The following is a 114,519-nucleotide window of genomic DNA, read 5'->3' as shown; positions in this document are numbered from 1 at the left end:
CGCTGTCCGCGTCGATCTGCGCGTAGCTGCGCACGCGGGTCGTGCCGCGCGCGATCATCAGGCCGAGGGCGTGGGTCGCGCGCTCCGCGACGGTGCCGTCCTCGCGCCAGTGGGCGCGGTCGTTCATCGTGAGGCCCCACACGCCGGGGGTGCCGGTGTGCGGCCGGAAGGGCAGCCCGAGGCGGTTGGAGTCCAGGTGGCAGTGCACGTCCGAGAAGGACGGCAGCGCGAGCCGGCCGCGCCCGGGGACGACGTCGTCCGCGCCGGTCGCGCGCGCCGGGTCGTGCGGGTGGAGCGCCGTTATCGCGCCGTCCGCGATCTCGATGTCCTGGGCGTCGCCGCCCCAGGGGCGGACGTTGCTGATGAGCATGGTGGTCCTCGGGGTGTGAAGGTGGTGCGGGTGGTTCCGCCGTCCCGCGCCCGGGGGAGCGGGACGGGACGTTCACTCGGCCGGAAGGATGCGGGCGAGGGTGTCGAGGGAGGGGCGACGGCCGCGCTCGATGTGCGCGTAGGCGACGGCGCCCGCCAGTTCGGCGTTGCCCGCGCGGATCGCGGCGAGCAGGTCGCGGTGCTCGGCGCACTGCACGGCGGGGTCGAGATTGCCGGTGAGGGTGAAGACCCACTGCATGAGGCCGAGGGAGGGCTGGAGGGCGGTCTGGAGGAGCTTGTTGCCGGTCAGTTCGACGATCCCGGCGTGCAGGGCGGTGTTGGCGGCGGGGATCTCGGAGACGGCGCCGCGCCGGGTCACGTCCTCGGCGTTCTCCATCAGTTCCCCGAGCCGTGCGGCGGCGGGCCCCTCGGGGTCCGCCTCGGCGGCGCGCCGGGCGGCGAAGACCTCGAGGCTCAGGCGCAGGTCGAAGAGTTCGGCGACGTCCCGCAGCGAGAGGCGCCGTACGGAGGCGCCCCGGCGCGGCGAGAGTTCCACGAGCCCTTCGGCCGCGAGCCGGGTCAGCGCCTCGCGCACCGGGATGCGCGAGAAGCCGAGCGCTTCGGAGAGTTCGCGCTCGCGCAGGCGGGCGCCCGGCGGGTACGTGCCGTCGAGCACGCGCGCGCGGATGGTGTGCTCGGCGTGCGCGACGTGCGAGGCCCCCGCGTCGGGCCGCGGCGTGCTCACGGCCTGCCCGGGACGGGCCGGGGACGGCGGGACCTGTGCATGGGACCTCCAGCCTCGCGGCCCGCCTCCAGGCCGGCCGCCACACGATCAAGACGGCCGCGAGCCTAACAGCCTGGCATACCAAAAAGGAATGCGGGAAAGGAGCTTGCCCGGAAACATGCGGTTTTGCCGCACGGGATCTGTCGCCTCCACGTGGCAGGGGTATACCGGCCGGGTGCCTCCCGCAGGGTGACCGCGTGTCCGCCATCGGCTGCGTCGCGGGGGCGCCGCCGGGTGGCGTGCCGCGCGGCGCGGTACGCATCCCGCGCACGCGTACAGCGCGACGCCCCCGATCGTCCACGAGCACCGCAGGGAGTACCGGATGGCCAACCAGTTCGCGATCGACGTCACCAGAATTCGTGAGCAGGCGCGCAAGCACATGACGGAGGGCCCCGTCACCAAGACCTACGACGCCGACCGCGCGCGGATCATCGAGGTCCTCAACGACGTCGTCGCGACCGAGGTGGTGTGCTTCCTGCGGTACTCGCAGAACGCCATCGCCGCGACGGGGATCGACCGGGCGCAGGTCGCCGCCGAGTTCCGCGAGCACGCGGGCGAGGAGATGCAGCACGCGCTGCGCGCCGCCGAGCGCATCAGCCAGCTCGGCGACCAGCCCGACTTCGATCCCGGGTCCCTCGTGGCCCGTTCGCACACCGAGTACGTGACGGCCGAGGAGCGCGATCTCCAGAAGATGCTGCGCGAGAACCTCGTCGCCGAGCGGATCGTCATCACGACGTACCAGGAGATCATCCGGTGGATCGGGGACGGGGACCCCACCACGCGCCGCCTCATGGAGTCGATCCTCGAAGAGGAGGAGGAGCACGCCGACGACCTCAACGACCTGCTCGCGGGCTGAGGTCCCCGACAGCGGTCCCGCTCTTCGCCACCCCCTTGTCGTCGTCTTGACGAGAAGGGGGGTGGCGTCGTACGGTCACTCCCACGGAACAGATCTCGTCACGTTGACGAGAATCGAGGGAGGGAAGTCATGGCCGACATCAGCAAGCGCTTCGGCAGGCGGCACCTGCGCGGCACGTCCAGCGCCTGGGTGCGCCACCACCGCGCCGGGAAGCTCGCCCACGAGGGCACGGGCCTCAGCTTCTGGTTCCGCCCGCTGACCGCCGCGCTCAGCGAGGTCCCCGTCGACGACCGCGAACTCGCCGTCACCATCCACGCCCGCACCGCCGACTTCCAGGACCTCGCGGTGCAGTCCACGCTCACCTACCGCATCGCCGACCCCACCCGCGCCGCCGAACGCATCGACTTCTCGCTCGACCCCGACACCGGCACCTGGCGCGCGGCCCCGCTCGACCAGCTCGCCGGGCTCCTCACCGAGACCGCCCAGCAGCACGCCGCCGAAGTCCTCGCGTCGACCCCGCTCGCCACCGCCCTCACCGAAGGCGTCGCCGCCGTCCACGCCCGCGTCACCGAGGGACTCGCCGCCGAGCCCCGGCTGCCCGCGACCGGCGTCGAGGTCGTCGCCCTGCGCATCGTCGCGCTGCGCCCCGAGCCCGAGGTCGAACGCGCCCTGCGCACCCCGACCCGCGAGCGCGTCCAGCAGGAGGCCGACCGCGCCACGTACGAGCGCCGCGCCGTCGCCGTCGAACGCGAACGCGCCATCGCCGAGAACGAACTCGCCAGCAAGGTCGAACTCGCCCGCCGCGAGGAACAGCTCGTCGACCAGCGGGGCACCAACGCCCGCCGCGCCGCCGAGGAGGAGGCGGCGGCCGACGCCGTGCGCGCCGAGGCCGAGGCGGCCCGTACGGTACGGCTCGCCGAGGCCGAGGCGACGCGCACCCGGCGGCTCGTCGAGGCCGAGGCGGAGGGGCTGCGCACGAGCGGCGAGGCCCGCGCCGCCGCGCGCGCCGCCTGGCTCCGCGTCCACGAGGGCACCGCGCCCGCGACGCTCCACGCCCTCAGCATCGACCGCGCCGCCGAACAGCTCCCGCGCATCGAGCGCGTCACCGTCACGCCCGACACGGTCGCGGACCTCATCGGCAGGTTCACCGGCGGGGAGCCCCGCGCATGAGCCTCGCCCCGCGCGTCGTCCTCGTCCACCGCGTCAGCGAGTACGAGGAACTGCTCGCCCGTCACGGCACCCACGGCCAGGCCGCCTTCGTCCTCGGCAGCCGGGGCGACGACCTCGACACCCTCGCGGCGCGCCACCACGCGACCCGCGACGCCCTCACCGCCATCGCCGCGCGCATCCCGCTCACCTGGCGACAGGCCCGCGTCGAGCGCGCCGACCTCGACCGCTTCCTCTTCGCCCCCGAGGACATCGTCGTCGTCGCGGGACAGGACGGCCTCGTCGCCAACGTCGCGCAGTACCTGCACGGCCAGCCCGTCATCGGCATCGACACCGATCCGGGCCGCAACCCCGGCGTCCTCGTGCGCCACCGCCCCGGCGACGCCGCCGCGCTCCTGCGCGTGGCGGCGGGCCCGCGCGTCACCACGGACGCGCTCACGATGGCCGAGGGCGTCACGGACGACGGCCGCACCCTCCTCGCGCTCAACGAGATCTACGTCGGCTCGGCGGGCCACCGCACCGCCCGCTACCGCCTGCGCCCCGGGGCGGAGGAGGGCGAGGAGACGCAGGCCAGCTCGGGCGTCCTCGTCGGCACCGGTACGGGCGCGGGCGGCTGGCTGCGCTCGCTGTGGCAGGAGCGCGGCGCCGCGCTGCCCCTGCCGGGCGCGACCGAGGACCGCCTCCTCTGGTACGTGCGCGAGGCGTGGCCCTCCCCGGCGACCGGCGTGCAGCGCGTCGCCGGGCTCCTCGCCGAGCGCGCCGGCCTCACCGTCACCGTCGAGTCGGACCACCTCGTGGCCTTCGCGGACGGCATGGAGTCGGACGCGCTCGACCTGACGTGGGGCCAGAGCCTGCGGGCGGGCGTGAGCGAGCGGAGGCTGCGGCTGGTGGTGTGAGGACCGGGGGGAGTACGCGGACACCCGTGTGGCCGAATCCGGCCCCTTCCGCGGAATGCCCGCCCGGCGCGCGCTGTTGGTGGCCGGTTGCCGGGACCCGCTCGGGTCGCCGGCTCCCGTACGGGTGGAGGGTTCATGAGCAAGGCGGTTCGGTTCGACGAGTACGGCGGCGTCGATGTCCTGGAGGTGCGGGACGTGCCGGTGCCCGTACCGGCGGCGGACGAGGTCCTGGTGCGGGTGCGCGCGGCGGGGATCAACCCCGGGGAGGCGAAGATCCGCGAGGGCGCGATGCACGAGCGGTGGCCCGCGACCTTCCCCTCGGGCCAGGGCAGCGATCTCGCGGGCGTCGTGGAGTCCACCGGCCCGGGCGTGAGCGCCTTCGCACCCGGCGACGAGGTGCTCGGCCACACCTACGCGCGTGCCTCGCAGGCCACTTACGCCGTCGTCCCCGCCGCTCAGCTCGTGCCGAAGCCGCCGGAGCTGTCCTTCGACGTCGCCGGTTCCCTCTTCGTCGTGGGCACGACCGCGTACGCGTCGGTACGCGCCGTCGCCCCGCGCGAGGGCGAGACGGTCGTCGTGGCCGGGGCGGCGGGCGGCGTCGGCGTCGTCGCCGTACAGCTCGCGCGGCGGACCGGCGCCCGGGTCCTCGGCCTCGCGAGCGAGCGGCATCACGAGTGGTTGCGCGCGCACGGCGTCGAGCCCGTCGCGTACGGCGAGGGCGTCGCGGACCGCATCAGGGGGGCGGCGGGCCCGCAGGGCGTCGCCGCCTTCATCGACCTGGCCGGGAACGACTACGTGGCCCTCGCCCTCGACCTCGGCGTGAGTCCCGAGCGCGTCAACACCGTCGTGGACTTCGCCGCCGCCGAGAAGTACGGCGTCCGCGCCGAGGGCGGCATGGCGGCCGACGACGCCGCCACCGTCTCCGACCTCGCCGCTCTCGCCGCCCGCGGCGACCTGGACATCCCCATCGCCGCGCGCTACCCGCTCGACGAGGTCCGCGCGGCCTACACGGAGCTGGCGCTCGGGCACACGCGCGGAAAGATCGTGCTGCTGCCCTGAGCGGAGCGCCCGCGCGGTCCCCGCCGCGGAACCGCGCGGCGCCGTGGGGTGGCACCCCGCCCGCCACCCCACGCCGCTCAGCCGCTCAGCTCCCCGCCCCCACCAGGAACGCGCTCAACTCACCCGCCACCGCCTCCGGCCGGTCGATCATGGCCAGGACCCCCGCGTCCGGGATCTCCGCGTAGCGGCCCGCCGGGAGGAGGGCGGCGAGGCGCTTGCCGTGGGCGAGGGGCATGAGCTTGTTCTCGGGGGCCCACAGGACGAGCGTCTCGCCGGTGAAGTCGCGCAGCGCCTCCGTGTCCCTGACCAGGCGCGCCTTGTCGAGCGGCGCGGTGCAGTACGCGGCGAGGTCGCGGCGTACCCCCGCGTCCCGCAGCAGCGGCTCCGTCCAGCCGCGCACGAGCGCGTCGGGCAGCGGGCGTTTCGTCATCGGGCCGAGCATCAGCGGCGAGTTCCGCAGCGCGGGGACACGCAACTGCCGTGCGGCGAGGGCGAGTCCGCCGGGGAGGCGGGAGGCGAGGACGACCATGCGGCCCGGCAGGCCGGGCGGGAAGTTGTCGAACGCCTCGCACGGCAGGATGACTTGCCGCGCGACGCGCTCGTGGAGACCGAGCGCGGTGAGGAAGAGGCCGCCGCCCCAGTCGGTGTGGACGAGTGTGACCCCCGTCAGGTCCAGCTTCTCCAGGAACTCCGCGAGCAGCCGCCCCATACCGGCCATCCCGAGATCCGCGTCGGGCCGCATCGGCACCCGGTGCGCGCCGAGCGGCAGCACCGGCCGCACGTACCGGAAGCCCCCGGGGAGCAGCGGCAGCACCTCGTCCCACAGCGTGTGGTTCATGAGCAGCCCGTGCAGCAGCACGACCGGCGGCCCCGAACCGGTCTCGTCGTACTCGATCTCCCCGGCGGACAGAGTGACTTGGCGCATGACGTCCCCTCGGCCGTCGCGTCATCCGACGCGCTAGAACGTTCTCTCCAGAGCGTTCGTTCTACCAGGGCGGCATGAGAACGGACGAGCGCATCACGCGGGCCATGGGAGAACTTTTGCGCCGCCAGGGCTACGCGGCGACGGGCATCAACGCCCTCGCCCGCGCCGCCGAAGCGCCCACCGGCTCGCTGTACCACCACTCCAGGGGCGGGAAGCGGGAGATCGCGGCGGCGGCCCTGCGGCAGACCGGCGCGGTCCACATCGAGTTGCTGCCCCTCCTGCTCGATCCGTACGAGGACCTGGCCGAGGGCATCGAGGCGGCCCTCGCGCGGGCGGGCGAGAACATGCGCGACACGGGCTGGGCCAACATGTGTCCGGTCGGCAGTGTGACCGCCGAAGTCGCCGACATGGAAACGGAGTTGCGCGCGGTGTCCGCCGAGGTCATGCGGGACTGGCTGGACAAGGGCACCGCCTACTTCGCCAAGCGTGGCCTCACCGCGGAGGCGGCCCGCGAGTTCACGCACGCGGTCCTCGCCGCACTGGAGGGCGCCTTCGTCCTGGCCCGTGCCCTGCACACCTTGGACCCCTTCCATGCGGCGGGCCGCGCCCTGGCCGCGCACGTGCGGGTGCTGGCGCGGGCGGAGGAGACGGCGGTACGGGGCTGAGCGGCGGGCAGCGGGGCGGCAGGGGTCTGGGCGCTGCGGTGGGGGGCTGTGCGGCGGCAGCGGGAGGGCGCGGTGGCGCGTGCCGGGGCCGCGTGGCATCCGTCGGCCCCCGGCCCTGACCAGCCACGCTTCTTCGTCCGGCCCTGCACGCCTCGTCCGCCCTGAGCGTGAGCCGCTTTCCGCCGACGCGCTGAGGCGTCGGCCGGCGGGGCGCGGGCGACCGACGCGCGGGTTGGTGGCCGACGCGCGAGGTTTAGCGGCCCTTCGTCGTGGCAAATGGTACGTGGTACCGTCGCAACGGTACGCGGTACCGTCCAGTCGTGGCGGTGCGCGGGCGAGAGCACGAAGGGGTGCGGCATGGGCGGACGGACGGCGCGCGAGCGACTGGCGCACGCCGCCTTCCAGTTGTTCGACGAGCGGGGCTACGAGGGCACCACCGTCGACGAGATCGCCGAGCGTGCGGGCGTCGGCCGCACCACCTTCTTCCGGCACTACCGGGCCAAGGAGGACGTGATCTTCCCCGATCACGACCTTCTCCTGGAACGGATCTCGAGCCGTCTCGCCACCTCGCGCACCGACACCGCCCTCACCGCGGTCTCGGAAGCGGTCAGGCTCGTCCTGCTGCACTACGTCGACGAGGGCGAGGTCGCCCGCCGCCGGTACCGGCTCACCAGCAGCGTGCCCGCGCTGCGCGATCGCGAGATCGCGAGCGTCGCCCGCTACCAGCGGCTCTTCAAGGAGTTCCTCGCCCGCTGGATGGGGGACGCGCCGGGCGCCGCCCTGCGCGCCGAACTCATGGCGGCCTGCGTGGTCTCCGCGCACAACCACGTCCTGCGCCGCTGGCTGCGCGGCGAGGCCGCCGACCCGATGGCCGAGGTCGACACCGCCCTGCGCGAAGTGCTCGGGCTCTTCTCCGGGCAGACCGGCGAGGGGGAGACGCACGTCGTCGCCTTCACCAGCCGCCACCCGCTCGACCATCTCCTCCCGGCCCTCCGGCGTCTCGCGACGACCGGGCCCCCGCCGGGACACCGAACCCAGAAAGAGGAGGATCAGGCGTGAGCTTGAGGATCGTTGTCTGTGTGAAGTACGTGCCGGATGCGACGGGGGACCGGCGTTTCGCTGGTGACCTGACGTTGGACCGTGAGGATGTGGACGGTCTGTTGTCGGAGTTGGACGAGTACGCGGTGGAGCAGGCGCTTCAGGTCGCTGATGCGGCTGATGAGGCGGAGATCACGGTGGTGACGGTGGGTCCGGAGGACGCGAAGGACGCGTTGCGCAAGGCGTTGTCGATGGGTGCGGACAAGGGCATTCATGTCGAGGACGACGGTCTGCACGGTTCGGATGTGTTCGGTACGTCGTTGGTGCTGGCGAAGGCGGTCGAGAAGGCCGGTTACGACCTGGTGGTGTGCGGGATGGCGTCGACGGACGGGACGATGGGTGTTCTTCCGGCGTTGCTCTCGGAGCGGCTGGGGGTGCCGCAGGTGACGTTGTTGTCCGAGGTGTCGGTCGACGGTGGTGTGGTGAGGGGGCGTCGTGATGGTGACGCGGCGTCGGAGATGTTGGAGGCGCGGCTTCCGGCGGTGGTCTCGGTGACGGACCAGTCGGGTGAGGCGCGGTATCCGTCGTTCAAGGGGATCATGGCGGCGAAGAAGAAGCCGGTGGAGTCCTGGGATCTGGAGGATCTGGGGATCGGGGCGGGCGAGGTCGGTCTGGAGGGTTCGTGGTCGAAGGTGGAGGACGCGGCGGCGCGTCCGGCGCGTTCGGCGGGGACGGTCGTGACGGATGAGGGGGAGGGCGGCAAGCAGCTGGCCGAGTTCCTCGCGGGCCAGAAGTTCATCTGAGCCCCTCTGTCGCTGAAATCCCTCTCTCTTCTCTCGCACGCAGGAGTGCATGTCATGGCTGAAGTACTTGTTTACGTCGATCACGTGGACGGCGCAGTGCGCAAGCCCACGCTGGAGCTGCTGACCCTGGCCCGTCGCCTGGGCGAGCCGGTCGCCGTCGCCCTCGGTGCGGGCGCCGCGCAGACCGCTGCCACGCTGGGTGAGCACGGTGCGACCCGGGTGCTGACCTCCGAAGCGTCGGAGTACGCGGATTACCTGGTGGTCCCGAAGGTGGACGCGCTCCAGGCCGCCGTCGAAGCGGTCTCCCCGGCCGCCGTTCTCGTCTCCTCCTCCGCTGAGGGCAAGGAGATCGCCGCGCGCCTGGCGTTGCGTATCGGCTCCGGCCTGATCACGGACGCGGTGGATGTGGAGGCCGGTGCGGAGGGGCCGGTGGCGACGCAGTCGGTGTTCGCGGCGTCGTTCACGACGAAGTCGAAGGTGTCCAGGGGCGTTCCGGTGATCACCGTGAAGCCGAACTCGGCCTCGGTGGAGCCGGCTGCGGGTGCGGGTGCGGTCGAGGAGCTGGCGGTGTCGTTCTCGGAGCAGGCGTCGGGGACGAAGGTGACCTCCCGGACGGCGCGTGAGTCCTCGGGTCGTCCTGAGCTGACGGAGGCGGCGATCGTGGTCTCGGGTGGTCGTGGTGTGAATGGTGCGGAGAATTTCGCGTTGATCGAGGCGTTGGCGGATTCGCTGGGTGCGGCGGTGGGTGCGTCGCGGGCGGCGGTGGACGCGGGCTGGTATCCGCACAGCAATCAGGTGGGACAGACGGGTAAGACGGTCTCCCCGCAGCTCTACATCGCTTCGGGTATTTCGGGTGCGATTCAGCATCGTGCGGGGATGCAGACGTCGAAGACGATCGTGGCGATCAACAAGGACGAGGAGGCCCCGATCTTCGAGCTGGTCGACTACGGCGTGGTCGGTGACCTGTTCAACGTCGTCCCCCAGCTCACCGAAGAGGTCAACACCCGCAAGGGCTGAGCCTCATCCGACTCCCACGGCCCCGCGTCCCGTCAGGCGGACGCGGGGCCGTCCCCGCACCACCACCCGGTATCGCCCTGTATACCGGTCTGCTGACGGACGTTCCGTGGCCGGGGCCTGTCCGCGCTTGATGCACCGGCTTCTAGGCTGGGCTCTCGCGAGCGGTGGGGAGGGGAACCTGTGACGGTGTTCGACGAGAGTGAGCGGCTGATCTGGGCGGGGCGCGGGGACGCGTACGCGGCGAGCTTCGCGAAGCTGTGCGCGTACCCGGTGGGGCGGTTGCTCGACGCGGCGGGCGTGGGTGAGGGAACGCGTGTGCTCGATGTGGGGACGGGGCCGGGGACCGTCGCGGCGGCGGCGGTGGCGCGCGGCGCGCGCGTGACGGCCGTGGACCCGGAGCCGAGCATGCTCGCGCTCGCGGCCCGGACCGCTCCGGAGGCGGGGCTCCGGAGCGCGCTGCTCCCGGAACTTCCCTTCGAGAGCGGAGAGTTCGATGCCGTCGTGGCCAATTTCGTACTGAACCACGTCGGCCGGCCCCGCGCCGCGCTCGAAGAGCTGCGCCGCGTCGTACGGGTCGGAGGGCGCGTCGCCGTGACGGTCTGGGCGCGACCCCCGGCGCCGGGGCAGGCGCTCCTCGGGCGCGCGATCGCGGCGGGCGGCGGCGTGCGGCCCCCGCACCTCCCGGCGGGACTCGACCCCGAGGAGGACTTCCCGCGCGACGAGGCGGGACTCGGCGCGCTCTTCGCGGCGGCCGGGCTCGCGGACGGCGCGTGCGGGACGCTGCGCTGGGACCACCGGGCCGGCCGCGAGGAGTGGTGGAGCGCCCCGGCGGGCGGCGTCGCCTCCAGCGGACGGCTCGTGCGGGCGCAGACGCCGGAGGTACGGGCCGCGATCAAGCGGTGCTTCGACCGCTTCAGCGTGGAGTTCGCCGACCCGGACGGCAAGTTGCGGCTGCCCCACGCGGCGCTGCTCGCGCACGGGCGCCGGTGACGGGCACGGGGCGCGTGCGGGGGACCGGGCCACGGGGCGGCGGGGACATCGCGGCGCGGCTGCTCGCCGCGCTCGGGCGCTACCACGACGCCCGGCCCTGGGACCACAACGCCCACTACCACCGCGCGATCCTGCGTCGCCTGCCCGACCACCGCGGTGCCGCGCTCGACGTGGGCTGCGGCAGCGGGGACCTCGCCCGGCTCCTCGCCCGCCGCGCCGACGCGGTGACGGGGATCGACACGGACCCGGCCATCGTCGCGAAGGCGCGCGCGGCCACTCCGGAAACGGTGCCGGTCGCCTTCGCCACGGCGGACGCCCTCGACGAAGAGGCCGCCCCGGGCCCGTACACCGTCGTGACCTGCGTCGCCGCGCTCCACCACCTGCCGCTCGCCGAGGCCCTGACCTCGTTCCGCGCGCGTCTCGCCCCTGGCGGTACCCTCGTGATCGTCGGGCTCCACCGGGAGGAGACTCCCGCGGACCGCGCCGTGAGCCTCCTCGCCGTCGTCGCCAACACGGCGGTGGCGTGGTGGAAGCACCCCGGGGGCGGGAAGGGTGCTCGTCCCCTCGCCAGGACCGCGCCGACCCGTCCCGCGACGACGGGCCTCGCCGAGATCCGGCGTACCGCCGCACGGATACTCCCCGGCGCGCGCGTGCGCAGACGCCTCTTCTGGCGGTACCTGCTCGTGTGGCGGCGCCCCTGAGCCGCCTACCGCCCCTCCACCACCGGGCTCAGCCCCCGCAGCGGCTCCCACCAGGCGCGGTGGCGCGCGTACCACTGGATCGTCTCGCGCAGGCCCGTCGCGAGGTCGACGCGGGGGCGCCAGCCCAGCTCCGCGCGCAGCTTCGAGGAGTCCAGCAGGTAGCGGCGGTCGTGCCCCGGGCGGTCCGGCACCGTGCGCAGCAGGGAGAGCGGGAGGCCGAGTTCGGTGAGGACGTGCTCCGCGAGGGCGCCGACGCTCAGCTCCGTGCCCGTCCCCACGTGGTACGTCTCGCCGATGCGGCCGGCGTGCAGCACCGCGGCGATCGCCCGCACGTGGTCGCGCACGTGAATCCACTCGCGGCGGTTCTCGCGCGAGGTGTAGACGGGCAGATCGAGGCCGTCGAGCGCGCGCGTCGTGAAGAGCGGGAGCACCTTCTCGGGGAACTGGTGCGAGCCGTAGTTGTTCGCCGAGTTCGTCAGCGTCACGGGCAGGCCGTACGTCTCGTGGTACGCGCGCACCGCGTGGTCCGCGCCCGCCTTGCTCGCGCTGTACGGCGTGCGCGGCCGGTACGGGGACTCCTCCGTGAACGCCTCCTCGGCGTCCAGCGCCAGGTCCCCGTACACCTCGCACGTCGAGACGTGGTGGAAGCGCGCGACGCCGAGGCGGCGGCTGGCCTCCAGGAGGGTCTGCGTGCCGAGCACGTTCGTGCGGAAGAAGCGGTCGGGGGCGAGCACGGCGAGGCTGTTGTGCGACTCGGCCGCGAAGTTCACGACGACCTCGACGCGGTGCTCGGCGAGGGTACGCGCCACGAGCGGGCCGTCCGTGACATCGCCCCGTACGAACGTGATCCGGTCCGCGACGTCCGCGAGGTTCGCGCGCACGCCCGCGTAGGTGAGCGCGTCGAAGGCCACGAGGGAGTCCTCCGGGTGTTTCTCCAGCCAGTAGCGGGTGAAGTGCGAGCCGATGAAACCGGCCGCACCGGTGACGAGGAGGGAGGTCATGCGCGGGCGCTCCTGGTGGGGGTCATGCGGAGGGGTTTTTGACGGGGCCTTGGGCGTTGCTGCGCACCTGGTACGGGACCGTGGTGCGCCGGTCGGGGTCGATCGCGAGCAGTCCGCCCGCCGGGGGTCTCGCCCGCTGCGCGCAGTCGCGGCGCTCGCAGATCCGGCAGCCCAGGCCGATCGGGGTCGCGGCGCGCGGGTCGTCGAGCGCGATGCCCTCCGCGTACACGAGGCGGTGCGCGTGGCGCAGCTCGCAGCCGAGCGCGAGCGCGAACTCGGCGCGCGGCGCGTGGTGCCCGAGCCCGCCCCGCACCAGCGTGCGCGCGATCCAGAAGTACCGCTTGCCGTCCGGCATCTCCGCGACCTGCGTGAGGATGCGGCCGGGCGCCGAGAACGCCTCGTACACCGTCCACAGCGGGCACGTGCCGCCGAGCCGCGAGAAGTGGAACGCCGTCGCAGACTGGCGCTTGGAGATGTTCCCCGCGCGGTCCACGCGCAGGAACGAGAAGGGCACCCCGCGGCGGCCCTCGCGCTGGAGGGTGCTCAGGCGGTGGCACACCGTCTCGAAACCGACACCGAAGCGCGCCGACAACAGCTCGATGTCGTAGCGCGTCTCCTCCGCCGCGCGGTGGAAGGTCCCGTACGGCATGAGGAGGGCCCCCGCGAAGTAGTTCGCGAGCCCTATCCGCGCGAGCGTGACCGAGGCGGGCGAGGTGAGGCGGGTCTCGTCGCCCGCGACCTCGTCGATGAGCGCGGCCTGCTCGATGAGCGCGAGCTGCGTCGCGAGCTGGAAGGCGCGCTGGCCCTCGGTAAGCCACGGCGACAGGAAGAGGCGGCGGGTCCCCGCGTCGAAGCGGCGGGCGTCGGCGGTCCTGCCGGGCGCCGCGGTCAGGACCCGCACGTCGTGGCGCGCGGCCAGGTGCGCCGTGAGCGGGTCGGCGCAGCGGCCCGGGGTCAGGGCGAGGGCCTCGGCGGTCCGTTCGGCGGCGGCGTCGATGGGCGCGAAGTGGTTGTGGTGCGCGTAGAAGAAGTCCCGCACCTCGTCGTGCGGCTCGCCCGCGGGCGGGGGAGGGGAGCCCGAGCCGTGACCCGCGAGCACGGCGGCCTGCTCGGCGGCGTCCCGGTAGCGGCGGTGCAGGGCGACGAGGGCGCGCGCGAGGTCGGGGTGGTCGCGCACCGCCTCGGCGATCTCCTCGGGCGGCGGCGACTCGATACCGCTCGCCTCGTCCGCGAGCGCCGCGCGCAGATCCGTCGTGAGGCGCGCCTCGTCGGCGACCGAGAAGTACTCGGCGCCGACCCCGAAGACCTCCTCCAGGCGCAGCAGCACCGGGACGGTCAGCGGGCGCTGGCCCTGCTCGATCTGGTTCGCGTAGCTCGTCGAGATGCCGAGCGCGCGGGCCATCTCGACCTGGTTGAGGCCCCGCTCGCGGCGCAGCCGGCGCAGCTTGGCGTGCGCGTACAGCTTCCCGTGCCTGCCGCCGGCCATGCCCCGTCCCTCCTCGCCTGCCCCGCCACCGTGTCCGTGGCGCGCTCCGTACCCGTCGCGCGCCCCCGTCGTCCACCGTGCGCCCCCGTCCCGCGAAGAGACGCGTTCCTTGCGAAGAGCGGTTCCGCCCCGGACGAGAAGCCGCCGCCCGGGTGGCCCGGGAGCGCTTGTGAATTTACCATTCGCAGATTTCGCAGAACCGTTCGTGGCGACTGTACGGATTCCACACCCCTACGGACTGGTAACCGGCGGCTCCGGCGGGCAGGGTTGATGATCTCAGTTAAGTTTCCGTCTTCGTGAGGAGTCCTGTGATCGAGCACCACGTCCGCGTGCACCCCAGTGCGGACCGCCTGCCCCGTGAGGACCAGCTGGCCTGGAAGCTCGCCACCGTCGCCACCGGCACCGTCGAGCCCGACCCCGAGAGCGCCGCGATGGCCGTCAACCGGGTCATCGACAACGCCTCGGTCGCCATGGCCTCGCTCGTCCGCCGCCCCGTCGCCGTCGCCCGCGCCCAGGCCACCGCGCACCGCGCGAGCACCCCCGGCACGGGCGCGCGGGTCTTCGGCGCGCAGGGCCGGGTCAGCCCCGAGTGGGCCGCGTGGGCCAACGGCACCGCGGTGCGCGAGCTGGACTTCCACGACACCTACCTCGCCGCCGACTACTCGCACCCCGGCGACAACATCCCGCCGATCCTCGCCGTCGCCCAGCACACCGGGCGGACCGGCGAGGACGTGCTCCGCGGCGTCGTCGCCGCGTACGAGCTGCACGTCGCGCTCGTCAAGGGCATCTGCCTGCACGCGCACCGCATCGACCACGTCGCGCACCTCAGCGCCGCGACCGCGGGCGGCATCGGCGCGCTCCTGCGGCTGCCCACCGAGACCGTCTACCAGGCGATCCAGCAGGCCGTGCACACCACGACCTCGACCCGGCAGTCCCGCAAGGGCGAGATCTCCAGCTGGAAGGCGTACGCCCCCGCCTTCGCCGGCAAGGCCGCGATCGAGGCCGTCGACCGCGCCATGCGCGGCGAGACCTCGCCCTCGCCGATCTACGAGGGCGAGGACGGCTTCCTCGCCTGGATGCTCGACGGCCCCGAAGCCGACTACACGGTGTGGCTGCCCGAGGCCGGGGAGGCCCGGCGCGGCATCCTCGACACGTACACCAAGGAGCACTCCGCCGAGTACCAGGCGCAGGCGCTCATCGACCTCGCCCGCCGCATGGGCGAGAAGATCCCGCTCGACCGCGTCGCCTCGATCGTGCTCCACACGAGCCACCACACCCACAACGTCATCGGCTCCGGCGCCAACGACCCGCAGAAGTACGACCCGAAGGCGAGCCGCGAGACGCTCGACCACTCGGTCCCCTACATCTTCGCCGTCGCCCTCCAGGACCGCGCCTGGCACCACGAGCGCTCCTACGCGCCCGAGCGCGCCGCGCGCCCCGACACGATCGCGCTGTGGCAGAAGATCACCACGGTCGAGGACCCCGAGTGGACGCGCCGCTACCACGACCCGGACCCGCAGCAGCGCGCCTTCGGCGCCCGCGCCGTCGTCACGCTCGACGACGGCACCGTCATCGAGGACGAGCTGGGCGTGGCCGACGCGCACCCGGCCGGGGCCCGGCCCTTCGACCGCCCCGCCTACCAGGGCAAGTTCCGCACCCTCGCCGAGAACATCGTCACGCCCGAGGCGCAGGACCGCTTCCTCGGCGCGGCCGAGCACCTGGCCGAGCTGAGCGCGAGCGACCTCGACGGACTCTTCCCCGAGGTCGACACCGAGGCCGTCGCCGCCTACGACGCGAAGCTGCCGAAGGGCGTCTTCTGATGCCCGGGAGCCGCCCGACGCGCACCAGCATCCGCACCAAGCGGAAGGACCCGTCCTGATGCTGCACACCCGCACCACCCCGGCCCAGCGGCGCCGCGCCCTGCGCGAGCGGCTCGCGACGGGCCGCCTGCTCCAGATGCCGGGCGCGATCAACCCGCTCTCGGCGAAGCTCATCGAGGACACCGGCTTCGAGGCCGCGTACCTCTCGGGCGCGGTCCTCGCCGCCGACCTCGGGCTGCCGGACATCGGCCTGACGACGGTCACCGAGATCGCCGCGCGCGCCCAGCAGACGACGCGCGCCACCGATCTCCCGGTCCTCATCGACGCCGACACCGGCTTCGGCGAACCCATGAACGCCGCGCGCACCGTCCAGCTCCTGGAGGACGCCGGGCTCGCCGGGCTCCACCTGGAGGACCAGGTCAACCCCAAGCGCTGCGGGCACCTCGACGGCAAGTCCGTCGTCGAGCGCGACACCATGAGCCGCCGCGTCCGCGCCGCCGTCGACGCCCGCCGCGACCCGGACTTCCTCCTCATGGCCCGCACCGACGCGCGCGCCGTCGAGGGCCTGGACGCCGCGATCGACCGCGCCAAGGCGTACGTCGACGCGGGGGCCGACGCGATCTTCCCCGAGGCGCTCGCGAACGAGGCCGAGTTCGAGGCGTTCCGCAAGGCCGTGGACGTCCCCCTGCTCGCCAACATGACCGAGTTCGGCAAGGGCAAGCTGCTCACCGCGCGGGCCCTCGAAGACCTCGGCTACAACATCGCGCTCTACCCCGTGACGTTCCTGCGGCTCGCGATGGGCGCGGTCGAGGACGGACTGCGCACCGTCAAGGCGGAGGGCACGCAGGAGTCGCTGCTCCCGAGGATGCAGACGCGGTCGAGGCTGTACGAACTCCTCGACTACGAGGCGTACGCGTCCTTCGACTCGGCCGTCTTCGACTTCACGCTCCCGCCGGACGCCTGAGCCGCCCCCGGCCCACGTGGGCCGCGGTCCCGGGCGCCGGACACCCACCGGCGCCCGGCCCCCGGCCCCGTACCGACCCGTACGCACCCCGGCACCCGAACCCCTCCCGGAGGCACCACCCATGACCAGCACCCCGGAGATCCACCGCGGCCTCGCCGGCGTCTACGCCGACACCACCGAGGTCTCCACCGTCATCCAGGAGACCAACTCCCTCACCTACCGCGGCTACGCGGTGCAGGACCTCGCGGCGCACCACTCCTTCGAGGCCGTCTCCTACCTTCTGTGGCACGGCGAACTCCCCGACGAGAAGCAGCTCGCCGCGTTCGAGGCCGCCGAGCGCGCCCTGCGCCCGCTCAACCGCACCGAGTCCGAGCTGCTCGCCCGGCTGCCCGAGACGTGTCACCCGATGGACGTCCTGCGCACCGCCGTGAGCCTCTTCGGCGCCGAGGACCCGCGCGAGGACGACAACGGCGAGGAAGCGAACCTCGCGAAGTCGCTGTCCCTCTTCGCGAAGCTCCCCACCGTCGTCGCGGCCCACCAGCGCCGCCGCCGCGGTCTCGACCCGATCGCCCCGGACCCGCGGCTCGGCTACGCCGAGAACTTCTTCCACATGTGCTTCGGCGAGGTCCCGGACGAGGAGGTCGTGCGCTGCTTCGAGATCTCCCTCACGCTCTACGCCGAGCACAGCTTCAACGCCTCGACCTTCACCGCGCGCGTCATCACCTCGACGCTCTCCGACCTCTACAGCGCCGTCACCGGCGCGATCGGCGCGCTCAAGGGCCCCCTGCACGGCGGCGCCAACGAGGCCGTGATGGACATGCTCGACGAGGTGCGCGATCCGGCCGACGCCGCGCGCTGGCTCGACCAGGCGCTCGCCGAGAAGCGCAAGATCATGGGCTTCGGCCACCGCGTCTACAAGAACGGCGACTCGCGCGTCCCGATCATGCAGGGCGCGCTCGACCGGCTCGTGGCGCAGAGCGACAACCCCGAGGCCCCGCGGCTGGACAAGCTCCACGCGGCGCTGCGCGAGGCGATGTTCGAGCGCAAGCAGATCCACCCGAACCTGGACTACCCGGCCGGTCTCGCCTACCACCTCATGGGCTTCGACACCCCGGTCTTCACGCCCATCTTCGTGATGAGCCGCGTCACGGGGTGGACCGCGCACATCATCGAGCAGCTCTCGCACAACTCGCTGATCCGTCCGCTCGCCTCCTACGACGGTGTGGCGCAGCGCGAGGTGCCCAAGGGCTGAACGGTCGTCCGCCGGGCGGTGACGGGGAGGTCCCGCCCGGCGGGCAGGAGGCGGGGGCGCGGCGCCCTGACGCGCCGCGCCCCCGCCTCATCGGCTCACGCGTCCAGCTCGCCCCGCACCGTCCGGGCCGCCGCCACCAGGTGCTCCAGCGAGGCACGGGTCTCCGGCCACCCGCGCGTCTTCAGGCCGCAGTCCGGATTGACCCACAGCCGCTCCGGGGGGATCGCCTTGAGCCCCGTGCGCAGCAGCGCCGCGACCTCGTCCGCGCCGGGGACGCGCGGCGAGTGGATGTCGTACACGCCGGGACCGGCCTCGCGGGGGTACCCGTGCGCGGCGAGCTCGTGCGCGATCTGCATGTGCGAGCGCGCCGCCTCCAGGCTGATGACATCGGCGTCGAGGTCGTCGATCGCGTCCACGACGTCGCCGAACTCGGCGTAGCACATGTGCGTGTGCACCTGCGTGTGGGCATCGACGCCGCTCGTCGTGAGGCGGAACGCCTCGGTGGCCCAGGCGAGGTAGGCCGGGCGCGCGTCGGTGCGCAGCGGCAGCGTCTCGCGCAGCGCGGGCTCGTCGACCTGGATGACGCGCGTCCCGGCCGCCTCCAGGTCCCGCACCTCGTCCCTCAGCGCGAGCGCGACCTGCCGCGCCGTCTCGCCGAGCGGCTGGTCGTCCCGGACGAAGGACCACGCGAGCATCGTGACGGGCCCGGTCAGCATCCCCTTGACCGGCTTCGCGGTGAGCGACTGCGCGTAGGCCGTCCAGCGCACCGTCATCGGCGCCGGCCGCGAGACGTCGCCCGCGAGCACGGGCGGGCGCACGTACCGCGTCCCGTAGGACTGCACCCAGCCGTGCCGCGTGGCGAGGTACCCCGACAACCGCTCGGCGAAGTACTGCACCATGTCGTTGCGTTCGGGCTCGCCGTGCACGAGGACGTCGAGCCCGGCCTCCTCCTGGAAGGAGACCACCTGCCGGATCTCCTCCTCGATGCGCTTCTCGTACCCGGCCGTGTCGAGGCGCCCGGCGCGCAGGTCCGCGCGCGCGGCGCGGATCGCGCCGGTCTGCGGGAAGGACCCGATCGTCGTGGTGGGCAGCGGCGGCAGGGCGAGGTGCGCGCGCTGCGCGGCGGCGCGTTCCCGGTACGGGGCCGGGCGGCGCGCGTCGGCGTCGGTCACGGCGGCCGTGCGGGCCCGTACCGCCGGGTCGTGGGTGAGCGGGGACGCGGCGCGCGAGGCGAGCGCGGCGCGGTTGGCGGCGAGTGCGGCGGCGACCGCCTCCGTGCCGTGGGTCAGCGCCTTCGCGAGCGTCGCGAGTTCGGCGGTCTTCTGCCGGGCGAAGGCGAGCCAGCGCAGGACCTGCGGATCGATGTCCTTCTCGCGCGCGGCGTCGAGCGGGACGTGGAGCAGCGAGCAGGACGCGGAGACGTCGACGCGGTCCGCGAGACCGAGCAGCGTGCCGAGCGTCGCGAGGGCCCGCTCCAGGTCGCCGGTCCAGATGTTGCGCCCGTCGACGACCCCGGCGACGAGCCGCTTGCCCGGCAGGCCCCCGGCGGCGGCGAGCGCGTCGAGGTTCGCGGACGCCGCTCCGGTGAAGTCGAGCGCGAGCCCGTCCACGGGGGCCTTCGCGAGGACGGGCAGCGCCTCGCCGAGCCGGTCGAAGTAGCTCGCGACGAGGAGCTTCGGGCGGTCGGCACGGCCGCCGAGGTACGCGTAGGCCCGTTCGGCGGCGGCGAGTTCGGCGGGGGTGCGGTCCTGGACGAGCGCGGGCTCGTCGAGCTGGACCCACTCCGCGCCGGCCGCCCGCAGGTCGGCGAGGACTTCCTCGTACACGGGGAGCAGCCGGTCGAGCAGGCTCAGCGGCGCGAAACCGTCCTCGGTGCCGGGGGCGGCCTTGGCGAGCAGGAGGTAGGTGACCGGGCCGACGAGGACGGGCCGCGCGCGCAGCCCGAGGGCGAGCGCCTCGCGCAGCTCGCCGACCTGCTTCGCGGAGTCGGCGGTGAACCCGGTGTCCGGGCCCAGCTCGGGCACGAGGTAGTGGTAATTCGTGTCGAACCACTTCGTCATCTCCAGCGGCGCGACGTCCCGCGTGCCGCGTGCCATGGCGAAGTAGCCGTCGAGCGCGTCGGCCGCGACGGCGGCGCGGTGGCGCGCGGGGATCGCGCCGACCATGACGCTCGTGTCGAGCACGTGGTCGTAGAGGGAGAAGTCGCCGGTGGGGACTTCGTCGGCGCCGTCGGAGGCGAGCTGTCGCCAGGCGGCGGCGCGCAGTCCGCGTGCGGTGTCCTGGAGACGCGCGGCGTCGACGCGGCCCTGCCAATATCCCTCGACCGCCTTCTTCAGCTCCCTGTCGGGGCCCTGGCGGGGGTAGCCGTACACGGTGGCCCGTGCTGCCGCGGCTGCGGACTTCGGTGTCACGGAGATCTCCTTCGCGAGATGAATCCCTGAGATCCCGGGTGTCCACGGGGGCGCGAAGGAACGACGAAGGAGGCGGGACCGCTTGCGTCCGCCGCCTGTGCTCGCCGACCCGCCCACGAGGTCACCGGGATGTCCGGGCGCGCTGTCGGAGCGCGTCCGGGCGACTGGCAGGTCTTCGGACTCGCGGGCACGCCCTCCGGACGGAGGACACCTACTGGCCGTCGCTTCCCAGACCCGTACCCGGGCCCAGTGCGTATGACGGCGGTCGTTCCCGCTCACCGCTGCGGGGCAGTCCCGGATTCCCACCGGGTTCCCTCTTGCGACGCTCCCGCCTGGCGGACGGGGCGAACCAGTCGCTGCGGGCAGTGTAGGGGCTGCGGGGGAGAGGGCGGTGGGGGCGTTCGGGGAGTGGACCGGTCCGGGTGGTTCAGCCCCGCGCCGTGATCCCCGTGGTGTCGACCGGGTCGAGGATGCGGCGGCGGCGCAGCAGGACGCGGCTGACCGGGTCGGCCGGGTCGGGGTCGAGGCCCGGCCCGGGGAGCATGTCGATGTCGCCGGGCTCGGGAAGCGTCCCGCAGTGCGGGCACGTGCCCTGGAGGGCGAGCGGGGTGTCGCACTGCGCGTGCCGGAACTCGCGCAGCGGCCGGGTGCCGCCGAACTCGCCGCGTCCCCACACGCCGAGCCCGTACAGGACGAGCCACAGGCTCTCGCCGCGTGGCGTCAGCACGTACTCCTCGCGGGGCGGTGACTCCTGGTAGCGGCGCTTGACGAGGATGCCGTGCTCGGTGAGGGACTGGAGGCGGGCCGCGAGGACGGCGCGCGGCACGCCGAGGTGCGCGAGGAAGTCGTTGTAGCGGCGCACCCCGTAGAAGGCGTCGCGGACGATCAGGATCGTCCACCGCTCGCCGATGATCTCCAGCGCGCGGGCGACGGAGCACTCCTGCCGCGCGTAGTCCTTGCCGAGAGCCATGGGGCCCAGCGTACCCGTTTTGCGGTTCGGTGAACGAACCGACTGTGCTACGGTCGGCCCGTTCAAGGTTCAGTGAACGAACTTAAGGGGCCGCAAGGCGGGTTGAGTCCCGCTGCCGCGTGCCGGAGGCTGGGGAGGACGACATGGGGCGTGGTACGGACGGGCCGACGAGGACGGGGCCGGGGGCGGCGGTACGGGAACGGGAGCGGCGCCCCGCCGGGCCCGCGCGCGTGACGGGGCGCGGGGTGCTCCTGCTGACGACGGTCGCGACGGTCCTCGCGATGATGAACTACACGGGCCCCCTCGTGACGGTCCCCGCCACCGTCGCGGATCTCGGGACGGGCGTCTCGGCGCAGTCGTGGCTGCTCAATGGCACCCCGCTGGGGCTCGCCGCGGTGCTGCTCGTGGCGGGTTCGCTCGCGGACGACCTGGGGCGGCGGCGGATGTTCACGGTGGGCGTCCTGGCGCTCGGCGTGACGACGGGGCTCGGCGCGCTCGCGCCGTCCACGGTGCTGTTCACCGTGGCGCGCGTCGCGCAGGGCGCGGCGAGTGCGGCGGTCCTCACGAGCAGTCTCGGACTGATCGCCCACGCCTTCCCCGGCGGCGCGGCGCGGATCAAAGCCACGGGGATGTGGGGCGCGGGCGTGAGCGCGGGGATCGCGCTCGGGCCGCTGCTCTTCGGCGCCTTCGGGCCGCTCGCGACGGCCTCGTGGGCGGCGGGGCTGCGCGGCGCCGAGTGGCGGGCGGGGTACGTCGTCCTCGCCGTCCTGCTCCTGCTGCTCGCCGCGCTCCTGCCGGGGCGGCTGCCCGAGTGGCGCACGCCGCGCGAGGGGCGCGCGGACGTGGCGGGCGCCGTGGTGCTCGGCGCGGCGGCGGTCGCGCTGCTCGCGGGGCTCACGTGGGGCCGGGACGGCTGGGGCGCGGTACGGGTGTGGGTGGTGCTGGGCGCGGCACTCGTCCTCGCGGCGGTGTTCCTCGCCGTCGAGCGGCGCGCACCCGCGCCGCTCCTCGCGCCGGGTCTGCTGCGGCAGCGCCGCTTCCTGGGCGCGACGGCGGGCGGCCTGTTCACCGGGCTCGCGGTGCTCGGCTTCTTCAGCTACCTGCCGACCCTCATGCAACAGGCCCTCGGCCTCGGCCCGTTCACGGTCTCGCTGCTCAGCGCGGTGTGGGCGGGCACGGCGCTCCTCGTCGCCCTCCAGGCGCGCCGCCTCACGGGGCGGGTCACGGCGCCGCGCCAACTGGCCGCCGGTTTCCTCCTGTCGGCCCTCGGCGTCGCGACCCTGTGGAACGGCCTCGCGCCCGGCTCGACGTGGAAGGGCCTCGTCCTCGGCCTCGTCGTCGCGGGCGCCGGCAGCGGTCTCCTGAACGCGGCCCTGCCCCTCGTGGCGGTCGAGAGCGTCCCGCCGGAGCGCGCGGCGATGGGCTCGGGCGCCAACAACACGGCCCGCTACCTGGGCGCGTCGACCGGCGTGGCCCTCTCGGTCGCCGTCTCCACGACCGCCCACGCCGACACCCTGCGCGAGGCCCTGGCGGAGGGCGCGAACCGCGCGTCGCTGACGTCGATCGTGCTGTCCGTCGTGGGGGCGGGGGTGGTGCTGGCGCTGGGGAGGCGGGGAGCGACCCGGTGACCGGGGCGCTGAGGGAGCGTCCGGGAACGCGGGGGCGGGCCCGGGCCGCGCGCGCGGTGGTGACGCCTGTGCCGCGCATCTGATGGGGAAGCGCGCGCCGTGCACCTGGTGGTGACGCCTGTGCCGCGCATCTGGTGGTGAAGCGCGCGCCCTGGCGTCACCGCGCCCTCGGTACCACCACGGGAGCGCCGTCGCCGGGGGCGCGGAGGATGTCGGCGTCCAGGCCGTAGACCTCCTTGACGAGCGCTTCGTCGACGACGGCGGACGGTGCGCCCTCCGCCACGATGCGGCCGTCCTTCATCGCGATCAGCAGGTCCGCGCTGCGGGCCGCCGCCGAGAGGTCGTGCAGGACCATCACGACCGTGCGGCCCGCCGCCGCGACCTCGCGGACCAGGCGCAGCACGTCCACGACGTGGCCCGGGTCGAGTGCTGACGTCGGCTCGTCGAGCAGGACGAGCGGGGTGTCCTGGGCGAGGACCATCGCGAGCCAGCAGCGCTGGCGCTGGCCGCCCGAGAGCCGGTCGACGCGCTCCCCGGCGAGGTCCAGCGTCCCCGTCGCGGCGAGCGCGGCCCGTACCGCCTCCTCGTCGGCGCGCGACCACTGCCGCAGCAGGCCCTGGTGCGGGTGGCGGCCGTACCGTACGAGCCCGGCGACCGTCACCGCCTCGGGCGCGCGCGGCGACTGCGGGAGCAGCGCCACGAGGCGGGCCGCGCGGCGCCGGTCGAGCGCCCACAGGTCGGCCCCCGCCGCCCGGACCGTTCCGGCCTCGGCGGGGTGGAGGCGCGCGAGCGTGCGCAACAGGGTCGATTTGCCGCAGCCGTTGGGGCCGACGATCGCGGCGACCTTCCCGCAGGGCACGGTGAGGTCGACGTCCCGGACGACGGGGCGGCCCGGGTAGCTCGCGCGCAAGCCGCTGATCACGAGCCCGGCGGGGGACCCGGTGGTGGTGGTCATGGAAGCGGTCACGCCTTTCCGGAGGTGCGGCCCCGGTCCTGGCGGAGCAGGACCCAGAGCAGGAAGGGGCCGCCGAGCACGCTCGTGACGACCCCGGCGGGTATCTCCACCGGTGCCACGACCCGGCCGAGCGCGTCGGCCGCCGCCACGAGGAACGCGCCGGTCAGCGCCGCGCCCGTGACGGGTACACGGGTCGGCCCGGCGAGCCGCGCCGCGAGCACGGGGGCCGCGAGCGCGACGAAGCCGATCGGCCCGCCGATCCCGACCGCGACCCCCGCGAGCCCCACCGCCACACCGAGCGCGGCGGCGCGCACGCGGCGCGGGTCGGCGCCGAGGGCGGTCGCGGTGTCGTCGTCGAAGCGCAGCAACTGGAGCCGGTGGCCTGCCGCGAGGGCGAGCGGGAGCAGTACCGCGAGGATCACGAGGAGCGGACCGCCCACCGCCCAGTCGCGGCCGTTGAGGCTGCCCACGGTCCACAGGAACACGCCGCCCGCCGTCGCCTGGTTCTGGCGCGACATCACGAGGTCGCTCACCGCGCCGACGAACGTCGAGACGCCGATGCCCGTGACTAGCAGCCGGTACCCGGCGGCGCCCGCCCCGCCCGCGCAGAGCACGACGAGCACGGCGGTCGCCGCCGCGCCGAGTGGCCCGAGCCACCAGGCGCCGAGCATCCCGGTCGTCGATCCCGCGACCGAGGCCACCACGGCCGCCGTCGCGCCCTCGTTGACGCCGACGAGGTCGGGCGTGGCGAGCCGGTTGCCCGCGAGGGTCTGCGTGAGGCACCCCGCGACCCCGAGCGCCGCCCCGACGAGCAGCCCCACGACGATCCGGGGCAGCCGGAACTCCCGCACGACCAGGACGCCCGCCGCGTCCCCCGTCCCGAAGAGCCCCCGCAGGCTCTCCCCGGCGCTCATCCCGGTCGAGCTGGCGAGCACGGCGAGGCACACGACGCCGAGCAGGACCGGCGCGAGGCACAGCGCGAGGAGGACGGAGCGGCGGGGGAGGAGCCAGGAGAGCGCGCCGGTCCGGACGACCGTGCTGTCGGGCGGAGTGACGGAGGGGGAACTGCCGGGGGCGAGGGGGAAGGCGCCGGGGGTGTCCCGTTCCGGCGGAGCCGGTTCGTACGCGCTCATGCCGCCCCCGCCGTGGACAGGCGCGGCGAGCGCGCGATCCAGACGAGCAGCGGGCCGCCGACGAAGGCGAGGAGCACGCTCACCGGGGTCTCCCAGGGGCGGATCACCAGGCGGGCGAGGAGGTCGGCGAAGAGCAGCACGTTCACCGCGAAGAGGGCCGACAGGACGAGTTGCGCCGCGAGCCGGGGACCCGTCAGGGCGCGTGCCGCGTACGGGGCGAGGAGGCCGAGGAAGGCGATCGGGCCCGCGAGGGCCACCGCGCAGCCGGTGAGGAGCGAGACCGCGGCGGCGACCGCGAGCCGTACCCGCCCCGGGTCGTGCCCGAGCGCGCGGGCCGCGTCGTCACCGAGCCCGAGCGCCGAGAGCGGTCGCGCGCACAGCAGGGCGCCCGCGAGACCGAGCGCGGCGAGCGGGGCCAGCAGCACGAGGTCGCCGAGCCGCACCCCGGCGAGCGAGCCGATCGTCCAGTAGCGGTACGTGTCGAACGTCGACTGCGTGCCGAGGAGCACGTACGCGGTGAGCCCGTGGAACGTCGCGCCGAGCGCCGAACCGGTGAGCACGAGCCGCAGCGGCGAGCCCGATGTGCGTCCGCTCGCCGCGAGCAGCAGCACGATCGCGCTCGCCACCGTGCCCCCGAGCAGCGCGCACACCATGAGCCCGCCCGCCGAACCGACCCCGCCCCACGTGAGACCGAGCACGACGGCGAAGGCCGCACCGGAGTTGACGCCGAGAAGGCCCGTCTCGGCGAGCGGATTGCGCGTCGCGGCCTGGAGCAGACACCCCGAGACGCCGAGGCAGCACCCGACGACGAGCGCCGCGAGGGTGCGCGGCAGCCGTACGTCGTGCACGGCGAGCCGCACCTGCGCGTCGGCGCGCGCCGCCGGGTCGCCCGTGAGGTAGTCCCACGCGCGTCCCGGGCCCGTCGAGCCCGTGCCGAACAGGAGCGACAGCAGTCCGAGCGCGAGCACGAGGAGGAGAAGCCCCGCCGCGCTCCACCACACCACCGGCGCGCGGCCCAGGAGCGGCGCGGTGCGCCGACTGGGGGGAGCCGGACGCCCTTGCGTAATGAACATGAGGTTAGCCTAACCTAAGTAACGCGCCGTCCGGTGGGCGGCGCGGCGGGCCGCTCGCTGCCCGAAAACCCCCCGTACGCAGGGAAAACGGCGTCCAGCGCCCCCACGTCCCCGCGGCGGAGCCTCCCCCGTCCCCCTCCCACGGAGATCTCGCCCCATGCCACACCACCCGCTCGCCCCTCGCCCCTCCGCCCGCCGCACGACCCTCCTCGCGGCGCTGCTCGCCGGGGCGGGGCTGCTGACCGCGACCGCCTGCGCGGGCGACGACTCCTCCGACGCGGCCGGTACGGCGAAAGCGGACACGAGCACCGTCAGCATCACCGACGCGACCGGCACGGCCGTGAAGGTGCCCGCGCACCCGCGACGCGTCGTCGTGCTCAGCGAGATGGACCTCGACTCCGCGCTCACCCTCGGCGTCGAACCGGTCGGCCTCACCGCCGCGCGCGGCCAGAAGGGCGCCCCCGGCTACCTCGCCGACAAGGCCGCCAAGATCCCCCTCGTCGGCACCGTGACGGGCCCCGACATCGAGAAGGTCGTCGCCGCCGAGCCGGACGTGATCCTCGCCGGGCAGCTCGCCGACACCCAAGTCCTCGCCCAGCTCAGGAAGGTCGCCCCCACCCTCGTCACGATCGGGAACGACAAGGACTGGAAGTCCTCGCTCACCCTCACCGGCAAGGCCCTCGGCAGGAGCAACGAGGCGGAGAAGTTCCTCTCCGGGTACGACGAGAAGGTCACCGCGCTCAAGAAGGACCTCGGCGCCCGCGCCGGCAGCGAGGTCTCCGTCGCCCGCTACTCCGCCAAGGGCACCGCCGTCATGCAGCAGGGCGTCTTCGTCTCCGACGTCCTGAAGGACCTCGGCTTCACCCGTCCCGGCATCCAGGCGAAGCGCGGCGAGGGCCACTCGACGCCGATCAGCAACGAGAACCTCAAGGAGATCGACGGCGACTGGCTCTTCATCGGCACCCTCGACGCCACGAGCGAGTCCGGACTGCTCCGGCAACTCCAGGCCGAACCCGCCTACCGGGGCCTCAAGGCGGTCAAGGAGAAGCACGCGACCGTCATCGACGGCTCCATGTGGACCAGCCTCGGCGGCGCCCGTGCCGCCGAATCCGTCCTCACCGACATCCGGGAGGCGATGGCCAAGTGAACCCGGCAGAAGGAGAGTTCGCAGGACGGGCCGTCTTCGTCACCGGAGCGGCGCACGGCATCGGCGCCTCGGTCGTCGCCGCCTTCGTACGGGAGGGCGCGCGCGTCTTCGCCACGGACGCCGACGCGGACGGGCTCCGCGCCCTCGCCGCCCGCCGACCGGGCGCCATCACCGCGCACCCGCTCGACGTCACCGACCCGGCGGCCGTCGAAACGGCGGTCGCGACCGCCGAGGACACCCTCGGACCGCTCGACGTCGTCGCCTGCGTCGCCGGCATCCTGCGCACGAGCCCCGTCACCGAACTCACCGACGCCGACTGGTCCGCGAGCCTCGCCGTCAACACGAGCGGCGTCTTCCACGTCACCCGCGCCGCCGCGCGCCGCATGACCCCGCGCGGGCGCGGCGCCCTCGTCACCGTCGCGTCCAACGCCGCCGGCGTCCCACGCGCCGGGATGGCCGCCTACGCCGCCTCGAAGGCCGCGACCGTGATGTACACGAAATGCCTCGGCCTCGAACTCGCCCCCCACGGCATCCGCTGCAACACCGTCTCACCCGGCTCCACACTCACCGCGATGCAGCGCGCCATGTGGGGCGAGGACCAGGAGGCCGGCGCCCGCCGCGTCGTCGAGGGCGACCCCGCCACGTTCCGCACCGGCATCCCCCTCGGCCGCATCGCCGAGCCCGCAGACATCGCGGACGCCGTCACCTTCCTCGCCTCCGACCGCGCACGCCACATCACGATGCACGACCTGTACGTCGACGGAGGCGCGACCTTGCGCGCGTGAGCCACGCGCCCGAGAGCCGCCCCGCACGCCCGGGCCACGACCCCGCGCGTGAGCCGTCCGTCGCCTGCGAGCCACCCGACCTCGTGCGCGACGCACGCGATCCGTCCCCCACGGCACCCCCATCCCCAGGAGGCCCCCATGACCGTCCCCGTGCGCGAACCCCTCACCCGCGCCCCGGAACCCCCCGCCGTCACCCCCGGCGGCGCGACCGCGCTGCTCGACGCCTACCGCCCCGGCGACCGCTTCCTCGCCACGCCCGGACGCACCCTGCTCGGCTCGGGAACCGCCGCCGAGATACCCCACGAACCGGCCGTCCCCCTCGGCGAGCGCGTCCGCCGCGCCCTCGACGCGCGCCGTACCGCCGGAGACCCCGCCCCCGTCGTCCTCGGCTGCCTCCCCTTCCTGCCCGACGCCCCGCCCGCCCTCGCCGTCCCCGCCCGGCTGCGCCGGGGACCCGCCCTGCGCCACGACCCGCTCACCGCGCTCGCACCCCCCGCACCGGCCGCGCCCGGCGGCTGGAAGCTGCGCGAGGTACCCTCCGCCGACGCGTACGCCCGCGCCGTCGACGCGGCCGTCGAGCGGCTGCGCGCGGGCGAGTTCGCGAAGGTCGTCCTCGCCCGCACCCTCGAACTCACCGGGCGCACCGCCCCCGGACTGCCCCTCATGCTCGGCCGCCTCGCCCGCCGCGACCCCGGCGGCTACGCCTTCGCCGTGCCCAGCGCCCCCGGCCGCACGCTCCTCGGCGCGAGCCCCGAACTCCTCGTCGCCCGCCAGGACGGCCGCCTCGTCGCCAACCCCCTCGCCGGCTCGGCCCCGCGCGGCACGGACCTCGCCGAGGACGTGCGCGCCGCCGCCGCACTCCTCGACTCGGCGAAGGACCTCCACGAACACGCCGTCGTCGTCGACGCCGTACGCGCGGCACTCGCCCCGTACTGCGCGCGCATCGAGGTGCCCCCGCGCCCCACCCTCGTCCGCACCGCCACGATGTGGCACCTCTCGACGACCGTCACCGGCGACCTCGCGTCCCCCGCGACGACCGCGCTCGACCTCGCCCAGGCCCTCCACCCCACCCCCGCCGTGTGCGGGACCCCCACCGCGACCGCCCGCCGGGTCATCGCGGCCAGCGAGCCCTTCGACCGCGGCGCCTACACCGGCATGGTCGGCTGGCAGGACGCGGACGGGGACGGCGAGTGGGTCGTGACGCTGCGCTGCGCCGAGGCCGAGGGCGACACCCTGCGCCTCTTCGCGGGCGCCGGAGTCGTCGCCGCCTCGACGGGCGAGGCCGAGGCCGCCGAGACCGCCGCCAAGTTCCGTACCTTCCTCGACGCCGTCGGAGCCGCCCTGTGAGCACCCCGCCCGCCACCGCCCGCACGACCGCGCCGTGCGCCACCACCCCCGGGCTCGACGCGCCCACCTGGCCCGCCGAGACCGCCGCCCGCTACCGCGCCGCCGGGTACTGGCGCGGCGAGTCCTTCGGCGACCTGCTCCGCGCCCGCGCCGCCGCCCACCCGGGGCACCTCGCGCTCGTCGACCCCGCGCCCGCGCGCCGCACCTGGACGTACGCGGAACTCGACGCCCGCGCGGACACGCTCGCCGCCGGGCTCGCCGGACTCGGCATCCGCAAGGGCGACCGCGTCGTCGTGCAACTCCCCAACATCGGCGAGTTCATCGAGACCGTCTACGCGCTCTTCCGCCTCGGCGCCCTCCCCGTCTACGCGCTCCCCGCGCACCGCGAGCGCGAGATCGACCACTTCTGCGCGCTCAGCGAGGCCGTCGCCTACGTCGTCCCCGAGCGCCACGCGGGCTTCGACCACCGCGCCCTCGCCACCCGGATGCGCGCGCGACACCCCGCGCTGCGCCACGTCCTCGTCGTCGGCGACCCCGGCGAGCACACCGCGCTGCGCGACGTCACGGGCGAGCCCGCGGACCTCCCGCCCGGCCCCGACGCGAGCGAACTCGCCTTCCTCCAGCTCTCCGGCGGCACCACCGGCGTCCCCAAGCTCATCCCGCGCACCCACGACGACTACGCCTACTCGCTGCGCGGCTCCAACGAGATCTGCGGCGTCGACGCGCGCACCCGCTTCCTCGTCGTGCTCCCCGCGGCGCACAACTTCCCGATGAGCAGCCCCGGCTGGCTCGGCGTGCTGCTCGCGGGCGGCACCGTCGTGCTGAGCCCGGCGCCCGACCCGGGGACGGCGTTCCCGCTCGTCGAGCGCGAGGGGATCACGATGACCGGCATGGTGCCGCCGCTCGCCCTCGTGTGGACCGAGGCGGCGCCCTCGACCCCGTACGACCTCACGAGCCTCGACCTGGTCCTCGTCGGCGGCGCCAAGTTCGGCGCCCACGCGGCGCGGCGCATGCTGCCGGCGCTCGGCGCGCGGCTCATGCAGGTCTTCGGGATGGCCGAGGGACTCGTCAACTACACGCGCCTGGACGACGACGTGGAGACCGTGCTCACGACGCAGGGCCGCCCCATCTCGCCCGACGACGAGATACGGGTCGTGGACGACGCCGGGCACGAGGTGCCGGACGGCACGGTCGGCCACCTGCTCACCCGCGGCCCGTACACGATCCGCGGCTACTGGCGCGCGCCCGAGCACAACGCGCGCGTCTTCGACGCGGAGGGCTGGTACCGCACCGGGGACCTCGTACGGCGGCTGCCGAGCGGGCACCTCGTCGTCGAGGGCCGCGCGAAGGACCAGATCAACCGGGGCGGCGAGAAGTTCGCGCCCGAGGAGGTCGAGAACGTCCTCCTCGGCCACCCCGCCGTCCTCGACGCCTCCGTGATCGGCGTGCCCGACGACTACCTCGGCGAGCGCTCGCTCGCGTACGTCATCCCGCGCGCGGGCGCCGAAGTGCCGGGGGCCGCGGCGCTCAAGCGGTACGTGCGCGAGTCGGGGCTCGCCGCGTTCAAGGTGCCCGACAGGTTCGCCTTCGTGGACGCCTTCCCGCAGACGGGGATCGGGAAGGTGAGCAAGAAGGGGCAGCGGGCGGGGGCGGGGGGTGTGGGGGATCGGGGGTGAACGGCCCCCTCCCGCCCGGGGGGGGCGACCCCCATACCAGTCTCCCGCACCACGCACCCCCCACCCGAAAGGCCCCCCATGCCCCTCCCCACCGCCGTCACCTACCCCCACCCCACCCCCGCCGAGCTGCCCGCCAACCGGGTCGACTGGCTGCTCGACCCCTCCCGCGCCGCCCTCCTCGTCCACGACCTGCAACACCACTTCCTGCGCTGCTTCCCCCCGGGCACCGAGCCCCTCACCGGCCTCATCGACCGCACGGCCCGCCTCATCGAGGCCGCCCGCGCCGCCGGGATGCCCGTGATCCACACCGCCCAGCGCGGTGGCCAGACCCCCGCACAGCGCGGACTCCAGCTCGACTTCTGGGGCCCCGGCGTCCCCGCCGACCCCGCCGCGCACGGCAGTCCCGAGCGCGTCGCCCCCGCCGGGGACGACATCCGGCTCACCAAGTGGAAGTACAGCGCCTTCGCCCGTACCGACCTGGAGGAACAGCTGCGCGCCGCCGGGCGCGACCAGCTCGTCGTCACCGGTGTCTACGCCCACATCGGCGTCCTCATGACAGCCGCCGACGCCTGGTCCAGGGACCTGCGCGCCTTCGTCGCGGCCGACGCGGTCGCCGACTTCTCGCGCGAGGACCACGACATGGCGCTGCGCTGGGCGGCGGGCCGCTGCGCCCGCGTCGCCCCCACCGCCGACCTGCTGAAGGAATTCTGATGCCGCACCCCACCCTCACCCCCGAACTGATCCGCGCCGACGTCGCCGACGCGCTCGGCGAGGACCCGGCCGACGTCCCCCTCGACGAGAACCTCCTCGACCACGGGCTCGACTCCGTGCGCCTCATGAGCCTCCTGGAGGGCTGGCGCCGCGAGCACGGCGTCGAAGCGGGCTTCGCCGACCTCGCGGAGGACCCCGTCATCACCGCCTGGACCGGCCTCCTGGGGGCGAAGTGAGCACCACGACGAGCACCACGGCGCGCGCGGCCACACCCGCCGCCGCGCACGCGGGCCCCACCGCCACCGGCCTCCCCCTCACCGCCGCGCAGACCGGCATGTACTACGCGCAGGCCCTCGACCCCGGCAGCCCCGCGCAGAGCACCGCCGAGTGCCTCGCGATCGACGGCCCCCTCGACCCGCACCTCTTCCACGCCGCGCTGCGCCGCGTCACCGCCGAGACCGACAGCCTCCGCCTGCGCTTCACCGAGACCCCCGAGGGCCCCCGTCAGCACCTCGCCGCCGAGGTCGAACCTCCGCTGCTCGTACGGGACTTCCGTGACGACGGCGGCGAGGACGCGGCCCGCGCCCGGCTGCGCGCCGACCTCGCCGAGCCCTTCGACCTCGTCACCGGGCCGCTCTTCCGGCACGCCCTGCTCCGCGTCGGCGAGGAGCGCTGGCTGTGGTACCAGTGCGTGCACCACCTCGTCATGGACGGGTACGGCTACTCGCTCCTCGTGCGCCGCACCGCCGAGGTGTACTCGGCGCTCGCGGCCGGGGAGGAACCGGCACCGCGCGCCTTCGGCACCCTCGCCGAACTCCTCGCGCTCGACGAGGAGTACCGCACGGGACCCGACCGGGACACCGACCGCGCCTACTGGACGGGCGCCTTCGCCGACCGCCCCGAGGCCCCCCTCCTCGCGGGCCGCTCCGCGCTCCCCTCGCGCACCTTCCTGCGCCGCACCGCGCACCTCACTCCCGAGGACACCGCACGCCTGCACGCCCTCGCCCGCGCGCTCAAGGCCACCTGGCCCGACGTCCTCCTCGCCGCGCAGGCCCTCCACGTCTCGCGCACCACCGCGCGCGAGGACGTCGTGCTCGGGCTGCCGCTCATGGGCCGGCTCGGCTCCGCGGCGCTGCGCGTGCCGGGCATGGTCATGAACGTCGTGCCGCTGCGGCTGCGCGTCGACCCGGCGGAGAGCTTCGCGCGGCTCGTGCGGCGCGTCGTCACCGGGGTGCGCGAGGCGCGCCGCCACCAGCGCTACCGGTACGAGGACCTGCGCCGCGACCTCGGCCTGCTCGGCGCGGGCCGCGCGCTCACCGGGCCGCTCGTCAACGTCATGCCCTTCGACTACGGCGCGACCTTCGCCGGTGCCCCCGCCCGCGCCGAGAACCTCTCGGCCGGGCCCGTCGACGACCTCAGCGTGCACGTCTACGACCGCGCCGACGGACGCGGACTGCGCATCGACCACGACGCCAACCCCGCCCTCCACGACGAGACGGCACTCGCCGCCCACCAGGACCGCTTCCTCGCCCTCCTGCGCCGCCTCGCCACGAGCGACCCCGAGACCCCCACGGCCCACCACCCCCTCGCCACCGACGAGGAACTGCGCCTCGTCCTCGACGAGTTCAACGCCACCGAGCGCGCCCTCCCGCCCACGACCCTCATCGGCCCGATCGAGGCACGGGCCGCCCACACCCCCGACGCACCCGCCCTCGTCCTCGGCGACACCGTCCTCTCGTACGCGGAACTCACCGCGCGCGCCAACCGTCTCGCCCACCACCTCACCACCCTCGGCGCCGCTCCCGGGGCCACCGTCGCCGTCTCGCTGCCGCGCTCGGTGGACCTCGTCGTGGCCCTCGTCGCCGTCCTCAAGACCGGCGCCGCCTACCTCCCGCTCGACCCCGAATACCCGGCCGAGCGGCTGGAGTTCATGCTCGCCGACGCGACCCCCGTGTGCGCGCTCACCGACACGGACGGACGCCTGCCGCGAAACGCCCCCGTCCCCGTACTGCCGCTCGACACACTCGACACGCGCGCGTACCCCGCGTGCGACCCGCCCCGTGCCCTCACGCGGCACCACCCCGCGTACGTCCTGTACACCTCGGGATCGACGGGCCGCCCCAAGGGCGTCGTCGTGTCCCACGCGGCGATCGACAACCGGCTCCGGTGGATGCAGGGCACGTACCCGCTCGCGCCGGGCGACCGCGTGCTCCAGAAGACGCCCTCGTCGTTCGACGTGTCCGTGTGGGAGTTCTTCTGGCCGCTGCGCGAAGGCGCGACGCTCGTCCTCGCCGAACCGGGGGCGCACAAGGACCCGCGCCGCATCGGTGAACTGATCACCCAACACACCGTCAACGTCTGCCACTTCGTGCCGTCGATGCTCCAGGCGTTCCTCGCCGAGGGGGAGCCCGCGCGGTGCGTGAGCCTGCGGGACGTCTTCGCGAGCGGCGAAGCGCTCTCGCGCGAGTCCGCCGACACCTTCGCGCGCGTCCTGCCGGGCGCGCGCCTGCACAACCTCTACGGGCCGACCGAGGCGGCCGTCGACGTCACCCACCACACGTGCGTGCCGGGGGACACGGGGCCCGTCCCGCTCGGCCGCCCCGTCTGGAACACCCGCCTCTACGTGCTCGACGCCGCGGGACAGCCCTGCCCGCCCGGAGTGCCCGGCGAACTGCACCTCGCCGGAAGGCAGTTGGCGAACGGCTACCTCGCGCGCCCCGAACTCACCGCCGCCCGCTTCCCCGTCGACCCCTACGGCCCGCCCGGCACCCGCATGTACCGCACGGGCGACCTCGCACAGTGGACGCCCGAGGGCGAGATCCTCTACCTCGGCCGCACCGACCACCAGGTGAAGCTGCGCGGCCAGCGCATCGAACTCGGCGAGATCGAGGCCGCGTTGAGCGCCCTGCCCGGGGTCGACGGAGCGTGCGCGCTCGTCCGCGAGGACACACCGGGGGACCAGCGGCTCATCGGGTACGTGACGGGCGGGGCCGACCCGGCGGCACTCCGTACCGCGCTCGGCCGCACCCTGCCCGCCCACATGGTGCCCGCCGCCGTGCTCCGGGTCGACGCCTTCCCGCTCGGCCCGGCGGGCAAGCTCGACCGCAAGGCGCTCCCCGCCCCGGTCTTCACCGGCTCGGGAGCGGAGCGCGCCCCCGCGAGCCCGGAGGAGGACACCCTCGTCCGCCTCTTCCGCGACGTCCTCGATGTCCCCGACGCGGGCCCCGACGACGCCTTCTTCGACCTTGGCGGCTCCTCGCTCCTCGCGGTCCGGCTCGTCGGCCGGATACGGGACGAACTCGGCGTCGAGCCGACACTCGGCAGCCTCTTCGAGTCCCCCACGCCCGCCGCACTCGCCGCCCGCCTCACCGCCACAGGCCCCCTCTCCCGTGCCGCGCTCTCCACGGTGCTCCCCCTGCGCGCGAGCGGCGAGGGCCCCGCGCTCTTCGCGATCCACCCCGCGGGCGGCCTCGCCTGGTGCTACGCGGCCCTCTCCACGCTCCTCGGCCCCGGGCAGCGCCTCCACGGCATCCAGGCACGCGGCCTCGACGGGCCCGCCCCGCTCCCGGTGAGCCTGGAGGAGGAGGCCGCCGACTACGTACGCGAGATCCGCGCGCTCCAGCCGCACGGCCCGTACCGCCTCCTCGGCTGGTCCGTGGGCGGCGTGCTCGCGCACACGGTCGCGACGCTGCTCCAGGAGGCGGGCGAGAAGGTCGATCTGCTCGCCCTCCTCGACGCCTTCCCCGCCGAGCAGTGGCGCGACAACCCCGCCCCCGAAGAGGGCGACGCGCTCACGGCGGTGCTCCGCATGGCGGGCATCGAACGCACCGCGGAACGCACGAAGGAGGACGTCATGGCCACGCTGGCGCAGGGCGGCAGCCCCCTCGCGGGCCTCGCCGACGACACCCTCGCGCGCATCGTCGACATCGTCCCCAACCACGCCCGCCTGATGCGCGCCCACACCCACCGCCGCCCCTTCGAGGGAAACGTCCTCTTCTTCACGGCGGCGACCCCGCGCCCCCAGCACTGGCTCCACCACACGGCGTGGCGCCCCCACGTGCACGGAACGATCGAGAACCACGACCTCCCCTGCACCCACCCCCAACTGCTCACGGCCGAAACGCTGGAGACGATCGCGGAGACGCTGAGGGGGCGGCTGGAGGAGTTGAGGGGGTAACGCCGACGCCAGGAGGGGGCTGGGAGGGGAGAGCGCCGGGGAGCGGGGGAGCGGGGGAGCGGGGGCCCCTGCCCTCGGGCGCCCCGAGCACGGCGCCACCCCCGCGCGTCCGCGTCGGCCCCCGGCGTTACAGCGCCGCGCCCGGAGCCGTCCGGGCGTGTGCCGCCGCGCCCGGCAGTCCCGCATTCGCCGCCTCCGCAGCCCGCGCCTCGCCACCCGAGTCCACCGGCTCCGAGACCACAGACTCCGGGGCCACGGACTCCGGGGCCACGGGCCCCGGGACCAGTTCCGGCAGCCCCGCCGCCAGTTCCGAACGCCAGCACAGGTAGTCGTGGCCGCCGTTGAACTCGTGGTACCCGGCGTCCTCGTAACCCGCTTCCGCGAGGGCCGTGCGCAGGCGGCGGGCCGCCGGGAGCGCGACCCATTCCTGGCGTCCGAAGGAGAGCCGGAAGCGGACGGGGCGGCGCGGGGCGGAGGCGATCGAGCGGGTCAGCCACTCGGCGTCGGGGCCGTTCGGCCACCAGAAGGAGCCCGACTGGGCGAGGACGTTGCCGAAACGGTGCGGGGCGGCCAGCGCGGCCCACGCGGCCGTCAGGCCGCCGAGGCTCTGGCCCGCGATCACCGTACGCGCCGGGTCCGTCGTGAGCGGCAGCCGCTCGGCCGCCCACGGGATCAAGTCCTCGGTGAGGAAGGCCAGATACTCCGGGCGGCAGGTCAGCTCCGCCCACCGCGTGTCCGCGTCGACGGAATCCGGCAGGAGGGCGGCCATGGGCGGCACGAGACCGGCCGCGATCAGCCCGTCCAGCAGCCCCGCCACACCGAGCACGGGCCCCCAGTGCTCCCCGTCGAGCAGGACGAGCAGCGGGAGCCCGGAGCCGGGAAGGGCCGTACCCCGCCCGGAGCCGGGAAGGGCCGTACCCCCGCCGTTCGCCGGACCCGCGACCACGGCATCCGCGCCGGCCGGCGTGTAGAGCCACGTCCGCCGCGTCCCGCCCAGGCGGGCGCTCGGCACCGCGTGCGCGCTCAGCGTGCCGCGCTCTCCCGCCGGGCACGGGAGCGACCAGGCGTCCTGCGCCGGTGCCTGCGGCAACGCCGCCCAGTGCAGCGGCTCGCCACCCCAGCGGCGCGGCAGCGTACGGGAGTTGAACGGATCGGCGCGGCGGCGGGTACGCAACCAGGCCGCGTACTCCGGCGAGCCGGACGCCGGGCCCCCGCCCTCGTCGACCAGCAGGTCGTACGTGCCCTGCCAGTCCGCGCCGAGCCGCAGCGTCACGTGCCACACATCCGTGTCCGGCACCCGCTCCATCAGCGTGGCGCGCGGATCGTGCGGGTCGGCGAGCTTGTTGGGCACGGCCTGCACCGCGCGGGTCCCCGGTCCGCCGCGCCACAGGAAGGTGACGCCCCTGTGTGCCGGATCGCCCAGGGGGTCGGGCCCCACGACGGGCGTGCCGCGCCGGGCCACCTCCGCCCAGAAGTCCTCCGTCGCCGCCCCGGGCCCCGGCAGGGGCAGCGCCGCGCCGCCGACGCGGGGGACCGGCGTCGGGCGCGGGACGCGCGGCGGGTGCCGCAGCGCGCTGGGCGGGGGAGAGGCGAACATGGCGCTTCCTTTCGGTCCTGGACGCGGCGGACCCGTAAAGATCAGATGGGCATGGTTAGGCTAGCCTAAGTTCACGAGAGAGCGGCCGTAGGGCTTCCCTCGCCCCGCTGCGCCTTTCCTGCCGCCGCCGCCCGGGTGACCCGACCTCAGAAGTTCGATCCCTCACGCCTCAGGGCGCTCCGCACCCGTACGGGGCGCCCTGAGGCGTGCCCGCAACTTCCCTTCATCGAAAGGAGGTTGAGTGGCGCTTGTGGTGGACGACACACTCTCTTCTTGATCGAAGTTAGGTAAGCCTAAGCTAACTTTATGGAGCGCGCCCCGCTCCGGAGCGCCCTTTCAGAAGGAGACCCGCATGTCCGTTCTCGTCCCCCGTCTGCGCCGCGCCGCCGCCGTGACCGTCGCCTGCGCCGCCGGTGCCACGCTCTTCGCCACGGGTACCGCCCAGGCGCACGGCAAGGGCCACGCCCCGGCGCCGAGGACGACCGTCGCGCCGCTCGCGACCGGCCTCTACCAGTCCGCCTACTCGGAGCGGAACCACGTGCTGTGGGCCACGACCGCCGTGGGCCGGCCTCCCGTCACGCAGTCGGCGCTGCTCAAGGTCGACCCGGTGACCCTCGCGGTCAGGGCCACCTACGAGGCCCCCGTCACCGACACCGCGACCGGCGCCCGCCAGGCCGTCTACGGGGTCGCCGTGGACGACGAGCACAACACGGTGTGGACCACCAACACCCGTGACAACTCCGTCTCCGCCTACAGCCAGCGCACCGGCAAGCTCCTCGCCACGGTCGGCGACGTGGCGCACAGCCGCGAGATCGTCGTGGACGAGGCGCACGACACCGTGTGGGCCAGCGGCAACGGCGCCGGGACTCTCGTGGGGATCGACACCAAGACCTTCAAGGAGAAGAAGCGCGTCACCGTCGAGGGCGCGGGCCCGGCCGGACTCGCCGTCAACGAGCGCACCGGCGCCCTGTACGCGACGGACCTCGGCAACGACCGCATCATCGAGGTCGACCGGGGTTCCTCGCGGCCCCGTTTCATCCCCGTGGGCCAGGGGCCGATCTCGGTGAGCCTGTCCAAGGACGGCCGCACCGCGTACACCGCCAACCAGACCGGCGGCGACGTCTCCGTGGTCGACCTGCGCAAGGGCGTCGTGACCAAGTCCGTGCCCACGGGCGAGGGCCCCCTCTCGGTCGCCACCGACACCCGTACGGGCAACGTCCTCGTCGCCAACCGGACCGCCGCGACCGTCTCGGTCGTGAACCCCCGCCAGGGCAAGGTCGTCGACTCCGTCGCCGTCAACGCCAACCCCAACCACGTCGAGATCAAGGGCGGTTACGCCTTCGTCGTCGACAAGTCCGGCGCCGCGGACGGCAAGGACACGCTCACCCGCATCCGCCTCGGCCGCTGAGCGGTGACCGGGCGCCCCGGGAGTCCCCCGGGGCGCCCGGCGCATCAGCCCCTGCCCACCGGGTGCAGCGCCGCGTACTCCAGCGGCGCCGAGGGATCGACCGAGACGTCGAGCGGCGCGGGCTCCGCTCCCGCCCGCACGAGGAGGTCCCCCACTGCCGCGATCATCGCCCCGTTGTCCGTGCACAGCCGCAGGGGCGGTACGCGCAGCTCGATCCCGGCGGCGCGGCAGCGCTCCTCGGCGAGCGCGCGGACCCGTGAGTTCGCGGCGACTCCGCCGACCACGACGAGCGTGCCCACGCCGTGTTCCGCGCAGGCCGCCACCGCCTTGCGCGTCAGCGTGTCCGCGACCGCCTCCTGAAGCGCCGCGGCGCCGTCGGCGACCGGCAGCACCCCTCCCGCGTGCCGCTCCGCCCAGCGTGCCGCCGCCGTCTTGAGCCCCGAGAACGAGAAGTCGTGACCGCCGAGCAGCGGGCGCGGGAAGACCACCGCGCCCGGATCGCCCTCGCGCGCGGCCCGGTCGATGGCCGGACCGCCCGGGTACGGCAGCCCGAAGACGCGCGCCACCTTGTCGAAGCACTCGCCCGCCGCGTCGTCCAGCGTGTCCCCGAGGTGCGCGATCGGCTCCCGCGCCAGGTCCCGCACGAGCAGCAGTGAGGTGTGCCCGCCCGAGACGATGAGCACGACGCAGGGCGAGGGGAGCGGCCCGTGCTCCAGCGTGTCCGCCGCGACGTGACCCGCGAGGTGGTGCACCCCGTGCAGCGGCACGCCGAGCCCGTACGCGAGGCCCTTCGCCGCCGCGAGGCCCACCTGGAGCGCCCCGGCCAGACCCGGACCCGTCGTGACCGCGACCGCGTCGATGTCCCGCGCCCGCACCCCCGCCTCGTCGAGCGCGCGCCGGATCACCGGGCGCACCGCGTGCACGTGCGCCCGCGCGGCGATCTCGGGCACGACACCGCCGTAGCGCGCGTGCGCGTCCATGCTCGACGCCACCGCGTGCCCGAGGAGCCTGCCGTCCCTGACCAGGCCCGCGCCGGTCTCGTCGCAGGAGGACTCGATGCCCAGTACGAGCGGAGCGGTCACCCCGCACCTCTTTCCCGTCGGTGTCCCGGCGGTCTCCCCGCCCGTGACGCATATTGTTTGCTGTTGCGCATAGTGTGCAACAAGCTCGCGACCCCGCACGCACCCCCAGGTCACACCCCCGTAGGCTGGGCGGGCACCAGCCCCGACCCGAGCCCGAGGACCGCGCACGTGACCGCAGCGCCCGCCCCCGCCCCGCAGGACGCCGTCACCGTCGTCGGTATCGGCGCCGAGGGCTGGCCCGGTGTCCCCGAGGCGTCCCGCGCCGTCCTGCGCGCGGCCGACGTGGTCTTCGGCGGCCCCCGCCAACTGGACCTGCTGCCCCCCGAGTGCGCCGCCGTCCGCGTCCCCTGGCCCTCGCCGCTGCGCCCGGCGCTCCCCGGACTGCTCGCCGCGCACGACGGGCGCACACGCGTCGTCCTCGCGAGCGGCGACCCGATGTTCTACGGGATCGGCCGGACCCTCACCGCTCTCCTCGGCCCCGACGCCGTCCGCGTCCTGCCGCACCCCTCCTCCGTCGCCCACGCGTGCGCCCGCCTCGGCTGGGCCCGCGAGGACGTGGACGTCGTCTCCGTCGTCGGGCGCCCCCTCGCCCGGATCGCCGCGGCCCTCCACCCGCGCCGCCGCCTCCTCGTCCTCGGCGCGGGACCCGACACCCCCGTGCAGGTCGCGGCACTGCTCCGCGCGCGCGGCTTCGGGCCCAGCCGCCTGCGGGTGCTCGAACAACTCGGCGGCCCCCGGGAACGCACGAGCCCCGAAGCCACCGCCGACGCGTGGGACGCCCCGGACGCGGACCCGCTGCACATCGTCGCCGTCGAGTGCCGGCGCGCCCCGGGGGCCCCGCGCCTCGGCGCCGTGCCGGGACTGCCCGACGAGGCGTACGCGCACGACGGGCAGCTCACCAAGCGCTACCCGCGCGCCGTCACCCTCGCGGCGCTCGCGCCCGCGCCCGGGGAAGTCCTGTGGGATGTCGGCGGCGGCTCGGGATCGATCGCGATCGAGTGGCTGCGCACCCACCCGTCCTGCCGCGCGTTCAGCGTCGAGCGCGACCCCGTGCGCGCCGCGCGCATCAGCGAGAACGCCGACCGCCTCGGCGTCCCCGCGCTCCGCGTCGTGACCGGGGCCGCGCCCGCCGCGCTCACCGGACTGCCCACGCCCGACGCCGTGTTCATCGGCGGCGGACTCACCGCACCGGGCCTGCTCGACGCCTGCTGGGCGGCGCTGCCCGAGGGCGGCAGGCTCGTGGCCAACACCGTGACGCTGGAGTCCGAGGCGGTGCTGAGCGCGGCCCGGAAGCGCTACGGGGGTGAACTCGTGCGGCTCTCGGTCGCGCACGCCGTCCCCGTCGGCGGCTTCACGGGCTGGCGCCAGGCCATGCCGCTGACGCAGTGGCTCGTCGAGAAGACCCCCTCTGGAGCTGACATCCCATGACCGTGTACTTCATCGGCGCGGGTCCCGGCGCCGCCGACCTCATCACCCTGCGCGGCGCGCGCACCCTCGCCCGCTGCCCCGTGTGCCTGTACGCGGGCAGCCTCGTCCCCGCCGAACTCCTCGCCGAGTGCCCGCCCGGCGCGCGCCTCGTCGACACCGCGCACCTCGATCTCGACGCCATCACCGCCGAGTTCTCCCGCGCGCACGAGGCCGGTCAGGACGTGGCCCGCCTCCACTCGGGCGACCCCTCCGTCTTCAGCGCGGTCGCCGAGCAGATGCGCCGCCTCGACGCCCTCGGCATCCCGTACGAGGTCGTCCCGGGCGTCCCCGCCTTCGCCGCCGCCGCTGCCGCGCTGAAGCGGGAACTGACCGTGCCCACGGTCGGCCAGACCGTCGTCCTCACCCGTGTCGCACAGGAGGCGACCCCCATGCCCGAGGGCGAGGACCTCGCGACCCTCGGCCGCAGCGGCGCCCTCCTCGTCCTGCACCTCGCCGCCCGCTACGTCGACCGCGTCACCGCCGAACTCCTCCCGCACTACGGCGCCGACTGCCCCGCCGCCGTCGTCGCCCACGCCTCCCGGCCCGAGGAGCTGATCCTGCGCGGCACGCTCGGCACGATCGCCGCCGAGACCAGGGCCGCGGGGATCACCCGCACCGCCGTCATCTTGGTCGGCCGCACCCTGGGCGCCTCCTCGTTCCGCGACAGCCACCTCTACTCGGCGGCGCGCGAGCGCCACACGTGCTGACCGCGCCGTGCCCGCCCCGCACGTCCTGATCCTCGGCGGTACGACGGAGGCCCGCCGTCTCGCCGAGGCGCTGACCGGCACCCCCTGGCGCGTCACGACCTCGCTCGCAGGCCGCGTCGCCGCCCCGCGCGCCCTGCCGGGTGCCGTGCGCGTCGGCGGCTTCGGCGGTACGGGCGGGCTCACGGCCTGGCTGCGCGCGCACCACGTCGTCGCGCTCGTCGACGCGACCCACCCCTTCGCCGCCACGATGAGCTTCCACGCGGCCGGGGCCGCCGCCGGGGCGGGCGTCCCGCTCCTCGCCCTGCGCCGCCCCGGCTGGACCCGCGCCCCGGGCGATGACTGGCACGACGCGGCCTCGCTCGACGAGGCGGCGTCCCTCCTGCCCGCGCTCGGCACCCGCGTCTTCCTGACGACGGGCCGTACAGGGCTCGCCGCCTTCACCGGGCGCCCCGGCCTGTGGTTCCTCGTGCGCGCGGTCGACCCGCCCGAGCCGCCGCTCCCCGCCCGTGCCGAAGTCCTCCTCGACCGGGGCCCGTTCACGCTCGAAGGGGAACGCGCCCTGCTCGCCCGCCACCGCGTGGACCTCCTCGTCACGAAGGACAGCGGGGGAGCGGCCACGGCGCCGAAGCTCACGGCGGCGCGCGAGGCGGGCATCCCGGTGGTCGTCGTCCGCAGACCGCCCGTACCGGACGGGGTGCCGGAGGCGGCGGACCCGGCGGGCGCCCTCGACTGGCTGGCGGCGCTCGCCCCGTAGACGTCGGTCAGTGCCCCCCGGAACCCTCGGCGGCGGGCGCACGGCCGCACAGCCGCACGCCCGGCGCGCCTTAGGCCGCGGAATTCACCGCGACTTTCCCTCGACTTATATATACAGGTCTTGCGAGAGCTTCCCGGTTATGACAAGTTGCCTCGCGTGAACGACGTCAACGCTCTGAACAGTCAACACGGGGACCGGGCTCGCTACGCGCGCTGGGAGGGGGTGGGCCGGCCCTTCGCGCTGGTGACGACCGGCCTTCCGCGCCCCGCCCCGGGGGAGACGCTCGTCCGGATCGACCTGGCGACCGTGTGCGGCAGCGATCTGCACACCGTGCGCGGGCGCCGTCCGTCCCCCGTTCCCGCCGTGCTGGGCCACGAGCAGGTGGGCACGGTGGTCGCCGTCGGCGCGGGAGGGGCGTCCTGCGTGGACGGCACGCCCGTCGAGCCCGGGATGCGGGTGGTGTGGTCGGTGTCCGCCTCGTGCGGCGACTGCGATCGCTGCGCGCGCGCCATGCCGCAGAAGTGCCGACGGCTCCGCAAGTACGGGCACGAGGCGCTGGACGAGGCCGCGCCGCTGACCGGCGGCTTCGCCACGCACTGCGTGGTGCTGCCGGGCACGGCCGTCGTCGCGGTGCCCGACGGCCTGCCCGACCGCGTCGTGTGTCCCGCCTCCTGCGCCACCGCCACGGTCGCCGCCGTGCTCGCCGAGGCCGGTCCCCTGGAGGGCCGGCAGGTCCTGGTGACCGGCGCGGGCATGCTCGGTGTCACCGCCGCGGCCATGGCGGCCTCGGCGGGCGCGCACGTCGTCGTCATGGACCCGCACCCACTGCGCAGGAAACGCGCCCTGCGCTTCGGCGCGGTGAGGGTCTGTGACACGGACGGCGTGCCGGAGGACATGGACGTCGCCGTCGAGCTGTCCGGCCGCGCGGAAGCCGTCGAGGCGTGCCTGCGGTCCCTGGCGGTGGGCGGCACGGCTGTGCTCGCCGGCTCGGTGTCCCCCGGGGACCCGGTGGCGCTGGACCCCGAGTGGGTGGTGCGCGGGCTGCACAGGCTGGTGGGCGTGCACAACTACCGGCCCGCCGACCTCCAGCGGGCGGTCGACTTCCTGGCCGCACACCACCGACGGCTCCCGTTCGCCGAACTCGTCGAAGGCGCCTACCCGTTGGAAGGGCTGGACGAGGCCGTCGCGGCGGCTCACGACGCCGTGGCGCCCCGGCAGGCCGTCGTGCCCTCCGCGTGACGGGACCGGGACGTGCGCGCGGCCCGTCCCGCTGACGCCCGCACGCCCCGGGGCGGACCGGCGCGTCCGCTTCTCACAGCATCATGGTCCGCGCGCTGCGCGTGTTGGTCACGGTGACGGTCGCGACGTCCGCCCGGTAGCGGTCGTCCGACCACTCCAGGGGAACGCCCTGGGCGTCCGTCGTCAGCCGCCTCTCCCGCAGCAGCGGGTGGCCCTCGGGCACGTCGAGCAGCCGGGCGTCCAGCGCGTCGGCCGGTACGGCGTCGAAGGTGTGACGGGCCGAATGCAGGTCCACCCCCCGCTCGCTGAGCAGGGCGTAGATGGACCCGGCGTCGAGGTCGGCGTCGATCAGCGGCCTGCCGACCGCCTCGATGTACGTCATGCGCTCCAGCATGGCGGGCCGGCCGTCGAGCAGCCGCAGCCGCACCAGTTGGACCGCGAGGTCCTCGGGATCGATCTGGAGGGCCGCGGCGACCTCCGGCCCGGGACGGCGCAGCGCGATCTCCTGCAGGCGCTGCCCCGGCGCGTGGCCCGTGACCTCGGCGCGGCGGGTGAAGGACATGAAGGTCTCGAACGGCTGGGCGGCCACGACGTCGAGGACGACGGCCCGCTTGCCCTGGCCCCCGCTGATCAGGCCCTCGTCCCGCAACGCCGCGAGCGCCTGCCGCACCGGCCCGCGCGAAGCGGTGAACTCCTCGCACAGCCGCGCCTCGGACGGCAGCGACTCGCCGACCTTCATCGCCCCGGTGCGGATGCGCTGTCGCAACTCGGCGGCGATGGAGCGGTGCATTGGTGTGGCCATGCTCTTGACCTTACAGCTTTGGTACCAGCTCGACCCGGGGCCGATGCGGCTCGCGCGGGCAAGGCGGCCCCGCGTCCGTCACGCCCGGAGGAGCCGCGCCCGGGCGCAACTCCACTGCTCCCGCCGCCAGTCCGTCCCGCTGTCACCGCGACCCGGATCAACCGGGACGGCGACCGGCTCTTCGAGGCGACCCGCACCGCGGCCGGCCTCGGCCACACCTCCTTCCCCCGCACGACTCCCCGCACCACCCCTCGCACCACCTGTGCCGACGCCCGAGCGGCGCCCCGCGCCGACCGCCAGGTGAACACTTGGCAACCTGTAGATACAAGTATTGACCCGGGGTGGCCCGAACGGCCACCTTGATCGTGGCCGCCTTGGGCCCCTCCCCCCTCACCACCCTCCCCGCATTCCTCTCCACCCGACCGGAGTCACCGTGTCCGTCCGTCGCCTCACCCTCGCCACCTCCCTCCTGCTCGTCCCGGCACTCGGCCTCACCGCCTGCGGGAGCGACTCGTCCGACAAGAGCGCGAAGACCTCCGCGACCTGCCCCGACGGCAGGATTCGCTTCGGGGTCGAGCCCTTCGAGGACCCCGACAAGCTCACCCCGGCGGCGAAGGTCCTGGCCGACGCCCTCGAGGAGACCCTTGACTGCGAGGTCGAGCTGACGATCACGGACGACTACTCCGCCGAAGTCCTCGCCATGCAGAACGGCAAGCTCGACCTCGCGATGTTCGGGCCGCTCGGATACGTCTTCGCCAGCAAGCGGGCCAAGGCCGAGGCCCTCGCCTCCTTCAGCGACGAGCACGGCAAGGTCTCCAGCTACACCGCCGGGATCTGGGTCCCCAAGGACTCGCCCCTGAAGACCGTCAAGGACCTCAAGGGCCACTCCCTCGCCCTCGCCTCGGCCGGGTCCACCTCTGGGGACGCCCTGCCGCGCAAGGCCCTCCTCGACGCCGGCCTGAAGGCGTCCGACGTCAGGACGAACTACGCCGGTGGTCACCCCGAGGCACTGCTCGCCCTGACCAACGACACGGTCGACGCCGCCGAGATCAACTCCCAGCAGCTCGCCGGCGCCACCGAGTCCGGCACCTTCGACCCGTCGAAGTACCGCAGGATATGGGGCTCCGAACCCGTCCCGAACGACCCGATCACGGTCCGCGGAGACCTCGACGCGACGTTCAAGAAGGCCATTGTGGACGCCCTGCTGAAGCTCCCCGCCGACAAGGTCGGGAAGATCGGCGCCCTGCTCGACGTCGACCCCCCGGCCCCCCTCGTCGCCGTCGACAAGTCGACCTACCAGACCCTCTTCGACCTGGCGGACACCCTCCACCTCACCGAGAAGGACGTCTGATGCTCAGGATGTCCGGCATCACCGTGAGCTACGGCCCGCGGACCGTGCTGCACGGCGTCGACGTGAGTGCCGCCCCCGGCGAGATGGTGGCGGTCCTGGGGGCCAACGGCTCCGGAAAGTCCACGCTCCTGCGGGCCGTCATCGGCCTCCAGCCCATGACAGCGGGCAGCGTGACCCTCGACAGCCGCCCCTGCGGCCCCCTCGACATCGCCATGATCTTCCAGCACATCCACCTCGTCCGGCGGCGCACCGCCCTGGAGAACGTGTGCGCCGGTGCCCTCGGGCGGCTGTCGCCGCGCCACTCCCTGCACCCCGCCCTCTTCCCGCACGACGTACGCGAGGAGGCCATGGCCTGTCTGGACCGGGTCGGCCTCGCCGACCGGGCCCACGACCGGGCCGGTGGCCTCTCCGGCGGACAGCAGCAGCGCGTCGCCGTGGCGCGCGCCCTGTGCCAGCGCCCGCGCGTCCTCCTGGCCGACGAACCGGTCTCCGCCCTCGACCCGGCCGCCTCCGAGCAGGTCCTCGGCCTGCTCGCCGACCTCGCGCACCGCGAGAAACTGCCCGTCCTCGCCGTCCTGCACCAGCCGGCGCTCGCCGACCGGCACGCGGACCGGATCATCGGCCTGCGCGACGGCCGCGTCCTGCTCGACGGGGCACCCGGGCTGGACGTCGACACCCTGTACCAGTCCTCCGCAGTGGAGCCCGTGTCATGACCACCACCCTCGAAAAGCCCGCGCGCCTCCCCGTCCCGCCCCGCCCCCGCCGCCCCAGGGCCCAGGCCGCGGGCTGGATCATCGCCGCCGTCGTCGTCGCCGCCCACGTCATCGCCTGGAACTCCACCGGCATGTCCTTCACCGCCCTCGTGGAGGGCCGGGACGGCATGGCCGACTTCCTCGCCGAAGCCTTCCCGCCCGACCTGAGCTGGGACGTCCTCCAGCCGAGCCTGTCCGCCGCCCTCGTCACCCTGTGGATCGGCCTGCTCGGCACCACGCTCTCCGTGCCGGCCTCACTGCTCCTCGGGCTGCTCGCCGCGCGCACCACGGCCCCCGCGCCCTGGGTCTACCAGGCGACGCGCTCCCTGCTGTCGTTCCTGCGGGCCGTGCCCGACGTCGTCTTCGCGCTGATCTTCGTCACCGCGGTCGGCCTCGGCCCCTTCCCCGGCGTGCTGGCGCTGCTCCTGCACAACATCGGCGTCATGGGCAAGCTCTGGGCCGAGGCCATCGAGGACGCCGACCCCGGCCCCTCCCAGGTGCTGCGCTCGGCCGGGGCGAGCCGCGCGCAGATCGCGGCGCACGCCCTGCTCCCGACCGTCACCCCGCAACTCACCGGCCTGCTGATGTACCGCCTGGACGTCAACGTCCGTTCCTCCCTGGTCCTCGGCCTGGTCGGCGCCGGGGGCATCGGCTTCCTGATCAACCAGTCCATCAAGCTGTTCCAGTTCGACGAGATGCTCACCCACATCCTCGTCGTCCTGGTCCTGGTCGTCGTCGTGGACCGGATCTCGGCGGCGGTGCGCCGCCGCCTGTCATGACACCCCACACCACCTTCGAACGGAGCACACGCGTGCCGCAGACCGACAACCCCACGACCGACCGGGACATCCGCCTCGTGGTCCTCGACATGGCGGGCACCACCGTCGCGGACGGCGGCCTGGTCGAGCGCGCCTTCGAAGCGGCTGCCGCCGAACTGGGCGTCGCCCCGGGCTCCGCCGACCACGAGGCCAAACTCGCCTACGTCCGCGCCACGATGGGCGAATCGAAGATCTCCGTCTTCCGGCACCTCTTCGGCGACGAGGAATCCGCCCGCCGCGCCAACACCGTCTTCGAGAAGGCGTACGGGGCACTCATCGGTGAAGGTCTCGTCGCCCCCGTCGACGGGGCCCGCGAGGCGATCGGGGAACTCACGGCGGACGGACGCACCGTCGTGCTGACGACCGGCTTCGCGAGGGCCACCCAGGACGCGATCCTCGACGCGCTCGGCTGGCGGGACCTCGCCGCGCTCACCCTGTGCCCGGCGGACGCGGGCGGCCGGGGGCGCCCCTACCCGGACATGGTGCTGGAGGCGTTCCTGCGCACCCGGGCCACCGACGACGTTCGGCAGGTGGCCGTGGTCGGGGACACCGCGTACGACATGGCGAGCGGCGTGCACGCCGGAGCGGGTGCCGTCGTCGGCGTGCTCACGGGCGCGCACGAGCGCGAGGCACTGCGGGAGGCGGGTGCCACCCACGTCATCGCCTCCGTCTCGGAGCTTCCCGCGCTCCTGCGCTGACGGCCCGTTCTCCCCGCGCCGTGACGGCCCGCCTCCCGCGCTGACGGAACCGAACCAGGCCGCGCACGTCGCCGTGTCCCAAGAGAACGCCGGGCCCGCGCCGGACGGGAGGGCCGGACACCTCGCCCGAGGTGCCCGGCCCTCCCCCGTCAGGCCGGGTACCTCCTCGGCGTCCACACGATCTCCTCGCCGTCCCCGCGCCGCACCACCCGCGTCCGTGAGGAGCCGACGAGCAGGATCGTGCGCATGTCCACGTCGGCGGGATCGAGGTCCGCGAGCCGCACGATCCGCACCCGCTCACCCGCGCCCCCGACATCACGCGCCACCACGACCGGGGTACCCGGCGCGCGGTGCTCCAGGAGCACGTCACGGGCCGCGCCCACCTGCCACGTACGGCTCCCCGAACCGGGGTTGTAGAGCGCGAGGACGAGGTCGGCGCCCGCGGCGGCGCGCAGCCGCCGCGCCACCACCTCCCACGGCTTGAGCCGGTCCGAGAGCGAGAACACCGCGTAGTCGTGCCCCAGCGGCGCGCCGGCCCGCGCCGCCGCCGCGTTCGCCGCGGTCACCCCCGGCAGGACGCGCACGGGCACGTCCGCGTACTCCTTCCGCGAAGCCACTTCGAGTACCGCCGTCGCCATCGCGAACACCCCGGGGTCGCCCCCGGAGACGACCGCGACGCGGCGCCCGCGTGCCGCCAGCTGCAAGGCGAACTCGGCGCGTTCGGACTCCACCCGGTTGTCCGACGCGTGCCGCGACTGCCCCGGGCGCTCCGGCACGCGGTCGATGTACGTCGCGTAACCCACGAGGTCGTCCGCCGCGGCCAGCGCGCCCCGCGACTCCGGCGTCAGCCACAGCGGCCCGGCGGGACCCGTCCCGACCACGACCACCTCGCCGCGCCCCGCGACCGGTTCAGGCCGCCCGGCGGCGACCCGGCTCGGCAGGACGGCGACCGAGAAGTACGGCACCGCGGCGGCGTCCACGTCCGCGAGCGCCGCCGTCCGCTCCCCGTCCATCGTCGCCCGCTCCACGTACCGCGCCTCGTCGAGCCGCCCCGCACTCTCCAGCGCACGGCGCACCTTGGGGAAGGTACGGCCCAGTTTCATCACGACGGCCGAGTCCGTCGCGGCGAGCCGCGCGGCCAGTTCCTCCTCCGGGAGCGTGCCCGGCAGCACGGTCAGCACCTCCTCGCCCTCGACGAGCGGCCGTCCGAGCCGCGCCGAGGCGGCGGCGAACGACGTGACGCCGGGCACCACCTCGGTCTCGTAGCGGTGCGCGAGCCGCTTGTGCATGTGCTGGTACGAACCGTAGAAGAACGGGTCGCCCTCCGCGAGCACCGCGACCGTGCGCCCCGCGTCCAGGTGCGCGGCGAGCCGCGCCGCCGCCTCCTCGTAGAACTCCTCCAACGCCCCCCGGTAGCCGCCGGGATGGTCCGTCGTCTCGGTCGTCACCGGGTAGACGAGCAGTTCCTCGACGTGGTCCTCGCGCAGGTACCGCTCCGCGATGCCGCGCGCGATAGACCGGCCGTGCCGCGCGCTGTGGTACGCGATCACGTCCGCCTCGCCGATGACCTCGACGGCCCGCACGGTCAGGAGCGAGGGGTCCCCGGGGCCGAGCCCGACCCCGTACAGCTTGCCGCTCATTCTTCCTCGCTCGCGAGCGCGTTGAGCGCGGCGGCGGCGAGGGCGCTGCCCCCGCGCCTGCCCCGGACCACCAAGTGGTCAAGACCGCCGTGCGCGGCGAGCGCGTCCTTCGACTCGGCGGCGCCGACGAAACCGACCGGCACCCCGATGACGGCGGCGGGCCGGGGCGCGCCCGCGTCGACCAGCTCCAGGAGCCGGAAGAGCGCGGTCGGCGCGTTCCCGACCGCGACCACGGCGCCGTCGAGGCGGTCGCCCCACAGGTCGAGCGCGGCGGCGCTGCGCGTCGTCCCGAGTTCCCTCGCGAGCGTGGGAACGGCGGGGTCCGACAGGGTGCACACCACTTCGTTGTCGGCGGGCAGCCGCTTGCGCGTGACACCGCTCGCGACCATCTTGACGTCGGTGAGGATCGGCGCGCCCGCGCGCAGCGCCGCCCGCGCCCGCCTCACCACGTCCGGCGAGTACACGAGGTCCCGTACGAGGTCGACCATGCCGCAGGCGTGGATCATCCGGACCGCGACCTGCGCGATCTCCGGTGGCAGCCCGCCGAGTTCGGCCTCGGCGCGGATGGTGGCGAAGGACTCCCGGTAGATCGCCGGGCCGTCCTTCTCGTAGGTGTAGCGGGTGCTCACGGGTCTCGCTGCTCTCGGTGTGGTGGTGCGTACGGGGGAAGTGGGGTCGGGGCCGCTCGTCAGGGCCCCGTCGGCGCCCGGAGTGCCGCCGCGAGGCGCGCGGGGTCCGCCGGGTCCACCGGGCGCGGGGCCCGGCCCGGGACGGAGAGGAGGTAGCCGCCGTCCGGCCCCGCGACGACGTCGGCGTGCGGCTCCGCGGGCCGGCCGCAGCGCCGCTCGCACGCCGACCAGTACAGGGGAAGGGGGGAGACGGCGACGGCGGGCAGCGCCCGTGCCGCGTCGCCGCGCACGTCGGCGCGGGCCCGCGCGCACCCCGGCTGTCCCACGCAGGCGCCGACACGCGGCCACGGCGATCCGGGCGCGGTGACGAGCCCGGCCCCGGCGAGCCGCGCGGCGGCGTCCTCGGCGGGCCCGGCGACGACGACACCGCGCCACGGGGTGAGCCGCAGCTCCGTCCCGGCGTGCGCCAACTCCCGCCAGGCGGTGGGGGAGAGGCGTCCCAGGGGGACGTGCACGGCGAGCGCGCCGGGGTACGGGCCGGGTGCGGGCGGGGCCGCTTCCGGGAGCGGCGGCCCGGCGACGGCGGTACGGGTCGGCACGCCCTCGTCGGCGAGCCGGTCCCGTACCGCTTCCGCGAGGGGCGGGCCGTCCGGCAGCTCGGCGACCCGCCACACGCGGGTGCTTTCGGGGGCGCGTGCCACGGCGTCGAGGAAGACCTCGGCCGCGCGCAGGGCCGCACGAGGGGCGTCGTCGGCGGCCACGACGAAGCGCGCACCGCCGACGGACACCAGCGCCTCGTCCTGCGGCAGGGCGCGCACCGTCACGTCGGCCCTCAGCGCGGTCATGTCGCCCCGGCCGTCGTCGAGCGCGAAGAGGAACCGCCCGGAGAGGGCGGCGGCCCGCGCGCTGCCGCACAGCCCGGCGTCGAGCGCGCGCAACCAGGCGCGCACGGGCCGCACCCCGTGGCCGTCGAGCCCGGAGAGCGGCGAGGCGACGATGTTGCGGACGCGTTCGTGGGCGGGCGAGGGGAGCAGGCCCGCCTCCGCGAGGGCCCGGCCGAGCGCGTCCCCGGAAGCGGGGTCGAGGCCGCGCAGCTGCACGTTGCCCCGCGAGGTCAGGTGCAGGTCCCCGTCGCCGTGCCGCAGAGCCAGCGCGCCCAGGACCTCCGCCTGCCCCGCGTCGAGGACCCCGCCGGGTATCCGCACCCGCGCGAGCCCGCCGTCGTCGGCGAGGTGCAGCCGCAGCGCACCGGGACAGGCGTCACCACGGCTCCCGGCGGCGCTCGCCGGAGGCGCCGGGGACGCCGGAGGCACGGCGGGGCGCGGAAGAGGGGAGGGCATGGCGGCGAGCATACCGATCCACCGCCCGGTGAGCCCGCCCCGCCCGTCCCCGTACCGCCGACGCTCGCCGTCTCCGGCCCGCGCCCCGTACCGCCGCCCCCCCACCGCGCCCCGTACCGCCGACCGCCGGTCGTTGCCGCCCTCGCCCCCTGCCCCGTATCCCCGCCGCGCGGCCCCCCGTACTATGACCACTCGGCGGCCCCACCCGGTCCGCCACCGCCAGACGGCGACATGGGAGGAAGCCCGGTGCGAATCCGGCGCGGTCCCGCCACTGTGAGCACGCGCACCCCGCGCGTGTGAGTCAGGAACTCCCGCCGTCCGAACACCGCCCGGGGCGTGGACACCCCGAGGAAGGGCCTGACGCCGCATGTTCCTGCTCCTGTCGACGTCCGACACGGACCTGCTCAGCGCCCGCGCCGCCGCGGGCCCGGTCCCGTACCGCTTCGCGAACCCCTCGCGGCTCGCACTCGACGAACTCCCCGCCCTCCTCGAAGGCGTCGACCTCGTCGTCGTACGGCTCCTCGGCGGCATCCGCGTCTGGCAGGAGGGGCTCGACGTGCTCCTCGCCGACGGCAGGCCCGTCGTGGTGCTGAGCGGTGAGCAGGCACCGGACGCCCAGCTCATGGCCGCGTCCACCGTCCCGGTCGGCCTCGCGGCCGAGGCCCACGCGTACCTCGCCCACGGCGGCCCCGCGAACCTCGAACACCTCGCCCGCTTCCTCTCCGACACCGTGCTCCTCACCGGGCACGGCTTCGACGCGCCCGCCCCAGCGCCCTCCTGGGGCCCCCTGGACCGCACCCCGCGCACCACCACGGGTCCGGTCGTCGCGGTGCTCTACTACCGCGCCCACCACATGAGCGGCAACACCGGCTTCGTGAACGCCCTGTGCGAGGCCGTCGAGGAGGCGGGGGCGCAGGCGCTCCCGCTCTACGTGGCCTCGCTGCGCACCCCCGAGGAGGGGCTGCTCGACACGCTCCGCACCGCCGACGTCCTCGTCACCACCGTCCTCGCCGCGGGCGGCACGCGCCCCGCCGAGGCAAGCGCGGGCGGCGACGAGGAGGCGTGGGACGCGGGCGCGCTCGCCGGGCTCGACGTACCGATCCTCCAGGCCCTGTGCCTCACCGGCTCGCGCGCCGACTGGGCGGAGAACGACGAGGGCGTCTCGCCGCTCGACGCCGCCAGCCAGATCGCCGTACCCGAGTTCGACGGCCGCCTCATCACCGTCCCCTTCTCCTTCAAGGAGATCGACGCCGACGGCCTCCCCGCCTACGTCGCCGACCCCGAGCGCGCCGCGCGCGTCGCCGGGATCGCCGTGCGCCACGCCCGCCTGCGCCACATCCCCGCGGCCGACAAGCGCCTCGCGCTCGTCCTGTCCGCGTACCCCACCAAGCACTCCCGCATCGGCAACGCGGTCGGTCTCGACACCCCCGCGAGCGCTATCGCCCTGCTGCGCCGCCTCCTCGCCGAGGGCTACGACTTCGGCACGGAGCCGGTGCCCGGCGTCGAGTCCGGCGACGGCGACGAGCTGATCCGCGCGCTCATCGACGCGGGCGGCCACGACCGGGACTGGCTCACCGAGGAACAGCTCGCGGCCAACCCGGTCCGCATCCCCGCCGCCGACTACCGCCGCTGGTTCGCCACGCTCCCCGAGGAGCTGCGCGAGGCGGTCGAGGAGCACTGGGGGCCCGCGCCCGGCGAGATGTTCGTCGACCGGAGCGCGAACCCGGAGGGCGACATCGTCCTCGCCGCGCTCCGCTTCGGGAACCTCCTCGTCCTCATCCAGCCCCCGCGCGGCTTCGGCGAGAACCCCATCGCGATCTACCACGACCCCGACCTGCCCCCCTCGCACCACTACCTCGCCGCCTACCGCTGGATCGCCGCGCCGACGCGCGAGGGCGGCTTCGGCGCCGACGCGATGGTGCACCTCGGCAAGCACGGCAACCTGGAGTGGCTGCCCGGCAAGAACGCGGGGCTCTCCGCCGCGTGCGGCCCCGACGCCGCGCTCGGCGACCTGCCCCTCGTCTACCCCTTCCTCGTCAACGACCCCGGCGAGGGCACCCAGGCCAAGCGCCGCGTCCACGCGACCCTCGTCGACCACCTCGTGCCGCCGATGGCCCGCGCGGAGTCCTACGGGGACATCGCGCGCCTCGAACAACTCCTGGACGAGCACGCCCAGATCGCCGCGATGGACCCCGCGAAGCTCCCCGCGATCCGTGCCCAGATCTGGACCCTCATCCAGGCCGCGCGCCTCGACCACGACCTCGGCCTCGACGACCGCCCCGACGACGACGGCTTCGACGACTTCCTGCTCCACGTCGACGGCTGGCTCTGCGAGGTCAAGGACGCCCAGATCCGCGACGGCCTCCACGTCCTCGGCAAGGCCCCGGCCGCCACCGACCGCGTCAACCTCGTCCTCGCGATCCTGCGCGCCCGCCAGATCTGGGGCGGCACCCAGGCGCTCCCCGGGCTGCGCGAAGCGCTCGGCCTCGACGAGTCCGCCGCGACCCTCGCGAGCGCCGACGCCGCCGAGGAGCGCGCCCGCGCCCTCGTCCGGGCGATGGACGACGCGGACTGGGACCTGAAGGCCCTGCCCGAGGACGAGAACGAGGACGTCCGCGCGGTCCTCGCCTTCGCCGCGCGCGAGGTGGTCCCGCGCCTCGCGGCGACGACCGACGAACTCGACCACACCCTGCACGCCCTGCGCGGCGGTTTCGTCCCGGCCGGGCCCTCCGGCTCCCCGCTGCGCGGCCTCGTCAACGTCCTCCCGACCGGCCGCAACTTCTACTCCGTCGACCCGAAGGCCGTCCCCTCGCGCCTCGCCTGGGAGACCGGGCAGGCCCTCGCGACCTCGCTCCTGGACCGCTACCGCGCCGATCACGGCGAGTGGCCCACCTCGGTCGGGCTCTCGCTGTGGGGCACGAGCGCGATGCGCACGGCCGGGGACGACATCGCCGAAGCCCTCGCGCTGCTCGGCGTCCGCCCCGTGTGGGACGACGCCTCGCGCCGCGTCACCGGGCTCGAAGCGGTCCCGTACGAGGAACTCGGCCGCCCCCGCGTCGACGTGACCCTGCGCATCTCCGGCTTCTTCCGCGACGCGTTCCCGCACACGGTCGGCCTCCTGGACGACGCCGTCCGCCTCGCCGCCTCGCTCGACGAGCCCGAGGACGTCAACCACATCCGCGCCCACGTCCAGCGCGACGTGGGCGAGCACGGCGACGAACGCCGCGCCACGACCCGCATCTTCGGCTCCCGGCCGGGCACCTACGGAGCGGGACTGCTCCAGCTCATCGACTCGCGCGACTGGCGCACCGACGCCGACCTCGCGGAGGTCTACACGGTGTGGGGCGGGTACGCGTACGGGCGCGGCCTCGAAGGGCGGCCCGCGCGCGAGGAGATGGAGACCGCGTACCGCAGGATCGCCGTCGCCGCGAAGAACACCGACACGCGCGAGCACGACATCGCGGACTCCGACGACTACTTCCAGTACCACGGCGGCATGGTCGCCGCCGTGCGCGCGCTGCGCGGCACCGCGCCCGAGGCGTACATCGGCGACTCGACCCGCCCCGAGACGGTCCGCACCCGCACCCTCGTCGAGGAGACCTCGCGCGTCTTCCGCGCCCGCGTCGTCAACCCCCGCTGGATCGAGGCGATGCGCCGCCACGGCTACAAGGGCGCCTTCGAACTCGCCGCCACCGTGGACTACTTGTTCGGCTACGACGCGACGACGGGCGTCATCGCCGACTGGATGTACGACAAGCTCACCGAGACGTACGTCCTGGACGAGACGAACCGCGCCTTCCTCCAGGAGGCCAACCCCTGGGCCCTGCACGGCATCGCGGAACGCCTCCTGGAGGCCGAGTCGCGCGGCATGTGGGCCGAGCCGGACCCGGCGGTGCTCGACGCGCTGCGGCAGGTGTACCTGGAGACGGAGGGGGACCTGGAGGGGGACGAGAGCTGAGGGGACTCCCGACGGGGGCCGGACGCTCCCGACGGGGCGTCCGACGGCGGTACGGGGGCGGGGCGCCGTCCGCGCCCGGAGTCCCGCGTGATCGACTGGACCGCATGCCTGTTCGCCCCCACGCCCCCCGGACGCGCGGCGTCCTCCTCGCCCTCGCGGCGTGCCTCACGGGCGTGGTCCCTCTCGGGACCGCCCCGGCCGCCGCCGCCGAACCGCACCTGACCGCCCCCGCGACGTACCACATCGCCCCGCCCGGGGGCCGGAAGCGACCCGCGCGCGACAAGCGGCTGCACGTCTCCTACGACGGCGACGCCGTCGCGGGGAAGAAGACGGGCCGCCTGATCATGGACGTCTCCGGTGCCGGGGACGTCCTGCGTCTCAAGAAGTTCGGCAACGGCTGTTCGGGCGACCGCACCCGGATCGTCTGCGCGGTCGGCGCGAGCTACAACAGCTGGGCCGACTGGGCCGGCGCCCTCCCGTACGCCGCGCCCGGCAGCAAAGCCGGGGACGCGGGGGACCTGCGCATGCGCTACGAGGCCCCGGGCGGCAAGGTGAGCGAGGCCACCACCCGCGTCGTGGTCGGCGGCCCCGTCCTGGAGATCCGCCGCCCCGAGAAGGTCGCCCACCTGCGCCCCGGTGCCCGCACCCCCTTCGCCTTCGTCGTGCGCAACGCGGGCGAGACCCCCGCGCACGGCCTCGGCCTCACCTACACCACCGACGCCATGACGCCCACGACGGAACGCTTCTCGAACTGCAGCTACCACGCCGCCACGGCGGTCTGCCGTTTCCCCGCGCTCGACCTCGCCCCCGGCGAGAGCGTCGGCCTCGCCCCCGGCCTCGACCTGCGCGCCCCGAAGACCGAGACCGCCGGAAGCCTGTACCAGTCCGCGTGGCCCCTCGACCTCGGCCCGTACGAAGGCGTTGTCGTCCCCGACGAGGGCGAGCCCGGCAAGGGCCCCGCCCTGCGCCCGGAGCCCGGCAAGGGCACCACCGGCACGTGGAGCGACGAGGACACCGCCTGGACCCACTTCTCCGTCGACAACCCCTCCGACTACGCGGCGGTCGGCACCCGCGTGCCCGGCGGCACGGGCGAGGAACGGGACGTCAGGATCGGCGCCACGAACAACGGTCCCGGCGACCCCGGCCAGAATCCGCCCGTGGAGATCCGCTTCACCCCGCCCCAGGGCGCGCGCGTCCTCAAGGAGCCGATGGAGGAGCTGGACGAGGACTACTTCGAGCCCCTGTGCACGCACGACAAGGCGGGCGTCTACACGTGCCCCCTCACCGTCCACGAGCCGGGGGACACCCAACGGCTCGCCTTCCGCCTCCGCCTCGGCACCGCGAGCGGTGACGGCTCCGTCCGCCTGCGCGGGCGGGGCGGCAAGGAGTACCCGGCCGACCCCGAGCCCGCGAACGACAAGGCGGCCGTCACCGTCACGGGCGCGGGCCCCGGCGCATCGGGAGGGAGCCACGCCGCCGCCTGGTGGGCGGGCGGGGGAGCGGCGGTCGTCGTGGCCGGGGCCCTCGTCCTGTGGGCACGCGGGCGGCACTCCCGCGCGCGATGACGCGCGGGCACGGGCCCGGGGTGCCGCGCCCCGGGCCCGCACCTCCTCAACCGGCAGCGCTCCGCGCCTTGTCGACCCACCACAGCGCCGCGTCCACCGCCCCCGTCCCGTCCCAGCCGCTGACCCGGTACGTCACCGACTCGCCGGGCAGCAGCGTCACGAGCCCCCGGTCCGCCTTCGCGGTCGGGGCGAGCCGGTCCGCCTGGAGCAGCAGGTCCCGTACGAGCGTGTGCGCCGTCACGGTCACGTCCGCGCCCTCCGCCGTCTCCACGACCTCCGTGCGCACCTCGCCCGCGGGAGAGACGAAATCCTTGTCGGCCACGGCGAAATGAAGGGCGCGCAGCCCGTCCGCCTCGGCCACCAGGAACTCACGCGCCGGGTCGCCGGGCTCCGTGAGCGCGGCGGGCAGTTCGACCAGCCCCACCGCTCGCGCCGCCACGGTGAACTCCGGCTCGTACGCCGCCGCTTCGACCCCCTTCGCGTCCAGCCTCCGCACCCGCGCCCGGCCCTGCCACGGCGTGGGCGCGTCGTTGACGACGGCGAGCGCGAGCCGCCCGTCCCGCACGGTGAGGCCCAGGAGCCGGTCCGCGTACAGGCGGCGCAGCTCGTGGTAGAGCGGCTTCTCGCGCTCGTCCCCGTCGATCGCCGCCCAACTCGTCACCGGCCAGCAGTCGTTGAGTTGCCACAGGACCGTTCCCGCGCACACCGGCCAGTGCGCGCGCCAGTGCTCGATCCCGGTCGCGACCGCGCGGGCCTGGTTGAGCTGCGTCAGGTAGTGCCACGCGTCGAAGTCGCCGGGCGCCTCGAAGTGCGGGGCGAGGCCGCGCGCGAGCTTCCCGTTGCCGTCCGCCGCCTTCTGGTGGTGGAGCATGTCCGGTGAGTCCGGGGCGAGCTGGTTATCGCCGAGCGCCCGGCGCAGCGTCGCGTAGGCCGGGGGCGCCTGCCAGCCGAACTCGGCCATGAAGCGCGGGACGTCCTCGCGGTAGGCGGCGTAGTCGAGCCGGTTCCACACCTCCCAGGAGTGCGTCGTGCCGTGCCGGGGGTCGTTCGGGTGCCGCTCGGGGGAGCCGGACCACGGGCTGCCGGCCCAGTAGGGGCGCGTGGGATCGGCCTCGGCGACGATGCGGGGGAGCAGGTCGAGGTAGTAACCCTCGCCCCACGAAGCGCCGTTCAGCTCCTCGGCCCAGCCCCAGTCCCGGAAACCCCACAGGTTCTCGTTGTTGCCGTTCCACAGGACGAGCGAGGGATGCGGCATGAGCCGTACGACGTTCTCGCGCGCCTCCGCCTCCACCTCCGTGCGCAGCGGCTCCTCCTCGGGGTAGGCGGCGCACGCGAAGAGGAAGTCCTGCCACACGAGCAGCCCCGCCTCGTCGCAGGCGTCGTAGAAGTCCTCGCTCTCGTAGATCCCGCCGCCCCACACCCGCACGAGGTTGACGCCCGCGTCCGTCGCCTGGCCGAGGCGGCGCCGGTAGCGCGCCGCGTCGACGCGCGAGACGAGCGTGTCGTCCGGAATCCAGTTCACGCCGCGCGCGAAGACCGGCTGCCCGTTGACCCGGAGGGTGAAGGCGCTGCCCTCCGCGTCCTCGGCGGTGTCGAGCAGGACGGTGCGGAAGCCGACGCGCCGCTCCCAGGAGTCGAGCGCCACCTCTTCGGTGTCGTCCGTGCCGAGCGTCACCTCGCAGTCGTACAGCGGCTGTGCGCCGTAGCCGCGCGGCCACCACAGCGCGACGTCCGGCACCTCCACGAGCACTGTCACGACGTCGGAGCCCGGCGGGAGCTGAGCTGTCGTCTCGGCGCCCGCGACCCGCACCGAGGCGCGCAGGGTGCGCGCGGCCCCGCCCGCGGTCCGCTCGACGGCGATCCGGACCCGGACCCGCCCGGTGCCGTCCTCGCCCACCGTCACCTCGGGCCGCACCTCGGCGAGCCGCGCGAGCGACCAGCACTCCAGCCGCGCCTGCCGCCAGATCCCGGCCGTGACGAGCGTGGGGCCCCAGTCCCAACCGAAGGAACTCGCCATCTTGCGGACGAAGTTGAAGGGCTCCGGGTACGCGTTCGGGCGCGGCCCGAGCCGCGCGCGCACCGCTTCGGCCTCCTTGTACGCGGACGTGAAGGCGACCTCCAGGGGCACGTCCCCGCCCGCCGCGAGGGCCTGCGTCGCGTCGAAGCGGTACGCGCGGTGCATGTTGCGGGTCCGGCCGAGCACCCGCCCGCCGATCCGCACCTCGGCGACGGTGTCGAGCCCGTCGAAGACGAGGTCGGCGCGCTCGTGCCCGCCCCCGGAGCCCCCCGCGAGCGTCGTGCGGTACGTCCAGTCGGCGCGGCCAACCCACGCGACCTCCTCCTCGTTCCGGCCGAGGTACGGGTCGGGAATGAGCCCGGCCGCGAGGAGGTCGGTGTGCGCGCAGCCGGGCACGCGCGCGGGGACTCCCTCGTCCACGAGCGCGTCCGCGGCCTGCTCCGGCCGGTGCCCGCGCGGGTCGAGGCGCAGGGTCCAGCCGTGGTCGAGGGGTGTGCTGGCTTTCATGTCACTCCTGGAGGAAGGCCGCGCGGGGGCTACTTGGTGGCGCCGGCCGCGAAGCCGTTGTAGATGAAGCGCTGGAGCGCGAGGAAGACGAGCAGGCTCGGCACGATGACGAGGGCGGCACCCGCCGAGATGACCTCCCAGTGCGCCCCGTACGGGCCCTTGAAGCGGAAGAGGGACGTCGAGATCGTGCCCAGGTCCTCGCTCGGCATGTAGAGGAAGGGGATGTAGAAGTCGTTGTAGATCGCGACACCCTTGACGATCACGACGGTGGCGATCGCCGGTTTGAGCAGCGGCAGGATGATCCGCCGGTAGATCGTGAAGGACGAGGCCCCGTCGAGCCGGGCCGCCTCGTCGAGCGAGACCGGGATCGAGCGGATGAACTGGAGGAAGATGTAGATCGACACGATGTCGGTGCCCATGTAGAGCAGCACCGGCGCCCAGCGGGAGTCCATGACGCCGAGGTCGTTCACGATCCGGTAGGTCGCGACCTGCGTCGTGACGCTCGGCACGAGCGAGGCCACGAGGAACGCGCCGAGGACGAGCTTCTTGAAGCGGAAGTGGAAGCGGTCGACCGCGTACGCCGTCATCGAGCCGATGAGCACGGTCCCGGCCACCGAGAAGACCAGGATGAACGCGGTGTTGAGCAGCGCGCGCACCATGTGCCCGTCGGTGAAGGCGACCGCGTAGTTGTGGAAGTTGAGCCAGTCGTGCGGCAGCGCGAGCCCCGGGTCCTTCGACACCTCCTTGCCGGTGCGCAGCGAGGTGAGCAGGATCGCGGCGAGCGGCACGACGACGACGGCGCTCGCGAGAACCAGCGTCGCGTACTTGAGGGCGGTCGCGAGGCGGCCCCCGGCCCGGGTGCCGCGCGGCGCGCGGGACTTCGCGGGTGGGCGCGCCGCGGGGCTGAGGACGCTCATGACTGTTCCACCCTTTCGTCCGGGAACAGCACCCGCTGCAAGCCGGTGACGAGCAGCACGACGACGAGGAGCACGAGCGCCGCCGCCGAGGCGAGCCCGGTCTTGTTGAAGTTGAACGCGAGCTTGATCGTCTGGATCACGAACGTCTCGCTGTTGTTCGCGCCGCCGGTCATGATGAACGGGATCTCGAAGACCGAGAGCGCCCCCGAGACGGCGAGGATGACGCTGAGCGAGATGATCGGGCGGATGCTCGGCGCGATGACGTGCCGGAACTGCTGCCACCTGTTCGCCCCGTCCAGCTCCGCCGCCTCGTACAGCTCCGGCGGGATCGACTGGATCGCGCCGAGGAACAGCACCATGTCGAGCCCCATGAACCGCCACACGGACACCCCCGCGAGCGAGGTGTTCACGAGATCCGGGTCCCCGAGCCACAGGTGCGGGCCCGCGCCGAACCAGCCGAGCACCGTGTCGAGGGTGCCGCCGGGCTGGAAGAAGTAGAGGAAGACGAAGCCGATCGCGACGCCGTTGACGAGGTACGGGAAGAACAGGACGCCCTTGAAGACGTTCCTGAACCGGGTGCGGAAGCTGAGCACCGTCGCGAAGTACAGCGCCGCGCAGATCTGCGCGACGGAGCCCACGAGGTAGAAGCCGCTCACCCAGAAGACGCGGAAGAGCTGGGGCCGCGTGAACAGGTCGGTGTAGTTGTCGAGCCCGACGAAGTCCTTCACCGGGCTCAGCCCGTCCCAGTCGGTGAAGCTGTACGAGACGAGCCCGGCGAGCGGCAGCCCGGTGAAGGTGACGAGGAAGGCGAGCGGGACGAGGAGGTAGAGCCAGGGGGTGAACCAGCGGTGGGTCCTGCGCTTGCGCGGGCGACGGGGCGCGGGCCCGGGCGCACCCTTCACGGCCGTTCTCCCGCCGGCGCTCTCCGGTGCCGCCGCGGTGCGGGCGGCCAGGGACGGCCCCGCGGCCTGTGGTGCGCTCATCGTGGTCCTCCTTTCGGTCGTACGGATCGGTGGCGGGAACTCAGCCGAGGGTTCCCTGCGCCTCGGACCACTTCTTGTTCAGCTCCGCGAACGCTCCGTCCAGATCGCCCCCGGCGGTGCCGCGTGCCACGTCGATCAGGTGCTGCGGGTAGTCCTGGGCGTTGAGGCCGACCTCGGACGCCTTGTCGATCTCGTCGACGAGCGCGTTCTTGCCGTAGCCGAGGTGGATGAGCTTGGTGCCCTGCTCCTGGAACGGCTTCAGGATGCCCGGCAGCGGGGCGCTCTTGAGCGAGGAGATGGACAGGGTCGCCTGCGCGTCACCGGACTTGTCGATGTACCAGTCGAGCCAGGCCCGCGCGGCGTCCTTGTGCGCGGAGTGCTTGTTGACGGCGTACTGGTAGTCGGGCCGCACGACCGAGCAGAACTTCCCGTCGTGCTGGGCGGGGAAGGGCATGAAGCCGATGTCCTCGGGATCGTGCCCGGCCTTCTTCGCCGCGTCCCGCATCTGCACGACGGCCCAGGAGCCGAGCCACATCGTGCCGATCTTCCCGGTGCCGATGAGGGTCTTGGAGTTCTCCCAGTTCGTGGTGGTCGGGTCCGCCTCCGAGAGCTTGCGGTGCACGATGTCGTGGAGGAGCGTGTCCACGACGTGGAGGTCCTGCCCCTTCGCCCAGGGCTCCTTGGTCGTCGCCAGCTTGTCGTTCGCCGCCGGGTCGCAGCTCGGCGAGCCGAGCGCGTTGCCCCAGTTCGTGAGCGGCCAGCCGTCGTGGTAGTTCGTGTAGTACGGGGTGGCGCCCGTCTTCGACTTGATGGCCTGGAGGGCGTCGAGGAAGGCGGCGGGCGTCCGGGGCCACTGGGTGATCCCGGCCTTCTTCCACACGGCCTTGTTGTAGACGAAGCCGTTGGCGGTCCCGATGTTGGCTATCCCGTAGACCTTGCCGTCCACGGTGGCGTGGTCGGTGAAGTCGTACTTCCCGGACAGCTCCTTCGCGGCGCCGAGCGGCGAGAAGAAGTTGGGGTACTGCTTGAGCGGTACGGACGCCGGGATCGACAGGACGTCCCCGTAGTTCTCGCTGTTCATGCGGATCTTGACGTCGCCCTCGTAGTCGGTGACGCCCTGGAACTTCACCTTGACGCGGGGGTAGATCTTGTTGAAACGCGCGGCGTAGCCCTTGAGGGTGCCGTCCTGCACCTGGTCGGTGCGGTTGGTGAGCACCGTGATCGTGCCCGAGACCTTCGCCGGGTCCTTCGGGGCGCTCGCCTCCTCGGACGAGGAGGAGCCCGACCCCGAACCACCGCACGCCGTCAGCGCGGTGGCGAGCACGACCGTCGTCGCCGCGAGTGCTGTTCTACGCATGGCCTCTTCAACTCCCTGACGAGATGGGGAAAGCGCCGCACTGCGGCCCGCGCGGCGACGGAGGTCGCGTCCTCGGGGCGAAGCGGCTGACGGCTGCTCAACGTAGAGGCAACACGGGACGGTGTCCATAGAACGGTTTAGTTCCATCAGGACACAGATCGGCAACAAGCCCTGCTGAGCTGCAAGTTACCGGTACTGTCCGTTTGAGTGGCGAGCTTGTTCAGGAGGCGCCGGGGAGCGGGTGGCCGCGGAAGAACTCCCACATGAGGTCGTTGGCGCTGATCTCGTGCGTGACCTTGCCGTTGCCGTTGTCCACGGGGGAGCCGGGCCAGGTGTGCCCGCCGTCGGAGACGGTGTAGAGCACGACGTCGGCGCCGCCCGCGCAGCCGCCGTGCGCGGTACGCCGGACGTGGGTGCTGACCTGCGTCTCCGCCGGGGCGTTCCCGCAGCCGTTCAGCTCCGCCCACCGTGCGCGGGCGACCGGCACGGAGTAGGCCCAGGCGCCGCTGTCACCGCCGCCCCGGTACGGGTTGGTCGCGTCCTGCTCGCCGTGGAAGGCGATCACGGGGACCGGGCGCGAGGGCGCGCAGGAGGAGGGGAGCGGGCGGCCGCGGTCCGCCGGGTCGGGCCGGCCGGCGCGGAGCCCGGCGACCGGCGCGATGGCGGCGATCCGGTCGGCGAGCGCGCAGCCGAGCGCGGACGTCATCCGGCCCCCGCCGGAGTACCCCGTCGCGTACACGCGCCCCGGGTCGAGGCAGGCCCGCTCGGTGAGCGTGTCGATGACCTGCCGCAGGAAGCCCACGTCGTCGCGGGTGCCGGAGGGGGTGACCCCCGGCACGTTCCAGATGTAGCCGCTGCCGCTCGGTACGGCGCCGGTGGGCGCGGCGACGGCGAAGCCCTTGGCGTCGGCGGTGGGCGCCAGGTCGCTGTAGGCGAGCTGGCCCGCCCCGGTGGACTGGCTGCCGTGCAGGTCGAGGACGAGCGGGAGCCGGGTGCCCGCGCTCCGCGCCGGAATGTGGACGAGCACCTGGTACGTCGTGCCGCCGTAGCTCACCGGGGTGTTGTACTGCCCGGGGGCGAGCGCGGGGGCGCAGGAGCCGGGCGGGGGAGTGGTGCCGTCGCTGGGAAGCTTCCAGGTCTGCCAGGGGTTGGTGTTGCGGTCCCAGATCTGGAGGCGCGTCCCGTCCGCCGTACTCCCACCCGGCACGTCCAGGTACCGGCCCGACTGCGGGTTCTTCAGGTGCCCGTCGGACTCGGCGACCCACCGCTGAGCCCCGGAACCGTTGCACTCCCACAGCTGGAGCCTCGTCCCGTTCACCGTGCCCTGGCCCGTCACGTCCAGGCACTTCCCCAGCGCGCGCAAGGTCCCGTCCTCGTTCGTCGTCCACCTCTGCGCGGCAGTGCCGTTGCAGCCGTAGAGCTGCACCACCGTCCCGTTCGCCGTACCCGAACCCGCCACGTCCACGCACTTCCCGCCCACCCCCGTGAGGGGCCCGGAGGCAGAGGCGGCGGAGGCGGGGGCGGCGGTGGCGAGTCCCGCCGTGAGCAGGGCGAAGGCCGTGCAGGCCGTCGCGAGGAACCGTATGCGGCGCATGGGGAAGTCCTTTCGGATCAGGGACAGAGGGAGGTGCAGAGGTGCATGTACCGTTCGAGAGAAGCATCCAAAACGTGCGCTGCAAAGCCCTGGAAACCGTCACTCGCACGTTTTACTTATTCTGCGTCCGATCCATTGACACCCCCTCAGGCGGCGTCCTAGCTTCCTGGCGACGCGTCGGCCCCCGCCCGGCACCCGGCCGGGGACGCGACTCACCCGCGGACCGTTCTCGCCGGTCCCGGCGCGTCTCCTCACCCCCACGCGTCCCCGAGAGGACACACCCATGAGATCCCGCACCCGCGGCAGTCGCCTCGCCGCGCTCCTCACCGTCCCGCTCGCCGCCGTCGCCTGGCTGGGCCTGTCCCCGTCACCGGCGGCGGCGACCGGCCCCTCGACCCCGGACGCCGTGCTCTCCTACCTCCAGGAGATCAGCGGCTCCCACGTCGTGAGCGGCGTCCACAACAAGGAACCGCTCGCCGATCCCTCCCGCTACACCGCCCAGGCCCACGACCTCACCGGGAAGTGGCCCGGGCTGTGGGGCGGCGAACTCGGCTTCCGCGCCGACGACGTCGCTCAGCGCCAGGCACTCGTGAACCAGGCCAAGACCGAGTGGGCCAACGGCTCCCTCGTCAGCCTGACCTGGCACATGTGCCGTCCCGACGTCGCCACGTGCGAGTTCGAGGGGGGCATCAACGGCAGCCGCCTCTCCGACTCCGAGTGGCAGCAGCTCACCACCGACAACAGCGCGCTCAACAAGGCGTTCAAGGCGAAGCTCGACACCGCTGTCCCCTACCTCACCCAGCTCAAGGACGCGGGCGTCCCCGTTCTCTTCCGGCCCCTCCACGAGATGAACGAGGGCTGGGCCTGGTGGGGCGGCCGCCCCGGCGCGAACGGGAGCGCGCGGCTCTTCCGGATCACCCACGACTACCTGGAGTCGAAGGGCCTCGACAACCTCCTGTGGGTGTGGAACGTCAAGGACACCGCCGCGAACGGCGGCTCGGGGGGAGTGGGGAACTTCTACCCCGGGGACGACGCCGTGGACGTCGCGAGCCTCGACCCGTGGGTCAAGGGCTACCCCACCGGCGACTGGTACCAGGCGATGCTGAACACCGCGCACGGCAAGCCCGTCGCCCTCGCCGAGGTCGGCACCGTTCCGACCCCCGCGCAGCTCGCCGCGCAGCCCCGATGGGCCTGGTTCATGATCTGGTCGGAGTACCTCACGACCGCGAACTCCGCCTCCGGCCTCCAGTCCACCTTCAACAACTCCCGCGTCCTGAGCCAGGGCCAGTTCACGCTCCCCTCAGGCGGTACGAACCCGCCCGCGACCCCCTCCGGGCCGCTCACCGGGGTCGGCGGGAAGTGCGTGGACGTGGCCGGTTCGGCTACCGCGAACGGGACGGTGGTGCAGCTCTACGGCTGCAACGGCACCGCCGCGCAGAAGTGGACGACGAACGAGGACGGGACCTTGCGCGCGCTGGGGAAGTGCCTGGACGTGACGGGCCAGGGCACGGTGAACGGGACGAGGCTCCAGCTGTGGGAGTGCAACGGTTCCGGGGCTCAGCGGTGGGTCGCCGAGTCCGACGGGCACCTGAGGAACCCGCAGTCGGGGCGGTACCTGGACGTGCCGGGTGGGAGTACGGCGGACGGGACGCGCCTCCAGATCTGGGACCGCAACACCAACCCCTGGCAGACCTGGCACCTCCCCGCCTGACCCCCGCCCCGCCACCCCACCGGAGCCACGATGACCGCACTAACCCCTTCCCGGCGCCGCCGCCGGGCACTCACCGCACTCGCCGCGGGGGGTGCCCTGCTCGCCGTCCTCACGACCACGCACGGCGCCGTCGCCGAGCCCGCCGGACCACACCGGCCCTCCGTACGGCAGTGGGCCACCGACGCCACCACCACCGGCGCACGTCTCGAAGCCCCCGTGCCCCTGACCACGGCCACCGGCCCGGCGGACACCACCGTGAGGGTGAACCCGGGCCTGCGCTTCCAGAAGCTCACCGGCTTCGGCGCCTCCCTCACCGACTCCTCCGCCGCCGTCCTGTACCACATGAAGAAGAGCGAACGCTCCGTGCTCATGCGGCAGTTGTTCAGCCCCACCGAGGGCATCGGCCTCAGCACCCTGCGCCAGCCCATCGGCGCGTCCGACTTCGCGACCAAGGGATACAGCTTCGACGAGGTCCCCGCCGGGCGGACGGACTACGGCCTGCGGCACTTCTCGCTCGACCACGACACCCACCAGATCCTGCCGCTGCTCCGCGAGGCCAAGGCGCTCAACCCCCGCCTCACCGTCATCGCGAGCCCCTGGAGCCCGCCGTCCTGGATGAAGACGGAGGGCTCGATGATCGACGGCAAGCTCATCGACAAGCCCGCCGTCTACGACGCCTACGCCCGCTACCTCGTCAAGTTCGTCCAGGGGTACGAGAAGGCCGGCGTCCCCGTCGACTACCTCACCGTCCAGAACGAGCCCCAGGCCCTCCTGCGCGCCGACTACCCCGGCACGGACCTGCCGGTCGCCCAGGAGGCCCGGGTCATCGAGCGGCTCGGCCCCGCGCTGCGCGCCGCCGGGCTCCGCACCAAGATCCTCGGCTTCGACCACAACTGGGCCGAGCACCCCTTCGACGCCAAGGCCCACACCGACATCGGCGAGGACCCCGAGCCCGACTACCCCTACGACCTCCTCGGCACCCGCGCCGCCCGCTGGATCGCGGGCACCGCCTACCACTGCTACTACGGCGACCCCCGCGCCCAGTCCGCGCTCAAGGCGTCCTTCCCCGACAAGGATGTCTTCGAGACCGAGTGCAGCGGCGGCGGAGCGGGCCGCACCATCGGCGCCATGAACAACTGGGCGCGCAGCATGGTCTTCTGGAACCTCGCGCTCGACGAGAAGCACGGCCCGCACACGGGCGGCTGCACCGGCTGCGACGGCGCCGTAACCATCGACTCCACGACCGCGGCCGTCACCCGCACCACGCACTACTACACGCTCGCCCACTTCTCCCGCTTCACCCGTCCCGGAGCAACCCGGATCGCCGCGAGCGTCCTGCCGGCCGAGGGCGACACCAACCCCCTCCAGGCCACGGCCTTCCGCAACCCGGACGGCAGCACCGCCCTCGTCGTCCTCAACCCCGACCCCAAGAACCCGCGCACCGCGACGCTCACCGCGCCCGGAGTCCGCCGGACCACGACCGTCGCGCCCGGCGCCACCGTCACCTACACGTGGTGATTCAACTCCACCGGGCGCCGTCCGGCCCGGGGGTAGATCGTTCCAGCAACCGATGCGTGAAGGGCGCATCGTCTACGATGAACCGACCCGTCATCGTGCTTGCCCCGCCCGGGGCTCGCGCCGATCCGCCCGGAACTCGCGCGCTCCAGCCCACCGCCGTCCCCGTCGCGACGAAGCACCATCGCGACGGGGACGGCGGGGCGCGGTCCGGGGGCCGGTACGACGGGCGCGGTACGAGAACACGCGGCGCGGCAGCGCTGCACGACGAGACGAAGGCGGACGCACAGGTGGTTCGGACGGCAGGCGCACCGCGCGGCGGGCACAAGGTCACGATCAAGGACGTCGCCCGGCTCGCCGGAGTCTCACCCTCCGCCGTGACTCTCGCGGTGCACGACAAGCCGGGCGTCTCGGCGAAGACGCGGGAACGCATCCTCCAGGCCGCCCGCGACCTCGGCTGGAGCCCGAACCAGGCCGCGCAGTCCCTCTCGGGCCAGGCGCCGCACACCGTCGGCCTCGTCATCGCCAGGCCCGCCCGGATGCTCGGCCTGGAACCGTTCTACATGGAGTTCATCTCCGGCATAGAGAGCGTCCTCACCCGCCACTCCTGCTCGCTCCTGCTGCGCCTCGCCGAACCCGAGGAGGAGATCGAGGTGCACCGCGAGTGGTGGCAGGGCAATCGCGTCAGCGGCGGCATCCTCGTCGACCTGCGCGTCGACGACCCCCGTGTCCCCGCCCTCTCCGCCATCGGCCTGCCCGCCGTCGTGGTCGGCCACCCCTCGCTGGCCGGTCCCTTCCCCGCCGTGTGGACCGACGACGCGGTGGCGACCGAGGAGGCGGTGCGGTACCTGGCCGCGCTCGGGCACCGGCACATCGCCCGCGTGAGCGGCCCCGCCGAACTCGGCCACAGCGCCATCCGCACGGAGACCTTCACCCGCACCACCGAGGAACTGGGCCTGACCGCGCGCACCGTCGTCGCGGACTTCTCCGCCGACCAGGGCAGTCGCGCCTGCCGCACGCTGCTGCTGGCCGCCGAGCGGCCCACCGCGATCATCTTCGACAACGACCTCATGGCTGTCACCGCGCTCGGGGTCGCCGCCGAGTTCGGGCTCTCCGTCCCGCACGACCTCTCGCTGCTCGCCTGGGACGACTCCCAGCTCTGCCAGCTCACCAGGCCCATGCTCTCGGCGATGCGGCACGACGTCTTCTCCTTCGGCGCTGACGTCACCGAGACCCTCTTCGACGTCATCCTCCGGCGCGACGCCGTCTCGCACGCCGCGCAGGTCCCGAGCCTCGTCCCGCGTGGCTCCACGGCCCCGCCGCCCCGCCCCCTGGGCTGACCTCTCGTCAGCGCACCCCCTCCGAGCTGCGGGTTCATCGGCTCTCTCGCGCGGAGGCTGGATTTACTAGGACGTCCAACTATATAGTCCGGGCAGGCCCGCGGTGTGGGGCCGCCGGGCGGCTCCGGCGCGGCCCGCCTCCGGTGCCGGTGAGTGCCCCCGCGCGAGATCCGCGCGTCACGCGTCGGCGAACAGGAGCGCCGGCGGGCTCACGGGGCGCGGTGATCCGGGATCGGTGACCGGCCGTGGGACGATCCGCGTTGTCCGTCTTGTCTGCGTTGCCCATGATGTCCACGAGGGATGGAGCTGACACGTATGGCACTCGTGCGCGCCCACCGATCCTGCGGTCCGCCCACCCTCCGGCCGCGCCGCCACCGAGCCCGGGCCTGAGCGCCGCGCGGCACCCCGCGAGCCCCGGCCCCGCGACCGGCGCCCCGCCCCGTCGAGCCGCGCCCCGCGCCCCCCCGCACCCCGCCACACGATCCCCACGCCCCCGCCGCCCCGTCCACCCGCACGGCCGGCGAGTCGCGTGCCATCCCGCATCTCCCGACGAGAGCAGGCTCCTCATGGCCAGTGCGCCCGACCGCGCCCCTGTACGCGAACTCACCCACTTCATCGGCGGCAAGCACACCCCCGGCACCTCCGGGTCCTTCGCCGACGTCTACGACCCCAACACCGGCGAGGTGCAGGCCCGAGTGCCGCTCGCGAGTCGCGCCGAGACCGAGGCCGCGATCGCCGACGCCGCCCGCGCGCAGCGGGAGTGGGGCGAGTGGAACCCGCAGCGCCGCGCCCGCGTGCTGCTCCGCTTCCTCCAGCTCGTGGACCAGGAGAAGGACGAGATCGCCCGCCTCCTGTCGAGCGAGCACGGCAAGACGGTTGCCGACGCGCACGGCGACCTCCAGCGCGGCCTCGAAGTCGTCGAGTTCGCCGCCGGCATCCCGCACCTCATGAAGGGCGAGTTCACCGACAACGCCGGGACCGGCATCGACGTGCACTCGCTGCGCAGCCCGCTCGGCGTCGTCGCGGGCATCACGCCCTTCAACTTCCCCGCGATGATCCCGCTGTGGAAGGCCGCCCCCGCCCTCGCCTGCGGCAACGCCTTCATCCTCAAGCCCTCCGAGCGCGACCCCTCGGTGCCGCTGCGCCTCGCCGAGCTCTTCCTCGAAGCCGGGCTCCCCGCCGGGGTGCTCAACGTCGTCAACGGCGACCGCGGAGCCGTGGACACCCTCATCGAGGACCCGCGCGTCCGCGCGCTCGGCTTCGTCGGCTCCACCCCCATCGCCGCGCACATCTACGCGAGCGCCGCCGCGAACGGCAAGCGCGCCCAGTGCTTCGGCGGCGCCAAGAACCACATGATCGTGATGCCCGACGCCGACCTCGACCAGGCGGTGGACGCCCTCGTCGGCGCCGGGTACGGCTCGGCGGGCGAGCGCTGCATGGCGATCTCCGTCGCCGTCCCCGTCGGCGAGGAGACCGCCGACGCCCTCGTGGCCCGCCTCAAGGAGCGCATCGCCGGGCTGCGGATCGGCACGAGCGACGACCCCGAGGCCGACTTCGGGCCCCTCGTCGGGCCGGACGCTCTCGCCCGCGTCCGCTCCTACGTCGACATCGGTGTCCAGGAAGGCGCCGAACTCGTCGTGGACGGAAGGGACTTCACCCTCGCCGGACACGAGAAGGGCTTCTTCGCGGGCGCCTCGCTCTTCGACCGCGTCACCCCGGACATGCGGATCTACCAGGAGGAGATCTTCGGGCCCGTCCTCTGCGTCGCGCGCGCCGCCGACTACGAGGAGGCCCTGCGCCTGCCGAGCGAGCACGCCTTCGGCAACGGCGTCGCGATCTTCACCCGCGACGGCGACACCGCGCGCGACTTCACGCGCCGCGTCGAGACCGGCATGGTCGGCGTCAACGTACCGATCCCGGTGCCCGTCGCGTACCACACCTTCGGCGGCTGGAAGGCGTCCGGCTTCGGCGACCTCAACCAGCACGGACCCGACTCGATCCGCTTCTACACCCGCACCAAGACCGTCACCTCGCGCTGGCCCAAGGGACTGCGCGAAGGGGCGAGCTTCACCATCCCGACGATGGGCTGAGGGCACCACGATGAGCACCACCACACACGCCACCACGTACGACACCCTCCTCACCGAGGACCAGCGGGCACTCGTCGAGACCACGCTCGACTTCGCCGGGGACCACCTCGCCCCGCACGCCCTGGAGTGGGACCGCGAGAAGCACTTCCCCGTCGACGTCCTGCGCAAGGCCGCGGGACTCGGCCTCGGCGGCGTCTACGTCCGCGAGGAGTCCGGCGGCTCGGGCCTCACCCGCACCGACGGCGTCCTCGTCTTCGAGGCGCTCGCCACCGGCTGCCCCTGCGTCGCCGCCTACCTGTCGATCCACAACATGGTCGGCTGGATGATCGACACCTACGGCGACGAGGCCCAGCGCGCCCGCCACCTCCCCGGGCTGTGCGCGATGGACGACCTCGCGAGCTACTGCCTCACCGAACCGGGCGCCGGCTCGGACGCCGCCGCGCTCTCGACGCGCGCCGTGCGCGACGGCGACGACTGGGTCCTCACCGGGGTCAAGCAGTTCATCTCCGGCGCGGGCGCCGCCCGGCTCTACCTCGTCATGGCCCGTACGGGAGGCGCCGGACCCGACGGCATCACCGCCTTCCTCGTCGACAAGGACGACCCCGGGCTCGGCTTCGGGCCCAACGAGCACAAGATGGGCTGGAACGCCCAGCCCACCCGGCAGGTGATCCTCGACGGCGTGCGCGTGCCCGCGGACCGCGTGCTCGGCGCGGAGGGCCAAGGCTTCCGCATCGCCATGAACGGCCTCAACGGCGGCCGGCTCGGCATCGCCGCCTGCTCGCTCGGCGGCGCCCGCTCCGCGCTCGACCGCTCGCTCCAGCACCTCACCGAACGCGAGGCGTTCGGGCAGCCGCTCATCGAGTCCGAGGCCCTGCGCTTCCGCCTCGCCGACATGGCCACCGAGCTCGCCGCCGCGCGCGCCCTGCTCCACCAGGCCGCCGACGCCCTGGACCGCAAGGACCCGCAGGCCCCTCAACTCATCGCCATGGCGAAGCGCTTCGCCACCGACAGCGGCTTCCGCATCGCCGACCGCGCGCTCCAGCTCCACGGCGGCTACGGCTATCTCCACGAGTACGGTATCGAGAAGATCGTCCGGGACCTGCGGGTCCACCAGATCCTGGAAGGGAGCAACGAGATCATGCGCGTCATCGTGGCCAGGGGCCTCACGGGAGCCGCGCGGTGAGCGGCGCCGAGGACAGCCCCGTCCTCACCTCCGTCACGGGACGGGCCGCCCGCCTCGTCCTCAACCGCCCCCGCGCCCTCAACGCCCTCACGCACGGGATGGTCGGCCTCATCGACGCCGCCCTCACCGCCTGGGAGGAGGACGACGCGATCGAGACCGTCGTCCTCACCGGGGCGGGGGAGCGCGGCCTGTGCGCGGGCGGCGACATCCGCGCCGTCTTCGAGTCGGCGCGCGGCGGCGACGGGCACGAGGCCGCGGACTTCTGGCGCGACGAGTACCGGCTCAACGCCCGCATCCCGCACTACCCCAAGCCGTACGTCGCCGTCATGGACGGCATCGTCATGGGCGGCGGCATCGGCGTCTCCGCGCACGGCTCCGTCCGGATCGTCACCGAGCGCACGAAGGCCGCGATGCCCGAGACCGGCATCGGCTTCGTGCCCGACGTCGGCGGTACCTGGCTGCTCTCGCGCGCCCCCGGGCACCTCGGCACCCGCCAGGCCCTCACCGGCACGGTCGCGGGGCCCGGGGACGCGCTGCGCCTCGGCCTCGCCGACCACTACGTACCGTCCAGCGCCCTGCCCGAACTCCTCGAAGCGCTGGGCACGGTGCCCGCGAAGGAGGCCGTCGGGCGGTACGCCGCCGAGGCGCCGCCCGCCGCGCTCGACGCCGACCGCGCCTGGATCGACGCCTGCTACGCGGCCGGCACCGTCGAGGAGATCGTCGAGCGGCTGCGGGCCCGCCCCGAGGAGGCCGCGCACGCCGACGCGGCGACCCTCGCGGGCCGGTCCCCTTCGAGCCTCAAGGTGACGCTCGAAGCGCTCCGCCGCGCCCGCGCGCTCGGCACCCTGGAGGAGGCGCTCGACCAGGAGTTCCGCGTCTCGCTCGCCTGCCTCGCCACGCCCGACCTCGTGGAGGGCATCCGCGCGCAGGTCGTCGACAAGGACCGCGACCCGCACTGGAACCCGGCCTCGCTCGCCGAGGTCGACGCCGCCGGTGTCGCACGCTTCTTCACACCCCTGGGCGAGCGGGAACTCGGGCTCGCCCCGACACCGGAGGTGACACGGTGAGCAGTACCGACAAGAAGGTCAGCACCGTCGCGTTCATCGGGCTCGGGCACATGGGCGCCCCCATGGCCGCGAACCTCGTCCGCGCGGAGTACACCGTGCGTGCCTTCGACCTCGTGCCCGCGGCCCTCGAAGCGGGTGTCACCGCGGGGGCCGAGGCCGCCGCGAGCGCCGTCGAGGCCGTCACCGGCGCCGACCTCGTGATCTCCATGCTCCCCGCCGGGCGCCACGTGCTCGGCCTCTACGAGGACATCCTCGGCGCCGCGCGTCCCGGCACCCTCTTCGTCGACTGCTCCACGATCGACGTCGCCGACGCCCGCGCGGTGCACGCGCTCGCCGAGGGGCGCGGGATGCGCTGTCTCGACGCGCCCGTCTCGGGCGGCGTCGTCGGCGCCGAGGCGGGGACGCTCACCTTCATGGTGGGCGGGGGAGAGGAGGAGTTCGCCGAGGCGCTGCCGCTGCTCGACGTCATGGGCAAGAAGGTCGTGCACTGCGGGGCGGCGGGCTCCGGGCAGGCCGCGAAGATCTGCAACAACATGATCCTCGGCGTCTCGATGATCGCCGTGAGCGAGGCGTTCGTCCTCGCCGAGAGCCTCGGTCTCTCGCACCAGGCGCTCTACGACGTCGCCTCGACCGCCTCGGGCCAGTGCTGGGCGCTCAGCGTCAACTGCCCCGTCCCCGGGCCCGTTCCGGCGTCCCCCGCCAACCGCGACTACCGTCCGGGTTTCGGCGCCCCGCTCATGGCCAAGGACCTCGGCCTCGCGGCCAACGCGGTCCGCGCGGGCGGCGTCCATGCCGAACTGGGCCTGCGGGCGGCGGAGATGTACGCGGCGTACGCCGAAGGACGAGGAGCGGACGAGGACTTCTCGGGCATCGTGCGGGTCCTGCGGGAGGACTCGGGGAAGGCGGCCGAATGAGTGCGTACGAGACGATCCTCGTCGAGCGCAGGGGACGCGTGGCGCTGCTCACCCTCAACCGCCCGAAGGCGCTCAACGCGCTGAACGCGCGGCTCATGGAGGAACTCGTCGGCGCGGCCGAGGAGCTGGACCGGGACCCGGACACCGGCTGCCTCGTGATCACCGGCTCCGAGCGGGCCTTCGCCGCCGGGGCGGACATCACCGAGATGGCGCCGCGCACGTCCGTCGAGATGTACCTGCGCGACTGGTTCTCGGCCTGGGACCGGCTCGGCAGGCTCCGCACGCCGACGATCGCCGCCGTCGCGGGGCACGCCCTCGGCGGGGGCTGCGAACTCGCCATGCTGTGCGATCTGCTGATCGCGGCCGACACCGCGCGCTTCGGGCAGCCCGAGGTCAAACTCGGGGTCATCCCGGGGATCGGCGGCTCGCAGCGGCTGACTCGCGCGGTCGGCAAGGCGAAGGCGATGGACCTGTGCCTGACCGGACGGACGATGGACGCGACCGAGGCCGAACGCGCGGGCCTCGTCTCGCGGATCGTCCCCGCCGCCGACCTCCTCACGGAGGCCCTTGCCGCGGCCGAGGCGATCGCGCGGCTCTCGGCGCCCGCCGCCATGATGGCGAAGGAAGCGGTCAACACGGCTTTCGAGACGACCCTTGCGGAGGGGGTGCACTTCGAACGGCGGTTGTTCCACTCGGTGTTCGCCTTCGCGGACCAGAAGGAGGGGATGGCGGCGTTCGTCGAGAAGCGGGAGCCGGAGTTCCGGAACGAGTGACCCGGGCCGTGGGGCGGACTCGCGGGGCTCCGCCCCGGGCCCCGCTCCTCAAGCGCCGGAGGGGCTGGGTCATGAGGCTCCGCCCCCTACCCCGCTCCTCAAGCGACGGAGGGGCCGGATCGTGTCGGGCGGGGCGGGGGCGTTCCGGTCCCGGGCGTGAGGCCGCCCCGCCCCCGCGTGGGTTCGGGGCGGGGCGGCTCGGGCCGCGGCGGGTGGGGGGCAGGTCCCGCCCGCCGCGGGGTCAGACGGCGCGGGGCGCCAGGTAGGTGTCGTAGCCGTAGCGCGTGAAGAAGAGCGGGAGTTCGGGGCCCAGCGCCGTCGCCGCGAACAGCTCGCGGACCGTCGCGGGGTCGCTGTGGGCGCCCTCGTCCGCGAGGGCTGTCAGCTCCTCCTCGACGTGCCGCTCGACCGTCTCGCGGCTCACGGCCCCGTGCCGCAGCCATTGCCAGATCTGGGTGCGGGCGATCTCGGCGGTCGCCGCGTCGGCGATGAGGCCGCCCTGGTCGAGCAGCCCCGTGCCGCCGAGCCAGCGGTCGAAGTAGCGGACCGCGAGGGCCACGCTGCCGCGCACCCCCTCCGGTCCCGGCGCCCCGGTCAGGCGCGGCACGGCGAGGAGTTCGGCGGCCCGGACCTCGACGTCGTCGCGTCCCCGGTCGAGCTGGTGCGGCCTGTCGCCGAGGACGCCCCGGAAGACGTCCCGGCCGACCGGGACGAGCCCCGGGTGCGCGACCCACGAGCCGTCGAAGCCGTCCTCCGCCTCCCGCTCCTTGTCGCGCCGCACCTCGGCGAGCGCCGCCTCGACGGCCTCCGGGCCGCCTTCGGGCGCCTGCGCGGCCATGCCGCCGATCGCGTGCGCGCCGCGCCGGTGGCACGTGCGCACGAGGAGTTCGGTGTACGCGCGCAGGAACGGCGCCGTCATCGGCAGCCGCGCGCGGTCGGGCAGGAGGAAGTCGGTGCGGTGGCCGAAGGTCTTGATGAGGCTGAAGAGGTAGTCCCAGCGACCGGCGATCAACCCCGAGCTGTGCGCGCGCAGTTCGTGCAGGATCTCCTCCATCTCCATCGCGGCGGTGATCGTCTCGATGAGCGCGGAGGCCCGCACGGTCCCTGCGGGGAGGCCGGTCAGCTCCTGGGCGAGGAGGAAGACGTCGTTCCACAGCCGCGCCTCGTACCGGTTCTCCAGCTTCGGCAGGCAGAAGTAGGGCCCGTGCCCCGCCTCGACGAGCGGCTTCGCGTTGTGGAAGAAGAAGAGCGCGAAGTCCGCGAGCGCGGCGGGCACCGGCCGCCCGTCGTACTCCAGGTGCGCTTCGTCGAGGTGCCAGCCGCGCGGGCGCACGATGAGCGTGGGCCGTTCCCCCGCGCGCGGGGTGCGGGCGAGGTCCTTCAGGAGGAGGTGCCCGTCGAGGACGGTGTGCCAGGTCGGCGAGGTGGCGTCCTCGAAGTCGGCGGTCCACGTCGAGGCGCCCGAGCCGTACGCGGCGGCGGCGGCCTCCGGCGTGGGCGGGCCCACCAGCTCCACGTGCCGCTCGGCGAGCCCCGGCGCGGGCGGCGCGACGCGCCACGCGGGATCGGTGCGCACCGGCGTCGTGACGAGCGGGAAGTCGAGGCGGATTCCGGCGGCGAGGCGGTGCGCCTGGCGGCGCCGCTCGCGCAGCAGCCACTCGCGGCGCTCGCCGAAGGCGGCCACGAGCGCGCCGAGGAAGTCGAGCGCGGCGGGCGTGAGGATCTCGTCGTGGCGCGCGCCGGGAGCGGCGACGACCTGGACGGTACGGGCCGGGGCGAGGGTGGGCATCGGGGACCTCCTGAAGCGGGACCGGGCGGGGCCGGGAACGGCCGGGGCGCCCGGCCGGACCGGGTGAGGGTGCGAGGAACGGGGGCCGGACGGAGACGGGTGCCCGGCCCCCGTTCGCTCGGGGTACGGGGACGCGCGCCGACGCGAGGGCGCGCGTCCCCGGTGCGGCGGCGCACTCGCACGGGTGCGCGCCGCGAGGAGAGGACGGGGCGGGCGAGGAGTGGGGCCCGCCGCCGTCCCGGTCCGGCTAGTGGAACTGCTCGGCCTCGGTGGAGCCGGCGAGCGCGGTGGTGGACGAGGCCGGGTTGACGGCCGTGGAGACGAGGTCGAAGTAGCCCGTGCCGACCTCGCGCTGGTGGCGCACGGCGGTGAAGCCCTGGGCCTGCGCGGCGAACTCGCGCTCCTGGAGGTCGACGTAGGCGGTCATGCCCTGCTCGGCGTAGCCGCGCGCCAGGTCGAACATCCCGTGGTTGAGGGAGTGGAACCCGGCGAGGGTGATGAACTGGAAGCGGTAGCCCATCGCACCCAGCTCGCGCTGGAACTTGGCGATCTGGTCGTCGTCGAGCGCGGCGCGCCAGTTGAAGGACGGCGAGCAGTTGTACGCGAGCATCTGGTCCGGGTGCTCGGCGTGGATCGCCTCGGCGAACTCCCGTGCCTGCTCCAGGTCCGGGGTGCCGGTCTCGACCCAGATGAGGTCGGCGTACGGGGCGTAGGCGAGACCGCGCGCGATGACCGGGGCCATGCCGTTCCGCACGTGGTAGAAGCCCTCGGAGGTGCGCTCCCCGGTGACGAAGGGCGCGTCGCGCTCGTCGACGTCGCTCGTCAGGAGGGTCGCGGCGAGCGCGTCGGTGCGGGCGATGACGAGGGTCGGCGTGTCCGCGATGTCCGCCGCGAGACGGGCCGCGTTGAGGGTGCGGATGTGCTGCGAGGTCGGCACGAGGACCTTGCCGCCCAGGTGGCCGCACTTCTTCTCGGAGGCGAGCTGATCCTCGTAGTGGATACCGGCCGCACCCGCCGCGATCATCGCCTTGGTCAGTTCGAAGGCGTTGAGCGGGCCGCCGAAACCGGCCTCCGCGTCGGCGACGATCGGCGCGAGCCAGTCGGTCGTGTCGCCGTCGTCCTCGGCGGTCGCGATCTGGTCGGCGCGCAGCAGCGCGTTGTTGATGCGGCGCACGACCTGCGGGACCGAGTTGGCCGGGTAGAGGCTCTGGTCGGGGTACGTCTGCCCGGCGAGGTTGGCGTCCGCCGCGACCTGCCACCCCGAGAGGTAGATGGCCTGGAGCCCCGCCTTGACCTGCTGGACGGCCTGCCCGCCGGTCAGGGCGCCGAGCGCGTGGATGTAGTCGTGCTCGTGGAGCTGGCGCCACAGGCGCTCGGCGCCGCGCCGGGCGAGCGTGTGCTCCTCGCGGACACTGCCGGCGAGGCGCACGACGTCCTCGGCGGAGTAGGTGCGCTCGATGCCCTTCCAGCGGGGGTCCTCGGCCCAGCGGCGGGTCAGTTCGGCTGCGCGGTCGGTCGTCTTGCCCATGAGGGTCACCGTCTCCCTGGAGGTGTCGCTGTGGTGTCGCTGTGGTGAGGTGTCACGGTTGTGAAGCAGGGGGCCGGACTCAGCCCTGTGCGGCACGGAGTGTCGCACTAAGTCCTCTGGAGCATTCCACCCTGCTTCGCTGCTCCCGTTTCCCTTGCGGGGCGGGGTGATGACTCGACTGTGGCACTGGCACTGAGTGCCATCAAGGGGGGAAATCTGTGAAGTGTGTGAATCTTGCCCCGCCAACTTTGCGAAGCTTGCCAATCCCCGCGCGCCCGCTAAGGTGGGCTCCCACTCTCGCCGGGAGTGACGTGGAGTGACGGAGGGGGCCTGCCATGGCCAGGACTTATGCGGGCGCGCGCCTGCGCCGGCTGCGCGAGGAACGCCGCCTCAGCCAGGCCGAACTCGCCCGCACCCTCGGCATCTCGCCGAGCTACCTGAACCAGATGGAGCACGACGCGCGCCCGCTCACGGTGCCCGTCCTGCTCAAGATCGGCGAGACCTTCGGGATCGACGCGTCCTTCTTCTCCGCCCGCGACGCGACCCGCCTCCTCGCCGACCTCCGCGAAGCCCTCGCGGCGCCGCTCGACGAGGGCCGCGTCCTGCCCGGCGAACTGGAGGAGATCGCCACCCGCACCCCCGGCGCCGCGCGCCTCCTCCTCGACCTCCAGCGCCGCTCCCAGCGTCTCACCGAGCAGCTCTCGGGACGCGGCGACGGCCCCGAGGAAGAACGGGAGTCGCCCGGTTCCCCGCACGAGGAGGTGCGCGACTTCTTCTACGAGCGCCGCAACTACTTCCACCCCCTCGACCTCGCCGCCGAGGACCTCGCGGGCGAACTCCGCGTCCGCCCCGGCACGGCGGGCCAGACCCTCGCCGAGCACCTGGAGGCCCAGCACGGCGTCCACGTCGCGACCACGGCGGGCCCCCACGCGCACCGCTACGACACCGCGACGCGCACCCTGCACCTCTCGCCGCGGCTGCGTCCGGGCCAGCAGACCTTCCGCATGGCCGCGCAGCTCGCGCTCCTGGAGTACGGCTCCGAACTCGACTCCCTCGCCGCCGAGAAGTTCCCCCGCCAGTCACCCGCCCACGCGCTCACCCGCATCGGCCTCGCCCACTACTTCGCCGGCGCCCTCGTCCTCCCGTACCGCGAGTTCCACGCGCGCGCCGAGGAGTACCGCTACGACATCGAGCGCCTCGGCGACCACTACGGCCTCGGCTACGAGACCATGTGCCACCGCCTCAGCACCCTGCAACGCCCCCGGCTGAGCGGCGTCCCCCTGTCGTTCGTCCGCGTCGACCGCGCGGGGAACATGTCCAAGCGCCAGTCCGCGACGGGCTTCCCCTTCTCGCGCTCCGGCGGCACGTGCCCCTTGTGGAACATCTACGAGGCGTTCACCGCGCCGGGACGCGTGCACGTCCAGCTCACCCGCATGCCCGACGGCAGCCGCCACCTGTGGACCGCGCGCACGGTCACGCGGCGCGGCGGGGCCTGGGGCGAGCGCGGCAGCACGTACGCGATCGGCCTCGGCTGCGAGGTCCGCCACGCGGGCCGCCTCGTCTACTCCGAGGGGCTCGACCTCGACAACCCCGCCTCGGACACCCCCATCGGCATGGGCTGCCGCGTCTGCGAACACCTCGACTGCCCCCAACGCGCGACCCCGCCCGTCGGCCACCCCCTCGCGATCGACCAGCACACCAGCACCTTCGTGCCCTACCAGGTCCGGAGCGACCCCGCCGAGGAGTGAACCGGGCACGGGGACAGGCGCCACGGACGGGGGCGGGTCCCACGTACGGAGACGGGCGGCGCCCCGCCCCCGTACCCCCTGTCGAGCAGGAGCCCCAGGACTCGCGGTGCCAGACGTCGTCGACCCGCGCGGCGAGGTACGAGGCCATGGCGGCGGTCCCCGGCACGACCCACGCCGCCCGCCCGCGCGAGCGCTTCGCGGTCCACACCAGCTCAGGGGCCGCCGTCGTCCCGCCGCATGCCGTTTCCTCCGCCTTCGGCCGTCCCCGCCCCCCGTCTCAGCGCTCGCGCCCCCTCGGCTTCAGCGGGACGGGCGGCAGCGCGGGGGCGGGCAGGCGCTCCCCGTCGTAGCCGTGCACCTCGCCGAAACGCGAGCCCGTCGTCCAGTCCTCGCGGGCCCGCTCGATCTCCTCCTGCGTACGGCCCACGAAGTTCCACCACATGAGCAGCTTCTCCGCGAAGGGCTCACCGCCCAGGAGCATCGCGCCCGCGTCCGACACGGCGCGCAGCGGCAGGCTCGTGCGCCCGCAGCCGAGGTACAGCATCGACCCCGGGGTGACGGGCACCCCGTCCACGGACAGCTCGCCCGACATCGCGAGGACCCCGTACTCGAAGTCCGGGTTCAGCGGCAGGCTCGTCGCGGTGCCCCCGCGCAGCGCGAGGTCCGCGCCGACGAGCGGCGAGTACGTCGTGCCGGGCGAGGTCGCCGTGTCGAGCGTGCCGAGGACCACGGTCGCGTCGAGGCCGGGGGCCGTGACGTGCGGGAGGTCCGCGTGGTGCTCGAAGTGCGCGGCCACGTGGCGCGCCTCGTCGGGCAGCGCGACCCAGAGCTGGGCGCCGTGCAGGTGGCGGGCGTGCGGGCGGGGGCTCTCCTCGGAGTGCGAGATCGCGCCGCCCGAGGTCATGAGGCCCAGCTCGCGCGGCCTGATCGTCTGGAGCGAGCCGAGCGAATCGCGGTGCAGCACCTCGCCCTCGTGCAGCCAGCTCACCGTCTGGAGGCCCATGTGCGGGTGCGGCGGCACCTGCATCCCCGGCTCGTCCGCGATGTCGTCGGGCCCGTAGTGGTCGACAAAGGCCCAGGCGCCGATCATGCGGCGGCCGAGGTTCGGCAGCAGCCGCCGTACCTCCGTCGACTCGCCGAGCGGGACCCGACGGGGGCTCAGCAGCTCGCGCACGGGTGCCGCGAGGACGTCCTCGCGGCCTCCGCACGGCTTCGGCACGGGGTGGGTGTCCAGATTGCTCATGCCGCCCAACCTAATGGTCGCCCGCGCACGCCACCCGGACGGTCCGCCCGAACGTGCCCGCACCCCGCGCCACCGCTGGAATGGGGAGGTGAGTGCCACCCCCGCCACCCCCGACGACTGCCTCGCCCGCAACGAGTGGATCTGCGGCACGTACCTGACCACCCGGCGGCACGTCCTGCTCGACGCCGTCGCGCAGCACATCGAGCTGACCGCCGCCGCCGTCGGTATCGCCCTCGTCATCGCCGTCCCGCTCGCCGTCCTCGCGCGCCGCCTGCGCTGGGCGGCCGGACCCGTGCTCGCGCTCACGACGGTGCTCTACACGATCCCCTCGCTCGCGATGTTCTCGCTGCTCCTGCCGGTGTACGGGCTCTCGGCGACCCTCGTCGTCGCCGGGCTCGTCCTCTACTCGCTCACGCTCCTCGTCCGCAATCTCCTCGCCGGGCTGCGCGCCGTGCCCGAGGAGACACGGCAGGCGGCGCGCGGCATGGGGTACGGGCCGCTGCGGCTGCTCCTCGCGGTCGAACTGCCCCTCGCGCTGCCCGCCGCCTTCGCGGGTTTGCGCATCGCGATGGTCTCGGCCGTCTCGCTCGTCACCGTGGGCGCCATCGTCGGCTTCGGCGGCCTCGGCAACCTCATCTACCAGGGCATGAACACCTACTTCAAGGCCCAGGTGCTCACCGCCTCGGTCCTGTGCGTCCTCCTCGCGATCGCCGCCGACCTGCTCCTGCTCCTCGTCGGCCGCCTCCTCACCCCGTGGACCCGCGCGTGAACGTACTCGGCGACACCTGGGACTGGCTGAGCGACCCCGCCCACTGGTCGGGCGAGAACGGCATCACGCACCGCCTGCTCGAACACGTCCTGCTCACCCTCGTCTGCCTGCTCATCAGCTGCCTCGTCGCGCTCCCCGTCGCCCTCGTCCTCGGCCACATCGGGCGCGGCGGCGCCCTCGCCGTCAACCTCGCGAACATCGGCCGCGCCGTCCCCACCTTCGCCGTCCTCGTCCTCCTCCTGCTCACCCCGGTCGGCAAGCTCAGCGAGGGCCCCACCGTCATCGCGCTCGTCCTCTTCGCCGTGCCACCGCTGCTCACCAACGCCTACGTCGGGATGCGGGGCGTGGACCGGGAAGTGGTCCGCGCCGCGCGCGGCATGGGCATGACCGGCCGGCAGCTCCTGTGGCGCGTCGAACTGCCGCTCGCGGCCCCGCTCGTCCTCACCGGCGTCCGCATCGCCGCCGTCCAGCTCGTCGCGACGGCCACGATCGCCGCGCTCGCGGGCGGCGGCGGCCTCGGCCGCATCATCACCGCCGGGTTCAACCTCGCGTCGACCCCGCAGGTCGTCGCGGGCGCCGTGCTCGTCGCCGTCTTCGCGCTCCTCGTCGAGGGCGCCTTCGCGCTGGGCGAGCGGTGGCTGCCGGTACGGGAACAGGAGGGCGCCCGGTGACCCGTACCCCGAGCGCCGCCCTGCCCCGTACCCGTGGCGCCGCCGCGCTGCTCACCGCGGCACTCCTCCTCACCGCCTGCTCCACGGGCCCGTCCCTGGAGAACCGGAACGAGGTCACCGCGCCCCCGGGCGACAGCAAGCAGCTCACCATCGGCTCGGCCGGTTTCACCGAGAGCGACCTGCTCGCCCACATGTACAAGCTGCTCCTCGACAAGGCCGGCTACCACACCCGGCTGATCACCGTCTCCAACCGCGAGCTGTACGAGCCCGCGCTCGAATCCGGGCAGATCGACGTCGTCCCCGAGTACGCCGCCACCTTCGCCGACTGGCTGAACGCCAAGAAGAACGGCGCCGACGCGGAACCGGTCGGCTCGCCCGACCTCGACCGCACCATGCGCCGCCTGCGCGCCCTCGCCGCCGCGCGCGGCCTCGACGTCCTCGACCCCGGCAGGGCCGTCGACCAGAACGCGTACGCCGTCACCCGCGCCTACGCGCGCGAGCACAAGCTGCGCACCCTCTCCGACCTCGGCCGCGCGAAGCTCCCCGTCCGCATCGCGGCGGGCGACGAGTGCGCGACCCGCCCCTACTGCGCCCCCGGCCTGAAGAAGACGTACGGCATCGACCTCACCGCGATCGACCCCAAGGGCCTCGGCACGACGCAGGCGAAGAAGGCAGTGCAGGACGGCCGCGATCAGCTCGTCGCCACGACCACGACCGACGCGACGCTCGACGAGTTCGGGCTCGTCCTGCTCCGCGACGACAAGAAGCTCCAGAACGCCGACTACCTCGTCCCCGTCGTCAACCGCTCCCGGGCCGGTTCGCGTCGCGTCGCCGCCGCGCTCGACCGCCTCAACAAGGTCCTCACCACCGCCGACCTCGCCGACCTCAACCGCCGCGTCGACAGCTGGCGCCGCCTCCCCGAGGACGTCGCCCGCGACTACCTCGACCGCCACCACCTGCTCTGAACCCGTCAGGAAGGCAGTCCGATGACCGAGGAGACCCCCGAGCCGCGAGGCCGGGGCGCCGCGCTCGCCGACCTCGCCCGCACCCTCGCGGGCGGCCTGTGGTTCCCGCTCCTGTTCTTCTTCGGCTTCCTGCTCTGCTACGCGCTGCCCTTCCACAATCCGACGCCGCACGACGTGCGCGTGGCCGTCTCGGGCCCGCAGGCGGCGCGCGAGATCCGTGCGGGATTCGACAAGGCGTCACCCGGCGCCTTCGACGTCGTCACCGCCCGCTCGCCCGCCGACGCGCGCCGCAAGGTCCTCGACCGCGACACCGAGGCCGCCTTCGCCGCCGACGCCCGCCGCCCCACGCTCTACCTCGCCAAGGCCGAGGGCGCCCTGCTCGAACAGGCCGTCACGACCGCCTTCCGCACCGCCGTCGAACGCGGCGGCGGACAGCTCACCACGGTCGAACTCGTCCCCACCGCTCCCGGCGACACGAGCGGCACCGGCCTCTTCTACCTCACGATGTCCCTCAACATCTCCGCCTACATCTCCGTCATGATGCTCATCCGCGCCCACCTCACCCGGCGCGGAAAGCTGCTCACCCTCGCCTGCCTGTCCGCCTTCATGAGCCTCGTCGCCTACGCCATCGGGCGCGGCCTCGACATCGTCCCGGACGAACCGCTCGGCATCCTCTACCTCTTCCTGCTCTCGCAGGCGGTCGCCTGGGTCACCTACGGCCTCGTCCCCTTCGTGAAGCAGTTCATCCCCGGCGTCGCCATCACCCTCTTCGTCCTGCTCTCGATCCCGTCGAGCGGCGGCGCCATCCCCTACCAGATGGTCCCGGCCTTCTTCCGCGCCCTGCACCCCGTCTTCCCGCTCGGCAACGTCATCGAGGCGCTGCACGGCATCTTCTCCTTCGACGGCAAGGGCGTCCTGCGCCCGACGCTCGTGCTGTGCGCGTGGCTCCTCCTCGGTCTGCTGCTCGTCGCGGTCGGGGCCGTGCTCGCCCGGCGCAAGGAGCACGAGCGGGCCGGGGCGGCGGTGCCCGAGGAGCCCGTCGAGGACCCGGCCCTGGAGGCCCCGGTGCCGCACGCCGTCACACCGGGCGCGCACGACCCCTTCGGGGAGCGCACGGCGGTGCTCGGCGGCGAGGTCTTCTACGACGACGGCCGCCCCGTGCCCGGCGTCTTCATCACCGTCCTCGGCCACGACGGCCACCAGCTCCTCAAGACCGTCACCGACGAAGAGGGACGCTGGGGCGCGGCCGGTCTGCCCGAGGACTGGGTCAGCGTCCTCGCCCTCGCCAAGGGCCACCGCCCGGCGGCGAGCCGCGTCCTGCCCCGCGAGGGCCGCGTCACCCGCCAGGACTTCGTCCTCGCCGCCCCGAGCGCCCACGCGGTCCCGAGCGCCTGACGGCTCAAGGGGTGCGGGCGTCGGTACGGGGACGGGCGTCCTCCCGGCGGGCGGCGCGCGGCCCGCCGTCCTCCCGGCGGGCGGCGCGCGGCCCGCGTACCGCCCGTACCGCCCCCGTACCGTCCCTCAGGCGTCCGCCACCGACTCGAAGTCCACGTCCCCGCGCCGCACCCCGCGCGCGTCCGCGTCCACCGAGCGCCGCAGCGCCTCGTGGAGCTTGCCCGGCGTCAGGACGCCCAGGAAGCGCGCGCCGTCGAGGACCGCGACCCAGCCCGCGTCGTGCTGGAGCATCTCCCCGAACGCCTGCTTGAGCGGGGCGCCCACCGGGACCCACGCGTTCATCCGGTGCGCCAGCTCGCCCACGGCCCGGTCCCCGCCGCCACCCACCTCGTCCACGCCCACCCAGCCGTGCAACTCGCCCGCCTCGTCGAGCACGACCGCCCAGCGCGCCCCCTCGGCGCGCAGCCGCTCCGCCGCGCGCGCGGCCGGCTCGGACCGCCGTACGAGCGGCGGCTCCTCCAGGTCCTCGGGCCTGATCTCGGTCACCGAGAGCCGCTTCAGGCCCCGGTCCGTGCCGACGAACTCCGCGACGTACGGGGTCGCGGGGCGCCCGAGGACCGTCTGCGGCGTGTCGAACTGCTCGATCCGGCCGGGCCCGTACACCGCCATGCGATCCCCGAGCCGCACCGCCTCCTCGATGTCGTGCGTCACGAACAGCACCGTCTTGCGCAGCCGCCGCTGGAGGTCGACGAACTGGTTCTGCAGCCGCTCGCGCACCACCGGGTCCACCGCGCCGAAGGGCTCGTCCATGAGCAGCACGGGCGGATCGGCCGCGAGCGCCCGCGCGACCCCGACACGCTGCCGCTGCCCGCCGGAGAGCTGGTGCGGGTAGCGCGGGCCGAACGTCTCCGGGTCGAGCCCCACGAGGTCCAGCAGCTCCCGCGCGCGTTCCCTGGCCCGGCCGCGCTTCGTGCCGAGCAGCGAGAGCACCGTCGCCGTGTTGTCGAGCACCGTGCGGTGCGGGAAGAGACCGACCTGCTGGATGACGTAGCCGATGCGGCGACGGAGCGCGACCGGGTCGACGTGCGCGATGTCCTCGCCGTCCACCTCGATGCGCCCCGAGGTCGGCTCGACGAGCCGGTTGACCATCATCATGGTCGTCGTCTTGCCGCAGCCCGAAGGCCCGACCAGGGTGACGAGCTGCCCCTCGGCGACGTCCAGCGAGAGGTCGTGCACCGCGACGGTGCCGTCCGCGTACCGCTTGCCGACGCCCTCGAAGCGGATCATCGGACGGGGCCGCGCGGCCGTGGCGCTCACGCCTCACCGAGCCGTACGACATGTGGGCGGCGCGGCCCGTGCACCCCCTCGACCCGCTGCCGTGCCATGCCCGTGCGGGCACGCGCGTGGCCCGCCGCCGCACCCGGCCGGGCGTCGCGCGGCCGGGGCCCGGGTGGGTGGAGCCGTACGCGTGGCGGCATGCCGGGGAAGGTGCCTCCCGGTTCGCTCGGGGCGGGCTGAAGGGTGCTCATCCCAGCGGCTCCTCTCGTGTACTGGCCAGGATCTCCGCGACGCGGACCATGCGCATCCCGGCAGCCACCCGGCTCAGCGGCGTGGGCGGCCGCGCACCGCGCCCCGGGCCGCCTCCGGCTCGCCCGGCTCGCACGCCTCAGGGGCGGAGGGCGTGAGCAGGGCGCCCCCATCCTCGGTGCGAGCCGACCGTCCCTCCTCCGCGCGGGCGCGGCTCGCCCATCCGGGGACGCGGACCAGCAACCGTGGCCCGACGGGCCGGCGAATGCCGTGCGGCCACCCCGTGGACGCGCGCTCTCCCGCCCCGCCGCGCGGGCCGAGCCGGGGCGCAGGTCCCCCGGGCCGTGTGCTCAACTGGGTGCGACAAGGCACCACCCACCCCGGCAGGAGCACCATGGCCGCCACGTACCGCCAGCCCGGCGTCGTCCTCACGGACCGCATGTTCACCGTCCCGCTCGACCACGAGCGACCCGACGGGGAGCAGATCGAGGTCTTCGGCCGGGAAGTGGTCTCGACCGAGCAGGGCGGCGGCGAGCGGCCCTGGCTCCTCTACCTGGAGGGCGGCCCCGGCAACGCGGCGCGCCGCTTCGTGGGCCGCGAGGCGTGGCTCGGGCGCGCCCTCGAGGACTACCGCGTCCTCCTCATGGACCAGCGCGGCACGGGACGCTCCACCCCGGCCAACCGCCAGACGCTCCCGCTGCGCGGCGGCCCGCGCGAGCAGGCCGACTACCTCGCCCGCTTCCGCGCCGACTCCATCGTCAAGGACGCCGAACTGATCCGGCAGAACCTCACGGGCGGCGCCCCCTGGACCGTCCTCGGCCAGAGCTTCGGCGGCTTCTGCGTCACGCGCTACCTCTCCAGCGCCCCCGAGGGCCTGAGCGCCGCGATCATCACGGGCGGACTGCCCTCGCTCGACGCCCACGCCGACGACGTCTACCGCGCCGCCTATCCCCGCATCGAGCGCAAGGTCGCCGCGCACTACGCCCGCTACCCGCAGGACGTCGACCGCGTGCGCCGCGTCGCCGAGCACCTCGCCGAGCACCGCCCCGTGCTCAACGGCGGCTACCGGCTCACCGTCGAGGCCTTCCAGTCGCTCGGCATCGCGCTCGGCGGCGGCTCGGGCAGCCACACCCTGCACTACCTCCTGGAGAACGCCTTCGCGCGCACTCCCACCGGCCTCCAGCTCTCCGACGCCTTCCAGGAGGCCGCGCAGGCCGCCCTCTCCTACGCGGCCCACCCGCTCTACGCGGTCCTGCACGAGTCGATCTACGCGCAGGACCACCGCCCCACGGGCTGGGCCGCCGAGCGCGTGCGCACCGAGTTCCCGCAGTTCGACGCCGAGCGCGCGCTCGCGAGCGACGCCCCCGTCCTCTTCACGGGCGAGTCCGTGCACCCCTGGGCCTTCACGTGCGACCCCTCGCTCTCGCCGCTGCGCGAGGCCGCCGAACTGCTCGCGCAGCGCACCGACTGGACCCCGCTCTACGACGCGGGACGGCTCGCCCGCAACGAGGTCCCCGTCGCCGCCGCCGTCTACCACGACGACATGTACGTCGACACCGCGCACTCGCTGCGCACCGCGCACGCCATCAAGGGCCTGCGTACCTGGGTCACCGACGAGTTCGAGCACGACGGGCTGCGGCAGGGCCCGGTGCTCGACCGGCTGCTCGCGCTCGTGCGCGGGGACGCGTGAGCACGGGGCGGGCGGGAGCGGGAGGCCCGGAGGATGCCGGGTCCGCCGCCGAAGCTCTCGCCGGGGCCGGTGACGAGGCGTCCGAGCAGATCCTCGCCGGGGTGGGCGAGCGGCTGCGCGGGCTGCGCAAGGAGCGCGGCATGACCCTCGCGGCGCTCTCCACGAGCACGGGCATCTCCGTCTCCACGCTCTCGCGCCTCGAATCCGGGCTGCGCCGCCCGACCCTCGAACTGCTCCTCCCGCTCGCCCGCGCCCACCGGGTCGCGCTCGACGAACTCGTCGGCACCCGCCCGGTCGCCGACCCCCGCGTGCGCGCCGAGCCGATCGTGCGGCACCACCGCCGCATGTACCCGCTCAGCCGCCATCCCGGCGGCGTGCAGGCGTACCGGATGGTCATCGAGGGCGGCTCGCGCGATCCCGAGCCGCGCACGCACGAGGGCTACGAGTGGATGTACGTCCTGCACGGCAGGCTGCGTGTCGTCCTCGGCGAGCACGACCTCGTCCTCGAACCGGGCGAGGCCGCTGAGTTCGACACGCGCGTCCCGCACTGGTTCGGGCTGCTCGACGAAGGCCCCGTCGAACTCCTCGTGCTCTTCGGGCCGCAGGGGGAGCGGATGCACGTGCGGGCGCGGCCGAAGCGGAAGAAGACGGACTGAGGCCGGACCGGCGGCGGTGACCCGCGCCGGGTGGGGACTCCTGCCCGGCGGGCGCGTGCGGCCGGTCTTCCGTTCACCCTTACCGACCGCTTAGTATGCCGCTCCACGGGTGGTCCGGCGGCAAGGGGCGCGCAAGCGCGGTGCCGGCCGGGCGGCCGAGGCGCGAACAGGCGGGAGCGAGCCATGCGGGCATGGCAGGTGGCGGAGACCGGCGAACCCGAGCGGGTGATGAGGCTCGCCGAGACCGAGAGGCCCGAGCCGGGCCCGGGGCAGCTCCTCGTCGAGGTGCTCGCGGCGAACGTCAACTTCCCCGACGCGCTGCTGTGCCGGGGCCAGTACCAGATCAGGCCGCCGCTGCCCTTCACGCCGGGCGTCGAGCTGTGCGGGCGCACCGGGGACGGGCGCCGCCTCATCGGCACCCCGGTCCTGCCGCACGGCGGCTTCGCCGAGTACGCGCTCCTGGAGGAGGCGGCGAGCCTGCCCGCGCCCGACGCCCTCGACGACGCCGAGGCGGCGGCGCTGCACATCGGCTACCAGACCGGCTGGTTCGGGCTCCACCGCAGGGCCCGTATCGCGGCCGGCGAGACGCTGCTCGTGCACGCGGCGGCGGGTGGCGTCGGCAGCGCGGCCGTCCAGCTCGGCAAGGCGGCGGGGGCGCGTGTCATCGGTGTCGTCGGCGGCCCCGAGAAGGCCCGGGTGGCCCGCGCGCTCGGCTGCGACCTCGTGCTCGACCGGCACGCGGACGACATCGTCGCCTCGGTCAAGGAGTTCACGGGCGGCCGGGGCGCCGACGTCGTCTACGACCCGGTGGGCGGCGACTCGTACGCCAAGTCCGCCAAGTGCGTCGCCTTCGAGGGCCGCATCGTCGTCGTCGGCTTCACGAGCGGCACCATTCCCGCGCCCGCGCTCAACCACGCGATGGTGAAGAACTACGCGATCCTCGGCCTGCACTGGGGGCTGTACGCGAAGTACGCGCCGCGGACGATCGCCGAGTGCCACCGCGAGCTGACCCGCCTCGCGGCCGAGGGCACCATCAAACCCCTCGTCTCGGAGCGCGTCCCGCTGGAGGGCGCGGCCTCGGCGGTGCGGCGCGTGGCGGAGGGCCGCTCGACGGGCCGGATCTGCGTGCTTCCCTAGGCCGGGGGTGCGGGCGGCCGGATGGTCGTGCCGGGTCCGCGCGGTGCGCGCGTGCCCCGCCCCACAGGGTGCTTCCGCCTTGGCCCCGCTGCCCGGCCCGCACGGCGCCTGTCTGCCGGCCGTCCCGCCGTGCTCAGCCGCGCCGCCTGCCGAGCCGCTCCCGCAGCCGGGCGGCGCGGGGGCGGGGGCGCGGCTCCTCCGGCGTCGCGGGAGCCGGCACGCGTAAGCCGAAGTACGAGTTCGCGCCCCGGCTGCGGGCCTCGATCTCGACGGCCGCGAAGCGCAGCGTGGCGGCCTCGGCGATCTCGGCGCGCACGACGGGTAGGGCGAGGGTGCCGTCGTCGTCCACGTCGGGGTGTCCGGCGGCCTGCGGCGTGGACACGTCCACGCGCCGCATGCGGGCCGCGTCGACCGACTCGGCGAGCAGTTCGTACTCGGTCGCCTCGTCGTGCCAGCGCACCTCGACGAGATCGCCCGCGAGGAGTTTCTCCGCGAGCCTGAGGTGGCCGTTGATGTCGTTGCTCCACGCGCGGACCGTCTCGGGCACCGCCCACGCCCGCTCGGCGGACTCCACGAGCGTGCCCGGGGGCAGCCAGGGCGCGTCGGGTCCGGGGTCGAGCATCCGCGACAGCCATTCGGCGCGCTCGCGCAGCCAGTTCACGGCGAGCGGCAGCGAAGGGGCGCGGTAGGTGCCGAGCGGAACCCCGACCCTGGCCCCCGCGCTCATGCCATAAGCGGTGAGATGACACACGAACTCTTCGTGCACAGCAGGCAGTCCTCCGCGTCGGCAGCCTCGATTCCCTCGCCGTCTGTGATTATTCCGCCTCCCACCGTCCTCATTCCGCTCAATTCCCGCCACATTTGCACGGCAATTGCCGAGTGGCGCGAATGAGGCGGAGAGCCGCGAAAACCGGTCGGCGGCACTTCGCTGACCAGGTGTGATGTTCCCGGCTGTGCGGAAGTCGGGGAGCGGATGCCTGTATTCCGCCACTGCCCGATTCCCGTGGAACGCAGAAAACGCGCCCTTGATCTTGAAAGCGCACGCCCTGTGCGATGCGACTCTGTGTAAAACAGTGAGGCTCCGTCATTCTGCATTGTGCAGAGTGCAGAATTCCCTGGCTCCCGCGCCCGCGTGCGGCGCGCTATTTCCCGGGCTTTCCGGAAGCACCGCCACCAGCACATGACTTGTCCCCACCTGCCACACGGGGCCCGCGTGCGCGAACCCCGCCGCGCGCAGCAGCTCGACGTGCGTGCCGAGGCTCAGCCCGCTCGTCCCGCCGAACCGGCTCGGCTCGCGACGCGCGCACAGCTCGCCCAGCTCGGGATCGTCGGCCGCCGCCGCCCACCAGCTCTCCCAGTCCTCGCTGTCCAGCGCCCCCGCCCGCCGGGCCCGCCGCGCGCCCACGTGCTCGGCGATCCCGGCGAGTGCGGCGGAACCGCAGCCGAGATGGTCGGCGTTGACCAGCACGCCGCCGGGGCGCAGCACCCGCGTCAGGTCCGCGTAGGCGCGCCGCAGGTCCTCCTCCGGCAGGTAGTGCAGCGCCGTCGTGGACACCACGGCGTCCACCGGGCCGCTCAGTCCGAGCCGCCCGATCCACCCCTCCTCGCCGATGACCGCCTGGACGTACCGCGCCGCGCGGGGGTGGCGGGTGCGGGCGAGTTCCAGCAGCAGGGGGTCCATGTCCACCGCCACGATCCGGGCGTGCGGCAGGCGCGCGCCGAGCCGGGCGGGCAGCGAGCCCGGACCGCAGCCCAGATCGACCACGTAGGGGCGCGCCTGGCCCTCCGTCACGTGCTCCACGACGTCCGTGACGACCGTGAAGCGTTCCTCGCGGTCGACCGCGTACCGCTGCTGCTGCCGTTCCCAGCGGTCCACCCACCGCTCGGCCGTGGGCAGAGAGAGCCCCATGCCGCACCACCCTTACCGTCTGTTCCTGTTGAGGCCCCCGAATCTACAGGTGAAAATGGTTCCCATCAGCTCGACGTCAAGCCGCGCAGCGTCACCAGGAGCCGATCGATCTCCTCAAAGGTGTTGTACACGTGCAGACTGACCCGCACTGAGCTGCGCTTTTCCCCACCACTCGCCTGACACAGGCCGTCAGCCCTGACCATGAATCCTTCACTGAACAGGATGAATCCGAGATCGACCGACTCGATGTCCCGATGGCGGAACGTGACGATGCTCTGCCGCTGCTGCACGCGCGTCCCCCGCGCGAGACTCAGCGGGCAGCCGAGCACCTCGTACGCGGGCAGCGCGCTCAGCCCGTCGGTGAGCCGCTCCGCCAGCCCCCGCGTCCAGCGCTCGATCCGGTCGAGACCGGCGCCCTCCAGCCACGCGAGCGCCGCGCCGAGACTCGCGATCCCCGCCGTGTTCGGCGTCCCGTCCCAGCCGCCCGGCACCAGCGGTGCCCCGCGCACCTCCCGCGACCACACCGCGCCCGTGCCCGGCAGCGCGAGCGCCTTGTGCCCCGAGAAGACGAGGAAGTCCACGTCGAGCGCGGCCAGCGAGATCGGCAGGTGCCCCACGCTCTGCGCCGCGTCGAGACACAGCACCACGTCGTCCCCGGCCAGCTCGCGCACCCGGTGCACGTTCATGTCCGCGCCGTAGACGTGGTGGACGTGGGTCAGCGCGAGGAACCGCGTGCGCGGGGTGAGCAGCGCGGCGAGCGCCGTCAGGTCGTAGTCGCCCGAGCCGCTCTGCACCGGCATCTCGTGCACCGTGATCCGCACCCCGCGCGCCGCGAGCAGGTCGCGCGCCTCCAGCCACGGCGAGGTGTTCGCCTCGTGGTCCGCGAACGGCACCACGATCTCGTCCCCGTCGCGCAGGTACCCGGGCAGCCAGTCCCGCGCGATCGTCCGCAGCCCCTCGCTCGTCCCGCTCGTGAAGTGCACGCGCGAGCGCGCCGGTTCGGGATCGCCCAGGAAGGACTTCACCCGCTCGCGGACCTCCTCGATCATCCGCGTCGTGCGATTGGCCCACGGGTACGTGCCGCGCGCCGCGTTGGCGTTGCTCGTGGTGAGGTACGCCGTGACGGCGTCGAGCACCGCGCGCGGCTTCTGCGCGGTCGCCGCGCTGTCGAGGTACGCCAGGTGCGGCTCCGCCGCGAGGATCGGGAACTCGGCACGTATCTCCCGCTGCCAGGCTGCCAGTTCCTCCCAGCGGTCGTTGTCCTCGGTCATGACCGCCCCCTCACTCCCGCACCAGCGGCGCGCCCGCGTCGCGCCACGCGATGACCCCGCCGTCGAGGCTGCGCACGTCCGGGTGCCCCATCCGGGTCAGCACCGCCGCGTACCCCACCGACTTCTCGCCGACGGGACAGGCGAGGAGCACCGGGCGGCTCTTGCTGAACGGCAGCCCGCCGCGCAGGAGTTCGGCGAAGAGCTCGTCCGCGATGTTCACCGAGCCCTCGATGTGCTGCGCCGCGTACGCGTGCGGCCCGCGCAGGTCCACCACGAGCGGCTGCTCGTGCAGGAGCCACTTCTGCGCCTCGGCGACCGGCATCCGGTTCACCCCCGCCCGCTCCTCCTCACCGACCGAGGCGGCCGTGCGCGTGGCCAGGGAGGCCGTGGCGCCGAGGAGTTCGGGGCGCCGGGCCCGTACGTAGCTGAGATAGCTCTCGACGCGGTCGCACACCACGAAGACCGCCGTGCGCCGCCGCTCCGGCTCGCTCGCCTCGACCTCGCGCAGCCGCCGTACCGCTCCGTGGTAGGCCGCGCCGCCCGTCGGGCCCGCGAGGATGCCGCAGCGCCGGATCAGCTCGACCATCCCGTCGATCGCGTCGAGCGAGCCGACCGCCTCGATGAGGTCGTACGTCGCCGGGTCGAAGAGCCCGACCTCCTGCACCTCGTCGAGGTTCCTGATCCCCGGCACGAAGTCCGACTTCTCCGCGACGAGCCCGAGCACCCGCACGTCCCCGTCGGCGGCCCGCAGGGCCCGCGCGACCCCGGAGGACGAGCCCGCCGTGCCGACCCCCGCGACGAACCAGTCGGGTGCCCGGCCGCCGAGGTCCGCGATGATCTCGGGCCCCGTGCCCTCCTCGTGCGCCCGCGCGTTCGCCGGGTTGAAGTACTGGTCGGTGTGGAGGAACGAGCCGCCGGGGGCGCTCAGTTCGCGGTGGAAGCGGGTGAGCGGGTCCTCCGTGTCCGTCGGGTCCAGGCACTCGCTCTGTCCCGGCAGCTCCTCGATCTCGGCCCCGAGCAGGAGCAGCAGCTCCTTCACCTCGGGGATCTTCATGCGGTTGGTGACGCTGCGGAAACCGAGTCCGTGCATCGAGGCGATGACGGCGAGCGCCTTCGCCGTGTTCCCGCTGGACAGCTCGACGACCTCGGCGCCCCGCTCGGCGGCGTCGGCGAGGGCGGGGCGCGCCATGCCCCAGGCCGCGCGGTCCTTCACGGAGCCGAAGGGATTGAAGAACTCCAGCTTCGCGTACAGCTCGGTGGAGCGCAGTCCGTGCACCGCCGGGTCGATCCGTACGAGGGGGGTCTGCCCGATGGTGTCGAGGATGCTGTCGTACTTCATACCCGTCCCTTGGTCGTGCCGGGCAGCGGCGGGACGCCCCGCGCCCCTGCCGTCGTGCCCGGTGTGCCGCCCGGGTGGGCGGCCGGAGTGCTCGTGGGGGTGGTGGAAGGGAGCGGAGCCCCCGTGTCCGACTCCGTCGCCGTCGGCCACCACTGCTCGTCCAGCGTCCAGCGCCAGCCGCCGCCCGGCGTCCGCTCCAGCGCCACCTTCCGCGCGGGCGGGCGGCGTTCGGCGTTCTGGGCGCTGAAGTCCATCGCGTACCCGGCGGTGTTGGCGAAGGCGAGCAGTTCGCCGGGGGCCGGGAGCCTCGGGAGCTGGACGAGCCTGCGGGTGATCAGGTCCGACTCCAGGCACAGGTTCCCGTGCAGGTACACGCCGGTCGCCGCACCCGGGCCCGGATCGGGCACGGGGGCGCCCCCGGGGCGGGGCAGGAGCAGCGGGTCGACGAGGATGCCGTGCTCCTCCAGGGCGCAGTCGTCCGCGTTCATCGCGAGCCGCACCTGCGCGATCCCGTCCGGCCCCGTGCGCACGTCGACGACGCGGGCGAGCGTGGCCCCGCACTGGTCCATGAGCGCGCGGCCCGGCTCCACCGCGAGGTCGTACAGCCCGTCGAGCAGCAGCTCGCCGAGAGGGCGGCCGAAGGCGGGGGAGTCCTGGCGCAGCAGGGCGTCCAGGTACTCGGCCCCGGCGAGCGGGCGGTGCCCGGGGTAGAGGTCGAGGGAACCGCGCAACGTGCCGCCCTCGTTGGCGAGCCCGTAGCCGTGCCCGCGCCAGGTCAGCGGCGGGCGGCGGCCGAGCGCCGCGAGCGTCAGCTCGGTCGTGTACGCCTCCCACTCGCGCGCGTCGGCGAGGTGGCTCACGCCGAAGCCGCCGCCGATGTCCACCGTCGCCGGGCGCAGCCCCCGCTCCAGGCAGAGATCGAGCGCGCGCAGACAGCCGTCGAGCGCGAGCGCCTTCTCCGGCAGGCCCGTCGTGTCGATGTGGTACGCGACCCCGACGACCTCCACCCGCTCGCGCACCCGCTCCACCGCGTCGAGCAGCGCGGGCAGTCCCGCGAACGGCGTCCCGAAACGGCTGGGGCGGCTCAGCTGCCGCACCCCCTGCGAGGGGAAGCCGGAGAGCCGTAACTGCACTTTCACGCGCGGAAGTTCGTACCGCGCGACGAGGACGGCGAGCCGTTCCAGCTCGCCCTGGTCCTCGACGGTCACCGTCACCCCGGTGCGCGCCGCGAGCCACAGGAACTCGGGCTCCTTCGGGCCCGTGGCACCGATCCTGTCCGGCGTGAAACCGCTGCCGAGGCCGTGCCGCAGCTCCTCCAGCGAGGCCACGTCGAGCCCGGCGCCGCTCGTGGCGAGCGCGCGGACCAGGGCGCTGGAACGGTTCGCCTTGTGCGCGAAGTACACCGTGCCGCGCAGGTGGTGGCGGTCGCGCGCCGCCTCGAAGCGCCGCACGTTCTCGACGACCTGCTGCGGCAGCACGACGTTGAGCGGACTGCCGAGCCCTTCGACGAGCGGGTACAGGACCTCGGGCGCGCGGAGCAGCGCGCCGAGGCGCGGCTCCAGCCTCGGCGTCAGGAGCAGGGGGGAGGGCAAGGCGGGCGCCCTCACCTTCCGGACCCGGTGCCCCGCGAGGGCCACGCCGGCGGGCCCTCCGCACCGGGCACCGCCCGCGCCACCTTCTCCGACATGATTGTCATAACGCCATGAGTCATGCCGTCATGCTGTCCACCCGGCCCCCGCTCCATGCCTTCCCCCGCGCGCTACCCGGAGCAGGCCGCACCACACCCGGCGCACGGACGCGCGGGGGCGCGCGGGACCGCGCGGGGAACGCAGGCCGCGCGGCGGGGGATTGGCGCGTGCGGGAGAGGGCGGGGAAGGACGGGGGGCGAGGGGGGCGTGGGGTGCGGGGCCGCTCGGAGCGCGGCGGGGTGCGGGAGGCGGCGCGGGATACGGCGGGGCGGGGGGCGAGGGACGCGGGGTACGGCGTGGCGCGGGACGGGCAGGCCGACGTCACGCCGCCGGGCGGTCCCGCCCCGGCCCCGGCGAAGAGCCCGGCCCGGGTGCGCCCCGCTCGGCCCGTCCCTGCCCCGTACCGTACGCCCTCACCCCGTCGTGGGCGGTACCTCCCAGCTCAGCGCGCTCCCCGGCTCACCCACCGTCAGCTGTCCCTCCGCCGTCGCCCGCAGGGCATACGTGTCCGGGCCGCCCGCCGCCTCCCACGTATCCCGCAGGGCCCGCAGGCCCGCCGCGCCGCCGCCCTCGCGCAGCAGGTGCGCGGCGGCGAGCCGCAGACCGGGAGCGGTGCCGCGGGGGCCGGGCACGGCGGTCCGGGGGAGCGGCAGCAAAGTGCCCGCGCAGTCGCCCCCGTCTCGCGGGCGCCGCAGCACCGCCACCGCGGGCCACGCCGTGCCGGGCGCGAGCAGCGCGGCGACGAGCACCCCGCCGGGCGAGAGCCGGTCGGGAGCCCCGGCGGGCAGCCCCGCGGCGAGCCGTGAGACGAGCACGCGGTCCCAGTGGAGATCGGGAGGCGGGCAGGACGTCACCCCGGCGCGCAGCCCGAGTGCCGTGAGCCCTTCGTGCGCCCCCGCGGCGAGCAGCGGATCGGGTTCCACGGCCTGGACCCGCCCGCTGAGCGCGCAGAGGAGCGCGGTCGTCGTCCCCGCCCCGTACTCCAGGACCGTCGCGCCCGCTTCCGCGCCCAGGTGCTGGAGCAGGACGAGCCCGAGGTACGGGGAGGCGGCGAGGCCCAGCGGTCCGTGGGCCGGTACGACACGCCCCGCGGGGCGCTCGCAGAGCCGCTCGTCCCCGTACCGCACGACGAGCGGTGCCTCGCCGTGGACCAGACCCAGCCACTCGCCCAGCTCGCGCGGTACCTGGCAGTCGATGAGCTGGAGCATCCCGTCGTGGCCTCGCGGCCCTGGACGGGGCGCGTAGACCTGCGGGAGCAGGAGTTCGACGGGCGTCGCGACGAAAGCCTCGCGCAGCCGTTCACCGCTGAGCAGGCCGCGCTCGCCGAGGCGTTCGGCGAGGGCGAGACGGGCCCCGCGCGCCTGCGCGGCGAGCCGCTCGTCGGGGGTCGTGCGCGGTACGCCGTCGTGGAGTTCGGCGAGTTCCCCGTCCCGCTCGGCGACGAGGGCGGCGGCGAGCCGCTTCGCCAGTTCCTCCGGGACCCGCCGCAGCGCCTCCTCCTCGCCCACGAACTCGGCCGCCGCGATCTCGCCCGGGTCGAGCCGCAACGCCTCGGTCCGCACCTCGTGCGGCGGGTGCCCCGCGTAGATCCGCGCGACGATCGAACGGCCCCAGCGCCCGCGCGGCACGGTGTCCTCGACGAGGAGCCGCCCGGCGAACACGTCGATGCCCAGTTCCTCGCGCACCTCGCGCACCGCCGCGTGCGCGGGCTCCTCGTCCTCCAGCATCCCGCCCGGCAGGTCCCAGCCGTCCTTGTACGTGGGCTCGACGAGCAGCACGCGGCCGTGCGCGTCCCTGATCAGGAGGTCGGCGCAGCCCGCCGGGGCCGCGTGCTCCGCGAGGTAGCCGCGCAGGTTCTCCGCGCTCACCACGAGTCTGCCCGCCCCCGTCACGTGCGCCGACCAGCTCACCTCCGCGTCGCAGGCCCCCTCGCTCAGCGCCTTCTCCAGCGCGGCGGCGAGCCGCGAGCCCCCGGGGCCCGTCCAGGCCGCGCCCGCCTGCCAGGCCACGTCCCCACCGTCGTCGGCGGGGCGGACGACGAGATAGGCGAGGGAGTCGCCGGTCGCGAGCGCGGGCGTCGTGGCGGGCCCGGCGGGCACCAGCAGTCCGGGTGCCGTACCGAGGAGGCTCAGCGCGCACGCGCGGGAGTCGGTCGCGGCGAGGCGCAGCGCGAGCGCGTCGAGCCCGGCCGTGTCGCGCACCCTCGCGCGCGTCCACACCACCTGCCCGCCCGGGGCGAGCCCGGCGGCGATCCCGCCGCCCACGGCGGGCTGCTCCGCGTCCCGTACGAGCCGCACGAGGTCGTCCGCCGTGCACGCGGCGCGCTCGCCGGGGACGAGCGGCACCGGCTCGCGGTCCGGCAGCGCCCGTACCTCGTCCGCGCGCAGGGCGCCGTCCGCGAGCCGCGTCCAGCACAGCTCGTACGTGCGGCCCCGCAGCCGCTGCCGGGTCAGCAGCCGCCCTCCCGGGCGCAGCGCGGCGGCCCAGGTGGCGGAGGGCACGTCCGTGGCGGGCTCCGGCACGACGATCCAGTCCCAGGGCCCGGCGCCCGGACCCGCCTCCGGCGAGCGGAGCGTGAGCGCGAGCGCCGCGAACCCCTCCGGCGGTTCGTCGCCGTCCGCCGAGAGGAGGCACACCCGCTCGCCCGCGCCCGGCCGCAGGGGGGCCGGGGAGGCCGGTGCCCACGGCAGCCGGGCGGTGCGCTGCGCCGCGAGCGGCGGGACGGGGGAGGCGAGGGGCGCGGTCATACGGGCGACTCCGGGCGCGCGCGCTGGCGCGGACGTGCTGGGGGACAGGGGGGAGGGGCGCCGTGCGGGCCCCGTACCGAGAACGCGCGGCGCCCCGCCGACGTCACGGGGGCAAAGGCGTACGACGCGCGCGAACCCGCGCCGGAGTCGTCACCGAGCCCCCGGGGTGATGGGATGGCGCGGCGGGACCACCCTCCCGCGCCCAGGTCCCCACGCCGCTCCGGAGGTACGCCCCATGCGCCCCGCCCGCATCCGCCCCGCGCTCGTCGCCGCCGCGCTCTGTCTGCTGCCGCTCACCGCGTGCGGGACGGACGCCGGCCAGGAGGCCCCCGCGCGGCCGGGCCCCGCACGGCAGTCGAGCGGTTCACCCGCGGCCCGTACCGTCGACGAGGCCGCCGAGTTCACCGCGCTGGAGCGCAGGTACGGGGCCCATCTCGGCGTCCACGCGGTGGACCTGGGCAGCGGGCGCGAGGTCGCCTGGCACGCCGACACCCGCTTCTCGTACAACTCGACCTTCAAGGCGCTCCTCGCCGGGGCCGTGCTCAAGAAGCACGGCCTCGCCGGTATGGACCACGTCCTGCGGTACGACAAGAAGGACCTCGTCGCCAACTCGCCCGTCACCGAGAAGCACGCGGGCACCGGGCTGAGCCGCGAGGCGCTGTGCGACGCCGCGATCCGCTACAGCGACAACACCGCCGCCAACGTCCTCCTCGCCGACCTCGGCGGCCCCCGCGCGCTCGGCGCGCTCGTCCGGACGGCGACGGGCGACCGCGTCACGCGCATGGAACGCGTCGAACCGCTCCTGAGCCGCTGGACACCCGGCGAGACCCACGACACGACGACGCCCCGCCAGCTCACCGCGAACCTGCGCGCCTACACCCTCGGCGACGTCCTCGCCGCGCCCGAACGCGAGCGCCTGACCGGCTGGTTGCGGGCCAACACCACCGGGGACGCGACGATCCGCGCGGGCGTGCCGAAGGGCTGGACGGTCGAGGACAAGACGGGGACGGGGAGTTACCACGGCGCGCGCGACGACATCGCGGTGATCCGCCCGCCGGGGCGTGCCCCGCTCGTCCTCACCCTCCTCAGCTACCGCGACGAGCGCGCGGCGGAAGCCGACGACCAGCTCCTCGCCGAGGCCACGCAGGTCGTCGTGCGCGCCCTCGGCTGACGCGGCGCCCCCGCCCCGGCCTCCTCTCCGGCGGGGGCGGGAACGAGGGCTAGCATGCCGGGCAGCCGACCGTCAGGAAGAGCGTATGAGCCTCGACTTCCCCCTCGACCGCACCGCTGCCCCGGTCCCCGGCGCCGAGCGTCGCGCGATCCTCGCCGACCCCGGCTTCGGCCGCTGGTTCACCGACCACATGGCCGTCGCCGCGTGGGACGCGGAGCACGGCTGGCACGACGGCGGCGTCCGCCCGCTCGCGCCGTTCACGCTCCACCCGGGCGCCGCCGTCTTCCACTACGGACAGGAGATCTTCGAGGGGCTCAAGGCGTACCGGCACGCGGACGGCGGCGTGTGGCTCTTCAGGCCGGGCGACAACGCGCGCCGCTTCGCCCGCTCCGCGCGCCGCCTCGCCCTCCCCGAGCTTCCCGAGGCCGCCTTCGTACGGGCCGTGGAGGAGCTGGTACGGGCCGACGCGGCGTGGGTGCCGGAGCCGGACGGGGGCGCGGGCGGCGGGGCCGCGACGCCGGGCCCAGATCCCTCCACGTCCGGCCCCTCCGTGTCCGATCCCTCCGCGCCCGATTCCTCCGCGTCCGGCTCCGGCGAGCAGAGTCTCTACCTCCGCCCCTTCCTCATCGCCACCGAGTCCTTCCTCGGCGTCCGCCCCTCCGCCGAGGCACTCTTCCGCGTCATCGCGAGCCCCGCCGGACCGTACTTCCCCTCCGGCGTCACCGGGGTCACGCTGTGGGTCACCGAGACGTACTCGCGCGCGGCGATCGGCGGCACGGGCGCCGCCAAGTGCGGCGGCAACTACGCCGGGAGCCTCGCCGCGCAGACCGAGGCGCGCGAGAACGGCTGCGAGCAGGTGCTCTACCTCGACAGCGCGGGCCGCGGCACGATCGAGGAGTCCGGCACGATGAACCTGTGCCTCGTGACGCGCGACGGCGAACTCCTCACCCCGGCGCTCGGCACGATCCTCGAAGGCGTCACGCGCGACACCGTCCTCGCCCTGGCCCCCGAACTCGGCCTGCGGCCCGTCGAACGCGCCATCTCGCTCGCGGAGTTGCGCGCGGGCGCCGAGGACGGCACCGTGACCGAGGTCTTCGCCGCGGGGACGGCCGCCGTCCTCACCCCCGTCACCGGCTTCAAGGGCGCGGGCCACGCCTTCACGGTCGGCGACGGCACGCCGGGCCCGACGACGCTCGCCCTGCGCCGCACGGTCCTCGACCTCCAGTACGGCAGGACCGAGGACCGGCACGGCTGGCTGCACCGGGTGCTGTGAGCCCGCGGGCCGCGCGTCAGGCCAGGTTGACGAGCCGGATGTACTTCGTCCAGTCCCACAGCGCGCCGGGGTCGGTGTGGTCGGTGCCGGGCACCTCGACGTGCCCCAGGATGTGCTCCCTGTCCTTCGGGATGCCGTAGCGGTCGCACACGGAGGCGGTGAGCCCGGCCGACGCCTCGAACATCGCGTTCGTGAAGTACTGGGGCTTGTCGACCCAGCCCTCGTGCTCGATGCCGATGCTGCGGGTGTTGTAGTCCCAGTTCCCGGCATGCCAGGCGACGTCCTTCTCGCGCACGCACTGCGCGATGTGGCCGTCCGCCGAGCGCACCACGTAGTGCGCGGTGACCTGCTTCGCCGGGTTCTGGAAGATGGCGAGGGTGTCCGCGAAGTACTCCTGCGTCACGTGGATCACCACGTACTCGACCGGGTACTGCGCGGGCCGGTTCGCGACCGTGTAGTTGGAGGTGCTCGCGGGCACCCACTCGGCGCCCGGGTGGTCGACAGCGGCCGGCTTCGCGGCGGCGGCCGGGGGCCCGGTGAGCAGCGCGGCGGGCACGACGGCGAGCGCGGTGCCTCTGAGGAGGGTGCGGCGGCTGGGCGCGGGTCCGGAGTGTTCCACGGCGGTTCCGCCTCCTGGTGGGGGGTGGGCCCCGCCCGGTCGGGACGGGGATCGGGTACGAGGCACGGTACGGGGTGGCGCCGCCGCGCGGAAGACGGCGAACTCCCGTACAGGGCAGGCGGGGTGACGCGCGTCCAGCTCGGCGTTCACCCGGCCCCGCTCACTCCGCCGTGAGCGACACAGGGTCGTCGAGCACCGCTCGCACCACCGAGTGCGCCGCGCCGAGGAGCGGGCCCTCGCGGCCGAGCCGCGAGACCGTCACCGGGCGGTTCGCCGTCGCCGTGCGGCGGGTCAGCTCGCGGCGCAGCGGCGGGAGCAGCCACTCCGCGAGCGGCGAGAGCGAGCCGCCGAGCACGACACCCTCCGGGTCGAGGAGGTTGACCGCGCCCGAGAGCGCGATCCCGAGCGCGCTCCCCGCGCCGCGCAGCGCCTTGAGGACCGCCTTGTCGCCCTCCGCGGCGCGCTGCGCGAGCAGCCCGACCGGCTCCTGCCCCGGAGCGAGGCCCGCCGCGCGCCACACGGCCTCCTGCCCCGCGTACTGCTCCAGGCAGCCGCGCCCCCCGCACGGGCACGAGGGCCCCTCGGGGCGGACCGGCACATGCCCCAGCTCGCCCGCGAACCCCCGTGTCCCGCGCAGCAGTTCACCGCCGAGCACGACGGCGGCGCCGATCCCGATCGCGGCCGAGACGTGCACGAAGTTCTCGTGCGCGCCCCCGCCGGTCCACAGCTCGGCGAGAGCCCCGAAGTTCGCCTCGTTGTCGACCGTCACGGGCAGACCCTCGGGCAGCAGCGGCCCGAGGTCGGTGTCCGTCCAGCCGAGGTTGGGCGCGCGCACCACGAAGGGGCGGTCGCGCTCGACGAGTCCGGGCACGGCGACCGCGAGCCCGGCGGGCCGCAGCCCGAGCGCCTCGGCGGCGACGCGTACCTCGTCCACGATTGCCGCGAGTTCGGCGAGCACGGGCTTCGCCGCGCGCTCCCGGTTGTCGACGGGACGCACGACCCGCGCCCGCACCGTGCCGCTCAGGTCCACCGCGCACACGGACAGCTGGTCGACGCCGATCTCCGCGCCGAGCCCCGCCGGTCCCCGCGCGCTCACCGCGAGCGCCGACCCCGGCCGCCCGACCCGTCCGGGCCGCTCGGGCCCCAGCTCGTCGAGGAACCCGGCCCGGATCAGCTCGTCCACGAGGGTCGACACGGCAGCCCTGGTGAGCCCGATCCGCGTCGCGACAGCGGCCCGCGACAAAGGCCCGTGCGCGGCCACGGTGTGCAGCACCCGCGCGAGGTTCCGCCGGCGCATCCCCTGCTGGGTGTCCGGCAACGCGGCGGTCATCGGGGCTCCTCGGGGGTGGGGGAGAGGGGAACGGCGCAAAGCTCCGGCCGCTCCGGCGTTCGGGGAGCACGGTCCGGGGCTGAGCCCGGTGTCGTGCCCCCGGTCGGGGGCGCCTCCCGCCGGAAGCGGGCACTCGCCCTGGACACGGCTCTCCCGCACCCCCGTACCGCCATCAACATCACTCGCCCCGCTTTCCTCGTCTGCCGCCGGGAGCGCTCCCGGCGCGGCACCGCGCGCCGTCCGGGGGCGCGGAACCGGGCCGCGCCCCCCTGTGGCCGCTCAGTCCGTGACCGGGGTCCCTTCGAGGAGGGGCGCCGCGTCGGAGAGTACCCCGGAGATCCGCGCGAGGGTCTCGTGGTCCTTGGCGACGGGGTCCAGGAGGGGCCCGCGCGCCGTGTCCCAGCGCCGGGCCACGGCCGCCGGGTCCTCGCCCGTCAGGAGCCCGGCCGCCTGCGCGGCGGCGCCGAGCGCGACGAGCTCCTTCGCCTCCGGGACCCGCACCGGGCGCCCCGAGAGCCGCAGGACGGTCTCCTGCCAGGCCCGCCCGCGCGCCCCGCCGCCGATGAGCAGCAGCGGCTCGTTCTCGTCCCCCTCGCCGTCGAGCACGAGGCCGAGCGCGTCGAGGAGCGAGTACACGGCCCCGTCGTACGCGGCCTGGAGCAGCTGGCCGCCGCTCGTGTCGTGGCGCAGCCCGGTGAGGAGCCCGGAGGCGCCCGGCAGGTTCGGGGTGCGCTCCCCGTCGAGGTACGGCAGGAAGCTCAGCGCCCCGCCGGGCTCGACGGCCTCGCGGTCGAGGCCGAGGAGGGCGGCGACCCGGTCCACGGCGAGCGTGCAGTTGAGCGTGCAGGCGAGCGGCAGCCAGTCGCCGTGCGCGGCGGCGAAGCCCGCGACCGTACCGCTCGGGTCGGCGGGGCGGCGCGGCGATACCGCGTACACCGTGCCCGAGGTGCCGAGGCTCAGCACCGGCGTCCCGGGGCGCAGCCCGAGCCCGAGCGCGGCTGCGGCGTTGTCCCCGGTCCCCGCGGCGACGAGGGTGCCGCGCGCGAAGGGCAGCGTGTCGCCCCGTACCGTCCCCGCGACCTCGCCGGGGCCCACGACGCGCGGCAGCTTCGCCGCGTCGAGACCCACGAGGCCCAGGATCTCCTCGTCGTACGTCTCCGGGCCCGCCGCCCACCAGCCCGTGCCCGAGACGTCGCCCCGGTCCGTTGTGCCCTCGCCGGTCAGCCGCTCGGTGAGGTAGTCGTGCGGCAGCCGTACCGCCGCCACTGCCTTCGCCGCCTCCGGCTCGTGCTCCGCGAGCCACGCCCACTTCGTGACCGTGAACGAGGACCCCGGCACGCTCCCGGCCCGCTCCGCCCACCACGCGGGCCCGCCCTGCCGCTCGACGAGCTCCCGGGCCTGCGGAGCCGAGCGCACGTCGTTCCACAGCAGCGCGGGCCGCACGGGCTCCCCGGCCGCGTCGAGCGTCACGAGCCCGTGCTGCTGGCCGCCCACCGAGACGGCCGCCGCCTGCCGCGCGAGCGGCCCGCACTGCTCCAGGGCGCTCAGCAGCGCGCCCCACCACTGCCGCGGGTCCGACTCGCGGCCCGCCCCCGTCGTGACCGTGTGCGGGGCCTGCCCGCTCGCCACGACCCGCCCCGTGGCCACGTCCACCACCAGCGCCTTCGTGGACTGCGTCGAGGTGTCGATCCCGACCACGTACGGCCCTTCGGCCTGCTCCCCGGCTGTCATCCTCGTCCTCCCATCGCGCCGCCGCCCGCGTCCCGGAACGGCGTCCCGCCAGCTGATCCCACCACCGTGTCCTACTCCTTCCGGCACCGCGAGACACCCGCCCGACGGGGCCGAATCGGCACCCGCTCTTCACAGCCGGGCTTCGGGAGTCTAATTTGTTAAGCGCCATGACGAAATAGGCCACGGCACGCACGACACGATGGCGAGGGAGCCGCATGAACTACCAGCCCACCCCCGAGGACAAGTTCAGCTTCGGTCTGTGGACCGTCGGCTGGCAGGGCCGGGACCCCTTCGGGGACGCCACCCGCCCCGCGCTCGACCCGGTCGAATCCGTGCGCCGCCTGGCCGAACTCGGCGCCTGGGGGGTCACCTTCCACGACGACGACCTCATCCCCTTCGGCTCCACCGACGCCGAGCGCGAGCGCATCGTCAAGCGCTTCCGCGAGGCGCTCGACACGCACGGCCTCGTCGTCCCGATGGCGACGACGAACCTCTTCACGCACCCCGTCTTCAAGGACGGCGGCTTCACCTCGAACGACCGCGACGTGCGCCGCTACGCACTGCGCAAGGTCATCCGCAACATCGACCTGGCCGCCGAACTCGGCGCCGAGACGTACGTCGCCTGGGGCGGCCGGGAGGGCGCCGAGTCCGGCGGCGCGAAGGACATCCGCCTCGCGCTCGACCGCATGAAGGAGGCGTTCGACCTCCTCGGCGAGTACGTCATCGAGCAGGGCTACGACCTCCGCTTCGCCATCGAGCCCAAGCCCAACGAGCCGCGCGGCGACATCCTGCTCCCCACCGTCGGCCACGCCCTCGCCTTCATCGAGCGCCTGGAGCGCCCGGAGCTGTACGGCGTCAACCCGGAGACCGGCCACGAGCAGATGGCCGGGCTGAACTTCGCGCACGGCATCGCGCAGGCGCTGTGGTCGGGCAAGCTCTTCCACCTCGACCTCAACGGCCAGAACGGCATCAAGTACGACCAGGACCTGCGCTTCGGCGCCGGCGACCTGCGCAACGCGTTCTGGCTCGTCGACCTCCTGGAGACCGCCGGGTACGAGGGCCCGCGCCACTTCGACTTCAAGCCGCCGCGGACCGAGGACTTCGACGGCGTGTGGGCCTCGGCCGCGGGCTGCATGCGCAACTACCTCATCCTCAAGGAGCGCGCCGCCGCCTTCCGCGCGGACCCGAAGGTCCAGGAGGCGCTGAAGACCGCGCGCCTCGACCAGCTCGCCCTGCCCACCGCCGAGGACGGTCTCGCCTCGCTGCTCGGCGACAAGAGCGCGTACGAGGACTTCGACGTGGAGGCCGCCGCCGAGCGCGGCATGGCCTTCGAGGCGCTCGACCAGCTCGCGACGGACCACCTGCTGGGCGTCAAGGGCTGAACCCGTCGGTCGCGGCCCCGCGACCCCGACGGCGGTGGGCCCCGCCTCCCGGACCAGGGGAGGCGGGGCCCACCGCGCGTGCGGCCGGGGTCAGCAGTGGTTGGGCATGTTGCCCTTGTCGTTGCCCTTCAGGTAGACGGCGCTGACGTAGCCGATCCCGCCGCTGTTGAGCTGGAGGCGGACCCAGTTGCGGTTGCTGATGCCGTGGTCGTTGACGAGGTCGCCCTCCAGCCAGCACAGACCCGTGTAGCTGTAGTTGGCGTTGACGTAGCTGACCACCCGCTCGCCCTTCGCGGGCCCGGCGTGGACGTTGCCGTGGGTCCAGGCGACGACGGTGGTGGCGGCGAAGGCGGGGCTCGCGGCCATGACGCCCGCCCCGGCGAGCGCGAGGCTCGCCCCGCCCATCGCGAGGGCGCGCTTCATCTTCGTACCGAGCATGTGGGTTCTCCCGTTGGGTGACGACAGCCGGGGGCACGGGCGTGCCCTCCGGTCCGGCGCGGCGTCCTGCCCCGTGCCCCGCCGGTTGCGACGTGTCCCACGCTCGCGGACGCGGGCCGCCCTGCCAATCGCTGGAGCGAATGAAAGGCCGGGGCCGTGTTCCCGGCGCTCGTTCGACCGCAGGCGGGACCGGTGGTGTGCCTCGGCGCGACGGTGGCGAAAGGTTTACGGGAGCGAATCGCGGGACGGGCGCGGGGGAGCGGGGCGGCGGCCCCGGGAGACGGTGTGCGGGGCTCCGGGAGGGGCGGTTCGGGCGGTGCTGCGGAAGGTGCTCCGGGTGGTTCTGCGACGGCGGGCCGTGGGTAACCCTGAGAAAGATCAGGGTTGCCCCGGTGGCCGTATCGGGTCTCCACTGGAACCGTGGGAACGGCAGAGCCGTTCTTGACGACAGGTGACCGGGACAGGGCGGCGCACCGCTGCCCGGCCGGACGATCACCGGGGGAGACGAGAGACATGTCCACACAAGCGAAGGTGGCGGCCGGCGGTGCCGTCGTCGGCCTCATCCTGCTCATCTGGCTGCCCTGGTGGGCCGCCCTGCTGATCATCCTCGGCGTCCCCGCCGCCGCCTACCTCACCCTCGACCCGAGCCAGCGCCGCAGGCTGCGCAGGGCGAGCCGCAAACAGCTGGGCCGCTGAAGGCCGACTGTCGGAGGCACCGCATACGGTGCTCGCATGACGGAGGAGATCACGTACGTACGCGGGGACGCGACGGCCCCGCGCGGCCGGGGACCGCGGGTCATCGCGCACGTCTGCGACGACCGCGGCGGCTGGGGCAAGGGCTTCGTCCTCGCCCTCTCCCGCCGCTGGCCCGAGCCGTAACGCGCGTACCGCGGCTGGCACCGCGCACGCGCGTCCCACGACTTCGCCCTGGGCGCCCTCCAACTGGTCCATGTCGAGCGCTTTTTCTGGGTCGCCAACATGATCGGCCAGCACGGAACCCCGTCGCGGCGGCACAGGCGTCCCGGTCCGCTACGAGGCGATCGACGAGGCCCTGCGCCTCGGCGCCACGGTCCACTTGCCCCGCATCGGCTGCGGCCTGGCCGGGGGCCAATGGGACCTGGTGGAGCCGTTGATACGCGAGCGGCTGACGCAACGGGGGGTCGGGGTGACGGTGTATGACGTGGGGTGAGAGGAGGGCCGGCCCCGGCGAGCATGCCCCGAGTCGGGCGAGACCGGCTCACCGCGCCCGGCCTCGACCTCGACGCCATCGCGCCGCGCGAATTACGCCCCCGGTGGCGCGGCCAACCTGGTGTCGGTGGGACGGGACCAGCTCCCCCACCTGGAAATCACCCGCACCATCGCCCGCCGCTTCAACGACCGCTACAGCGGGGACGGACCGATCTTCCCCGAGCCCGAGGCGCTGCTCTCGCCTGCCCCGCTGCTCCTGGGGACGGAACCAAGATGAGCAAGAGCGGCGGCAACGCCATCGCCCTGGCGGCCGACGCCGACGAGACGGCCAGGCTGATCAAGGGAGCGAGGACCGACTCCCGACGCCACATCACCTACGACCCGGCCGGTCGTCCCGAAGTCTCCTCGCTCCTTCTGCTGGCCGCCCTCTGCCAGGACCGCACCCCCCAACAGGTCGCCGACGACATCGGCCCGGCGGGAACCGCCGCTCTCAAACGGACCGTGACGGAGGCCGTCAACGAGTACCTGGCCCCGATCCGGTCCCGCCGCGTCCAGCTCGCCCAGGACCGCGCACACCTCCGCCGGACGCTGCGCGAGGGGAACGAGCGCGCCAGAGCGGTGGCCGACGCGACCCTCACCGAGGTACGAGCTGCGATGAACAGCCAATGCTGACGTTCGACGTGCCCCGTGCGGGCGGACGGGCGTCCGCGCGGGGCACACCTGATCGCTGCGGCCCCCCCCGCCCGTTCCCCTGCCGTGCCGCGCTCCCTCCCGTCCTCTCAGGAACGCGCCGCCAGTGCGTCGAGGTCCGCCAGGAGGGCCGGGAGACGGGGGCCGCGTTCGACGGGGATCACCTCTCCCGGGACCGCGTCGAGGAGCACGAACGCCATGTCGTCCGTGCGGGCCACGAGCGACCAGCCCGGCCCGTCCACCCGCAGCAGACGCGCTTCCTCGCTCGCGAAGGCGGAGCGGATGCGCCCCGGAGGCGGAGGAGCGTTTAGGTAGGCGCGGGCTTCGGCGAGCGCGGCACGCACGGACGCGGCGGTGGGCTCCGAACCCGGGGCCACGAAAGCACCCGCGTTCTCCGGGATCGACGTCACCCTGCCCCCGTTGCCGTTGCCGTTGCCGTTGCCGTTGCCGTTGCCGTCGGCGGGCCGCGCCCCGCCCTCCGTCCCGGCCCCTTTCTCCGTCACCGGTTCCGTACGATCCCCGGCCGTCGTCCCCTTCCCTGTCCGCTCCCCGCCCTCGGCGGCCTCCTCCTCCGCGCCGCTCTCCTCCCCTTCCGTGAACTCCGCGCGCCACGTGCTCCACTGGCGCGAGATCTCGTCGGCGCCCAGGCGCCGCTGGGCGGGGCCCCAGCCCGATACGGAGGGCGGGCGCAGGATCTCGGGGGCCTCCGGGTCCCCCGAGAGGTCCGGGTCGTGCGGTGCGGGTACGCCGGGTGCGGCGACCGCGAGCGCCAGGGGCCAGCCCGGCAGCGTCGCCACGATCGCGCGCGGCGCCGGCGTCAGCTCGTACTCCATCCCGCAGTCCCACGAGGCGATCGCGACGGCGACGAGCGAGACGTCGTCGACCACGACCGTCCACCGCGCCCCCGCCCCGTCCTGCCCGAGGATGAGCCCGTACCCGTGGGGGAGGGGCGGCAGCCGCAGCCGGCCGCACGCTTCCGGGAAGTCGTCGCCGAGGGCGCCGGGGAACTGGGCCGGCGTCAGCAGCGCGGCCGTGAGGACGAGCAGCGCGTCCTCCTCGGCCCCGGCGGGCCTGTCCTCACCCGCCGCGGGCTCGTCCGTTCGCACCGGCTCCTGTCCCGTCCCCGGCAGGTCCGTCGCCACGGTTCCGGCCCCCGCGTCCTCCGGTTCGCCCACGTCCGCCTCCCGATCGGTTCCCGTGCGCCCCCTCCCGTGCGGAAGCGGGCGACGGGGCCCGCCGCGTGCGGGCTGGCGCACCTTAACCAGCGAGTAACCACGGCGTCGAGAGGTGGCACAAGCCCGTCCCGAAGCCTTCACGCGGCACGCGAGCCGGGGGGCGGGGCCGGGCGCCCCGCCCACCGGTCATGACGAGGCGTTCCGGTTGATCAGGCCGTGGGACGCTCACGCTCCCGTACCGCCACCGCGAGGAAGCGGGCGTCCTCGTCCACGTACGACACGAGCTGCCAGCCCGTGGCGGCGAGCAGCGGGGCGAGTCGCGCCCTCGCGCGCACGTCGTCCTCGCTCAATTCCCTTCCGTGGCGCGCCGCGAGGGCCGCGCGTCCGAGCGGGTGGAAGAGCGCGAGCCGCCCGGCGGGCCGTGTCACCCGCGCCAGCTCCCGCAGGCCGGTCCCGGGGCCCGGCAGGTGCGAGACGAGCCCCGCCCCGAACACCGCGTCGCACGCCCCGTCCCGCAGCGGCAGCCGCGCCACGTCCGCGAGGACCAGTGCCCCGTACCGCTCCCGGTCTTTGGCCGCCGCTTCGGCCACCATCTCCGGCGTCAGGTCCACGCCGAGCACGGTGCCGCCGGGCCCGACGCGTTCCCGCAGCGGCGCGAGTGCCCGGCCCGTACCGCAGCCCGCGTCGAGCACGCGGTCACCGGGCCGCAGCCCGAGGACGCCCGTGGCCGCGTCGTAGCGCGGCTGATCGCCGGGGAACCTGTCCTCCCATCCCGCCGCCCGCGCTCCGAAGAACTCCCGTACCGACTGTTGGGTCTTCTCGCTCATGCCTCCCATCCTGCCCGCGGCAGACGCGAAAACGGGGGGAGGGCCCGGGAATCAGGCCCTCCCCCCGTGTCGTACGGGTCTTCGCTCAGACCGCGGCCGAGGCCGCCGCGCCGACCTTGACGCGCCGCTCGGCGGGCGCGAGCAACCGCTGGGCCAGCTCACCGAAGAGCAGGCCGAAACCGGTCCACAACGTGAGCTGAATACCGATCGAGGCCACGCGGAACCGCCACAGGAGCGTGGCGGGGAAATCGTGCCCGACCTCGTTGACCGGCGGCAGGAAGGCGTAGGCGAGACCGATCACGACGGCGAAACCCGCGAGCGCGACGACCGTCGCCCACCAGTTGCCGAGCGTCGGGGCGAGTCGCTTGCCGATGATCACGGTGGCGATCGCGAGCAGCACGCTCAGCAGCATCATCAGCCCGTACAGGGCCGTGCGTTTGCCGATCGTGTCGGGATTGCCGACGGCCGGAGGGGTCGCCGGGTACTTGAGGAAGGGAACGAGGTAGACCGCGAAGAGGCCCCCCGCCGCCATGAACGCGGCGGTCGCGCGCGGGCTGAAACGGCCCACCCGGCCGAGCGCGAAGCAGTAGGCGAGGGCGACGATGCCGCCGAAGGCGACCCCGTAGGCGAGGACACCCGTCGCGAGACCGGCGGTGGACTGGAGGCCGCGGCTGACGACCTCGACCTCGTGCTCGTGGCCGCCTCCCCCGTGGGAGTGCGCCTCCTCCAGAGCGATCGCCGAGTCCACCCGGGGTTCCCCGAGCAGATAGGCGACGACGAAGGCGAGGACCCCGGCGGCGAGACCGGCGAGCATCCCGCGCACGAGGAGTTTCCTGACGATGGCGGAGTTCATGGGAGTGGGAGTCCGCCCGTCAGTGGCAGGGGAAACCGAGCAGGTGCCGGCCGTCGTGCACCCACTCGTGGACGCCCGTGCCGGAGAACAGAGAGGTGGCGCCCTGCTCGGCGCCGACGAAGTAGAGCGCGATGAGCATGAGGAGGCCGACGAAGACCGCCCATGGCAGCACCGTGCGGACCGGCAGGCGAAGGGGGGTTTCGGTAGCGGGAGAAGAGCCCGAAACGGGCGGGGCGGCGGACTGCGCCATGGCAAGCCTCCTGGGGAACTCGCGTCCCGGTCGATGGAGCTTCGAACGCGCATGACGGGTCTGACTCACCGGGGCCCGCGTACGGGCCCGGCATACAGTGGCGCGACCGTTCCGGGCTCTCACCGGATTCCGTCATGTCGCTTGTAAGGTCATCGGGACGATATCGCTCACCCGTCCGCACGCCAAGTGCGCCTGCCGGACGTGAGACATGACAAGTGGTGAAAGCGGGCCGGAATGACGATCCGGGTGATCCTTGTCTCGGCCGCCGAGAGCGAGGCGAGCCGTACCGCGGCCTTCGACGACGGCACGCCGCTGACGGAGCGGGGGCGCGCCGCCGCGGACCGGCTGCGGGCGAACGGAGTCCTGCCGACGGAGGAGAACGTCAGGGCACGGGCCCGCCGCGCGCCCTCGCCGCGCTGTCACGAGACCGCCACCCTCCTGGGCCACCCCGGGGCACTCGCCGCACCCGCCCTCGCGGGGCAGGACCCGGGAAGCTGGCGCGGCCGTCCGCTCGACGCGGTGGCCGCGGCGGAACCCGCCGCCCTCAGCGCCTGGCTCTCCGACCCGAGTGCGCGCCCCGGCGTCGACGGCGAACCGTTGACCGCCCTCGTGCGGCGGGTCGGCACCCACCTGGACCACCTCGCGGGCACCGTGACGGGCCCGCTCCCCTTGTTCGTCGAACCGGACACGGTCCGTGCCGCCCTCGTCCACGCCCTCGGCCTCCCCCTCCCCGTGTACTGGCGCCTCGACGTCCGCCCTTTGGCGGTGACGACACTCGTGGGACATGGGGGGCGGTGGAATCTGGTGCTGTCCTGAAGGCCCGCTCCGAAGGCTGCCGTGCAACGGTCCCCGTGCGCCCGCTTCCGTGTTTTCGCCCCACCACGTCGTCGCACCGGATGCGTTGTCGGTTCACGTGATCGTGGATTTCCTCGCTTGTGGACCTGATGCGGTGTGAAACGGTCCGATACGGGCGCGAACCACCCCGTCCGGTAAAGAATCCCGCACTTCACGCCCTGTGCCCCGGGACTTGTCATCCTGGGCGCTTCGGCGCCGGGACAGCTGGTGCCAGGGATGTCGTGGCGAGGGAAGTGGCGGATGGGCGACGGGCGATCGTATGCGACGGGGGAACGCCTCATCCTCAAGATCGTCGTCTCGGGCGGGCCCGCCACCGGGAAGACGTCGTTCGTCGGTGCCGCGCGGGGGACGGGTTCCGCGTGGGGGAGCGCGCGGGTGGGGGGTCCGGTCGGGGAGGGCGGTGCCCCGGACGGCGACGGGCTCGGCGGGGAGGGGCCCGTACCGGCGTCGCCGCAGCCGTACGGTCCCGTCGTCGCGTACGAGCCGACGGGTGGCGCGTACGAGCCTGCCGGTGGCACGGGGGAGCGGGGAGGTGGTGAGGGGGCGGTCGCGCTCGACTTCGGGCGGCTCGTGCTGCGGCCGGATCTGACCGTGTGCCTCTTCGGTGTTCCGGGGCTCGAACGGTCGGCGGCACTGTGCGAGGACATGTGCGCGGGCGCGCTCGGCGCGGTCGTCCTCGTCGACACCGGGCGGCTCGCGGAGAGCTTCGCGCTCGTGGACCGGCTCGAGGAGCGGGCGCTGCCCTTCGTCGTGGTGGTGAACCGTTTCGCGGGACCCATCGCGTACACCCCCGAGCAGGTCGCGTCGGCACTGGGCCTGTCCCCGGGCGTCCCCGTGCTCGCCGGAGATGTGCGCGAGACGACGACGGTCCGTCATGTCCTCGCGGAACTCGTGGCGTACACGGGGAGGTTCCGGGCGGCGCGGCTGCTCGAGGCGGTGTCGCGGTGAGTGGCGACGGTGGTCAGTCGGCGACGCCGCCGTAGGCGACGACCTTCTCGACCCTCACCCGGACGACGAGTTCCCCCGGGACGCCGTTGCGGCGCCCGTAGACCTCGGCCTCCTCCGGGCCCACGTAGCGCTCGGC

The 114,519-nt window shown here is 74.3% G+C and carries 95 protein-coding genes, 2 pseudogenes and 3 riboswitches (2 of these 100 only partly in view); of the genes and pseudogenes, 56 read left to right on the top strand and 41 right to left on the bottom strand.

The window, feature by feature from the left end; translation table 11 throughout:
• Positions 1-370, bottom strand: partial view of an amidohydrolase family protein gene (locus STTU_RS02090; protein WP_007819357.1) — the start only. 842 nt of this gene lie to the left of the window's left edge; the window shows 370 of its 1,212 coding nt (coding positions 1-370); its start codon is at positions 368-370; the stop codon falls past the left edge of the window.
• A gap of 72 nt (positions 371-442) precedes the next feature.
• Positions 443-1,114 carry a GntR family transcriptional regulator gene (locus STTU_RS02085; protein ID WP_009070559.1) on the bottom strand — a complete coding sequence of 224 codons (672 nt, stop codon included), beginning with the start codon at positions 1,112-1,114 and terminating at the stop codon, positions 443-445.
• A 361-nt stretch (positions 1,115-1,475) separates the two neighbouring features.
• On the opposite strand from STTU_RS02085, the gene STTU_RS02080 reads away from it, so the two are divergent.
• The 4 genes from STTU_RS02080 to STTU_RS02065 all read left to right on the top strand — a co-directional run bounded on the left by STTU_RS02080 (position 1,476) and on the right by STTU_RS02065 (position 5,131).
• Positions 1,476-2,009, top strand: coding sequence for a ferritin-like domain-containing protein (locus STTU_RS02080; RefSeq protein WP_007819354.1), 534 nt, complete (start codon positions 1,476-1,478; stop codon positions 2,007-2,009).
• Between the two features lie 129 nt (positions 2,010-2,138).
• Positions 2,139-3,179, top strand: coding sequence for an SPFH domain-containing protein (locus STTU_RS02075; RefSeq protein ID WP_007819353.1), 1,041 nt, complete (start codon positions 2,139-2,141; stop codon positions 3,177-3,179).
• The gene (locus tag STTU_RS02070) at positions 3,176-4,072 is read left to right on the top strand and encodes an inorganic polyphosphate kinase (RefSeq protein WP_043253819.1); all 897 of its coding nucleotides are present in this window, start codon (positions 3,176-3,178) and stop codon (positions 4,070-4,072) included. The genes STTU_RS02075 and STTU_RS02070 overlap by 4 nt, the downstream gene beginning before the upstream one ends.
• A gap of 135 nt (positions 4,073-4,207) precedes the next feature.
• The gene (locus STTU_RS02065; RefSeq protein ID WP_043253817.1) at positions 4,208-5,131 is read left to right on the top strand and encodes an NADP-dependent oxidoreductase; all 924 of its coding nucleotides are present in this window, start codon (positions 4,208-4,210) and stop codon (positions 5,129-5,131) included.
• Positions 5,132-5,216: 85 nt separating this feature from the next.
• Here the strand turns inward: STTU_RS02065 and STTU_RS02060 are convergent, their stop codons facing one another.
• Positions 5,217-6,056, bottom strand: coding sequence for an alpha/beta fold hydrolase (locus tag STTU_RS02060; RefSeq protein ID WP_007819350.1), 840 nt, complete (start codon positions 6,054-6,056; stop codon positions 5,217-5,219).
• A gap of 74 nt (positions 6,057-6,130) precedes the next feature.
• Here STTU_RS02060 and STTU_RS02055 point away from each other — a divergent pair, with 74 nt between their 5' ends.
• The 6 genes from STTU_RS02055 to STTU_RS02030 all read left to right on the top strand — a co-directional run bounded on the left by STTU_RS02055 (position 6,131) and on the right by STTU_RS02030 (position 11,270).
• A complete protein-coding gene (locus STTU_RS02055) occupies positions 6,131-6,721 on the top strand; it encodes a TetR/AcrR family transcriptional regulator (RefSeq protein WP_007819348.1) in 591 nt (196 codons plus the stop codon).
• 357 nt (positions 6,722-7,078) lie between these two features.
• Positions 7,079-7,780: a TetR/AcrR family transcriptional regulator gene (locus STTU_RS02050; protein WP_043253815.1), complete on the top strand. Its 702-nt coding sequence runs from the start codon at positions 7,079-7,081 to the stop codon at positions 7,778-7,780.
• Positions 7,777-8,562: an electron transfer flavoprotein subunit beta/FixA family protein gene (locus tag STTU_RS02045; RefSeq protein WP_043253813.1), complete on the top strand. Its 786-nt coding sequence runs from the start codon at positions 7,777-7,779 to the stop codon at positions 8,560-8,562. Before STTU_RS02050 ends, STTU_RS02045 begins: the two co-directional genes overlap by 4 nt.
• A 54-nt stretch (positions 8,563-8,616) precedes the next feature.
• A complete protein-coding gene (locus STTU_RS02040; protein WP_043253812.1) occupies positions 8,617-9,579 on the top strand; it encodes an electron transfer flavoprotein subunit alpha/FixB family protein in 963 nt (320 codons plus the stop codon).
• Between the two features lie 180 nt (positions 9,580-9,759).
• Positions 9,760-10,569, top strand: coding sequence for a class I SAM-dependent methyltransferase (locus STTU_RS02035; protein ID WP_007819329.1), 810 nt, complete (start codon positions 9,760-9,762; stop codon positions 10,567-10,569).
• A complete protein-coding gene (locus tag STTU_RS02030) occupies positions 10,566-11,270 on the top strand; it encodes a class I SAM-dependent methyltransferase (RefSeq protein ID WP_078518895.1) in 705 nt (234 codons plus the stop codon). Before STTU_RS02035 ends, STTU_RS02030 begins: the two co-directional genes overlap by 4 nt.
• A gap of 5 nt (positions 11,271-11,275) precedes the next feature.
• Here STTU_RS02030 and rfbB read toward each other — a convergent pair whose 3' ends face one another.
• Positions 11,276-12,271 (bottom strand): dTDP-glucose 4,6-dehydratase, encoded by a 996-nt coding sequence (gene rfbB, locus STTU_RS02025; protein ID WP_007819324.1) that lies wholly within the window; start codon positions 12,269-12,271, stop codon positions 11,276-11,278.
• Between the two features lie 22 nt (positions 12,272-12,293).
• On the bottom strand, positions 12,294-13,757 hold the full coding sequence (locus STTU_RS02020) for a short-chain fatty acyl-CoA regulator family protein (RefSeq protein WP_007819317.1): 1,464 nt from the start codon (positions 13,755-13,757) through the stop codon (positions 12,294-12,296).
• A gap of 308 nt (positions 13,758-14,065) precedes the next feature.
• On the opposite strand from STTU_RS02020, the gene STTU_RS02015 reads away from it, so the two are divergent.
• The 3 genes from STTU_RS02015 (at position 14,066) to STTU_RS02005 (ending at position 17,793) form a co-directional block, all read left to right on the top strand.
• Positions 14,066-15,577, top strand: coding sequence for an MmgE/PrpD family protein (locus STTU_RS02015; RefSeq protein ID WP_007819315.1), 1,512 nt, complete (start codon positions 14,066-14,068; stop codon positions 15,575-15,577).
• 58 nt (positions 15,578-15,635) lie between these two features.
• Positions 15,636-16,541 (top strand): methylisocitrate lyase, encoded by a 906-nt coding sequence (gene prpB / locus STTU_RS02010; protein ID WP_007819313.1) that lies wholly within the window; start codon positions 15,636-15,638, stop codon positions 16,539-16,541.
• 121 nt (positions 16,542-16,662) lie between these two features.
• Positions 16,663-17,793 (top strand): bifunctional 2-methylcitrate synthase/citrate synthase, encoded by a 1,131-nt coding sequence (locus STTU_RS02005; protein ID WP_007819307.1) that lies wholly within the window; start codon positions 16,663-16,665, stop codon positions 17,791-17,793.
• 95 nt (positions 17,794-17,888) lie between these two features.
• Here STTU_RS02005 and metE read toward each other — a convergent pair whose 3' ends face one another.
• Together metE and STTU_RS01995 are read right to left on the bottom strand one after the other, a co-directional pair.
• Positions 17,889-20,204, bottom strand: coding sequence for a 5-methyltetrahydropteroyltriglutamate--homocysteine S-methyltransferase (metE, locus tag STTU_RS02000; RefSeq protein ID WP_043253810.1), 2,316 nt, complete (start codon positions 20,202-20,204; stop codon positions 17,889-17,891).
• A 163-nt stretch (positions 20,205-20,367) separates the two neighbouring features.
• Positions 20,368-20,558: riboswitch (cobalamin riboswitch) on the bottom strand.
• A gap of 73 nt (positions 20,559-20,631) precedes the next feature.
• Positions 20,632-21,174, bottom strand: a complete 543-nt coding sequence (locus tag STTU_RS01995; protein WP_007819304.1) for a winged helix-turn-helix transcriptional regulator — start codon at positions 21,172-21,174, stop codon at positions 20,632-20,634.
• Between the two features lie 143 nt (positions 21,175-21,317).
• Here STTU_RS01995 and STTU_RS01990 point away from each other — a divergent pair, with 143 nt between their 5' ends.
• Positions 21,318-22,802, top strand: coding sequence for an MFS transporter (locus tag STTU_RS01990; protein WP_007819303.1), 1,485 nt, complete (start codon positions 21,318-21,320; stop codon positions 22,800-22,802).
• A 157-nt stretch (positions 22,803-22,959) separates the two neighbouring features.
• Here STTU_RS01990 and STTU_RS01985 read toward each other — a convergent pair whose 3' ends face one another.
• From STTU_RS01985 to STTU_RS01975, 3 genes are read right to left on the bottom strand one after another with little or no spacing between them, the layout of a single operon-like run.
• Positions 22,960-23,757 (bottom strand): ABC transporter ATP-binding protein, encoded by a 798-nt coding sequence (locus STTU_RS01985; protein WP_007819302.1) that lies wholly within the window; start codon positions 23,755-23,757, stop codon positions 22,960-22,962.
• Positions 23,758-23,765: 8 nt separating this feature from the next.
• On the bottom strand, positions 23,766-24,890 hold the full coding sequence (locus STTU_RS01980) for a FecCD family ABC transporter permease (protein WP_043253808.1): 1,125 nt from the start codon (positions 24,888-24,890) through the stop codon (positions 23,766-23,768).
• Positions 24,887-25,894 carry a FecCD family ABC transporter permease gene (locus STTU_RS01975; RefSeq protein ID WP_007819300.1) on the bottom strand — a complete coding sequence of 336 codons (1,008 nt, stop codon included), beginning with the start codon at positions 25,892-25,894 and terminating at the stop codon, positions 24,887-24,889. Before STTU_RS01975 ends, STTU_RS01980 begins: the two co-directional genes overlap by 4 nt.
• Positions 25,895-26,120: 226 nt before the next feature.
• On the opposite strand from STTU_RS01975, the gene STTU_RS01970 reads away from it, so the two are divergent.
• From STTU_RS01970 to STTU_RS01940, 7 genes are all read left to right on the top strand, one after another.
• Complete coding sequence (locus STTU_RS01970) at positions 26,121-27,110, top strand: iron-siderophore ABC transporter substrate-binding protein (RefSeq protein ID WP_043253806.1); 990 nt, start codon at positions 26,121-26,123, stop codon at positions 27,108-27,110.
• The gene (locus STTU_RS01965) at positions 27,107-27,895 is read left to right on the top strand and encodes a 2,3-dihydro-2,3-dihydroxybenzoate dehydrogenase (protein ID WP_009070604.1); all 789 of its coding nucleotides are present in this window, start codon (positions 27,107-27,109) and stop codon (positions 27,893-27,895) included. Before STTU_RS01970 ends, STTU_RS01965 begins: the two co-directional genes overlap by 4 nt.
• 138 nt (positions 27,896-28,033) lie before the next feature.
• The gene (locus tag STTU_RS01960) at positions 28,034-29,242 is read left to right on the top strand and encodes an isochorismate synthase (RefSeq protein WP_007819297.1); all 1,209 of its coding nucleotides are present in this window, start codon (positions 28,034-28,036) and stop codon (positions 29,240-29,242) included.
• Complete coding sequence (locus STTU_RS01955) at positions 29,239-30,918, top strand: (2,3-dihydroxybenzoyl)adenylate synthase (RefSeq protein ID WP_043253798.1); 1,680 nt, start codon at positions 29,239-29,241, stop codon at positions 30,916-30,918. The genes STTU_RS01960 and STTU_RS01955 overlap by 4 nt, the downstream gene beginning before the upstream one ends.
• A 78-nt stretch (positions 30,919-30,996) precedes the next feature.
• Entirely contained in the window at positions 30,997-31,629 is a 633-nt protein-coding gene (locus tag STTU_RS01950; RefSeq protein WP_043253795.1) for an isochorismatase family protein, read from the top strand.
• Positions 31,629-31,865, top strand: coding sequence for a phosphopantetheine-binding protein (locus tag STTU_RS01945; protein ID WP_007819293.1), 237 nt, complete (start codon positions 31,629-31,631; stop codon positions 31,863-31,865). The genes STTU_RS01950 and STTU_RS01945 overlap by 1 nt, the downstream gene beginning before the upstream one ends.
• Entirely contained in the window at positions 31,862-35,806 is a 3,945-nt protein-coding gene (locus tag STTU_RS01940; RefSeq protein WP_043253793.1) for a non-ribosomal peptide synthetase, read from the top strand. The genes STTU_RS01945 and STTU_RS01940 overlap by 4 nt, the downstream gene beginning before the upstream one ends.
• A gap of 127 nt (positions 35,807-35,933) precedes the next feature.
• Here the strand turns inward: STTU_RS01940 and fes are convergent, their stop codons facing one another.
• Positions 35,934-37,403 carry an enterochelin esterase gene (gene fes, locus STTU_RS01935; protein WP_007819290.1) on the bottom strand — a complete coding sequence of 490 codons (1,470 nt, stop codon included), beginning with the start codon at positions 37,401-37,403 and terminating at the stop codon, positions 35,934-35,936.
• Positions 37,404-37,755: 352 nt separating this feature from the next.
• On the opposite strand from fes, the gene STTU_RS01930 reads away from it, so the two are divergent.
• Entirely contained in the window at positions 37,756-38,811 is a 1,056-nt protein-coding gene (locus STTU_RS01930) for a YncE family protein (RefSeq protein ID WP_007819288.1), read from the top strand.
• A gap of 44 nt (positions 38,812-38,855) precedes the next feature.
• Here STTU_RS01930 and tsaD read toward each other — a convergent pair whose 3' ends face one another.
• Positions 38,856-39,893, bottom strand: coding sequence for a tRNA (adenosine(37)-N6)-threonylcarbamoyltransferase complex transferase subunit TsaD (tsaD, locus tag STTU_RS01925; protein WP_007819287.1), 1,038 nt, complete (start codon positions 39,891-39,893; stop codon positions 38,856-38,858).
• Positions 39,894-40,061: 168 nt separating this feature from the next.
• Here tsaD and STTU_RS01920 point away from each other — a divergent pair, with 168 nt between their 5' ends.
• The 4 genes from STTU_RS01920 (at position 40,062) to STTU_RS01905 (ending at position 44,060) form a co-directional block, all read left to right on the top strand.
• Positions 40,062-41,321 (top strand): bifunctional cobalt-precorrin-7 (C(5))-methyltransferase/cobalt-precorrin-6B (C(15))-methyltransferase, encoded by a 1,260-nt coding sequence (locus STTU_RS01920; RefSeq protein ID WP_007819286.1) that lies wholly within the window; start codon positions 40,062-40,064, stop codon positions 41,319-41,321.
• Entirely contained in the window at positions 41,318-42,067 is a 750-nt protein-coding gene (gene cobM, locus STTU_RS01915) for a precorrin-4 C(11)-methyltransferase (RefSeq protein ID WP_043253790.1), read from the top strand. Before STTU_RS01920 ends, cobM begins: the two co-directional genes overlap by 4 nt.
• 7 nt (positions 42,068-42,074) lie before the next feature.
• A complete protein-coding gene (locus STTU_RS01910) occupies positions 42,075-42,821 on the top strand; it encodes a cobalt-precorrin-6A reductase (protein ID WP_007819284.1) in 747 nt (248 codons plus the stop codon).
• A 156-nt stretch (positions 42,822-42,977) separates the two neighbouring features.
• Positions 42,978-44,060, top strand: coding sequence for a zinc-binding dehydrogenase (locus STTU_RS01905; protein WP_043253787.1), 1,083 nt, complete (start codon positions 42,978-42,980; stop codon positions 44,058-44,060).
• Positions 44,061-44,133: 73 nt separating this feature from the next.
• Here STTU_RS01905 and STTU_RS01900 read toward each other — a convergent pair whose 3' ends face one another.
• On the bottom strand, positions 44,134-44,862 hold the full coding sequence (locus STTU_RS01900) for a GntR family transcriptional regulator (protein ID WP_043253785.1): 729 nt from the start codon (positions 44,860-44,862) through the stop codon (positions 44,134-44,136).
• A 433-nt stretch (positions 44,863-45,295) separates the two neighbouring features.
• Between STTU_RS01900 and STTU_RS01895 the strand changes: the two genes are divergently transcribed.
• Genes STTU_RS01895 through STTU_RS01880 form a run of 4 tightly spaced genes read left to right on the top strand, consistent with a single transcriptional unit; the run spans position 45,296 to position 48,481 of the window.
• A complete protein-coding gene (locus tag STTU_RS01895; protein WP_007819279.1) occupies positions 45,296-46,213 on the top strand; it encodes a phosphate/phosphite/phosphonate ABC transporter substrate-binding protein in 918 nt (305 codons plus the stop codon).
• On the top strand, positions 46,213-46,926 hold the full coding sequence (locus STTU_RS01890; RefSeq protein WP_007819276.1) for a phosphonate ABC transporter ATP-binding protein: 714 nt from the start codon (positions 46,213-46,215) through the stop codon (positions 46,924-46,926). Before STTU_RS01895 ends, STTU_RS01890 begins: the two co-directional genes overlap by 1 nt.
• On the top strand, positions 46,923-47,744 hold the full coding sequence (phnE, locus tag STTU_RS01885; protein ID WP_043253782.1) for a phosphonate ABC transporter, permease protein PhnE: 822 nt from the start codon (positions 46,923-46,925) through the stop codon (positions 47,742-47,744). The genes STTU_RS01890 and phnE overlap by 4 nt, the downstream gene beginning before the upstream one ends.
• Positions 47,745-47,776: 32 nt before the next feature.
• Positions 47,777-48,481: a phosphonatase-like hydrolase gene (locus STTU_RS01880; RefSeq protein ID WP_007819272.1), complete on the top strand. Its 705-nt coding sequence runs from the start codon at positions 47,777-47,779 to the stop codon at positions 48,479-48,481.
• A gap of 149 nt (positions 48,482-48,630) precedes the next feature.
• Here STTU_RS01880 and STTU_RS01875 read toward each other — a convergent pair whose 3' ends face one another.
• The 3 genes from STTU_RS01875 to STTU_RS01865 are packed head-to-tail and all read right to left on the bottom strand — an operon-like array spanning position 48,631 to position 52,102.
• Positions 48,631-50,121: a precorrin-2 C(20)-methyltransferase gene (locus STTU_RS01875; protein ID WP_043253779.1), complete on the bottom strand. Its 1,491-nt coding sequence runs from the start codon at positions 50,119-50,121 to the stop codon at positions 48,631-48,633.
• Positions 50,118-50,750, bottom strand: coding sequence for a precorrin-8X methylmutase (locus STTU_RS01870; RefSeq protein WP_007819268.1), 633 nt, complete (start codon positions 50,748-50,750; stop codon positions 50,118-50,120). The genes STTU_RS01875 and STTU_RS01870 overlap by 4 nt, the downstream gene beginning before the upstream one ends.
• Before the next feature lie 59 nt (positions 50,751-50,809).
• Positions 50,810-52,102, bottom strand: a complete 1,293-nt coding sequence (locus STTU_RS01865; protein WP_043253777.1) for a nitrite/sulfite reductase — start codon at positions 52,100-52,102, stop codon at positions 50,810-50,812.
• A gap of 223 nt (positions 52,103-52,325) precedes the next feature.
• Positions 52,326-52,401, top strand: a riboswitch (cobalamin riboswitch).
• Positions 52,402-52,457: 56 nt separating this feature from the next.
• Here STTU_RS01865 and cobN point away from each other — a divergent pair.
• Both cobN and STTU_RS01855 read left to right on the top strand, forming a co-directional pair.
• Positions 52,458-56,048, top strand: coding sequence for a cobaltochelatase subunit CobN (gene cobN / locus STTU_RS01860; RefSeq protein WP_007819263.1), 3,591 nt, complete (start codon positions 52,458-52,460; stop codon positions 56,046-56,048).
• A 104-nt stretch (positions 56,049-56,152) separates the two neighbouring features.
• A complete protein-coding gene (locus tag STTU_RS01855; protein WP_007819262.1) occupies positions 56,153-57,613 on the top strand; it encodes a hypothetical protein in 1,461 nt (486 codons plus the stop codon).
• Positions 57,614-57,659: 46 nt separating this feature from the next.
• On the opposite strand, the gene STTU_RS01850 is transcribed toward STTU_RS01855, so the two are convergent.
• From STTU_RS01850 to STTU_RS01830, 5 genes are all read right to left on the bottom strand, one after another.
• Positions 57,660-60,137, bottom strand: coding sequence for a glycoside hydrolase family 2 protein (locus STTU_RS01850; RefSeq protein ID WP_007819261.1), 2,478 nt, complete (start codon positions 60,135-60,137; stop codon positions 57,660-57,662).
• 29 nt (positions 60,138-60,166) lie between these two features.
• Positions 60,167-61,054: a carbohydrate ABC transporter permease gene (locus tag STTU_RS01845; protein WP_043253775.1), complete on the bottom strand. Its 888-nt coding sequence runs from the start codon at positions 61,052-61,054 to the stop codon at positions 60,167-60,169.
• Positions 61,051-62,037, bottom strand: a complete 987-nt coding sequence (locus STTU_RS01840) for a carbohydrate ABC transporter permease (protein WP_234019114.1) — start codon at positions 62,035-62,037, stop codon at positions 61,051-61,053. Before STTU_RS01840 ends, STTU_RS01845 begins: the two co-directional genes overlap by 4 nt.
• A gap of 40 nt (positions 62,038-62,077) precedes the next feature.
• Entirely contained in the window at positions 62,078-63,394 is a 1,317-nt protein-coding gene (locus tag STTU_RS01835) for an extracellular solute-binding protein (RefSeq protein ID WP_007819256.1), read from the bottom strand.
• Positions 63,395-63,614: 220 nt separating this feature from the next.
• Positions 63,615-64,988 carry an RICIN domain-containing protein gene (locus STTU_RS01830; RefSeq protein ID WP_007819254.1) on the bottom strand — a complete coding sequence of 458 codons (1,374 nt, stop codon included), beginning with the start codon at positions 64,986-64,988 and terminating at the stop codon, positions 63,615-63,617.
• A 283-nt stretch (positions 64,989-65,271) separates the two neighbouring features.
• On the opposite strand from STTU_RS01830, the gene STTU_RS01825 reads away from it, so the two are divergent.
• The 8 genes from STTU_RS01825 to STTU_RS01790 all read left to right on the top strand — a co-directional run bounded on the left by STTU_RS01825 (position 65,272) and on the right by STTU_RS01790 (position 75,581).
• Positions 65,272-66,699: a glycosyl hydrolase gene (locus STTU_RS01825; RefSeq protein ID WP_007819252.1), complete on the top strand. Its 1,428-nt coding sequence runs from the start codon at positions 65,272-65,274 to the stop codon at positions 66,697-66,699.
• A 30-nt stretch (positions 66,700-66,729) separates the two neighbouring features.
• Positions 66,730-68,217 carry a glycoside hydrolase family 30 protein gene (locus tag STTU_RS01820; RefSeq protein ID WP_007819250.1) on the top strand — a complete coding sequence of 496 codons (1,488 nt, stop codon included), beginning with the start codon at positions 66,730-66,732 and terminating at the stop codon, positions 68,215-68,217.
• A 287-nt stretch (positions 68,218-68,504) separates the two neighbouring features.
• Positions 68,505-69,554, top strand: a complete 1,050-nt coding sequence (locus STTU_RS01815; RefSeq protein WP_008744485.1) for a LacI family DNA-binding transcriptional regulator — start codon at positions 68,505-68,507, stop codon at positions 69,552-69,554.
• 566 nt (positions 69,555-70,120) lie between these two features.
• On the top strand, positions 70,121-71,644 hold the full coding sequence (locus tag STTU_RS01810) for a CoA-acylating methylmalonate-semialdehyde dehydrogenase (RefSeq protein WP_007819244.1): 1,524 nt from the start codon (positions 70,121-70,123) through the stop codon (positions 71,642-71,644).
• A 10-nt stretch (positions 71,645-71,654) separates the two neighbouring features.
• Entirely contained in the window at positions 71,655-72,827 is a 1,173-nt protein-coding gene (locus STTU_RS01805; protein ID WP_007819243.1) for an acyl-CoA dehydrogenase family protein, read from the top strand.
• Positions 72,824-73,894 (top strand): enoyl-CoA hydratase/isomerase family protein, encoded by a 1,071-nt coding sequence (locus tag STTU_RS01800; protein ID WP_043253773.1) that lies wholly within the window; start codon positions 72,824-72,826, stop codon positions 73,892-73,894. The genes STTU_RS01805 and STTU_RS01800 overlap by 4 nt, the downstream gene beginning before the upstream one ends.
• A complete protein-coding gene (gene mmsB, locus STTU_RS01795; RefSeq protein WP_037934160.1) occupies positions 73,891-74,808 on the top strand; it encodes a 3-hydroxyisobutyrate dehydrogenase in 918 nt (305 codons plus the stop codon). The genes STTU_RS01800 and mmsB overlap by 4 nt, the downstream gene beginning before the upstream one ends.
• Positions 74,805-75,581, top strand: a complete 777-nt coding sequence (locus STTU_RS01790) for an enoyl-CoA hydratase (protein ID WP_010268855.1) — start codon at positions 74,805-74,807, stop codon at positions 75,579-75,581. The genes mmsB and STTU_RS01790 overlap by 4 nt, the downstream gene beginning before the upstream one ends.
• Before the next feature lie 241 nt (positions 75,582-75,822).
• On the opposite strand, the gene STTU_RS01785 is transcribed toward STTU_RS01790, so the two are convergent.
• Both STTU_RS01785 and aceA read right to left on the bottom strand, forming a co-directional pair.
• The gene (locus STTU_RS01785) at positions 75,823-77,370 is read right to left on the bottom strand and encodes a malate synthase (RefSeq protein ID WP_007819229.1); all 1,548 of its coding nucleotides are present in this window, start codon (positions 77,368-77,370) and stop codon (positions 75,823-75,825) included.
• A 247-nt stretch (positions 77,371-77,617) separates the two neighbouring features.
• Complete coding sequence (gene aceA / locus STTU_RS01780; protein WP_043253770.1) at positions 77,618-78,898, bottom strand: isocitrate lyase; 1,281 nt, start codon at positions 78,896-78,898, stop codon at positions 77,618-77,620.
• Positions 78,899-79,233: 335 nt separating this feature from the next.
• On the opposite strand from aceA, the gene STTU_RS01775 reads away from it, so the two are divergent.
• A complete protein-coding gene (locus STTU_RS01775; protein WP_007819227.1) occupies positions 79,234-80,646 on the top strand; it encodes a short-chain fatty acyl-CoA regulator family protein in 1,413 nt (470 codons plus the stop codon).
• 277 nt (positions 80,647-80,923) lie between these two features.
• Here STTU_RS01775 and STTU_RS01770 read toward each other — a convergent pair whose 3' ends face one another.
• Complete coding sequence (locus STTU_RS01770) at positions 80,924-81,889, bottom strand: pirin family protein (protein WP_043253769.1); 966 nt, start codon at positions 81,887-81,889, stop codon at positions 80,924-80,926.
• A gap of 88 nt (positions 81,890-81,977) precedes the next feature.
• On the opposite strand from STTU_RS01770, the gene STTU_RS01765 reads away from it, so the two are divergent.
• Genes STTU_RS01765 through STTU_RS01750 form a run of 4 tightly spaced genes read left to right on the top strand, consistent with a single transcriptional unit; the run spans position 81,978 to position 85,689 of the window.
• On the top strand, positions 81,978-82,658 hold the full coding sequence (locus STTU_RS01765) for an ABC transporter permease (RefSeq protein WP_009070656.1): 681 nt from the start codon (positions 81,978-81,980) through the stop codon (positions 82,656-82,658).
• Positions 82,655-83,329, top strand: a complete 675-nt coding sequence (locus tag STTU_RS01760) for an ABC transporter permease (RefSeq protein WP_043253767.1) — start codon at positions 82,655-82,657, stop codon at positions 83,327-83,329. Before STTU_RS01765 ends, STTU_RS01760 begins: the two co-directional genes overlap by 4 nt.
• Positions 83,326-84,294, top strand: a complete 969-nt coding sequence (locus STTU_RS01755; RefSeq protein ID WP_043253765.1) for an ABC transporter substrate-binding protein — start codon at positions 83,326-83,328, stop codon at positions 84,292-84,294. Before STTU_RS01760 ends, STTU_RS01755 begins: the two co-directional genes overlap by 4 nt.
• 21 nt (positions 84,295-84,315) lie before the next feature.
• Entirely contained in the window at positions 84,316-85,689 is a 1,374-nt protein-coding gene (locus STTU_RS01750; RefSeq protein WP_007819222.1) for a carboxypeptidase regulatory-like domain-containing protein, read from the top strand.
• 126 nt (positions 85,690-85,815) lie between these two features.
• On the opposite strand, the gene STTU_RS01745 is transcribed toward STTU_RS01750, so the two are convergent.
• Both STTU_RS01745 and STTU_RS34480 read right to left on the bottom strand, forming a co-directional pair.
• On the bottom strand, positions 85,816-86,976 hold the full coding sequence (locus tag STTU_RS01745; protein ID WP_007819220.1) for an ABC transporter ATP-binding protein: 1,161 nt from the start codon (positions 86,974-86,976) through the stop codon (positions 85,816-85,818).
• A 26-nt stretch (positions 86,977-87,002) separates the two neighbouring features.
• The gene (locus tag STTU_RS34480; protein ID WP_158678763.1) at positions 87,003-87,218 is read right to left on the bottom strand and encodes a hypothetical protein; all 216 of its coding nucleotides are present in this window, start codon (positions 87,216-87,218) and stop codon (positions 87,003-87,005) included.
• A 392-nt stretch (positions 87,219-87,610) separates the two neighbouring features.
• On the opposite strand from STTU_RS34480, the gene STTU_RS01740 reads away from it, so the two are divergent.
• The 3 genes from STTU_RS01740 (at position 87,611) to STTU_RS01730 (ending at position 90,699) form a co-directional block, all read left to right on the top strand.
• Positions 87,611-88,906: an alpha/beta fold hydrolase gene (locus tag STTU_RS01740; RefSeq protein WP_043253763.1), complete on the top strand. Its 1,296-nt coding sequence runs from the start codon at positions 87,611-87,613 to the stop codon at positions 88,904-88,906.
• Entirely contained in the window at positions 88,903-89,562 is a 660-nt protein-coding gene (locus STTU_RS01735; protein WP_043253761.1) for a helix-turn-helix domain-containing protein, read from the top strand. Before STTU_RS01740 ends, STTU_RS01735 begins: the two co-directional genes overlap by 4 nt.
• Before the next feature lie 183 nt (positions 89,563-89,745).
• Positions 89,746-90,699 (top strand): NADPH:quinone oxidoreductase family protein, encoded by a 954-nt coding sequence (locus tag STTU_RS01730; RefSeq protein WP_043253759.1) that lies wholly within the window; start codon positions 89,746-89,748, stop codon positions 90,697-90,699.
• A 133-nt stretch (positions 90,700-90,832) separates the two neighbouring features.
• Here the strand turns inward: STTU_RS01730 and STTU_RS01725 are convergent, their stop codons facing one another.
• From STTU_RS01725 to STTU_RS01700, 6 genes are all read right to left on the bottom strand, one after another.
• Entirely contained in the window at positions 90,833-91,465 is a 633-nt protein-coding gene (locus STTU_RS01725; protein ID WP_043253758.1) for a hypothetical protein, read from the bottom strand.
• A 318-nt stretch (positions 91,466-91,783) separates the two neighbouring features.
• Entirely contained in the window at positions 91,784-92,608 is an 825-nt protein-coding gene (locus tag STTU_RS01720; RefSeq protein WP_175417887.1) for a class I SAM-dependent methyltransferase, read from the bottom strand.
• A gap of 65 nt (positions 92,609-92,673) precedes the next feature.
• Positions 92,674-93,879, bottom strand: a complete 1,206-nt coding sequence (locus STTU_RS01715) for an aminotransferase class V-fold PLP-dependent enzyme (protein ID WP_007819206.1) — start codon at positions 93,877-93,879, stop codon at positions 92,674-92,676.
• 10 nt (positions 93,880-93,889) lie between these two features.
• Positions 93,890-95,218 (bottom strand): pyridoxal-phosphate dependent enzyme, encoded by a 1,329-nt coding sequence (locus tag STTU_RS01710; RefSeq protein WP_010262695.1) that lies wholly within the window; start codon positions 95,216-95,218, stop codon positions 93,890-93,892.
• Positions 95,215-96,810, bottom strand: coding sequence for a Y4yA family PLP-dependent enzyme (locus STTU_RS01705; protein WP_007819204.1), 1,596 nt, complete (start codon positions 96,808-96,810; stop codon positions 95,215-95,217). Before STTU_RS01705 ends, STTU_RS01710 begins: the two co-directional genes overlap by 4 nt.
• A 509-nt stretch (positions 96,811-97,319) precedes the next feature.
• Positions 97,320-99,653 (bottom strand): NUDIX domain-containing protein, encoded by a 2,334-nt coding sequence (locus STTU_RS01700; protein ID WP_007819202.1) that lies wholly within the window; start codon positions 99,651-99,653, stop codon positions 97,320-97,322.
• Positions 99,654-99,888: 235 nt separating this feature from the next.
• On the opposite strand from STTU_RS01700, the gene bla reads away from it, so the two are divergent.
• Positions 99,889-100,824 carry a class A beta-lactamase gene (bla, locus tag STTU_RS01695; RefSeq protein ID WP_007819200.1) on the top strand — a complete coding sequence of 312 codons (936 nt, stop codon included), beginning with the start codon at positions 99,889-99,891 and terminating at the stop codon, positions 100,822-100,824.
• Positions 100,825-100,909: 85 nt separating this feature from the next.
• Positions 100,910-102,097, top strand: coding sequence for a branched-chain-amino-acid transaminase (ilvE, locus tag STTU_RS01690; RefSeq protein ID WP_043253754.1), 1,188 nt, complete (start codon positions 100,910-100,912; stop codon positions 102,095-102,097).
• Between the two features lie 16 nt (positions 102,098-102,113).
• Here the strand turns inward: ilvE and STTU_RS01685 are convergent, their stop codons facing one another.
• The 3 genes from STTU_RS01685 to xylB all read right to left on the bottom strand — a co-directional run bounded on the left by STTU_RS01685 (position 102,114) and on the right by xylB (position 105,777).
• Positions 102,114-102,716 carry an N-acetylmuramoyl-L-alanine amidase gene (locus STTU_RS01685; protein ID WP_043253752.1) on the bottom strand — a complete coding sequence of 201 codons (603 nt, stop codon included), beginning with the start codon at positions 102,714-102,716 and terminating at the stop codon, positions 102,114-102,116.
• Between the two features lie 160 nt (positions 102,717-102,876).
• Entirely contained in the window at positions 102,877-104,046 is a 1,170-nt protein-coding gene (locus STTU_RS01680; protein WP_007819191.1) for an ROK family transcriptional regulator, read from the bottom strand.
• 279 nt (positions 104,047-104,325) lie between these two features.
• Entirely contained in the window at positions 104,326-105,777 is a 1,452-nt protein-coding gene (xylB, locus tag STTU_RS01675) for a xylulokinase (protein WP_007819190.1), read from the bottom strand.
• Between the two features lie 215 nt (positions 105,778-105,992).
• Between xylB and xylA the strand changes: the two genes are divergently transcribed.
• Positions 105,993-107,159 (top strand): xylose isomerase, encoded by a 1,167-nt coding sequence (xylA, locus tag STTU_RS01670; protein WP_007819189.1) that lies wholly within the window; start codon positions 105,993-105,995, stop codon positions 107,157-107,159.
• A gap of 90 nt (positions 107,160-107,249) precedes the next feature.
• Here xylA and STTU_RS01665 read toward each other — a convergent pair whose 3' ends face one another.
• Complete coding sequence (locus STTU_RS01665; RefSeq protein WP_007819187.1) at positions 107,250-107,597, bottom strand: SH3 domain-containing protein; 348 nt, start codon at positions 107,595-107,597, stop codon at positions 107,250-107,252.
• A 513-nt stretch (positions 107,598-108,110) separates the two neighbouring features.
• On the opposite strand from STTU_RS01665, the gene STTU_RS01660 reads away from it, so the two are divergent.
• From STTU_RS01660 to STTU_RS01650, 3 genes and pseudogenes are all read left to right on the top strand, one after another.
• Positions 108,111-108,293 carry a hypothetical protein gene (locus tag STTU_RS01660; protein ID WP_009070694.1) on the top strand — a complete coding sequence of 61 codons (183 nt, stop codon included), beginning with the start codon at positions 108,111-108,113 and terminating at the stop codon, positions 108,291-108,293.
• 36 nt (positions 108,294-108,329) lie between these two features.
• Positions 108,330-108,786, top strand: a pseudogene (locus tag STTU_RS01655) (Appr-1-p processing protein).
• A 111-nt stretch (positions 108,787-108,897) separates the two neighbouring features.
• A pseudogene (locus STTU_RS01650) lies at positions 108,898-109,457 on the top strand (tryptophan--tRNA ligase); the annotation flags it as partial.
• A gap of 107 nt (positions 109,458-109,564) precedes the next feature.
• Here STTU_RS01650 and STTU_RS01645 read toward each other — a convergent pair.
• The 4 genes from STTU_RS01645 to STTU_RS01630 form a co-directional block, all read right to left on the bottom strand.
• A complete protein-coding gene (locus tag STTU_RS01645; RefSeq protein ID WP_007819178.1) occupies positions 109,565-110,650 on the bottom strand; it encodes a hypothetical protein in 1,086 nt (361 codons plus the stop codon).
• 209 nt (positions 110,651-110,859) lie between these two features.
• Positions 110,860-111,477 (bottom strand): class I SAM-dependent methyltransferase, encoded by a 618-nt coding sequence (locus STTU_RS01640; protein WP_078518893.1) that lies wholly within the window; start codon positions 111,475-111,477, stop codon positions 110,860-110,862.
• Between the two features lie 85 nt (positions 111,478-111,562).
• Entirely contained in the window at positions 111,563-112,330 is a 768-nt protein-coding gene (locus STTU_RS01635) for a CbtA family protein (protein WP_007819174.1), read from the bottom strand.
• A gap of 19 nt (positions 112,331-112,349) precedes the next feature.
• Positions 112,350-112,580, bottom strand: a complete 231-nt coding sequence (locus STTU_RS01630) for a CbtB domain-containing protein (protein ID WP_043253749.1) — start codon at positions 112,578-112,580, stop codon at positions 112,350-112,352.
• A gap of 35 nt (positions 112,581-112,615) precedes the next feature.
• Positions 112,616-112,749, bottom strand: a riboswitch (cobalamin riboswitch).
• 65 nt (positions 112,750-112,814) lie between these two features.
• On the opposite strand from STTU_RS01630, the gene STTU_RS01625 reads away from it, so the two are divergent.
• Positions 112,815-113,396 (top strand): histidine phosphatase family protein, encoded by a 582-nt coding sequence (locus STTU_RS01625; RefSeq protein WP_007819162.1) that lies wholly within the window; start codon positions 112,815-112,817, stop codon positions 113,394-113,396.
• A 279-nt stretch (positions 113,397-113,675) separates the two neighbouring features.
• Positions 113,676-114,383, top strand: a complete 708-nt coding sequence (locus STTU_RS01620) for a GTP-binding protein (protein WP_007819160.1) — start codon at positions 113,676-113,678, stop codon at positions 114,381-114,383.
• Positions 114,384-114,396: 13 nt separating this feature from the next.
• On the opposite strand, the gene STTU_RS01615 is transcribed toward STTU_RS01620, so the two are convergent.
• Positions 114,397-114,519, bottom strand: the 3' portion of a protein-coding gene (locus STTU_RS01615) for a PPOX class F420-dependent oxidoreductase (protein WP_009070712.1). It continues 306 nt past the right edge of the window; the window shows 123 of its 429 coding nt (coding positions 307-429); the start codon falls outside the window, past its right edge — the gene reads right to left on this strand; the stop codon is at positions 114,397-114,399.

Source organism: Streptomyces sp. Tu6071, from assembly GCF_000213055.1.
In the GTDB taxonomy this organism is placed as follows: domain Bacteria; phylum Actinomycetota; class Actinomycetes; order Streptomycetales; family Streptomycetaceae; genus Streptomyces; species Streptomyces evansiae.
This window is presented reverse-complemented; position numbering and strand designations above follow the sequence as displayed.

What these genes read in the sequence shown, in the direction of transcription:
- STTU_RS01715 (WP_007819206.1), bottom strand. Translation starts at nt 93,879, where the DNA reads ATGACCGAGGACAACGACCGCTGGGAGGAACTGGCAGCCTGGCAGCGG.
- xylA (WP_007819189.1), top strand. Translation starts at nt 105,993, where the DNA reads ATGAACTACCAGCCCACCCCCGAGGACAAGTTCAGCTTCGGTCTGTGG.
- STTU_RS02075 (WP_007819353.1), top strand. Translation starts at nt 2,139, where the DNA reads ATGGCCGACATCAGCAAGCGCTTCGGCAGGCGGCACCTGCGCGGCACG.
- STTU_RS01970 (WP_043253806.1), top strand. Translation starts at nt 26,121, where the DNA reads ATGCCACACCACCCGCTCGCCCCTCGCCCCTCCGCCCGCCGCACGACC.
- STTU_RS01820 (WP_007819250.1), top strand. Translation starts at nt 66,730, where the DNA reads ATGACCGCACTAACCCCTTCCCGGCGCCGCCGCCGGGCACTCACCGCA.
- STTU_RS01660 (WP_009070694.1), top strand. Translation starts at nt 108,111, where the DNA reads ATGTCCACACAAGCGAAGGTGGCGGCCGGCGGTGCCGTCGTCGGCCTC.
- STTU_RS34480 (WP_158678763.1), bottom strand. Translation starts at nt 87,218, where the DNA reads ATGAGCACCCTTCAGCCCGCCCCGAGCGAACCGGGAGGCACCTTCCCC.
- STTU_RS01750 (WP_007819222.1), top strand. Translation starts at nt 84,316, where the DNA reads ATGACCGAGGAGACCCCCGAGCCGCGAGGCCGGGGCGCCGCGCTCGCC.
- STTU_RS01945 (WP_007819293.1), top strand. Translation starts at nt 31,629, where the DNA reads ATGCCGCACCCCACCCTCACCCCCGAACTGATCCGCGCCGACGTCGCC.
- STTU_RS01740 (WP_043253763.1), top strand. Translation starts at nt 87,611, where the DNA reads ATGGCCGCCACGTACCGCCAGCCCGGCGTCGTCCTCACGGACCGCATG.
- STTU_RS02065 (WP_043253817.1), top strand. Translation starts at nt 4,208, where the DNA reads ATGAGCAAGGCGGTTCGGTTCGACGAGTACGGCGGCGTCGATGTCCTG.
- cobM (WP_043253790.1), top strand. Translation starts at nt 41,318, where the DNA reads ATGACCGTGTACTTCATCGGCGCGGGTCCCGGCGCCGCCGACCTCATC.
- phnE (WP_043253782.1), top strand. Translation starts at nt 46,923, where the DNA reads ATGACCACCACCCTCGAAAAGCCCGCGCGCCTCCCCGTCCCGCCCCGC.
- STTU_RS01700 (WP_007819202.1), bottom strand. Translation starts at nt 99,653, where the DNA reads ATGACCGCGCCCCTCGCCTCCCCCGTCCCGCCGCTCGCGGCGCAGCGC.
- STTU_RS01785 (WP_007819229.1), bottom strand. Translation starts at nt 77,370, where the DNA reads ATGCCCACCCTCGCCCCGGCCCGTACCGTCCAGGTCGTCGCCGCTCCC.
- bla (WP_007819200.1), top strand. Translation starts at nt 99,889, where the DNA reads ATGCGCCCCGCCCGCATCCGCCCCGCGCTCGTCGCCGCCGCGCTCTGT.
- STTU_RS01790 (WP_010268855.1), top strand. Translation starts at nt 74,805, where the DNA reads ATGAGTGCGTACGAGACGATCCTCGTCGAGCGCAGGGGACGCGTGGCG.
- STTU_RS02020 (WP_007819317.1), bottom strand. Translation starts at nt 13,757, where the DNA reads ATGGCCGGCGGCAGGCACGGGAAGCTGTACGCGCACGCCAAGCTGCGC.
- STTU_RS01980 (WP_043253808.1), bottom strand. Translation starts at nt 24,890, where the DNA reads ATGAGCGCGTACGAACCGGCTCCGCCGGAACGGGACACCCCCGGCGCC.
- STTU_RS02080 (WP_007819354.1), top strand. Translation starts at nt 1,476, where the DNA reads ATGGCCAACCAGTTCGCGATCGACGTCACCAGAATTCGTGAGCAGGCG.
- STTU_RS02040 (WP_043253812.1), top strand. Translation starts at nt 8,617, where the DNA reads ATGGCTGAAGTACTTGTTTACGTCGATCACGTGGACGGCGCAGTGCGC.
- STTU_RS01770 (WP_043253769.1), bottom strand. Translation starts at nt 81,889, where the DNA reads ATGAGCAATCTGGACACCCACCCCGTGCCGAAGCCGTGCGGAGGCCGC.
- STTU_RS01875 (WP_043253779.1), bottom strand. Translation starts at nt 50,121, where the DNA reads ATGAGCGGCAAGCTGTACGGGGTCGGGCTCGGCCCCGGGGACCCCTCG.
- STTU_RS01995 (WP_007819304.1), bottom strand. Translation starts at nt 21,174, where the DNA reads ATGGCTCTCGGCAAGGACTACGCGCGGCAGGAGTGCTCCGTCGCCCGC.
- STTU_RS02055 (WP_007819348.1), top strand. Translation starts at nt 6,131, where the DNA reads ATGAGAACGGACGAGCGCATCACGCGGGCCATGGGAGAACTTTTGCGC.
- STTU_RS01630 (WP_043253749.1), bottom strand. Translation starts at nt 112,580, where the DNA reads ATGGCGCAGTCCGCCGCCCCGCCCGTTTCGGGCTCTTCTCCCGCTACC.
- STTU_RS01635 (WP_007819174.1), bottom strand. Translation starts at nt 112,330, where the DNA reads ATGAACTCCGCCATCGTCAGGAAACTCCTCGTGCGCGGGATGCTCGCC.
- STTU_RS01855 (WP_007819262.1), top strand. Translation starts at nt 56,153, where the DNA reads ATGCCTGTTCGCCCCCACGCCCCCCGGACGCGCGGCGTCCTCCTCGCC.
- STTU_RS02060 (WP_007819350.1), bottom strand. Translation starts at nt 6,056, where the DNA reads ATGCGCCAAGTCACTCTGTCCGCCGGGGAGATCGAGTACGACGAGACC.
- STTU_RS01730 (WP_043253759.1), top strand. Translation starts at nt 89,746, where the DNA reads ATGCGGGCATGGCAGGTGGCGGAGACCGGCGAACCCGAGCGGGTGATG.
- prpB (WP_007819313.1), top strand. Translation starts at nt 15,636, where the DNA reads ATGCTGCACACCCGCACCACCCCGGCCCAGCGGCGCCGCGCCCTGCGC.
- STTU_RS02050 (WP_043253815.1), top strand. Translation starts at nt 7,079, where the DNA reads ATGGGCGGACGGACGGCGCGCGAGCGACTGGCGCACGCCGCCTTCCAG.
- STTU_RS01805 (WP_007819243.1), top strand. Translation starts at nt 71,655, where the DNA reads ATGAGCACCACCACACACGCCACCACGTACGACACCCTCCTCACCGAG.
- STTU_RS01745 (WP_007819220.1), bottom strand. Translation starts at nt 86,976, where the DNA reads ATGATCCGCTTCGAGGGCGTCGGCAAGCGGTACGCGGACGGCACCGTC.
- STTU_RS01930 (WP_007819288.1), top strand. Translation starts at nt 37,756, where the DNA reads ATGTCCGTTCTCGTCCCCCGTCTGCGCCGCGCCGCCGCCGTGACCGTC.
- STTU_RS01845 (WP_043253775.1), bottom strand. Translation starts at nt 61,054, where the DNA reads ATGAGCGTCCTCAGCCCCGCGGCGCGCCCACCCGCGAAGTCCCGCGCG.
- STTU_RS02070 (WP_043253819.1), top strand. Translation starts at nt 3,176, where the DNA reads ATGAGCCTCGCCCCGCGCGTCGTCCTCGTCCACCGCGTCAGCGAGTAC.
- STTU_RS01680 (WP_007819191.1), bottom strand. Translation starts at nt 104,046, where the DNA reads ATGACCGCCGCGTTGCCGGACACCCAGCAGGGGATGCGCCGGCGGAAC.
- STTU_RS01990 (WP_007819303.1), top strand. Translation starts at nt 21,318, where the DNA reads ATGGGGCGTGGTACGGACGGGCCGACGAGGACGGGGCCGGGGGCGGCG.
- STTU_RS01640 (WP_078518893.1), bottom strand. Translation starts at nt 111,477, where the DNA reads ATGAGCGAGAAGACCCAACAGTCGGTACGGGAGTTCTTCGGAGCGCGG.
- STTU_RS01810 (WP_007819244.1), top strand. Translation starts at nt 70,121, where the DNA reads ATGGCCAGTGCGCCCGACCGCGCCCCTGTACGCGAACTCACCCACTTC.
- STTU_RS01665 (WP_007819187.1), bottom strand. Translation starts at nt 107,597, where the DNA reads ATGCTCGGTACGAAGATGAAGCGCGCCCTCGCGATGGGCGGGGCGAGC.
- ilvE (WP_043253754.1), top strand. Translation starts at nt 100,910, where the DNA reads ATGAGCCTCGACTTCCCCCTCGACCGCACCGCTGCCCCGGTCCCCGGC.
- STTU_RS01825 (WP_007819252.1), top strand. Translation starts at nt 65,272, where the DNA reads ATGAGATCCCGCACCCGCGGCAGTCGCCTCGCCGCGCTCCTCACCGTC.
- cobN (WP_007819263.1), top strand. Translation starts at nt 52,458, where the DNA reads ATGTTCCTGCTCCTGTCGACGTCCGACACGGACCTGCTCAGCGCCCGC.
- STTU_RS01710 (WP_010262695.1), bottom strand. Translation starts at nt 95,218, where the DNA reads ATGAAGTACGACAGCATCCTCGACACCATCGGGCAGACCCCCCTCGTA.
- STTU_RS01865 (WP_043253777.1), bottom strand. Translation starts at nt 52,102, where the DNA reads ATGCTCGCCGCCATGCCCTCCCCTCTTCCGCGCCCCGCCGTGCCTCCG.
- STTU_RS01775 (WP_007819227.1), top strand. Translation starts at nt 79,234, where the DNA reads ATGGCCAGGACTTATGCGGGCGCGCGCCTGCGCCGGCTGCGCGAGGAA.
- rfbB (WP_007819324.1), bottom strand. Translation starts at nt 12,271, where the DNA reads ATGACCTCCCTCCTCGTCACCGGTGCGGCCGGTTTCATCGGCTCGCAC.
- xylB (WP_007819190.1), bottom strand. Translation starts at nt 105,777, where the DNA reads ATGACAGCCGGGGAGCAGGCCGAAGGGCCGTACGTGGTCGGGATCGAC.
- STTU_RS01890 (WP_007819276.1), top strand. Translation starts at nt 46,213, where the DNA reads ATGCTCAGGATGTCCGGCATCACCGTGAGCTACGGCCCGCGGACCGTG.
- STTU_RS01830 (WP_007819254.1), bottom strand. Translation starts at nt 64,988, where the DNA reads ATGCGCCGCATACGGTTCCTCGCGACGGCCTGCACGGCCTTCGCCCTG.
- STTU_RS01850 (WP_007819261.1), bottom strand. Translation starts at nt 60,137, where the DNA reads ATGAAAGCCAGCACACCCCTCGACCACGGCTGGACCCTGCGCCTCGAC.
- STTU_RS02005 (WP_007819307.1), top strand. Translation starts at nt 16,663, where the DNA reads ATGACCAGCACCCCGGAGATCCACCGCGGCCTCGCCGGCGTCTACGCC.
- STTU_RS01950 (WP_043253795.1), top strand. Translation starts at nt 30,997, where the DNA reads ATGCCCCTCCCCACCGCCGTCACCTACCCCCACCCCACCCCCGCCGAG.
- STTU_RS01620 (WP_007819160.1), top strand. Translation starts at nt 113,676, where the DNA reads ATGGGCGACGGGCGATCGTATGCGACGGGGGAACGCCTCATCCTCAAG.
- aceA (WP_043253770.1), bottom strand. Translation starts at nt 78,898, where the DNA reads ATGGGCAAGACGACCGACCGCGCAGCCGAACTGACCCGCCGCTGGGCC.
- STTU_RS01625 (WP_007819162.1), top strand. Translation starts at nt 112,815, where the DNA reads ATGACGATCCGGGTGATCCTTGTCTCGGCCGCCGAGAGCGAGGCGAGC.
- STTU_RS01835 (WP_007819256.1), bottom strand. Translation starts at nt 63,394, where the DNA reads ATGCGTAGAACAGCACTCGCGGCGACGACGGTCGTGCTCGCCACCGCG.
- STTU_RS01720 (WP_175417887.1), bottom strand. Translation starts at nt 92,608, where the DNA reads ATGGGGCTCTCTCTGCCCACGGCCGAGCGGTGGGTGGACCGCTGGGAA.
- STTU_RS01985 (WP_007819302.1), bottom strand. Translation starts at nt 23,757, where the DNA reads ATGACCACCACCACCGGGTCCCCCGCCGGGCTCGTGATCAGCGGCTTG.
- STTU_RS01840 (WP_234019114.1), bottom strand. Translation starts at nt 62,037, where the DNA reads ATGAGCGCACCACAGGCCGCGGGGCCGTCCCTGGCCGCCCGCACCGCG.
- STTU_RS01900 (WP_043253785.1), bottom strand. Translation starts at nt 44,862, where the DNA reads ATGGCCACACCAATGCACCGCTCCATCGCCGCCGAGTTGCGACAGCGC.
- STTU_RS01960 (WP_007819297.1), top strand. Translation starts at nt 28,034, where the DNA reads ATGACCGTCCCCGTGCGCGAACCCCTCACCCGCGCCCCGGAACCCCCC.
- fes (WP_007819290.1), bottom strand. Translation starts at nt 37,403, where the DNA reads ATGTTCGCCTCTCCCCCGCCCAGCGCGCTGCGGCACCCGCCGCGCGTC.